Source organism: Duganella rhizosphaerae (assembly GCF_040364205.1).
Lineage (GTDB): Bacteria > Pseudomonadota > Gammaproteobacteria > Burkholderiales > Burkholderiaceae_D > Rugamonas > Rugamonas rhizosphaerae.
Genome location: NZ_BPWK01000010.1, coordinates 1 through 114,772, shown reverse-complemented (window position 1 = coordinate 114,772; position 114,772 = coordinate 1). Strand labels below are relative to the sequence as shown.

Sequence of the window (114,772 nt, the reverse complement as noted above, 5' to 3'; positions counted from 1 at the left end):
GCAGCAGCAACTCGCCGGCATCGGGACGGCGGTTGCCATTATCGTCGACAAACACCATCCAGCCCAGGCGCCAGGTGCCGCCGGCCGGGTCGGTCGGCGCCAGCAAGACCTGGCCACCGCGCGCGATCGCGTGCGAACGGGTCAGGTTGATGGCCGCCACCAGATCGTTGACGGCGATGCGCAACTGCTGGCGCTCCAGCGCGGCCCGGTAGTTCGGCACGGCGACGCCGAGCAGTATCGTAGCCAGCAACAGCACGACCAACAATTCGATCAGGCTGACGCCGGCGCTGGAGGGATGGCCTCGCATCGAGTGCTCCTCAAGGCCAGCAGTGGACCGACGGTCCGGTCGCCAGGCGCAGGCCGCTGCTGGTCAGCTTGAGTTGCCGGCAATCGTCGTCGCGAAAGCTGGCATCGACCAGCGCGGTGCCCGGCGTGGCGATCAACTGCACGCATTGCGAGATCGGCTCGCCGTCACAGGCCTTGCCTTCGATTTCGTAGGCGCTGGTCGGCGCGCCGTTGCTGCTCCACCATTTGAACTGGCGCGCCTCCGGGTCCGTGATGCTGGACGAAAAGGCGATGTAGGTATTGGCCTGCGTGAAAAACCGTTCTTCCTGCTGCATCAGTTGCAGCAGCGCGGCCTGCGCCTCGGAGCGCCGCGCGCGTATCACGTGCTGCTGAAAACCCGGCATCACCTGCGCGGCAAGCACGGCCAGTATCACCAGCACGATCAGCAATTCGATCATGCTGAAAGCCCGTCGGCGCGCGGGCTTCATTTGACCGCCTCATGCAGTTCACGCCAATTGGCCACCTCGCGCCAACTGAGGCGGCCGGACCGCGAGCGCACTTTGACGCTGCCCACCACGGTGGCATCACGCGCCGACGCGTTGACCACGGCATAGCTTTTATCGGCCACGATCCGCCCCGTGGGATCTGGCGCACTGAGGCTCGACGACAGCGGCACCAACGACGGCACAGCCGTATAGCTCGATTGCAGCACGCCAACGATCGGCGCGGGCGGCATGACCACCGCAGTGCTGTGGTCGCCCGGCAGCCCGCTCAGCGCATCCAGCACATAGGTGCGGCCGCGCGAAGCATCGCATTTGTCCGCGCCCGGCAGCAGCGTGTTGAACACGACCTCGCCGCCCAGCAGCTTGCCGCTGCTGATGCTGCGCTCTCCCGTGCGCGCCGCGTGCAGGAAATCGACGTACCAGCCTTTGCTGCCGGGCGCCATCTCCGCGCCGCTGATACTGAGCAGGTCGGCCGCCAAGGGATCCAGCACGCGCTCGGTCAACTGGCGCCGGCCGGCAACCACATCCATCGGCACGGACAGGCTGTCAAGGATGGCGTAGAACGATTGCGTGCCAAAGCTGCCCGCCGCCAGGCCGGTCCGGTCGAACAACGCGCCCGTGCCAAACAGTATCAGGTAGCCGCCGCCGGAGGCATAGGCCAGCATGGGTTGTTGTGCAATCGGCTGCCGCCTGCCGTCGGCGTCGCGGGCGACGAACAGCGCCTTGGCGGCCGCTCCCGGCCAGGTATTGAAATCGAAGCGCCACAGATTGCCTTGCAGGTCGCCAGCGTAGGCGTAGCTCAACGCCCCGTCGCGATCGGCAACCAACGCTGGTGCGCTCAGGCCGTTGGCCAGCGAGGAGTCGGAGATGGGCGTTGCGAGGCGAAAGTAGTTCACGTTGAGCGTCCACGGCGCATCGCGCGGTTTGTCCAGCGCCAGCAGGAATAAGGCGCCCTTGCCCGCACTGCTGGCATGGCCGTCGCTGGCGTAGTTGTTCAGGCCGCTGGAGACGATGGCAAAGTATCGATAGGTGGGCAGGTCGGCGCCACGGCTGGTGCGCACCTTGGCAAGCTGCGGCGGCGTGGTGACGTTGCCCATCATCGGATCGTCGCGATCGGTGAATTCCCAGAGCGCGGCGTTTTCGTCCAGCGCTGCGGGATCGCTGATGTCCAGCGCGAAGACGCCTTGCGCACCACCGCCCATGGCCGCGACCAGGACCGTGCGCCAATTGCTGCCGATCAAAGCGTCGCCGCTGAACGAAGGGCCGTCGACATAAGCACGGTGCACATAATCGACGCTGGGCAAGCGGTTCAACACCGGCATCAAGGCGTCGGGCAAATAGGCGTAGAGTTCGCCGCCGGTGCCAGCGTCGAATGCGTGCAGCATGCCGTCGTTGGCGCCAAGGTAGATCACGGTGCGGCGGGCCTTGTGGCGTTCGCGAAAAGCCAGATAGCCTGCGTCTCGCGCAGCGCCAGATGGCGGGCCAACCAGCACGGGTGGGCTGTTGATCGTATCGCCGAGAACGCTGCTGCGGCGGCGGAACAAGCTGCCCTCATCGCTGCGGTCGCCGCGCAGGTAGGCCACACGACGCTCGCCCAGCCCATCGGCCGGCGCTGCATGAGGCGGCGGCGCCTGATCGAGCAATGCTTGCTGTGCCGCGGACAAGGCTGCCCATGCAAAGGGAATGCCGGCCAGCCGGCCGTCCCCCTGCACCACCGCAGTGAAGAGCTTGCGCGCCTCCGGCTCCGGCGAGGGCGCGCGCCCCGTTTCGCCGGTCAGCAGCGCTCCGGCGTCCCATCGCGCGGCAACGCCTGCCGGCGCCAATGCGATGCGTTCAACATGCCCGCCCCAATCGCTCGCGTCCAGCGTGGCGCTCAGCAGGTCCCCGGCAGGCGCGGCTGGCGCCGCCAGCAACAGCGAAGGCCCTGCGGTCCGCACGCCAAGGGCTGTACGGCAAGCGGCGGTCAACGGCTCACTGGCGATATCGAGCACCGGCGGCGCCGCGCGCACACCACCCGCCAGCATCGGCAGCAACATCAACAACGCAGCGATCACCAACCCCGCCCACCACCATCGCCGGCCATGTCCGGGCAACGGGGCACTATTTGCAATGCGCATATCCCCTCCTCACTCCGGCTTGACGAACACCGTCTGCAAGACCAGCTCCGTGCCCGGCCTGGCGCCGAAACCAATCACTGTCACGCGATAGCAATAAGCGACCGCGCCGCCTGCCGACGCATCCTCGCCCGGCTGATGGCACTCCATGCGCTCGATCACATAGCGCGGCCGCTTGAACGGCAGCACGCCTTTGGCCGTCGGCATCGTCGCTCTGGTATGGTCGCCGTAGCCCTGCGTGCAGGCGCCGTCGTCCTCGATCCCGGACAAATCCACCCGCTGCCAGACGGGCGCCCTGTCGCAGGCGCTGACCTCCGCCGTGCCGCTCTGGATATCGCGCTCCGCATCCGCCAAGGCATCCTCCGCCGCCTGAAACGCCACATCCCGATCGCGCTCGCCACGCGCAGCCTTCTCACCCTGCAAGCTCATTTGCGCCGCCGACACGCCCAGCAGCATCGCCAGGATCAACATCATCAGGCACATCAACACAACCGCGCCTCGCTGCCGTTGCGCCGCCATGACCTAGCCGCTCCGATTGCGCAAGGCCACCGTCATGCCGACCACCCGGCGCGCCCGTGTGCGCTGCGACGGCGGCAGCGTCGCCTCCACGATGCGCACACCTTCATCGTCGCCATGCGCATCGGAATAAGCGGGGCCGAACAGATCGAAGCGTGTCGTCGCCGTGTCGGCGCGCGTATTGCTCTCGCCGTGCAGCAGCAGGGCCACCCTGACGCTGCACACGCGCTTCCAGAAGGTCTTGCGATGGAAATCGCGCAAGCGCTCGGCGGGCGTGGCGCCGGTCAGCACCAGCGCGGCATCCATCGCATTGATGTTGCTGGCGTTGACATACGCATTGGGAATGCCGTCGGCCGGCGTATCGGTATCGAGCCCATACAGCACTTGAAAGGAATCGACGCCGCGCACGATGGCGTCCGCGCCCCAGCCGGAGGCGCCGCGGTATTTGCAGCGCAGTTCGGCCTCGCCAGCGCCGTCGTCGGCGACGTAGAAGATGCTCCAGCCGCGCGCATCGGCCGCGTCGGGAACGGCGACGCCGAAGCCCGCGCAATTGAGGCTGGAACCGTCGCCATTGCCGCCCACGCCGGAACCGGAAAAGCGCAGGGCCAGCACATCGCTGCCGTGCGCCACCGCCGGCAACGTCGCCGAGATATCCGCGCCGCCCCGGCTGATGCTGCGCGCGTCCAGCCCGGCGATGGACGCCGGCGCATCGGTGTCCAGTTCCACCGGCGCGGCCTTGCTGTCCCAGTTGACATAAGCGCCCTGCCGTATCGCCCGCGCCATGATGTCGAGCGCATGGCGGCCACCGTCGTTGAGCCCGGCGTTGTCGCTGTGATTGCGGTAATTGCTGCCGGCCGACAGCAGCAGGCCGCTGGCCAACAGGGTCACGATCAAGCCCAGCGCTACCGCGATGACGAACTCGACCACGGTCCATCCGCGCGCGCTCATAGCATTGCCGCTCATCGCGTTGCTCCAACCGCCACGGCGACGGCCGGCGCGAATGCGCCGCCGGCGTCCTTGCGCGGCGTACCGTCGGGATTCTTGCCGCGCCATCCCACCTTGACCACCACCGGCGCGCCCGCAGCGCCGCCGCAAGTCCAGCCGGGCTTGACGCTGCCGTCGCGGCAGACCTGTATGCGGCCCGCAGGCAGATGCTGGCTGACCTGCACTTTCGCTTCGTACAGGTCGAACATTGCCAGCTGCGCGCTGTCGCACGCGCCGCCGTAGCATAGGGCCGACGGCGCCGGCGGATCGGGTTCGGCCAGCGCATCGTAGTCCAGCATCAGATAGGGATTGGCGCCATCGGCCAGGTGCATTTGCGCGGCGTTGGCGCGCATGCGTTCGGCCAGGCCGGCCGCCACGTAGGTCGCCTGCGACAGCAACGCGGCTTGATGCCGCATGCGCAGGGCCGTCAACTGCATCGCCACGCCGCCGACGATGCCGACCGCCAGCAACAGCACGGCGATCAGGATTTCCAGCAGCGTAAAGCCGTGCATCAAGGCGCGTGTGCGCATGGCACACCTCCGCAAGTCGACAAGGACAGTGCTAGAAGTTAGCAGCGACGACTGTAGAGGATATGAGGTGTATCAAAGGTGCGTCAGCCGTAGGCCGGTCGCCAACGAACCGGAAACTAAGCCTTACGCGGCTTGCGTTCCTGTCCGACTTCGGCGATCGCGTCCTGGAACTCGGCCAGGTCTTCGAAGTTTTTATAGACCGACGCAAAACGGATATACGCGATCTTGTCGAGGCGCTTCAGTTCCTGCATCACCAGCTCGCCGATGTAGCCCGTGTCGACTTCGCGCTGGCCGCTGGTCAGCAGTTTTTCTTCGATCGACAGTATCGCCGCGTCAACGGCGGGCGCCGCCACGGGACGTTTGCGCAAGGCCAGCGTCAGGCTGCCGCGCAGCTTAGCGGCCGCATACTCGGTGCGGCTGCCGTTCTTCTTGACCACATACGGCATCACCAGTTCGATGCGCTCATACGTGGTAAATCGTTTATCGCATTTTCCGCAGCGCCGGCGCCGGCGTATGGAATCCCCTTCCTCGGATACACGCGTATCGAGAACCTGGGTATCTTCATGCTGGCAAAACGGACATTTCATATTGGCGCTATTCGGTGACGCGACACCGGCACAGGCCGGCGTCGCGGTACTACAGATTACTTGGCGTAGACAGGGAACTTGTCAGCCAGAACCTTCACGGCCGCTTTCACGCGCTCGATGGTCGCTGCGTCGTGCGGGTTGTCCAGCACGTCGGCGATCAGGTTGCCGACTTGTTCCGCTTCCGCTTCCTTGAAGCCACGGGTGGTGAAGGCAGGCGAACCCAGGCGGATGCCGGAAGTCACGAATGGCTTCTGCGGATCGTTAGGGATGCCGTTCTTGTTGCAGGTCATGTGAGCCGCACCCAGGATCGCTTCCGCTTCCTTGCCGGTCAGGTTCTTAGGACGCAGGTCCACCAGCATCACGTGCGACTCGGTGCCGCCGGAAACGATACGCAGGCCACGCTTGATCAGGGTCTTGGCCAGCACGTCGGCGTTGATGACGACTTGTTGCTGGTAAGCCTTGAACTCAGGCGTCAGCGCTTCCTTGAACGCCACTGCCTTGCCGGCGATGACGTGCATCAGCGGGCCGCCCTGGATACCTGGGAAGATAGCCGAGTTGATGGCTTTCTCGTGCTCGGCCTTCATCAGGATGATGCCGCCGCGTGGGCCGCGCAGCGATTTGTGCGTGGTCGAGGTGACGAAGTCGGCGTGCGGCACCGGGTTAGGATACAGGCCGGCGGCGATCAGGCCGGCGTAGTGCGCCATGTCGACCATGAAGTAAGCGCCAACGGCCTTGGCGACGGCGGCGAAACGCTCGAAGTCGATCTTTTTCGAGAACGCCGAGGCGCCGGCGATGATCAGCTTAGGCTTGTGTTCCTTGGCCAGCGCTTCCATGGCGACGTAGTCGATGTCTTCTTCGGCGGTCAGGCCGTAGGAGACGACGTTGAACCACTTGCCGGACATATTCAGCGGCATGCCGTGGGTCAGGTGGCCGCCTTCGGCCAGCGACATGCCCATGATGGTGTCGCCTGGTTTCAGCACGGCGAAGAACACGCCCTGGTTGGCTTGCGAACCCGAGTTAGGCTGCACGTTGGCCGCTTCCGCGCCGAACAGCTGCTTGACACGGTCGATCGCCAGTTGCTCGACGACGTCGACGTACTCGCAACCGCCGTAGTAGCGCTTGCCTGGGTAGCCTTCGGCGTATTTATTGGTCAGCTGCGAACCTTGCGCTTCCATGACGGCCGGCGAGGTGTAGTTTTCCGACGCGATCAGTTCGATGTGATCGTGCTGACGGGTGTTTTCTTTTTGAATTGCGCCGAACAATTCCGGGTCAACGTTGGCGAGGGTGTGATCTTTTGCGAACATGTAAAAACTCCAAATGAATTGAGTAACTTGTTACTGGCAGGTTGGATCGAATGAGGGAAGCCGATAGCGGACAGGCAGCCTCTTCGTGCATTTCCATCGATGGCTGCCCAGGCGAACGGCTGATGAAATCTCACGTTTCCCGGTGGATGCCCACCTTTCGCTGACCGGTCGCCACGCACCAAAATGGTGATGACCGGAGCTTTTCGCCAGTTACGTGAGACGTAATGGAAGCCTGATTGTAATTTATGCGCCAGTTTTGAGCAAGGAAATCATTGCTTAAAATACAATCTTATGCCGATTTTGATAGCAGAGATAAGCCATACTGCCATTTCGGCTACACTTGACCATCGTTTCCACTCCTCTTACACATTAACCGCAAGGATAGAACATGATCGTCTTCATCACCGGCGCCACCGCCGGCTTCGGCGCCGCCATGGCCCGCACTTTCGTCCAGAACGGCCACAAGGTCCTGATCAGCGGCCGCCGCGCCGACCGCCTGGAAGCGCTGTCGGCCGAACTGGGCGCCGCCGCCCGCCCAGTCGTGCTGGATGTGACCGACAAAGCCTCGATCAAGAGCGCGCTGGACGGCCTGCCGGCCGAGTGGTCGCAGATCGACGTGCTGGTCAACAATGCCGGCCTGGCGCTGGGCGTCACGCCGGCGCACGAATCGTCGCTGGAGGACTGGGACACCATGATCGCCACCAATTGCAGCGGCCTGGTCGCCATGACCCGCGCCATCCTGCCGGGCATGGTGGCGCGCGGCAGCGGCACCGTCATCAACCTCGGTTCGGTGGCCGGCGACACGCCTTACCCGGGCGGCAATGTGTACGGCGCCACCAAGGCCTTCGTCGAGCAGTTCACGCTCAACCTGCGCGCCGACCTGGTGGGCACCGGCGTGCGCGCCACCAACCTGGCGCCCGGCCTGTGCGGCGGCACTGAGTTCTCCAACGTCCGCCTGAAGGGCAACGACGCGGCCGCGGCCAAGGTCTACGAAGGCACCGAGCCGCTGACGCCGGAAGACATCGCCAACACCGCCTACTGGATCGCCACCCTGCCTGCCCACATCAACATCAACCGCATCGAGATGATGCCAACTTGCCAAGGCTACGGCCCGCTGACGATCAAGCGCAACCTTTAACCCCAAGACAAGAGGGGTCTGACCCCGTACGGGGTCAGACCCCGGCGGCTCATCGCCGTGCGGGGTTCTATTCGTAAGCGGTTGTTACAAACCTTGGCAAGTTGCCGGGAAAACGCTTTACTATCGTTTGTGCAATCTTTTGTGCGCAGTTGAAAAATCCGCACAAATAGCGGATTTGACGTGGATTTCCCCGTCGCAGCTTCAACGACAACAATAAAATCACGTAGAATGTTGCTCACTCTCACTAGTAGTCAAAATAACATGCCAGCAGAGTTTATCTGGAACGTACGGGTCTATTACGAAGACACCGACGCCGGCGGTATCGTCTATTACGCAAACTACCTCAAGTTCTTTGAGCGCGCCCGCACCGAATGGCTGCGCGCCATCCATGTCGAGCAACACGCGCTGCTGCAGCAACACGACGCCATGTTCGTCGTCAAAAGCGTCAGTGCGGAGTATCATGCGCCTGCCAGGTTGGACGACGTACTAAAATTAACACTTAGTATCGAAAAACTGGGCCGCGCCTCCATCCAGTTCGTGCAGCAAGCCTGGTGCGGCGAGCAGTTGCTGAACACCGCCCGAGTCAAGGTCGGCTGCGTCGGTTCGGACCTCAGTCCGCGCGCCGTGCCACCGTCGGTTGCAGAAAAAATGCGTAGCACCATTAAAACAGACTGAACCCATACATGAACGTCACCCAAGACCTCTCTTTCCTGTCCCTCATCACCAACGCCCACCTGATCGTGCAGTTGATCATGGCGCTGCTGTTCGTCATCTCGCTGACCAGCTGGACCTACATCTTCAGCAAGATGTTCGCGGTGCGCTCGGCGCGCCGCCTGACCATCGAATTCGAGAAAACCTTCTGGGCCGGCGGCAACCTGCACGCGCTGCACCAGAACGCCGGCAAGGACCGCGCCAACAGCGGCCCGCTGGCGCGCATCTTCGAAGCCGGTATGGGTGAGTTCATCAAGAGCAAGGCCGCCTACGCCGCCGCGCGCGAAACCATGGACGCCGGCGCAGTGCTGGACGGCGCCCGCCGCGCCATGCGCGCCGCCTTCCAGCGCGAGATGGACGTGCTGGAATCGCACCTGGCCTTCCTGGCCTCGGTCGGTTCGGTGTCGCCGTACATCGGCCTGCTCGGCACCGTGTGGGGCATCATGAACGCCTTCCGCGGCCTGGCCAACGTGCAGCAGGCCACGCTGGCCGCGGTCGCCCCCGGCATTGCCGAAGCGCTGATCGCCACCGCCATCGGCCTGTTCGCGGCGATTCCGGCCGTGGTCGCGTACAACCGTTTCGCCCACGACATCGACCGCCTGGCGATCCGCTTCGAAAGTTTTGTCGAAGAGTTCTCCAACATCCTGCAACGTCAGTCGCGTTAAGAAGGCAGAGCAATCATGGCTTCCTCTTTTTCCAGCAGCATGCGCGGCGGCCGCGGCCGCAAGTTCAAGTCCGAGATCAACGTCGTGCCCTACATCGACGTGATGCTGGTGTTGCTGATTATTTTCATGGTCATGCCTTCGGCCAATGACCCGAGCGTGGTCGACCTGCCGAGCGCGGAACGCTCCACCAAGCCGCCGAGCGACTACGTGCAGGTGATCATCAAGCCGAACGGCGCGCTGTCGATCGGCGTCAAGGGCAAGGGTGAAGAGGCGCCGGAAACCGCGCCCAACCGCGACGCGCTGGTCAAGAAGCTGCGCACCATCCACACCGACCATCCCGACTATCCGGTGCTGATCGCCGGCGACAAGGAAAGCAAGTACGACGACGTGATCCAGCTGATCTCGGAAGCGAAGAAGATGGGCATAACCCGGGTCGGCTTGTCGACCAAGTAAATCACAGTGCATACGATGAAACCCGCAACGGCAGGCGGCCCGTACAAAGTGCCGCGACAAAATGAAGGCTGGCGCTCGATCGCGCTGGCGGCGGCGATGCACGCCGTGCTGTTGCTGTTCCTGTGGGTGGGCGTCAGCTGGCAGAACAACGAGCCGACCACGGTGCAGGCCGAGATCTGGGACATGAAGGTGCAGGAAGCCGCGCCGGCGCCGCCGCAAGTCAAGCCCGAACCTGAACCCGAGCCGGAGCCGACCCCGGTGGTCAAGACCGCCCCGCCGAAACCGGTGGAGGCGCCGCCGACGCCGAAGGAACCGGACATCGCGCTGGAACGCCTGAAGGCGAAGAAAAAGCTCGAGCAGGAAAAACTCGAAGCGGCCAAGGAAGCCAAGCTGAAGAAGGAAGCCGAAGAGAAGCAGGCCAAGCTGGACGCCAAGAAACTGGCGGACAAGAAGGAAGCCGAGCAAAAGCTGAAGGACGAGAAGGAACAGGCCGAGAAGGACAAGAAGAAAGCCGCGCTGGCCGAGAAGGCCGCCAAGGAAAAAGCCGAGAAAGCCGACAAGGCCGCCCGCGACAAAGCCTACGCCGCCGAGATGAGCCGCATCACCGGCAACGCCGCCAAGGGCAGCACCGGCACCGCCGCCACCTCGACCGGCGGCAAGGTCGACGGCGGCTACCAGGCGGCGATCCGGGCCAAGATCAAGAGCAACCTGGTGTACGGCACGGTCGACGATACGCTCAGCGCGACCTACCAGATCACCCAGCTGCCGACCGGTGAAATCATCGGCGTGCGCAAGATGAAGAGCAGCGGCTCGGCCGCTTACGATAGCGCGATTGAAAACGCGATTGCCAAATCGTCACCACTGCCCAAGAAGAAAGATGGTACGGTAGAGCGCGAGTTTGTCGCCGATTTCAATATGAAGGATATGCACTGATGACCACCATGAATAAACTGAACCAAGTGATCCTGTCCGCCGCCCTGGCGCTGGCCGCCGGCGGCGCCTCGGCGCAGATGCGGATCGAAATCTCCGGCGTCGGCAGCAACCAGATCCCGGTCGCGGTGGCCGGCTTCGCCGACGAGAACATCGCCCCGCAACAGATTTCCGCCATCATCAAGGCCGACCTGGAACGCAGCGGCGCCTTCAAGCTGATCGACGCCGGCGTGATCACCAGCATGAGCAACATCGACTACGGCACCTGGAAATCCAAGGGCGCCGACGCATTGGTGGTGGGCACCGTGGCCAAGTCGGCCGCCGGCGACTACGAAGTGCGCTACAAGCTGTTCGACACCGTCAAGCAGAGCGAGCTGTCGCAGCTGAACCTGTCGCGCGCGCCGCAGTTCACCCGCCTGACCGCGCACAACATCGCCGACGACGTGTTCCTGAAGCTGACCGGCATCCGCGGCGCCTTCTCGACCCGCATCGCCTACGTCAAGGAATACGACAAGCGCCACTACGAGCTGCTGGTGGCCGACGCCGACGGCGACGGCGAACAGATGGCGCTGCGCTCGAACGAGCCGATCATCTCGCCGTCGTGGTCGCCGGACGGCACCAAGGTGGCCTACGTGTCGTTCGAGCAGAAGAAGCCGGTGGTCTACGTGCAGAACCTGATCACACGCGCGCGCACCGTCATCGCCAACGAAAAAGGCAGCAACTCGTCGCCGGTGTGGGCGCAGACCGGCAACAAGCTGGCGGTGTCGCTGTCCAAGGACGGCCATACGCAGATCTACACCGTCAACGCCGACGGCGGCAACCTCAAGCGCGTCTCCAACAGCGCCGGCATCGATTCCGAGGCCAACTTCGCGCCGGACGGCAGCATCTACTTCATGAGCGACCGCAGCGGCGGCCCGCAGATCTACCGCATGAACGGCGACGGCGGCGACGCCAAGCGCGTCACCTTTACCGGCAACTACAACATCAGCCCGCGCGTGTCGGCCGACGGCAAGACGCTGGCCTACATCTCGCGCCGCGACGGCAACTACCAGCTGTACGTGATGGACCTGGCCAGCGGCCAGGAGCAGCGCCTGTCCGACAGCACCGACGACCAGTACCCAAGCTTTGCCCCCAACGGCAAATACATCATGTACGCCACCCAGGCCGGAGGCCGCAAATCGCTGGCCGTGGTCTCGGTGGATGGACGTGTAAAACAACGCCTGACCACTCAGGCGGGCAACATCAAGGAGCCCACCTGGGGTCCATTCATGCAGTAACTTTTTAGCCTTCATCACTAGGAGAATCAAATGCGTAAACTCAGCAGCTTAGCTTTTATCGTCACCACCGCCGCCATCCTGTCCGCGTGCTCGACTCCGGTCAAGATCGCTGAGCCAGCGAAAGTGGAAGAGCGTCAAGTCGAACAGAAACCGCAGCCGCAGCCTGACACCCGTACCGTCGCCCCGGTCGAAACCAAATCGCTGGACCCGCTGGACGATCCTAAAGGCGTGCTGGCCAACCGCAGCGTGTACTTCGACTTCGACAGCTACGTCGTGCGCGACGACGGCAAGCCAGTGGTGGAAAACCACTCCGCTTACCTGGCCAAGAACAAGGCCCGCTCGATCCTGATCCAAGGCAACACCGATGAACGCGGTGGCGCCGAGTACAACCTGGCCCTGGGCCAGAAGCGCGCCGAAGCCGTGCGCAAGGCGATGACCACGCTGGGCGTGCCGGAATCGCAGATCGAAGCCGTATCGCTGGGCAAGGAAAAGCCTAAAGCCTCCGGTTCGAACGAAGAAGCATGGGCGCAAAACCGTCGTGCAGACATCGTCTACAAGTAACACAAAGCACTACCCTTTTGCCGGGTCACAGGCATAATACGGGGCGGCGCGCGGGTAACACCGCGTCCGCCCCGTTTCCTTTTTGATTTGTGTGAAAGCGCCCGACATGATGAAACTCTCCAAATCCGGCCTGAGCGCCGCCCTGCTGGCCGCGCTGACCTGGCTGCCGCTGCAAGCCCATGCCGGGCTGTTCGACGACGACGAAGCCCGCAAGGCCCTGCTCGACCTGCGCTCCAAGGTCGAATCCATGCGCGCCGAGCTGAACGCCCGTATCGACACCAAATCCGACAAGTCCAGCACGCTGGACCTGGTCTCGCAAAATGAAATGACCCTGCAGGAAGTGGCCAAGCTGCGCGGCCAGATCGAAGTGCTGAGCAACGAGCTGGCGAACGCGCAAAAGCGCCAGAAAGATTTCTACGTCGACCTGGACGCCCGCCTACGCAAGCTGGAGCCGCGCGAAGTGACCATCGACGGCAAGACCGCCCAGGTCGACCCGAACGAGCAGCGCACCTATGAGGCGGCGTGGAAAACCTTCACCTCCGGCGACTACAAGGCGGCCGGCACCGCGTTCAGCGAGTTCGTGGCGCGCTATCCGGGCTCCAGCTACGCGGCCAACGCGCAGTACTACCTGGGCAGCTCCTACTACGCCCAACGCGACTGCAAGGGCGCGATCACCGCCCAGCTGCTGGTACTGAAGAACTACGCCGACAGCCCGAAAGCGCCGGAAGCCATGCTCAACATCGCCAGCTGCCAGGCCGAGCTGAAAGACAAGGCCGCCAAGAAAACCTTGCAGGACCTGATCAAGACCTATCCTGACTCGGCGGCAGCGGTCACGGCAAAAGAACGCCTCGGCGGCAAATAATTACCCGGGGGTATTTGACAGCAAGACTCATTACCCCCTATAATCTCGCTTCTTCGGGGGTCGTTAGCTCAGCTGGTAGAGCAGCGGACTTTTAATCCGTTGGTCGCAGGTTCGAATCCCGCACGGCCTACCATTCGAAGAAAACCAAGGTTTCATACCTTTGGGTCGTTAGCTCAGCTGGTAGAGCAGCGGACTTTTAATCCGTTGGTCGCAGGTTCGAATCCCGCACGGCCTACCAAGATTCATCAGAAAAGCCAACCGTTCGCGGTTGGCTTTTTTGTTTTTGCCTGGCCTATGCTAAAGTTGGCAATTCAACAGCAAAAATTCAACGCATGCAAACCATACCGGCCCGTATGAGATACCTGCGCAATGCCGAAGCATTCTGCAGCTTCGCCTTGCCCGCCATCTTCTGCTATGACTGGCAGAGGTCAGGCGATCCTGTCGCCTGGGCGATGCGGGGAGTGGCGCTCGTGCTGATCAGCTACATCCTGCTGCAGGGCGTACTGTACTGGCATCTCAAGTTGCAGTCGGTCGTGCGGCGCCAGCCATTGCCGGCGTATTTCCAGCCGCTGTACCGCTTCTTTAAATATTCGAACTTTCTGGCCATCGCCGCTGTGGCCGCGTTGATTGCAGCGCTGAACGACACCACAGCCTCGACTGCGGACCTGATGTGGTCGTATGGTTTGCTGGCGCTCGCGGTGCTGGAGCAAATCAACTACTACCACTATCAACTGATGTACGACACGCGCGCCGCCTTCGCCTACCTGCGCCGCAACGGCCGCCTGCGCAAAGCAGCGCTGGGACTGGACCTGAAACGGTAGAAGGCAATCTACGCGCACCAAGGAGGTACCTGCGGGAACACATGCGGACACCAACACCCGACCGGAAATGAACCAGATGCGGCCACGACAGTGTCGCCGAAATGGCATCCCTGGCGATGTGTCGCGCCCAGCCTCGCACATCTGAACCAGCACGCTTCCGCGACAGGCAGATCCACGAATTCGAACTCCGTGGCTCCGTCAGCGTCCTAGCATTGCGCGAACGCAATTCGTAGTCATGACCTGCTGCTCGCCTTTGTCACCGACAACATCACCCACGAGGAGACGCTGCGCATCTATTTGTTCGACGCCACAACCTTGGTCGCCAACAGGTCAAACGTCGACCTCAAGCCCATCCGTTGGTCGCGGGTTCGAATCCCGCACGGCCTACCAAGATTCATCAAGAAAACCCACGGATTTCGGTTCGTGGGCTTTCTTGCTGCTGGTCGATTCGAGCCAACCTGGTCAGGCGGCCGTGGAACTGGAGCCGGGATCAAACCGGCGGCGTTCCACAGCGAGGACCAGCAAGACCAGTCCTGTGAACAACAGCAACAGTGTTCCTGGTTCGGGCAAGGCGGCGACCGGTGCGACCATTGCAACCGAGTAGCTGTTGGTGAAGTGCTCGGCATCGAGAAACACATATTCGTACAGTCCAAGATCTCTTGCTTCAATCACAAATTCGTTATGTATGGTGCCGTCGCCGATGAATGCGCCAGACGGTACAATGAAGGGATCGAAAGTGTTGAGAAATGGCGTGAGGTCGGGGGTATCCAACAGGACCGGTTGGCCATTAACCTTGTGATCGTCCAGATGATAGCTGCCGACCTGGTGCCCATTGAACTTCAAGATCATGTCATCGTCGGCGGCGAAGCGGGCGATGGCCGGACCACCGGTGAGTTCCGGCACGTCGAAGCGATAACGAAAATACGCCTTCGTCGGCCCGTTGGCTCCCGTGGGCACCCCGGTATAAGGACCCGCACCCCAGTACCACATCAAGCTCGCGCGTTCTGGCAAGGGGTCTGGTCCGGTGCCGTTGTAAATCACCGACGGCCGCGTAATGGGATTCGGGTAATTTCCATAGGCTGCAGTCGATTGCCAATGGACGCCGTCCAAGCTGGCCTCCCAGCCGCTGCTGCCGCTCAGCACCGGCAAGGACATATGGGCCGCGGCATTCCCCGCCGCCAGAAATGCCGCGGCGGCCAGCGCGCGGCGTAGCGCCGGCCAGGGTACTTGCAACATCGACGAAGCAACACGTTCGGTCAAGGCAGTCATGCTATTCTCCCAAGGTTAGATAAACGAAATGGGCGCCGGCAAGAAGCGATGGCGACGCCAAGCAGGCCGGCAGCGAGCAAGGCGACGGTGCCCGGCTCGGGGACGACATTGATACGAAAGGCCAAGTCGGTATGGACGGCCTCCCATGGCCCGCAGTGAGGGCCGCCATCCATGCACAGGATGCCTGCGGCGGCCACGGAGCGCTGGGCATTGAATTGTTCGGCGCCCACGCTTGCGCCGCCCAAAGCCTGGGCCCAGCTCCAGTCCGGTTGATAGTTGGCCACCGTCAGCCAGTAAGGTTTGCCAGCCTCAATGAGCAGTCCATTCTTGATGTCTGCCGTGTAGTGCAACAGCGTCGGGTTGCGCACATCGTCAGCCACGCCGACAGCGATGACGCCCAGGTATTTGGCCAGGGCGCCGGTAAAATCATCGTCGCGATTGGGCACATTAAGCAGCGCATTATTCGTCTGGAACACCAGTTCCCAACTATTGCTCGTGGCGGCTCCGCCCCACCATTCGACCCGGCTGACCGCACCGCCGCGTGCACCGATAAAATCGTCGGCCAGGACCGGCCCCGTTTCGTGGTGGTAGGACACCAGTGTCGACCCCGACGTCGGCAAGTTTTCGAAAGCGATCACACCGGCCAAGGCCTGCGCCGCCGGCCAGCAAACCATCAGCCCTAAACAGATCCGGGCTGCGCATCGTGTCATCTCGTGAAATCGATTCATTGCGCTCTCCTTGGGCTATCGTCCCGCTACAGCGGAAGGGCTATGCAAAAACAATGCCGATTTTTTTTAGCAGCCGGGCATGCCGGGAAAAACGATGCAGCGATGCGCCATCGCCGGTCGTCGCGCGCAAATATGGAAAAAAAACCGACAATGTCCCCGTGTTGACGATGCCGTTAAAGCCAGCGCATGGATACATCTGGAAATAGAGTCCACCGCACGACGGGAGGCCGCCCGAAGGAGTTGACTTGGGCGCAGGCGGCAGAGCAGGCCCAGGGCCCCCGACGTCGCTGCAAAACGACGTCGCAGCCTCGACTGCGGACCTGCATAGTCCCATCAGGGTTCTTGCGCCCCTTCAAATACCATCAGCCTGCGGCTGTCATACTTGGGCCGTAGCGTCATTTTGCTGTCGTTGGCAGTCGTGTCAAACCAAGCGCAGCAGAGGTTCTCGCCTGCGCGGGAACGACGAACCACCATTATTCGCGGCTACATCAAGAGCCAGCCACTTCGACGCTTGACGTTGCGGGTTTGAGGCGCGGATGCATGAACGCTTGCCTGATGCTGCCCAGCAGCGCTTCATGGTCCCACGGCTTGGTATAGAAGCGGTCGACGGCGCCCCGGTTGACGGCCGCCATCATGTCTTCCAGGTTGGTCTCGCCGGACAAGACTATCCTGAACGTGTCCGGATACATGGCTTTCACCTTGTCCAGGAACTCCGTGCCCGCCATGTCCGGCATGCTCTGGTCGCACAGGATGACATGAATTTCATGCTGAGCCAGCAACTCGAACGCCTGCGCCCCCGATTGCGCCAGCAGCACACTGTATTGCTCGCCACCCAGTTCGGCTGCCAGCAGTTCGCGCATAAAGGGGTCGTCGTCGACGATCAGCAAGGTTTGCCGCGTCATGCTCGGCTTCACCAACGGATCCAGCGTCTTGCGCAGCACCATCAACTGGGTGATCTGCGCGGCCGGCAAGGGGCGGCTGATCAGGTAGCCCTGGATCTGGTCGCACTGGTGGCGCAGCAGATAGGCTTGCTGGGCCTCCGTCTCGACGCCTTCGGCGATCACCATCAGGTTCAGGCTGTGCGCCATCGTGATGATGGCCAGCACGATGGCGGCGTCGTCGGGGCTGCTGGTCACGTCGCGGATGAAGGCGATGTCGATCTTCAGTTTGTCGATCGGGAAACGGCGCAGGTAGGCCAGGCTGGAGTAACCGGTGCCGAAGTCGTCGATCGACACTTTGACGCCACGCTCGCGCAGGTTGCGCAGGCACACGATGGTGCGCTCGGTGTTGAGCATTAACGACGTCTCCGTCAACTCCAGTTCCAACAGTCCGGCAGGAAGCTCGTTGTCGGCCAAGGCGCGCGCGATATCGGCCTCCAGATCGCCTTCGATGAACTGGCGCGCGGCAACGTTGACCGAGACCTGGACCGGCCCCACCTCGCCCAGCTGCCATTCCTTGATTTGGCGGCAGGCGGTCGCGATGACCCAGCTGCCGACTCGAACGATCAAGCCGCTCTCCTCCAGCACGGGAATGAACAATCCCGGCGCCACCAGCCCGTGGTCAGGCCGGGCCCAGCGCAGCAACGCTTCCAGCCCGACCACCGCGCCGGTGGTCAGCGATACCTTGGGCTGGTAGTGCAGCTCGAATTCCTCGCGCTCGATGGCCTTGCGCAGCGCGCTCTCCAGGTCCTGGCGTTGCAGCACGTCGACATTCATTTGCGCGGTGAAGAAGCGGTAGGTGTTGCGGCCGGCGTGCTTGGCCTGGTACATGGCGGTGTCGGCATACTTGATCAAGGCGTCAGGATCGTCGCCATCGTCCGGATGGATCGTGATGCCGATGCTGGCCGTCATGATCACTTCGTAGCCTTGCAAATTGAACGGCGGGTGCAGCGCGTCGCGGATCTTGGCGGCGACCTGGGCAGCGCCCTGGTGGCCTTGCTCCATCACCAGTATCAATCCAAACTCGTCGCCGCCCAGCCGTCCGATGGTGTCGCGCATGCGCACGCAGGTCATCAGGCGATTGCTGAACTGGATCAACAGTTCGTCGCCGATGGCATGGCCCAAGGTGTCGTTGACGTTCTTGAAGTGGTCGAGGTCGATGAACATCACCGCCACCTTCCAACCTTGATGGCTGGCCAAGGCGATGGTCTTGCGCAGCGTCTCGTAGAAAAAGGTGCGGTTCGGCAGGCCGGTCAAGGCGTCGTGGTTGGCCTGGTGCTGCAGCCGTTGCTGCGCCTGCTTGCGTTCGGTGATGTCGCGCACCACGCTGACGATGATCCAGTCGCTCCCGGACGGCATGGCCTGGCGGCTCACCTCCACCTGGATCAGCGTACCGTCCTTGCAATGCAGCGCCGTTTCGCTCAATTGCGTGCTGGCCTGGCCGGAGATCACGGTGTCGTACACGTGCGTCAGTTCATCGCGCGTAACCGCGCCCAGCGCTACCGGCCCCAGCGCCAGCATTTCGGCGCGCGTATAGCCCAGCATGCGGCAACTGGTGGCGTTCACCTCGACGAAACGCAGCGAGTCGCGACTCACCAGCATGATGGCATCGGCGGTGGCGTCCATCGCGGTGCGGAAGCGTTGCAGATCGGCCGTGCGTGCCGCCACCTGCTGCTCCAGTACGAAACTATGTTCCTGCAAATCGCCGAAAGCCTTCAGGCGCAACAGATTGCGCACACGCAGCCACAATTCCGTGCGATCGACCGGCTTGGTCAGGAATTCCTCCGCGCCCGCTTCGAGCCCGGCAAGCCGGGCGCCGCGCTCGCCATGCGCGGAGATCATAATGATGGGAATGTTGGCAGTGGCCGGGTTGGCCTTGAGGATGCTGGCGACCTGGTAGCCGTCGATGCCGGGCATCATGATGTCAAGCAGGATCAGGTCGGGGGCCGAATGGGCCACCGAGTTCAGCGCTTCCTCACCGCTGGCGACGCTTTCGGTCTGGTAGCCTTCGGGGCGCAGCAGCACCGCCAGCAGACGGCGGTTTTGGGCTTCGTCGTCGACGATCAGGATGGTGGGGGCTACCACGCTCATATCTTGCCGCCGTCGGCAGACAGGATATCGATCATTGAGGCATCGCACCCCGCCTGCTCATAACCGCCGTTACTAAAACCCTTCGTATACATGGACGCCTTCCAGGGCACTGCAACTCGGCAAGAATGTAGTGGATTACGTGACTGCCGAGCGGGCTCGCAGATTGGCGCCGAACAGCACTGGATGACGAACAGGCCGGTGGCAAGGAGGAGAGGGAAATTCAATATAACAGGATTCGGCTGCGCCCCATGTCTTCGTTGGCAAAAAAAACGCCAGCTCCGGCACTGGCGAAGTGAACGTGCGCCGACCGGTGTAGTAACCGATATTCGAGAATGTTGGAATGCTGTTCGAGTTCGCAGCGTTATTAAGCCATTTGATAGCCCAGTTGCCGGTCAGCGTCTGCCCGGCAAGCATAACCCAGGATAACTTCCTGATGCATTTTGACAACACTTAATTGTTAAAGCACAAGGCGCCGTGTATTGTGGTGTTTCTGCTGCCGTCCGACTTCCGAGATGAAACCGTTCCCCACCCTGCGCCCGCGCATGACAGACCTTAGCCCCGGCTGGCTGGTCGCCTTGGCCCTGACCGCCTGGCATCCCGCATCGCATTCCGCTGCCCAGCCTGAGGACGAAGACCTCGCCCTGTACGGCATGGACCGGTCCGCCATCAGCCTGGCCACCGGCTCGGCCCAGCTGCTGCGCCGCGCGCCGGCCGTCGCCTCCGTGATCACGGCCGACGATATCGCCGCCACGGGCGCGACCGATCTGGACCAGGTGCTGGAAACCGTGGCCGGCATCCATGTCACGCGCACGGCGACGCTGTATGCGTCCAATTACATCATCCGCGGCATCGGCGCGGGCGGGGTCACCAATCCCCAGGTGCTGGTCATGCTCAACGGCCTGCGGATGAGCACGGACTTCAACGGCGACAAAGGCAATATGTGGACCAGCATGCCGCTGACGAACGTGGCGCGGATCGAAATCATCCGCGGCCCCGGCTCGGCCCTGTATGGCGCCGATGCGTTTGCCGGCGTCATCAACATCATCACCAAGACGGCGGAGCAAATGCCGGGGCTGCGCGTGGGCGCGCGCGCCGGCTCGCTCAATACGCGCGAAGCCTGGCTTGAATATGGCCACAAGCAAGGCCAGCTGGCGATCGCGACCTATCTGCAAGTGGGCCGCACCGACGGCCCCGACGGCGCCGTCGAGGCCGATGCGCAAACCCTCAACGATCGCCGCTTCGGCACCCACGTCAGCAAGGCCCCGGGCCGGCTGAACGCGGGCTACCACGCGATCGACGGCAGTGTCGACCTGAGCTGGCAACGCTGGCGCTGGCGCAGCAACCTGAAATGGCGCAGTGACGTCGGTACCGGCGCCGGCGTCAATTCGGCGCTCGATCCCGACCACAAGACCCGCAGCGGCGAAGCGGTCAGCGAGCTGTCCTGGACCGCGCCCGACTTTGCCACTGACTGGAGCGTGGGCGGCTCGCTCAGCTACATGTTTTTCACCGAACAGTCGCCGGACGGACTGGGCCTGTTTCCGGCGGGCGCGCGCATCGGCCCGAGCTTCTTCCCGAACGGCATGATCGGCGGGCCCGGGCGCTGGGAACGCAATCTGCGCAGCTCGGCCTTTGCCAGCTACAGCGGCTGGAACCGGCATGCGCTGCGCCTGGGCGCGGGCCACGACGACCTGTATCTGTACCAGGTCAGCACGATGAAGAACTTCCTGATCAATCCGGCGGGCATCCCGGTACCGTCCGGCGCGGTCGTCGACTACGGCGCCATCCAGCCGCACATCCGGCCCCAGCGCCGCAAGATCAACTATGTCTACGCGCAGGACGAATGGCAGTTCGCCCGCGACTGGGCATTGACGGCCGGCGTGCGGCACGACGATTACTCCGACTTCGGCGGCACCACCAACCCGCGCCTGGCGCTGGTGTGGGATGCCGACCTGAACGTCACGGTCAAGCTGCTGCACGGGCGCGCCTTCCGCTCGCCCAGCTTCAACGAACAGACCGGCATCAATCCGGTCAACATGGGCAACCCGGAGGTGCGTCCGGAGAGCATCGCCACCACGGAAGCGGCGCTGGCCTGGCAGGCGCGCGCCGACCTGTCCATCAATCTCAGCCTGTTCCGCTATGCGATGAAGGACCTGATCCGCTCCGTGGCGAACCCGGCGCCGGCGCCAGGCGCCGCCTACCAGAACAGCGGCAGCGTGAACGGCAACGGCGGCGAAGTCGAACTGACCTGGGAGCTCGATCCGAACCTGCGCTGGCAAGCGAACTATGCGCGGCAGAACGCGCGCGACCAGGCCACCGGCCGCGATCCGGGCTACGCGCCGCGCCACCATGCCAACAGCCGGCTGGACTGGGACTTCAGTCCGGGCTGGCGTCTCAGTCCGCAGCTGAACTGGGTCGCCGGCCGGCGCCGCGCGGCCGGCGACGCGCGCGCCCCGATCGCCGACTACCGCACCGTGGACGCCACCCTCACCCACCCGCTGCCGCACGGCTGGACCGTCTCCGCCACCGTGCGCAACCTGTTCAATGCCGACGCGCGCGAACCCAGCCTGGCGCCGGGGCTGGCGCTGCCGTTCGATATTCCGGTCTCGCCTCGCGCCCTGGCGGTGCAGCTAAGCGTCAAGCTTTAACTGCTTTTTCAAAAACGCAAAGATGCGCGGATCGTGCGAGTAGGCCGCGTTAAACCGCAGGCAATGGCCGGCGCTGTTGTTGACGCTAAACACATTGCCCGGCGCGTAGAGTATGCCGGCCGCCAGTCCCGCGCTGGCGATCGCCGACGCGTCCAGGTCCGGCCCGCCCCGCACCCATAGAAACGGCCCGCCCGCCGGCTCGGCCCATGGTTCCAGGCCGCAGTCGCGCAGCCGCTTGCGCACCGACACCGCCGCCTTCCGCAAGCGCTGCCGGATCGCTTCGGTGTGCTTGCGGTAGCTGCCGTCGAGCAGCAGCTTGCAAATGAGGTGGGCCGACAGTTCGTTGTTGCCAAACGTGGTGGCCAATTTCAAATCCAGGATGGCTTCCACCCACTCCGCCTTGGCCGCCAGAAAGCCGCAGCGCGTCGCGCCCGACAAGGTCTTGGAAAAGCTGCCGATGTAGATCACCCGCTGCAACTGGTCCAGCGCGGCGAGCCGCACCGCAGGGCGTTCTTCCAGGTCGGCAAAGGTGTCGTCCTCGATGATGTCGAAGCCATGCTGCCGGCTCAGCAGCAGTATCTGGTGCACCACCGCGGCGGAAAAGGAAATGCCGGTCGGATTTTGCAGCACCGTGTTGGTGATGTAGAGCCGGGGCCGATGCCGCGCCAGTTCCAGTTCGAACTGCTGCATGTCCGGCCCGTTCGGCGTGAGTGGAATGCCGACCACGTTGACCCGGTGCGCGCGCAGGCTGGCCTGGAAATTGAAGTAGCACGGGTCGTCCACGAAGACGGTATCGCCAGCCTGCACCAGCAGGCGGATGGCGAGGTCGAGCGCCTGGCTGCCGCTGTCCGTCAGCACGATACTCTCCAGCGGCGCCTCGATGCCGCGCCCGCCCAGATGGCGCTGCAACTGTTGGCGCAGCGCGCGGTAGCCGGCCGGCTCGCCGTAGGAGGTCAGCGCGTCGCCCGGTTCCCGGCGCAGCGTGCCCAGCCCGCGCCGTATGCCTTCATCGTTCAGGTAATCGGGCGGCAGCCAGCCGCAGCCGGGACGCAAGGCGTGGCTCGGCAGCTGCAAGGCGTTCCTCAGCATCCAGAATTCATCGACCTTGCGTTGCGGTGCGCTGGGCGCGCGGCCTATCTCCAGCACCTGCCTCGGCGTGGAGACGAAGAAGCCGGACTTGGCCCTGGAGACTGCCAGCCCCTGCGCCACCAGCCTGTCATAGGCTTCCACCACGGTCGATTTGGAGATCCTGCAGTCCAGCGCGAAGCTCCTGATCGACGGCAGCCTGGCCCCCGGCGTGAGCTCGCGCGCCGCGATCGCTGCGGCGAAATAGTCGACCACCTGCGCGACCACGCTTTGCCCGGCATCGGCGGATCGGTGGAATCGGTGCATCTGTCATGCTCCTTGTACCAGTACAGTATCGAGTATTGTACCCAATCTGTACCTTACGCGACCGACAGGCGAAACTCTAGAATCGACGCCATCTGAACTCTTGGGGCAGGCTGTGCGTAAGGAATATTTGAAGGGCATGGCGCTGTGCCTGGCCGCCGCAGTAGCGTGGGGCGTATCGTTTCCGATCATGGGACAGGCCTTGCTGCGCATGGACCCGTTTAACTTCACGGCGTTTCGCTACAGCGCGGCGGCCGCCATCCTGCTGGCGATTCTGTTTTACAAGGAAGGCGGCGCGGCGCTCAGGCTGCACGGCGAGCGCTATGTGCTGGCCTGGGCCCTGGGCTCCTGCGGCTTTTGCGGCTACGGCTTCTTCATCTTTCACGGCCAGCAGTTGGCGGGCAAATCCGGCGCCCTGTCCGCGTCGGCGATGATCGCGACCACGCCGATGCTGACGCTGGTGCTGAACTGGGCGATACGCGGCATGCGCCCTTCGGCGGTGGCGTTCGGCTGTATCGGGCTGTCGTTCTATGGGGTGTTGCTGGTGGTGTCCGGCGGCGCGCCGGCCAGCTTGCTGCATCACGGCGTCGGCAGCGACTCGGCCACTTTTCTGCTGCTGGGGGCGGCATGCTGGGCGCTCTACACCTTGGGCGCCTCGTTCTTTCCCGGCTGGAGCGGCTATCGCTATTCGGCGATCACCACCGGCCTCGGGCTGACCACCATCCTCGGCGCCGACTTCGCCTTGCAAGCGCTGGGCTACATTCCGCGCCCCGCCATCACGGCGCTGCCGGCCTTGCTGCCCTATCTGGCGTACATGGTGCTGGTCGCCGGCGTGCTGGCGGTGCTGTGCTGGAACCTGGGCAACAAGATCATCACGCCGACCAATGGCGTGCTGTTCCTGGACGTGGTGCCGCTGACCGCCTTCGCGGTGGAAGCGCTGGCCGGCACGCCGATCGCAGCCGGCCAGCTGCTGGGCGCGGCGTGCACCGGGGCGGCGCTGGTGTTGAACAATCTGTACCAGCGCCGCCGGTCGATCATCCTTCCGAGTTCGCGCCCAGCGTAATGTGGACCGTGAGTTCCCGCGCCGTGTTCGGGAAATACTTGTTGACGCCGAAATCGGCACGGTTCAGCTTGACCATGGCCTCGAACCCGGCTTCGCTCTCCTTGCCCATCGGGTCGCGCTTGATCTTGTTGATCTTGCCGTCGAGGACCACGGCCTTGGTCACGCCATGCACCGACAGGTTGCCGCTGATCTTGAGGCTGTCCATCGGTCCCTTGACGATCTTGGTGCTCTGGAAGGTGATGTCGGGGAAGGCGGCGGCATCGAGGAATTCCGCGCTCACCAGCTGACGGTCGAGGGCGGGAACGGCGGTGTGGACGCCGTCCACCGCCAGCTTCACCATGACCGAGGACTTGCCCAGGTCCTCGTCCAGCACCAGCTTGCCTTCGATTTTCTCGAAACGGGCCACCGGATTGGTAAAGCCATGATGATCCCAGCTAAAGACCACAGCGCTGTGGTTGGGGTCGATCGTCAGCGTCTCGGCGCTGAAGGCCGGCAGGGTGAACAGCGAGAACAGCGGCAGCAACAGGTATTTCATCGGGTACTCCTTCATGTGTGGGGAGCCATCACAATGCAGGCGGCCCGGCCATAAGTCCTGAAATTGGCCTGAAATCGGCCTGAAATCGTTCTGAAATTCCCTGAAAAGCCCCGCAGGCGGCCGCGCTATAATCCACTCCTGTCAAAAATACAAAAATACCGGAGCACAATGGAAACTTCAGCGGCTGCAAAGCTACGCGTCGGCGCGTGGTGCGTCGATCCCGCCCTGGGCGAGATCGGCCGGGACGGCGACACCGTACGGCTCGATCAGCGCACCATGCGCCTGTTGCTTTGCCTGGCGGGACGTCCCGGCCAGATCGTCAGCGCCGACGAGCTGCTGAGCGAAGTCTGGCCGGGCGTCATCGTCACGCCGGACTCGGTGTACCAAGCGATCGCATCGCTGCGCCGCGTGCTGGGCGACGATCCCAAGCAGCCCGGCTACATCGTCACCGTGCCGCGCCAGGGTTACCGGCTGGTGGCGGAAGTGAGCCCGTGGAGCGAACCGGTAGCAGCCATCCCGACTCCGCCCCGCCCTGCACGGCCGTCCAACGCCTCGCGCAGCCGCCTGGTTTTTCTGTTGACGGCCTGCATCCCCATCGTGGTCGGCATTGTTTTCTGGCTGCACAACACGCTGGCGAACGAGCCGCACCCGGCGGCTCACGCGGTGGCAACGCAGAAATCCATCGCCGTGCTGCCGTTTGCGGATCTGACGGAAGGCATGAGCAACGAGACCTTTGCCGACGGCATGACCGAAGAACTGATCGGCAGGTTCAGCAAGATACCGGGCATGAAGGTGCCGGCGCCCAGCGCCACGTTTTATTACAAGGATAAGCAGATGCCGGTCGCCGACATCGCCAGCAAGCTGGGCGTGGCCTACATCCTGGACGGCAGCGTGCGCAAATCCGGCAACACCTTGCGGGTCGCGGCGCGCTTGATGAAGGCCGACAACGGCTTCGTCATCTGGTCGGAGACCTATGACAAGCCGGTCGACGACCTGTTGATGGTGCAGGACGATATCGCCGACGCTGTCACCAAGGCTTTGAAGACCACCATCGGCCAGGGCACAGGCGGCTGAGCGGACCTGCTAGGCCGCCAATGGACGCAGGCCGATCTTCCCGGTAGCGAACTGGACTGCGCGTCCGAGCGGCGCCTCCACCCAGCGGAAGAACGCCGCTCCGGCCGCCAGGCTGGAGGCCCAGGCCAGCAGCATGCCCAGCCCCTGCCACGCCGGCCCGGCCGGAACGAAACGGCTGAACGCGGCGTTGACCAGCAGGCAGACCGGGAAGTGGATCAGGAACACCGAATACGAAATCCGTCCCAGGCCGTTGACCACGCCCCAGGCGCGCCCGGTCGCCACCGTTTCAGCGCGGCCGAACAAGTACAGCAGGCAAGCGACCACCAGCGCCAGCGCGATGCGGCTGCGGAAATCCAGGAACAAGGCGGCCGACACCGGCAACAACGCCATCGCCAGCAGCATGGCGACGGCGCCGGGCTGGCGGCAACGATCGCTGGCCCACCACGCCAGCATGCCCAGGCCATAGCTGCCGAAGAAATACGGCGCCCAGTTGTCCCAGTCGGCATCGAGGTTGAAATACAGCAGCGACAAGGTGACGCCCAAGGCCGTCAAGGCCGGCATCAGCCACAGCATCCGGCGGCGGCCGGTGGCGCGGCCGGCCAGCCACAGCGCCAGGGCCGTGACTGCATACAATTGGAAATCGATGGCGACATACCAGGCGCCGGCCGACAGCGACGGATAGCCCAGCACGCCATGCAGCAGCAGCGCGTGGGCGCTCAGCTGGCTCAGGGTGGCCGGCGCGGAGACCGAACTGTGCGTCATCCAGTTGCCGGCCCAGGCGGAAGCGACGGCGGCCAGCAAGGTGGCGGCCATGAACGGCGGCGCCAGTTTGGTGTAGCGGCGCCAGATCGCCCCCAGCGGATCGGACAGGCCGGACCGGCCGGCAGGCGACAGCGATTTCGCCACCAGGAAGCCGCTGACGACGAGAAATACTTGCACGGCAATGCGCGCACTGCCGCTCAGCCAATCGATCAACGCCGGCAACAGCGGCCGCACGTGATCCGACATAGGCCCATAAAATGCCAAATGATGCAAAACAATCAACTGCGCTGCACCGGCTTTCAACAGATTAATCAAACCAAACTGCGGCTGGACCGCTTCTTGCGCGCCAGCCCCTCCACTTGTTACATTCATCCCCATCCCTAACCATCCGGCGTATGCCGACCGGCCGCCATGATAGCCGAGGTTGCTTACTTGATGGCGCTAGCTTGGTGAGAATGTGCGTATTTCCGCAGCATCATCCCTTCCGCATGGGTTGAATTTTGCCGTACATCAACGTCCGCCACAGCCACTCCAGCGGGCCGAAGTGGTAATGCCGCAGCCACCGGGCGCTCAGCACCATCTGCGCCACGTACACGCCTATGCCGAGCAGGAACACCGGCGCGGCGCCGAGCTTGCCGAACTGCCCCAGCCCGTAGCCGAAAAAGACAAAGCCGAAGATCAGAGATTGGGCGATGTAGTTGGTGAAGGCCATCCGTCCCAGCGGCGCGAAGCTGCGCAGCAGTCCGCGCTGCGTCAGCCAGATCACCGTCGCGGCATAGCCGGCGGCCAGCAGCGACTGGCCGACGCCGGTCGCCACATCCTGGATGCACAATGCCGCCCCGCCTGCCACGCCGACCAGCGCGATGCCGGCCCACAGACGCAGGTGCTCGCCCGGCCGTTGCATGACGCCGGTCCGCCACGCCAGCGCGCCCAGCAGGAACAAGGCCAGCGTCCTCGGGATCACATACAGATGCAAGGGCAGCAGATAAGGCAACTCACTCAAGCTGAAGCGGCATATCTGCGCGTAGCTGCCGGAGGCGTAGACCCGGTCGGCCAGCGCGACATGCTGCTCAAACCAGGCCGGATCCGGCCACGGTATGCCGACCGGCACCACGCCGATGAACAGATAGAGCGCGAACATGCCGGCCGCCGCCACCGCCAGCGCCCACACCGGCGCCGCAAGCAAGGGCAGCACCAGCAGGCCGCCGAGCGCATATTCGGTCAGGATGTCGCCGTTCCAGATCAGCAGCAGGTGCGCCAGGCCGAACGCCAGCAGCACGCCCAGCCGCCGCGCCAGCCAGTAGAACGGCCGCCCGCTGCGGGACAGGCGCTCGAACTGCACCGCCAGCCCAAGGCCGAACAGGAAGGAAAACACGGCGAAGGCCTTCATCTCGAACCCGACGCGCACCAGCGCCTCAACCAGTTTGTCCAGCATGCCCAGGCCAGGATCGGGCGGCAGGAACTGCTGGAAGATCGACACCCGGAATTCCGACACCAGGTTCACCGCCAGCACGCCGAACAACGCGATGCCGCGCAGGATATCGATGGCGTCGATGCGTTCGCCCGCGCCGGCCTGGCCCGTCATCAGCGACGGAACTTTTTCGGCTGGCGCTTGCGCAGGGCGGAGTTTTGATCCTGCAGCATCGCGTCCACGCGCTCGGACGCCTGGCGCGACAGCAGTTGCGCCCGTTCCGTATCGGGGAAATATTCCGGCTGCCGGTAGGCCAGCCACGCGTAGGCCGAATACAGGCGGCAGGCATCCTCCACCTCCTGCAAGGACATGTAGTGCAGCGGCGCCTGCTCCGCCTTGATCCACGTGATTTTCTTGGCGGCCAGCGCCGTCGCCCAGTGCTCCCACGCGCGCTGCAGCGACGGCACCTTGGACGAGATCGGCACCAGCGACAGCGCGAACTTCTCCGCCACCGTCAGCTCCAGCGTATCGAGCCAGGCCGCGCGCTCGAACTGGTCCTCGGTGATGCGCGGATAGAAGAAGCCATCCGGCACGTCGATGTTGTGCACGAAGCGCTTCAACAGCTTGGCCAGAGCATGCTCGTTGGTCACCGACGAAATCCGGTGCAGATGCTCCAGCGTCGGCGCCACGGCGAAGCCGGTGGTCTTCAGCGGCACCGGCTTTTCCCTCAGCAGCGAGCGCACCACGTTGTGGGTCTCGTTGTCGTAGCCGGCCACCAGGCCTTCCTCGTGCACGCCGAAGCGCCCTGCCCGGCCGGCGATCTGGCGCGCCAGCGCGGCCGGGATCTCTTCCTCTTCATAGCCGTTGTACTTGACCGAGGTGGTCATGACGATGCGCGCGATCGGCATGTTCAGGCCCATCGCGATGGCGTCCGTGCCCACCACCACGTCGGCGGCGCCTTCGCGGAAACGCTGCGCCTGCGCGCGCCGCACCTCCGGCGACAGATTGCCGTAGACGGTGGCCACCGACAGGCCCAGCTCGGTCACCATGTCGCGCCACATCAGCACCTCGCGGCGCGAGAAGCAGATCACGGCGTCGCCGCGGCGCAGATTGCTCAGCTTGCGCACGGCGGTCGGCTCCACCGACAGCGGGCCTTTGCGCTTGAGCACGTGGACTTCCAGCTCGCAGTCCAGCCGCGCCGCCAGCACCTCGATGGCGCGCCGCGCTTCCGGCGCGCCCACCAGGTAGACCACCTGAGCCGGCGCGCCGCAGACGGCGGCGGTCCAGGCCGAGCCGCGGTCGCGGTCGGCCAGCATCTGGATTTCATCGATCACGGCCACATCGACCGGCGTGCGCGTGTCGAGCATTTCGACGGTGCTGGCCACGTGGGTGGCGCCCGCCACCAGGCGGCGCTCCTCGCCCGTCACCAGGCTGACCGCCAGCGGCTTGCCGTGCGCTTCCATGGCTTGCAGGCGTTCGTAGTTTTCCAGCGCCAGCAGGCGCAACGGCGCCAGGTAGACGCCGCTGGGCGCCTTGGCCAGCGCCTCGATCGCCTGGTGGGTCTTGCCGGAATTGGTCGGCCCCAGCAGCGCGATGAAGCGGCGCTTCATGCGCCGCGCCACGTCGAACGAGGCCGGATATTCGGCCAGGTTGATGCTCTGGCGCGTGCGTTCGGCGTGCTGCTCTTCCATGTCGCGCTCGACCGCGTGCTCCAGGCGCTGCCGGATACGGTCGAACACGACGCCGGCCGGCTCGGAAATTTGCATCTCCGCCAGCGCGCCGAGGAAGGGTTGGGCGTCCAGCCCGCAGTCGTCGCAGGCGTCGGCCATTTCCTGCACGAAGGCGCTGACGTAGCCGCGCAACTCGGCGCCGACGGCGTCGCTGGCGCGCTCCAGCAGCAGCTGGGAGCGGGCATCGACGTCCATCTTGCGCCATTTGGACGCCTTGGCCAGCACGCCCTGCGCCGGCACCAGATCGTAGGCGACCTGCAATCCCGCATAGTCGACCACCCCGCTCAGGCGCAGGAACACGCGGCCCTCCTGGCGCGCCAGCAACACGCCTTTCGCGCTCAGCCCGAGCTTGCGCATCAGGTCGTCGTCTTCCCCCTGGTCGCTGTCGATGGCGTGGTGGTGCGGCGCAGGGGAGGAATTGCTCATGTGGGATACTCGGGTAGTTGGGCTGGAATTTTAGCAGATCGTTACAGTTGGTGAGAAAGCCAGGCCACCTCCCCACCTATAATCTTCCGCCTAGGCAATCAGCCTACAACAACAACCAGACAAAACAAAAGGGAAAACATGGGCATGGTATTCTGCCGCGGTTGCGGCAAAGAGATTCACGAAACAGCACCAACGTGTCCGCATTGCGGCGCGCCGCAACATTCCGCCACCGCTTCCGGTCCGCGTTCGGACAAAGACTACGTCGTCACCGTGCTGCTGTGCTTCTTCCTCGGCGTATTGGGCGTGCACCGCTTCTACGTCGGCAAGATCGGCACCGGCATTTTAATGCTGTTCACCTTCGGCGGTTTTGGCATCTGGGCCCTGATCGATTTTATTATCGTCATCCTCGGCAATTTCACCGATAGCGACGGCCTGAAAATCAGCAACCGCTAAGCGCGTTTTTGTCTTTCCCCCGGATTTCTGGCACCATAGGCCGGTTTATATCGCCGCCGTGCCAGAAATCCCGCCATGCCCTTCTCCCTCGCCTCCGCCGTTCACCACGAATTGCTGATTAAAAAAAGCCGCTTTATTGCCTGCGTTCAGCCAATGACGGATCGGAACGCCGCGCAAAAAGTGGTGGCGGAATTATGGGCGCAACATCCGGGCGCCGCCCACGTTTGCTGGGCACTATTAGCCGGCGGCCAATCGGCCGCAGTCGATGACGGCGAACCCAGCGGCACCGCCGGCCGCCCCATGCTCGATGTTTTGCGCCACCAGGATCTCGAAGGGGTATTAGCCACCGTGGTCCGCTATTTCGGTGGCGTTAAATTAGGCGCCGGCGGACTGGTGCGCGCTTATACCGACAGCGTGGCCCAGGCATTATTAAAGTCCGAGAAAATCGCGATTATCAAACTGCAATACCTGACCTGCACCGCACCCTATGCGATGGAGGGCATGGTAAGACGCGAAATTGAATTAGCCGGCGCCACCCTCGATAATGTCGCCCACTCCGACCATGTGCAGTTCGAATTCAGCCTTCCCGATAGCGCAGCCGCGCAACTGATCCACCGATTGAATGAGGCCGGGCATGGCCGCATTCAATGGATCGCTCCCGACGACGAATAAGGCCTTGAATGGCCGTCGCCGCCGGTCGCCCGTCACAAGCTGTTTTTTGGCATATTCGCGCCAATATTTGGCACGACTTCACTATGAGAGCCGATCCATGTGGCTTTGTGCCACAGCGTTTCAAGCGGTCCCTGCTTGTGACGGGCCAGCCACCACACGCTGAACTGTCTTTGCAGCAACGCCAGCGACAGTCCTATCGCCAGCGCGAAACTGGCACCGGTGTATTGATACATCCCCAGGCCGAAACCATAATAAATCGACGTGCCGATGATGGATTGCACCACATAGCTGGTCAAACTCATGCGGCCCAGCGGCGAGAATATACCCAGCCATTTACCGGAATAAGACAGCAGCGTGAAGCTGGATACCAGCACCGCCATGAACGCGACGTTCGACCATGATGTCACTATCACCAATAACGGCCGGCGCACCGCCGCGCCAATATGCCAGGCATCGGGGAAGGTTTTCAACAGATACAGCGGGATAAACGCCAGCGCGGCAATCAGCAATGGTTTACGCCAGAATATGCGGTTTGCTTCGGATGGAATAAACAGCGATAAACGGCCGGCCAGCATACCCAGCATGAATAATGCCGGTATCTGGAATACGCGGCCATTTTCCCAACTCCAGCGGATAACGCCGATTTTCCCGTTGGTCAGATTCCCCCGCCATACGTCGAATGCAGAACCATGGGCCATATATTTTTCGGCGCGGCCGAAATATGCCCAGGAAGCGGGATCGGCGAGTTTCTGATCGGGGTTAGGCAATGCCTGGAAGAATTCCACCCACGCGTGCGGCAACAGCAATAGGAACACCGCGATGCCCAATACCACGCCATTGCGCAAGCGCGCCACCGGAATCAGGGCCAATCCCAGCACGGCGTAAATACTGAGTATATCGCCGTGGTAAAACATGGAATTGAACAGGCCGAAACCCAGCAATAACGCCATGCGCCAGGCAAAACGGCCACGGAAGTCCTGGCCGCGCAAGGAACGGTTGTGATCCTGGATGTAGAACGTGATTCCAAACAATAGCGCGAAGATCGCGTAAGACTTGCCGCCGAACAGGAAAAACAGGCTATCCCAGATCGTTTTGTCCACCGCCATCAGCCAGGGCGGCAATCCAGACGGCAGGAAGTAGAAATCGAAGTGCTCGATATTGTGCAGAAGCATGATCGAGACGATGGCAAAGCCGCGCAAGGCGTCGATCACATCCAGACGGGAAGTATTGGGGTTCATAGAATTCCATCAACCTTAGCAAAGTGAACAGAATGCCAAGTGTAGAGTGGAAACGCTCCCAGCGGCGCATCGCCCGGAAAATTTTCAGGCGCGCTGGACGGCCGCGGCGCAGTATCTGGCCACGGTGACGACCATGTTGTCGAACTCGATCGGCTTGGCGATGAAGTCGTCGACGCCGGCGGCGCGGCATTCGTCGCGCTCGGCCTCCAGCACGTTGGCGGTCAGCGCCAGGATGGGCAGGCCGGTGTAGCCCTGCGCGCGCAGCAGGCGGGTGGCCTCGTTGCCGTCCATGACGGGCATTTGCATATCCATCAACACCGCGTCGTAGGTCGGGCCGCTCATCACCTGGTCCACTCCTTCGCGGCCATTGTTGGCCACGTCCACCTCGGCGCCCTCCAGTTGCAGCAGCGCGCTGGCGACCTGCTGGTTGAGCGGATTGTCCTCCACCAACAACAGCCGCAGCCCGGCCAGGCGGAGCGCCGGCGCCACCGCGTCGGCAGCCGCCGGGCCGGCCTCCGCCACCGGCGCGTCCCCGCTGCCGTCCCCCGGCGCGATGCGGCACAGCGCTTCGTACAACATGGCCGGCGTCAGCGGTTTCATCAGAACCTGGTCCAGCACGCCGGGCTCCTCGCGCATGCGCTGATGCAGGCCATGCGTGGCCTCGGCGTTGGCCAGGGCGACCAGGGATACCGCCGTCTGCCGGCGCAGGCGCGCCGCATCGTCCCAGCTGCCCACGCCGTCGAGCAAGACCAGCTCATACGGGGACTGCGCGCCCATCAAGGTCTGCGCCGCAGCCACGTCGCGGACCCCGTCCGCCTCACCGCCAAAGCCTGCGATCATCGTTTGCAGCAGCTGCCGCGCCTGCTCGCTGGCGCTGATCACCAGCACCTTCAGCGGCAGCGGCGCACGCGGCGCGCCCGGCGCCATGCGTCCATACGCCACCGAGAACGAGAAAGTGCTGCCGACGCCGGGCGCGCTGTCGACCCGCAGCTCGCCCCCCATCAGGCGCACCAGCCGCTGGCTGATGGCCAGGCCCAGGCCGGTGCCGCCGAAGCGCCGCGTGGTCGAGCTTTCCGCCTGGGTGAAGGAATCGAAGATGCTGCCCTGCTGCTCCGGCGCGATGCCGATGCCGGTGTCGCGCACGGAAAAATGCAGCCGCACCTGGCTGGCGTCGCAGTATTGCAGCTGCACGCCCACCACCACCGAGCCGCGCTCGGTAAACTTGACGGCGTTGCCGGCCAGGTTCACCAGCACCTGGTTGAGCCGCAGCTGGTCGCCCAGCACATCGGACGGCAGCGCCGGATCGAGATCGAACAATACTTCGACCGGCTTGTCCTGCACGCTGGTGCCCAGGATCAGCGCCAGGTTGCGCAGCATCTGCTCCAGGTTGAACGGCACCCGCTCCAGCACCAGCTTGCCGGTTTCGACCTTGGAAAAATCCAGGATGTCGTTGAGGATGCCCAGCAGCGAATGGGCCGCCGCATAGGTCTTGTCGACATAGTCGCGCTGCTGCGCGCTCAGCTCCGTCAGCCGCAGCAGGTGCTGCATGCCGAGGATGCCGTTCATCGGCGTGCGGATCTCGTGGCTCATGGTGGCCAGGAACTGGCTCTTGACGCGCGTGGCGGTCTCGGCCCGGTTGCGCTCGACCAGCACCGCGTCGCGCTCGCGCGACAGCTCCTCGGTGCGCTCGCGCACGCGCGCCTCCAGCGTCTCGCGCCCCTGCAGGATCACTTGCGACATATGGTTGAAGGCGCGCGTGGCCTGGGCGAGTTCATCGTCGCCCACCACCTCCAGCTGGCCGCCCAGCTGGCCGGCCGCGATCATCTGCGCGCCGTGCGTGAACTGCGCGATCTGCCGGATCAGATAGCGTCCCAGCAGCAGCGAGAACAGCGCCACCAGCGCCATTTCCAGCGCGGCCAGGCCCAGGCTCCAGCGCCGCGCCGCCGCCAGCGTCTGCTCCAGGCTGGCGACATCCAGACCCAGCCGCACACTGCCGTAATTGACGCCGGCCACCGCCACCGGACTGCTGATGGAGAACATGCCGTCGCTCGCCTCGGCCAGCGAAGCGTGCGGCACGAAGGGCTGGGCCAGCGCCTCCGGCTGCCCCGCTTCCACCAGCACGCGCTGGTCAGCGTCGAGCACCTGCGCATACAGCGTGCCCTCCGTGCTGCTGAGCTGGCGCGCGAAGGATTGCAAGCTTTCCAGGTCCTGGCTGATCACCGCATCGCGCGACATGGCGGCAAAGGTCTCGGCCGTCACGCGCGCGTGGCGCAACACCTGCTGCTCGTTGGACTCGCGCAGGAAATGCAGCACGCTGAACACCAGGATGCCGAGCAGCAACGCTTCGATCAGCGCAATGCCGAGGATGGTCTTGGCGCGGAAGCTCAGGGGCAGGCGCATCGCCTATTCCTGTATCCGGGCGTCGGCCGGCGAAATCGCCAGGCGGCGAACATCATCCCAATCCTGGTCGTGGGCCGGCTCGAAACCGTCGAAGCCGATCTCGGCCAGCAGCTTCAAATCCAGCGGCTCCAGGTTCATCTTCATCATGGCCGCCAGCACGCGCTGGCGCACCGCCGGGTCCAGCCTGGGCCGGGTGGCGATGGCGTGCGAGGTGAACGGCGGGCTGGTCCACAACACCCGCAGCTCGCGGGAGACGCGGGTATCGAGCAGGTCCAGCGTGCGCGGCACGCCGCCACCGGCCGGATGCAAACCCTTGACCACGTCCAGGTACACCGAATTATGCGACTTGACGAAGGCGGCCTTGTGCGGCACGCGCTGGCGCCGCAACTCGGCCTGCACCAGCAGCGTCGCGCCGAACGCGGCCGGCGTCGGGAAGGCCAGCGTGGCGCCCGCCAGATCCTTGAGCTCGCGCAGCGGGCTGTCCTTGCGCACCACCACCACGCCGCGCAGCCGCTCGCCCTTGGCGCGCGCCAACGCCTGATAGCCGGGCTTGGCGTTGTAGACCACGAAATGATAGGGGTTCATGTAGGCGAAATCATATTCGCCGGCCGCCAGGCGGCGCTCGAAGGTGGGCACGTCGGGCGCGGTGGCAAAGCTGATCTTGATGCCGGCCTTGTCGGACAAGGCCATCAGCACCGGCGTCCAGTTGGCGGCCAGCTGCGACGCCGACTCCTGCGGCACCACGCCGAAGGTGTAGCTGGTCTGCTGTGCCGCGGCCGTCCCGGCCAGCGTCAACAGCAACAATCCGGCGCACAGCCAGCGGCGTGATCGATGGGCCATGAGGTGTTTATTTCACAAGAAACAGGAACCCGATCATAGCATGACGCCCCGGCCATCCAACCGATTTATTGCAACGCAACAAATCTTAATGTATATTCACGGCCCGCAAACAGCAGCGCGGCCGAGCGCCCCACGAATCGCATATGAATCTCAACCATCTCAAAGTCAGTACCCGGCTGGGCCTGGGCTTCGGCGCCATCCTGCTGATGCTGGCCATCGCCAGCGTGCAAAACATCGTCAGCCTCGGCAAACTCAACGACGGCACCGAGGCCATCGTCACGGAAAATTACGCCAAGGTGGTGCAGGCGCAAGCCATCCTCAACCACAGCAACAAGATCGCCCGCTCCTTGCGCAACGCGCTGCTGATCCGCGACGACGCCAGGGCCGCCAAGGAACTGGCGGTCATCGCCGACCAGCGCAAGGAGATCGACGCGGCCACGCAAACGCTGTCCACCATGGTCAAGTCCGCCACGGGGCGCCAGCTGTTCGCGGCGGTGCAGGCGACGCGCGCGCCCTACGAGACGGCGCTCGACGAGGTGGTGCGCAAGCGCCGCGCCGACGACATCGACGGCGCCGTCGACACCATGCTGACCCATATGCGCGACCTGCAGCTGGCCTATATGAACAGCCTGGACGCGCTGATCGCGCACCAGAGCGAAGCGATGGAAAAAGGCCGGCTGAAAGCGGACGCCACCTACATCGAAGCGCGCAACTTCGCCATCGTGCTGGGCCTGCTGTCGCTGGCCATGGGCGTGGCGGCGGCCGCGCTGATCTCGCGCCAGCTGCTGCGCCAGCTGGGCGGCGAGCCCGACCATGTGGCCGGCATCGCCAGCCGGATCGCCGCCGGCGACCTGGCCGTTGCCATCGCCACCCGCGGCGGCGACCAGCGCAGCCTGCTGTTCGCGATCCAGGCCATGCGCGACAGCCTGGCCGGCATCGTCGGCCAGGTGCGCGGCGGCGCCGACGCCATCGTCACCGCCGCCACCGAAATCGCGGCCGGCAACTTGGACCTGTCCGCGCGCACCGAGCAGCAGGCCAGCTCGCTGGAAGAAACCGCCTCGTCGATGGAAGAGCTGACCGCCACCGTCAAGCAAAACACCGAGAGCGCGCGCCAGGCCAACACGCTGGCCGCCAACGCATCGCAGATCGCGGTCGAAGGCGGCGTGGTGGTGGCCAAGGTGGTGCGCACCATGGACGAGATCAACGACTCGGCGCGCAAGATCGTCGACATCATTTCGGTCATCGACGGCATCGCTTTCCAGACCAACATCCTGGCCCTGAATGCGGCGGTGGAGGCTGCGCGCGCCGGCGAGCAGGGACGCGGCTTCGCCGTGGTCGCCACCGAGGTGCGCACGCTGGCGCAGCGTTCGGCGGCCGCGGCCAGGGAAATCAAGACGCTGATCGACGATTCGGTCAACAAGGTTGCCGCCGGTACCGAGCTGGTCGGCGAAGCCGGTTCGACCATGGAGGACATCGTCGCCGCCGTCAAATCGGTGACGAAGATCATGGGCGAGATCAGCATCGCCAGCCACGAGCAGGAAGCCGGCATCGAGCAGATCAACCAGGCCATCGCCGAGATGGACACGGTCACGCAGCAGAACGCCGCGCTGGTCGAGGAAGCGGCGGCCGCCGCCGAGGCGCAGCAGGACCAGGCGCATCACCTGGCGCAGCTGGTGGGCGTGTTCAAGCTGGCCTCGGAGCGCCGCGCGGCGCCGGTCCGCAGCCTCTGCCGGCGCGAGCCATCGCCGCTGGCGCTGGATGCGCCGCACCAGCGGCACGACCGCGAAGCCGCCTGAGCCGGCCGCTGGCGGACCGGGCGTCCGCCAGCTACAATCGGCCCATGAGCCCATTACACATCGACCTGCTGGAGCCTGCCGGCTTCGACGATTTTCTCCGCTACATCAACGACCACCTGTCCGACAACGGCCAGGGCGACACCGCGTATTTCCAGCCGCTGCCGCGCGCGGACTCGCGCCTCTCAGCCGACAAGGCCGAGGCCTTCCACACCGGCATGCAGACGCCGCTGGATGCGCCCGGCTGGCGCCGCTTCTGGCTGGCGCGCGCCGCCGACGGCCGCATCGCCGGCCACCTCGACTTGCGCGCGCATCCCGAACGCTACGCCGCGCACCGCTGCCTGCTGGGCATGGGCGTGGACCGCGCCTTCCGCCAGCAGGGACTGGGCAGCCGCCTGATTGACCACGCCGCGCAATGGGCGCGCGCGTCGGCGCAACTCGCCTGGATCGACCTGCAAGTGCTGTCCGTGAACGCACCCGCCATCCGCCTCTACCAAAGCAAAGGCTTCGTTCAAACCGGCGAAATCCCCGACCTGTTCCGCATCGACGGCAACAGCTTCGCCTTCACCGGCATGAGCAAACGCCTTGACACGCCTTGACACAAGCACATGAGAATGATTATCATTCGCATATTTAACTGAGAAGCCCGCCGCCGCCAGCCCCACTCTCGTCTTTTTACGGGATACGGATGGACAAGCATAAGTTGGATCGGTGGGCGGTATTGATGGGGCTGGCCGCGCCCCTGGCGGCGCAGGCGCAGATAACGGCCGAAGCGGCCACGGCGGTCATGCCGCAGATTGAAATCCACGGCCAGAGCCTGGGCGCCACCACCGAAGGCACGGGTTCCTACACCACCGGCAAGGCCAGGACCGCCCTGCCCCTGAGCATGGCGCTGCGCGACACGCCGCAATCGATCTCGGTGGTCACGCAGCAGCGCATCGAAGACCAGAACCTGGTCACCATCACCGACGTCGTCAACAACGTCACCGGCGTCTCGGTCAATCAATACGAAACCAACCGCGCCGGCTTCACCGCACGCGGCTTCGACATCGACAACCTGCAGATCGATGGCGTGCCCACCACCTGGGACCAGCCATGGAGCTCGGGCGAAGTGCTGGGCAGCCTGGCCACCTACGACCGCGTAGAAGTGGTGCGCGGCGCCACCGGCCTGATGACCGGCGCCGGCAATCCGTCCGCCGCCATCAACCTGGTGCGCAAGCGCGCCGGCAGCAAGGAACTGACCGGCTCGGCCGAGATCGGCATCGGCAGCTGGAACGAGCGCCGCGCCATGGCCGACGTCTCCACCCCGCTGAACCAGGCCGGCACGGTCCGCGCGCGCGTGGTCGGCGAGTACCAGGCCGGCGACAACTGGGCCAGGCTGATGACGAAGAACAGCCATACGCTGTATGGCACCGTTGAAGCGGACCTCGGCCGCAAGACGCTGCTGTCGGCCGGCTACAGCCACCAGAAAACCGATCCCAAGGGACCGATGTGGGGCGGCCTGCCCTACTGGTACACCGACGGCAGCAAGACCAACTGGGATATCTCGAAAACCTCGGCCGCGAACTGGACCCGCTGGGGCACCGAGTACGACAATTTCTTCGCCAACCTCGAGCATGAATTCGACAACGGCTGGAAGCTGCGCGCCACCTACAGCCACGGCGACCGCAAGGCCGATTCCTTCCTGCTCTACCTGTCCGGCATCCCCGACCGCGTGACCGGCCTCGGCATGGGCGCGTTCGCCGGCGCCTACCAGACCCACACCCGACAGGACGACTTCGGCCTGCACGCCAACGGCGCTTTCGAACTGGGCGGCCGCAAGCACGAGGCGGCGTTCGGCTATATGCACTCGAAACAGCAGTTCGACACCAACAGCCGCGACGCCGATTTCGGCGCCGGCGGCGTGCCTGCGGTGGGCGACTTCAACCGTTGGAACGGCGGCTATCCCGAACCGGCATGGGGCGCCGCCACCTTCTACGAAAGCAGAGTCACCACGCAGCAAGCCTTGTACGGCGTGGCGCGCTTCTCGCTGGCCGATGCGCTCAAGCTGATCGCCGGCGCCCGCCTGACCGACTACGACAAGACCGGCCACGGCCGCTACGCCGCCTACCAGCTCAAGCACGACCACCAGGTGACGCCGTATGCCGGCCTGGTCTACGACCTCAACGACAACTACTCGGCCTACGCCAGCTATACCAGCATCTTCCAGCCGCAGAACCTGAAGGACTACGGCGGCAAGAACCTCGATCCGATCGAAGGCAGGAGCGCCGAGGCCGGTATCAAGGGCGAGTTCTTCGATGGCCGCCTGAACGCCTCGGTCGCGCTGTTCCAGATCAAGCAGGACAAGCTGGGCCAGGAGGCCGGCCTGGTCGACCGCGACGGCAGCGGACCGCTGGCGCCCGAGGCCTGGTACCACGCCGCCACCGGCGCCACCAGCCGCGGCGTCGAGTTCGACCTCGCCGGCCAGCTGGCCAGGGGCTGGAACGCCAGCATCGGCTACACCCGCTTCCACGCCGAGGACGCGGCCGGCAAGGACATCAACAGCGTCTACCCGCGCCAGTTGCTGCGCGCGTTCACCACCTGGCAGCTGCCGGGCGACTGGAAGGCGCTGACCGTGGGCGGCGGCGTCAACTGGGAAGGCCGCAGCTACACGGCCGATCCCAACGCGCCCGCCAACAGCAGCGGCCGGATCGAGCAGCCGGCCTACGCGCTGGTGAACCTGATGGCGCGCTACGACATCAACCGCCAGTGGTCGGCGCAATTCAACCTCAACAACGCGCTCGATAAAACCCACTTCGGCATGTTTGCCGCCTATGGCGCGATCACCTACGCCGCCCCGCGCAGCGCGGCGCTGAGCCTCAAGTACCGCTTCTAGGCCCACACCGCACCGTCATCCCCGCGAAAGCGGGGATCCATGCCGTGCATGCGCATCAGCGTTCTATAGATTCCCGCCTACGCGGGAATGACGCGCGCGGGCGGGTGTCCGTTTCCGGACGGTGTTGAACGGAGACGGGCAGGCGCGCTCCAGCGGCACGGCCGGCCGCCGCGCGCCAGAGCCTTGATTTGACTGGCTTTGCGGCCATTCCCAGCCTGTGGCACGGCAATTGCAATAGTGAACACATCTTCAGCTCACTATTGCATCCCCATGGACCAGGCGCTCAACCCTTCGATCATCTCCGGCCGCCGGCGCAAGACCGTCATGGTGCTGGCCGCCGCGCTGGCCACGCTGTGCGCCGCCGCGTGGGGCATCAACCGCGTGGTCAGCCCCAGCGTCGACGCCGGCAGCGTGCTGCTGGCCGAAGTCCGCGTCGGCAATATCGCCAACACCATCAACGCCTCCGGCATCGTCATCCCGGTCCACGAGGAACTGGTCTCCAGTCCGATCCAGACCCACGTCGCCAAGGTCCACGCCAAGCTGGGCCAGCAAGTCAAGGCCGGCGAGCTGCTGCTGGAGCTGGACAACCGCACCATCGTGCTGGCGATCGACGGCATCCGCGAACAGCTGGCCCAGCAGGAAAACCGCATCCTGGCGCTGACCCTGGAAATGGACCAGAAGCGCAAGCAGATCGTCAGCGCCATCGAACTGCTGGAGCTGGACCTGCAGGCGACGCGCGTCAAGCTGGGCCGCTACCAGACCTTGCGCAAGGCCGGCGGCGTCTCGGCCGAGGACTTGCTGACGGCCGAACTGAACGTCAAGCGCACCGAGATCCAGCTGCGCCAGCAGCACGAGCAGATCGACGATGGCAAGCGCGTCACCTCGTCCAGCATCGAAGGCGCGCGGCTGCAAAAGAACATCCTGCAAAAGCAGCTGCAACAGCAACAGGAGCTGCTGGCGCAAACCCAGGTGCGCGCGCCCTTCGCCGGCATGCTGAGCTGGCTGCTGGCCGACGAAGGCGCCAGCCTGGCCACCGGCCAGCTGGTGGCCAAGGTTTCCGAGCTGAGCAACTACAAGGTCGAAGCCTCGCTGTCCGACTTCCACGCCCGCGCGCTCAGCGCCGGCCAGGCGGTGCGCGTCGAGCAAGGCAATGTGCGGCTGGACGGCGTGGTGCAGACCATCCTGCCGGAAATCCAGAACGGCACCGTCAAGCTGCTGGTCACACTGGCCCAGCCCAATCATCCGATGCTGCGCAACAAGCTGCGGGTGGAAGTGAACATCGTCACCGAGCAAAAACAGAACACCCTGCTGGCCGACTACGGCCCCGCCTTCAACGGCCGCGGCCCGCAAGACATCTTCGTGGTGCGCGACGGCGTCGCCCGCAAGACCACGCTCAACATCGGCGCCAGCGACGGCAAGGCCGTGGAGATTTTGTCCGGCGCCCGCGCCGGCGACCGCCTCATCATTTCAGACACCACCCGCTACAAGGAACGCGACAGCATCCGCGTCGCCCAATAGCCCCAATCACCGCATCGAAAGGACCGCATCATGATACGCCTGAGCAAAGTCAGCAAAACCTATCAAACCGACAAAGTCGAAACCCTGGCCCTGAAGGACATCGACCTGCACGTCGAGAAATCGGAATTCGTCTGCATCATGGGGCCCAGCGGTTGCGGCAAGAGCACGCTGCTGAACCTGATCGGCCTGCTGGACCGTCCAGGCAGCGGCGCCATCCACGTGGGCGGCGCGCCGGTGGCCTCGTACAAGGACAAGCACGTGGCCAAGCTGCGCAACAACACCTTCGGCTTCATCTTCCAGAGCTTCCACCTGATCAACGATCTGCGCGTGATCGACAACGTCGAGCTGCCGCTGCTGTACCGCGACCTGTCGGCCAAGAAGCGCCAGCGGCTGGCGCGCGAGGCGCTGGAAAAAGTCGGCCTCGGCGCCCGCATGGACCACTACCCCAACCAGCTGTCGGGCGGCCAGCAGCAGCGCGTGGCGATCGCCCGCGCCATCGTCGGCCAGCCGCAGGTGTTGCTTGCCGATGAACCGACCGGCAACCTGGACAGCAAGATGGGCCAGGAAGTGATGGACATCCTGCTCAAGCTCAACAGCGAAGGCACGACCGTGGTGATGGTCACCCACGACGAGCAGGAAGCCAAGCTGGCCAGCCGCATCGTGCGCGTGTTCGACGGCCAGCTGGTCGCCTAAGGAGACGCCATGTTCAGGAATTATCTGCTGACCGCGTGGAAGGTCTTCATGCGCCGCAAGCTGTTCACCGCCATCAACCTGCTGTGCATCGTGCTGACCTTGGTGGTGCTGCTGGTGGTCACGGCGCTGCTGCAGAACGCTTTTTATCCGACCGGGGTCGAAGGCAAGAGCGAGCGTTTCGTGCAAGCCATCGGGATCGAGGCCCGCCACACCGAGAACAAAAGCGTGCGCCGCAGCCCGCTCGGCTTCAAGGTGATCGACAAGTACATCAAGCCGCTGCAGGGCGTGGAGGCAGTATCGGCCTTCACCATGCCGGAAACCGTGTCGGTCTACCAGGAGGGCCGCGTCAGCGAACTGCAGATGCGCCGCACCGACGCCGAGTACTGGAAAATCCTCGACTTCAAGGTGCTGCAAGGCCGCGTGCCGGACCAGGCCGACGTCGACCAGGGCCGCTTCGTCGCAGTGATCAACGCCAGCACCGCGCGCCAGCTGTTCCCCGGCCTGCCGGCGCTGGCGCAGAAGATCAGCATCGGCGGCCAGTACTTCAGCATCATCGGCGTGGTCGAAGACGCTATGCACCTAAATGCCTTCGCCGACATCTGGGCGCCCATCACCACCTTCCCGTCCACCGACTACCGCAACCAAATGTTCGGCAACTTCTCCTTCATGGTGCTGGCCCACAAGGCCGCCGACCTGCCGCGCATCCAGCGCGACATCGAAGCGGCCGCCAAGACCGTGGTGTTCGACGATCCCAAGCAATTCAACATCGCCCGCATCTGGGGCGACAGCAAGATCGACCTGTTCGCCCGCATGCTGTTGCAGAAGGAAGGGGCCGATTCCGGCGCCGGCACGCTGCTGCTCATCATCGGCGGCCTGATGCTGCTGTTCATGGCGCTGCCGGCGCTCAACCTGGTCAACCTGAACACCGGCCGCATCCTCGAGCGCAGCAGCGAGATCGGCGTGCGCAAAGCCTTCGGCGCCACCAGCGCCCACCTGGTGCGCCAGCTGGTGCTGGAGAATGTGCTGCTGTGCCTGGCCGGCGGCCTGATCGGCCTGGCCTGCGCGCGCGTGGTGCTGTGGTGGCTGGAAGGCTCGGGCCTGATCCCCTACCTGCATGTGGAACTGAACCTGGCCGTGTTCGGCATGGGCTTGCTGCTGGCGACCATCTTCGGCCTGCTGTCCGGCGTGCTGCCGGCCTGGAAAATGTCCCGCCTCGATCCCGTCCACGCCTTGAAAGGAGCCGCATAATGCTGCGCCACTTACTGAAATTGATCTGGAAGCGCAAGTCGCGCAATATGATGCTGTCGCTGGAAATCCTGCTGGCCTTCGTGGTGGTGTTCGCCATCAGCGCCTTCGCCCTGCGCAGCTGGCAGCTGTACCAGATGCCTACCGGCTTCAGCTACCGGGACGTGTGGTCGGTCTCGATCAACGCCCGCACCGAGGGCGGCCTCGAAGCCGACCCGCAGATCTACGACAAGCTGCGCCAGAGCCTGAAGGCCTTGCCCGAAGTGGAGGAAGTCAGCTTCACCAGCTTCCCGGTCTACCAGATGTCGAACTGGACCAGCGAATTCACACTGCGCGAAGGCAAGCGCAAGTTCGTCTCCAACCTGTTCGAAATGAGCGATGAATTTCCCGCCGTCGGCGGCATGACGCTGGCCGAGGGCCGCTGGTTCTCCCGCGCCGACGACGGTGCGGCCGAGCGGCCGGTGGTGATCAACCGCCGCCTGGCGCAGAAGCTGTTTGACGGCAAGCCGGCGCTCGGCCAGGTGTTCAGCGAGGATGAGGAGCATCCCAAGAAGGCGCTCAAGCAGTACAAGGTGGTCGGCATCGTCGAGGAGTTCCGCAGCCAGGGCGAATTCATGTCGCCGACCAGCTTCATGCTGGTGCGCCATCAAATCGGCCCCGATGAAGGTCCGCTGGAGGCGATCCAGCTCAAGGTGAGGCCGGGCACGCCGCGCACCTTCGAAGCGGCGCTCAACCGCCAGCTCAAGCTGGTGCGCAACGACTGGAGCTACACCATCTCGCCGACGGCCGACATGCGCACCTCGATGCTGAAGGCCCAGACCATTCCGCTGACGGTGCTGGCGGTGATCGCCGCCTTCCTGCTGGTGATGGTGGCGTTCGGCCTGTTCGGCGTGCTGTGGCAGAACACCACCCAGCGCATCCCGGAGATCGGCCTGCGGCGCGCCATCGGCGCCGATTCCGGCCACATCTACAGCCAGATCATCGTCGAGCAAATGCTGCTCAGCTCGGGCGCCATCTTCATCGCGCTGCTGTTGCTGGTGCAGCTGCCGCTGACCGGCGTGCTGGGCGACAGCCTGAACTGGGCGGTGTTTTTGATGTCGACCGCGCTATCGGCCAGTGTGATCTATCTGCTATCCTTGCTCTGTTCGCTCTATCCGGGCTGGCGCGCCGCGCGCCTGAGCCCGACCCAGGCGCTGCACTATGAATAAGGCTGTTTGAATTGATGGACTCATCCCCCAAGCAACGCATTCTGATCGTCGACGACGACAGCGCGGTACAGGTGTCGCTGGCGCTGCTGCTCAAGCAGTCCGGCTTCGACACCGTGTGCTGCGACGACCCGGCGCAGGCGCTGGCGCAGCTGGCGCGCCAGCCGGCCGACCTGGTGTTGCAGGACATGAATTTCTCGCTGCGCACCAGCGGCGAGGAAGGCTTGCAGCTGCTGGCGGACATCAAGCAGCTGCAGCCGGCGTTGCCGGTGCTGCTGATGACGGCCTGGGGCTCGATCGCGCTGGCGGTCAAGGGCGTGCAGGCCGGCGCCGCCAACTTCTTCACCAAGCCGTGGGACAACGCCCAGCTGGTCGAACTGATCCGCACCACGCTGGACACCGCCGCGCCCGCCCCGGCCGGCTGTCCGACGCGCGCCGCGCTCGACGCCCAGTTCGATTTCAGCGGCATCGTCGGCGAGCATCCACGGCTGCTGAAGGTGCTGTCGACCATAGGCCAGGTGGCGGCCACCAAGGCGCCGGTGCTGATCCTGGGCGAGAGCGGCTGCGGCAAGGAGCTGATCGCCGACGCCCTGCACCGCAACAGCCCGCGCGCGGCGCGGCCCATCGTCAAGATCAATATGGGGGCGATCACGCCGTCGCTGTTTGAAAGCGAAATGTTCGGCCACGTGCGCGGCGCCTTCACCGACGCCAAGACCGACCGCAAGGGCCACGTCGCCAGCGCGCACGAGGGCACGCTGTTCCTCGACGAGATCGGCGAGCTGAACCGCGCCGACCAGGTCAAGCTGCTGCGCGTGCTGCAGGACCAGACCTACCAGGCGGTCGGCGCCAGCCGCATGGAGCGGGCCGACATCCGCGTGGTGTCGGCCACCAACCGCGAGCTGGCCGAGCTGGTCGCCAGCGGCGAGTTCCGCGAAGACCTGTTCTACCGCCTCAACCTGATCACCATCCGCCTGCCGCCGCTGCGCGAACGGCGCAGCGACATTCCGCTGCTGGCGCGCCACATCATCGGCCAGGTGGCGGACAGTTATGGCCTGGGTCCGGCAACCATCGCGCCGGCCGCGCTGGAGTGGCTGAGCGCGCAGCCGTGGCCGGGCAATATCCGCCAGCTCAAGCAGACGCTGGAACGCACGCTGCTGCTGGTCGGCAAGAGCGAGCTGAAGCAGGCCGACTTCATCGCCGCCGAGCAGCACGAAAACGGCGGCGTGCCGCGTTCGTCCAGCCTGGGCGTGGACGGCATGACCTTGGAGCAGGTCGAGCGCCACATGATCGCCAAGGCGCTGGAGCAGCACCAGGGCAATATCTCGCGCGTGGCCAAGGCGCTGGGCCTGAGCCGCACCGCGCTGTACCGGCGGCTGGAGCGTCACGGCCTGGGCGGCGACGCCGCGTCCGAGTCCGACCACGAAGCGCGCGCATGAGCCTGCGCCGCAGCCTGTACGGCTACCTGAGCGCCGCCCACCTGCTGTTCCTGGGCCTGACCATCAGCCTGTTCCACCAGGCGCCGCTGCTGATGCTGGGGCTGGAAGCGGTGGTGCTGCTGAGCTTTGCGCTGGGCGTCATGCTGATCCGCCGCGCGCTCGAACCGCTGGGCTACACCCGCCACTTCCATGACCTGCTGCAAGACCAGCACTATGCGGCGCGCCTGCAGCAAAGCGGCGATCCGCAGCTGAACGAACTGGTCCAGCTGTTCAACACCATGCTCGGCGCGCTGTACCAGGAGCGCCTGCAGCTGGGCGAACAGCAAGGCTTCCTCGACCGCCTGCTGGAGGCGACGCCGAGCGCGGTGATCGTGTTCGACTTCGACGGCCGCATCAGCCTGCTCAACGCCAGCGCGCACGCGCTGCTCAAGCTGGACGACGCCAAGGGCAAGCCGCTGTCCGCCTGCCTGCCGGCGGACGCCGACCCGCACCACCCCGGCCTGCTGGCCCAGCTCGACGCGCTGCCGCTGGGCGACAGCCAGTTGCTGACCGACACCGACGGCCGCCGCTACCGTGGCCAGCGTGGCCACTTCTACGACCGCGGCTTCGCCCGCCACTTCCTGCTGATCGAGGAGCTGACGGCAGAACTGGAAAGCTCGGAGAAAGCCACCTACGACAAGCTGATCCGCGTGCTGGCGCACGAGGTCAACAACACCGTGGCGGCCACCGGCTCGGTGCTCGATTCGCTGCTGTACTACCGCAGCCAACTGGCCGAGCGCGACGGCGAAGACTTCAGCACCGCCATCGTCGCCGTCAAGCGCCGCAACGTCAGCCTGGGCGAGTTCATCGAGCGCTTCACGCGGGTAGTCAAGATGCCGGCGCCGGAGCTGCGGCCCAACGCCGTGCGCGAGCTGATGGACGACATCCTCTACCTGTACCGCGAACCATGCCGCAGCCGCGGCATCCGCATCGCCTGGCGGCGCTGCGACGAGGTGCCGGCCATCGAGCTGGACCGCCACCTGATGGAGCAGGCGCTGCTCAACGTGGTCAAGAATGCGATGGAGGCGGTGGAAGCCAGGGATGCCGGCATGGACGGCGAGAAGGTGATCGAGTTCGTGCTGGCGAGCGAGGCCGGCGGCGTGCGTTTGTCGGTGATCGACTCCGGCGACCTGTTGGGCGACGTGCCGGCGCGGCAATTGTTCACGCCCTTCTTCACCACCAAGAAAGGCGGCCAGGGCATCGGCCTGCTATTTGTGCGGGAAGTGCTGAACCGGCACGGCTTCGCCTACCGCCTGGCCGCCACCGGCCAGGGCACGACCCGCTTCGACATCTGGCTAAGCGGGGGTCAAGTCTGACATTCGGACACGGCCTCTGCCGTAGCAGCCGTTACGGCAGAGGCCGTGTCCGAATGTCAGACTTGACCCCCGTGGTTTATTTGACGCGCTTGACGCGCGGGGCGGTGCGGGCGCCGTCGATGTCCATGTAGATCGCCCCCATCAGGCCGCGCTCGACCTTGACCTTGGGATTGACCAGGCTCAGGTCTTCCTGGCTGTCGTCGTTGATCATCCACACCTGGCCGTTGGCCAGGCGGATGCGCTGCTTGGGCACCCAACCGTCGAAGTTGCCGACGATGCTGCTTTCAATCGAATCGAGCTTGATGTTGGTCGACAGGGTTTCAGCGCCAAAGCTGCGCTCCAGCTCCACCTTGGCTGGCGGCCCCGCTATCGCCGCTGCCGCCGGGACCGGTGCGCCCAGCTGGATCGCGTCATAGCAGCTCAAACGGGCCGGGCCGTCGCTCAACTGGCGGCAACGCAGCATGGCGCCATCATCGGCCAGGGCCGCACTCGAGACTAACATCAGGGCCAACAGGGATTTCATCGCAGCTCTTCCATGAATTGAATGTGCAGCGATTATATAAGCGAAACGGACTGTTCAGGGAATACTCAGAATTGCTCCCAGCCGCCATCGGCGCCGGCCGCCGCCGTCTTGCCGGCCAGCCGTTTCGGCACCGCCCTGGCGGCCAGTGTCGCCGGAGGCGACGCCACGCGCGCCTGCCGCTCGAGCTGGAAGACGCTGACCACGCGCTCCAGGTTGGCGGCCTGCTGCTGCATGGATTCGGCCGCCGCGGCCGCCTCCTCCACCAGCGCCGCGTTCTGCTGCGTCACCGCATCCATCTCGCTGACGGCCTGGTTGATCTGTTCGATGCCGGCGCTCTGCTCGTCGCCGGCGGCGGAAATATCGGCCATGATGTCGGTCACGCGCTGCACGCTGGCCACCACCTCGCCCATGGTCTGGCCGGCCTGCTCGACCAGCTTGCTGCCGACCGCCACCTTCTCCACCGAGCTGCCGATCAACTCCTTGATTTCCCTGGCGGCCGACGCCGAACGCTGGGCCAGGTTGCGCACCTCCGTCGCCACCACCGCGAAACCACGCCCCTGCTCGCCCGCGCGGGCCGCCTCCACCGCCGCGTTCAAGGCCAGGATATTGGTCTGGAAGGCGATGCCGTCGATGACGGCGATGATGTCGACAATCTTGCGCGACGAATCGTTGATCACGCCCATGGTGTCGACCACCTGCGACACCACCGCGCCACCCTGCTGCGCCACCGCCGAGGCCGACTGCGCCAACTGGTTGGCCTGGCGCGCGTGCGCGTTGTTCTGGCGCACCGCGCTGGTCAGTTCCTCCATCGACGACGCCGTCTCCTCCAGCGAACTGGCCTGCTGCTCGGTGCGGGCCGACAAATCCTGGTTGCCGCTGGCGATCTGGGTGGACGCCGCAGCGATGGTCTCGGTGCCGGCGCGCACTTCGGCGACGATGGCGGCCAGCGCATCGCGCATCGTCTTCATTGCGTGCAGCATGCTGTGCTTGTCGCCGCTGCGGGTGTCGACGCTGACGGTCAGGTCGCCGGCGGCGATGCGGCCGGCGACGCTGGCCGCATAATCGGGTTCGCCGCCCAGCTGGTGCAACAGCGTGCGGGCGATCGTCACGGCAGCCAGCATGCCGACCACGATCGCCAACCCGCTCAGCGCCAGCATCAACAGACGCGCGCGGGCGTAAGCGGCGGTCGCTTCCGCGGTATCGGCCTGGTTGTACTCCTTCTGCAGGGCCACGTACTCGTCCATCACGTCCTGCCAGCGCTGGGTGGCGGGAGCGGCCTGCTTCATCAACAGCTCGACCGCCTCGGCATCCTGGTTGGCCTTGGCCAGCTCGACCACCTTGTCGACCAGCGGCCGCGCCTCCTGCCCGGCGGCGGCGATGCGCTCCGCCAGCGCCGCGCCCTTGGAACTTGCCGGCAATGCGGCCAGCATCTCGCTGGCCTTGCGGTAATGCTCCCGCGCGGTTTGCAGGTGCAGCAATTCGCTCTGGATGGCGGCCGGCTCGGACAGCAGCACCATGGTGCGCGTCACACGGGCCACGACGTGCACCGACTCGGACATATCCTGCACCAGGTCGCCCTTGGCGACATTCTGGCTGACGATGTTGTCAAGCTTGGCATGGATCGTGCTCATGTTGTACACGCCCAGCCCGGCCACGCAGAGCAGCAAGACCAGCACCAATCCGAATCCCAGGCTGAGCCTGGTGCCGACCTTCAAGTTCGCCATGACCATGAAAACCCTCCTGAGGAGATGCGGTGTGTCACAAATTGTACGCCAAGCGACGCGGGGCAACTTTAAATATTTCCGTACACAAACAAACTGTTCGACATGAATTGATATGCGAAAACCGCGCAAGGATATCGCCAAATATTCGTCTTTTAGCGGAAGGCGCCGGCCTGTATATCGGCAATCGCATATAAAATGTCCGCTTTATTACCTCCCGTCGAAACCAGGCAATCCGGCGGAAGTGTGTGACGATTAATCTGGCAGCAAAGGGCCACCATGACGATCAACGTAATTCTCAACCTGCTGGCGGCACTGGTCTTGCTGGGCGCGCTGTATGCGCAGCAGCGCCAGCATGCGTCCTTTTCGGTGCGCGTGTTCACCGGCATGGGGCTGGGCGTGCTGCTGGGCGCCGTGCTGCAAGCGCTGTACGGCGCCAGCGCGACCGAACTGAAGACCACCGGCGACTACCTCGACATCGTCGGCTCCGGCTACGTCAAGCTGCTGCAGATGATCGTCATGCCGCTGATTATGGTGTCCATCGTTTCCGCCATCATCAAGCTCAAGGGCATCAACTCGCTGGGCAAGATCAGCGCGCTGACCATCGGCCTGCTGATGCTGACCACGCTGATCGCGGCCGGCCTCGGCATCCTGATGGCCAAGCTGTTCCAGCTGAGCGCGGTCGGCCTGACCGCCTCCAGCGCCGACGTCGCGCGCGGCGTCTACCTGCAAGGCAAGGTCGAAGCGGCGCAGGCGATCTCGCTGCCGAGCATGCTGCTGAGCTTCATCCCGGCCAATCCCTTCCTCGACATGACGGGCGGACGCAAGACCTCGACCATCGCGGTGGTGATCTTCTCGGTGTTCATCGGCATCGCCGCCACCGGCATCCACGACAAGAAGCCGGACGTGTTCGCCACCTTCGAGCGCTTCATCCAGGTCGCGCACGCCATCGTCATGCGCATCGTCACGCTGGTGCTGCGGCTCACGCCCTACGGCGTGTTCGCGCTGATGGCGCAGGTGGTGTCGACCTCCAGCTACGCCGACATCCTGCACCTGATCGACTTCGTGCTGGCCTCGTACAGCGCGCTGATCCTGATGTTCTGCGTGCACCTGGCGCTCGTCGCCGGCGCCGGCCTCAACCCGGCGCGCTACGTGAAGAAAATCCTGCCGGTGCTGACCTTCGCCTTCACCTCGCGCAGCAGCGCCGGCGCCATCCCGATGAGCGTGCAGACGCAGACGCTGCGCCTGGGCACCTCGGAAGGCATCGCCAACTTCGCCGCCTCGTTCGGCGCCACCATCGGCCAGAACGGCTGCGCCGGCATCTACCCGGCCATGCTGGCGGTGATGATCGCGCCCACCGTCGGCATCGATCCGTTCACGCTGGCCTTCATCGCGCCGCTGCTGGCCATCATCACCATCGGTTCGGTGGGCGTGGCCGGGGTCGGCGGCGGCGCCACCTTTGCCGCGCTGATCGTGCTGTCGTCGATGAACCTGCCGGTGGCGCTGGCCGGCCTGCTGATCTCGATCGAACCGCTGATCGACATGGGCCGCACCGCGCTCAACGTCAGCGGCTCGATCGCCGCCGGCACCGTCACCAGCCGGGTGCTGGGCGAGACCGACCTGGCCGTCTTCAACAGCAACGCCGAGCTGCCCGTCGACAGCGACCGCAAGGCCGCCTGAGCTTTCCAAGTCCTCGCACATCGAGGGAACCGCCGGCAGGCGGCGCGGTCTAATTTGTTCCCTGTGTTGAAAGGAGCAAAAAATGACTACCCTCTCCCCTACCTTGCGACTGTTGCTGGGCGCGGCCATGGCGGTCGCCCTGCTGGGCGGCTGCAACAAGCGCCCGGCGGACCAGCCGCCCACCCCCAGCGTGAACACGCCTGAGCCGGCCGCGCCCGCCGCGACGCCGCCTGCCACCACGCCGCCGCCGGCGCAACAAAGCAGCGCGCCGCCGCCCACCACCAATCAATAGGCGTAAAAAAAGGACCCGAAGGTCCTTTTCGCTACGACGTTCCGACTTAGAACTTGTAGTTGTAGGCGACGCCGATCAGCGACAGGTGGGTCTTGTACGTGCCGCGGGTGGTTTCGCCGTTACCCGTGCAGGTGGTCGCCAGCGGGTTGCAGGCGTTGGTGTAGTTGATCTGCGCGTCCTTGAAGTCCAGGAAGCTGTAGGCCAGGTCGATCGACGAGCGGGCGTTCAGCTTCCAGTTGGCGCCGAAGGAATACTGCATGCGGTCGCTGTCCGGCAGCGCTGGGTGGGTCAGCTCGGCGTTCTTGACCGGCGATTCGTCGTAGGCCAGGCCGGCGCGCAGGGTCAGGTTTTCGTTGTAGGCGTAGTTGCCGCCCAGCGAAACGCGCACGGTGTTTTTCCACTGCTGACGGATCACTTCGGCGCCTTCGGTGGTGCCCGGGAACTGGATGTCCAGGTCGCCCAGACGGTTGTGGCGCACGAAGGTCACGTCCGCCATGCCGGCCCACTTGGCGTCGAACTGGTGGAACACGTTGGCCGACAGCGTCTCAGGCGTACGCAGCGCGACCAGCGCGGCCGAGTTGGCCTTGTGCGACGCGGCTTGCAATACGCCGTTGACGATAGGGTCGGTGGTCACCTGCGAGAAGTCCCACACGGTGCTGCCCTTCAGCTGGTGCGAGATCGACGAGCGGTAAGCCAGGCCGAAGCGGGTGTTCTGGTCCAGCGTGAACAGGTAGCCCAGGTTGAAGCCCCAGCCCCAGTCCTTGCCGTCGTTGGCGCCGTGGGCATCCTTGGTCGCGCCCAGCAGTTTAGGGTTGCCGCCCAGCAGAGCGATCTGCTTGGCCAGCGCCGCCGATTGCGGCGTGCCTGCCAGCGCCATGACCGAACCCGGCACGTCCACGGCCTGGCCCAGGTTGGCTTTCATGAATTCGGCGTCGATACCGAAGCCGAAGGCGTGGTGTTCATTCAGTTTGAACGAAGCCGACGGGTTCAGCGTGATCGATTCCAGCTTGACGTCGGACAGCGCGTAGCGGCCGGTCCAGGTGTTGCCGTAGGTGATCTTGGTGCCGTATGGCACGAACATGCCCATGCCGACGGTCCACTGGTCGTTCAGTTTTTTGCTCAGGTAGAACGATGGCGCGGTGACCTGGCTCGGCACGTAGTCGCCGGCGGCGGTGCCGCCGGTCGGGGTGTGGGTGAAACGGGTCGAGCCGCTGTCGGTAAAGGTCGAGTGCGGCACAACCATGGTGGCGCCGGCGCTGATCTGCATACCATCCAGGCGGGACAGACCGGCCGGATTGTAGAAGATGGTCGATGCATCGTTGGCTTCGGCGGCGTTGGAGTCCGCCGTGCCTTGGCCGGAGACGCTCTGCGAGCCGAAACGGTAGCCGGACGCGTTGGCGCCGACCGACATGGCGCTCAGCGCGGCGGCAATGATCAGGGGGAGGTATTTGTGTTGCATGGTGGTCTCGCTTTTATAAGTGGCGGCACTGCGCCAGGTTTTTCTGGATTCTTGCGCCAAAACCGGTGCAGGAGGCCAGCAGCATACTACATTTATAAAACGAAGCAAAAGGCAAGTCGTTAGAGGAGGAATACTAATTAAAACCTTGAAACCGAGCAGATGCTCTGCATACCAGAAGTAAAAAAAGGACCCGGAGGCCCTTTTTTAGCGTCGGAAAAACAAGGACTTAGTGCGGATCCAGCGCGCCCGATGGCGGCATCGCGCGGCCACCCTTGCCGGTCACTTTGAACACCACCCACATCACCATGCGGAACACCAGGCGCACGAAGATCAGCGTCAGCAGGCCCTCGACCAGGGTCATGACCAGGGCCGGACCGGCGCTCCAGCGCACGGCGCGGCGATGGAACTTGGCGATGGCGCGGTCCTTGGCGATCTCGATGCTGTCGTAGAAGGTCGGCACCACCAGCAAGGTCAGGATGGTCGAGGTGATGGTGCCGCCGATGATGGCGATCGCCAGCGGACGGTAGAACTCGCCGCCCTCGCCCAGCCCCAGCGCGACCGGGAACATGCCGGCGATCAGCGCGAAGGTGGTCATCAGGATCGGACGCAGGCGCATGCGGCCCGCATACATCAGCGCGTCCTCGCGGCCATAGCCCTCTTCCTCGCGCTTGCGGGCGGCATCGAGCAGCAGGATGGCGTTCTTGGCGACCAGGCCCATCAGCATGATGACGCCGATAAAGCTCATCAGGTTCAGCGTGCTCTTGGTGACGAGCAGCGCCAGCACCACGCCGATCAGCGACAGCGGCAGCGACAGCATCACCGCCACCGGCGCCGTGAACGAACCGAACTGCATGACCAGGATCAAATACATCAGGCCGATACCCATGACCAGCGCGATCGCCATCTCCGTGAACAGCTCGCTCTGGTTCTTGCCGTCGCCGCCCTGGTCCAGGCCGTAGCCGGGCGGGTAGTCGATGGCGTTGGCCAGTTTCATGGCGTCGGCGTTGACCTCGCCCGGCGAACGGCCCTGCACGTTGGCCGACACGGTCACGGTGCGCTTGCCGTTCTTGTGCTCGATGGTGGACGGGCCCTTGCCCATCGTGATCGTGGCGATCTGGTCCAGCGGCACCATCTGGTTGGTGCCGGTCACCGAGATCGGCAGGCGCTCGATGTTTTCCGCGTTGACGCGGTCTTCCGGCGCCAGGCGCACCGCGACGTCGCGCGATTCGCCGGTCGGGTCGACCCAGTCGCCCACTTCGACGCCGGCAAACGCCACCCGCAGCGATTGCGCCGCGTCGTTGACGGAGATGCCCATCGAGTTGGCCAGGCCGCGATTGAGTTCGATCTGCAACTCGTTCTTCGGATCCTGCTGCGACAAACCGACGTCCACCGCGCCCGGGATCTGGCGCAGCTTGTCCATATAGGCGTTGGTGATCTCCATCAGGCGGCGCGAATCCGGGCCGGTGAACTCGATCTGCACCGGCTTGCCCTGGTTGCCCAGGTCGTCGATCACCGAGATCTCGGCGCCGGCGATATGGCTCATCTTCTCGCGCAGCTCGGCGCCGATCTGGAACGCGGTGCGCTTGCGGAACTGGCGCTTGCCGATGTCCAGGTAGATGCGGCCGCCGCCGGCGTTGATGTTGGAGTTGGTGTCCTTGGTTTCAGGAATCGTGCGGGCGATGGCGGCGATGGTTTCCATCTTGCGGCGCGCGATCTCCACGCTGCCCGACGGCGGCATGCGCACGTCGATGGCGATGGTGCTGCGGTCGGCCGCCGGCAGGAAGCTGGAGCCGCCCCACTTGGCATGCAGCACGATGGCGCCGACGAAGGTGCTGAACGCGATCACGGCCATCCAGCGGCGGTGGTGCAGCGCCCAGGCGATCACGCGGCCGTAGCGGTCGGACTGGTGGTCGAACCAGTCGTTGAATCTCTGCAGCACTTTGCCCAGGCCTTTTTTCGGCGCCGTGTGGTGGTCGACCGGGTCGCCCCAGTAGGCCGACAGCATCGGATCGAGCGTGAACGAAATACCCAGGCTGACCAGCACCGAGCAGGTCACCGTCAGCGCGAACGGACGGAACCATTCGCCGGAAATGCCCGGCATGAAGGCCACCGGAATGAACACGGCGATGATCGAGAAGGTGGTCGCGGCCACGGCCAGGCCGATCTCGGCGGTGCCGTTCAGCGCAGCCGTGCGGCGGTCCGAGCCCATCTGCATGTGGCGCACGATGTTTTCCCGCACCACGATGGCGTCGTCGATCAGCACGCCGATCGCCAGCGACAGGCCCAGCAGGGTCATGAAGTTCAGCGTGAAGCCGCACAGCCACACCGCGATGAAGGCCGCCACCACCGAGGTCGGCAGGCTCAGCGCGGTGATCAGCGTCGAGCGCCACGAGTTCAGGAAGGCGTACACCACGAAGATGGTCAGCACCGCGCCCAGCACCAGCGATTCGATCACGTTGTTCAGGCTACGCTGCGAATCGTCGCCGCCGTCGCGGGTGATTTCCAGCTTGGTGCCGGCCGGCAGCGTGGCGTTGACCAGTTTGATTTCCTCGCGCAGCTTGGCCGCCACCGACACCGTGCTGGCGTCGCGCGAACGGGAGATGGCGATGCCGACGTTGGGCTTGCCGCTGCGCATGCTCACGCCGTTGATTTCAGCGAAGCCGTCCTCGATGGTGGCCAGTTGCGCCAGGCGCACCACTTCGTCGCCGCGGCGCTTGACCACCACGCTCTCGAACTCGCGCGGGGTGATGATGCGGCCCACCAGGCGGATGCTCTTCTCGTCGAGCACGCCGCGCACCTTGCCCACCGGGGCGTTGGTGTTCTGGTTGCGCAGCGCGTTGACCACGTCGCTGACCGAGACGTTATATTCACGCAGCTTTTCCGCGTGCAGCAGCACCGACAGCTCGCGCTTGAGCGAACCGTTGACCTGCACCTGCGACACGCCGTCCACCGCGCGGAAGCGGTCCGACAGCATGTCCTCGGCCAGGCGCGAAATCTCGGCGTGGCTCTGGCTGGTCGACGACAGCGAGATCTGCATCACCGGATCGGAGGCCGGATCGATGCGCTGCAGGATAGGCTCGCGCATCTCGGTCGGCAGCTTGTAGCGCACCGAAGCGATCGCGTTGCGGATCTCGTCGGACGCTTCGATCAGGTTCTTCTTGAAGCTGAACTCGATGAAGATCTGCGCCGAGCCTTCATTGGCCGCGCTCTCCAGCTTGGTCACGCCGGAAATGGCTTGCAGCGGTTTTTCCAGCCGGTTGACGATCTCGCGCTCGACCGTGTCGGGCGAGGCGCCCGGATACGGCACGCTGACGATGATGAATGGCACCTCGACGTCCGGGTTCTGGTTGACGCGCAGCTTCTTCAGCGCCAGCAAGCCCAGGCACATCATGGCGACGATCAGGACGATGGTCGCGATCGGCCGTTTGATACTGAAATCGGATAAGAACATGGATTAGTTCCCTTTCGCTGCGGTGCTCGACGCCGGCGCGGCCGAGGCCTGGGCCGCGCCGTTGCCGGAGGCCGCCACTTTCGGCGCGGTCAGCTCGACGCCCTGGCCATCCTTGTAGCCGGAGTTCGGCACGCGCAGCACGCGGTCGCCGGCGGCCAGGCCGCTGCGCACTTCCCACTGGCCGGTGCGCGGATCGCGCACGCCCATGTTCAGCGTCGCCTTGGCCAGCGCCTTGCCGTTGACGCGCCAGGTGTAGGTCTGGTCGCCGCTGGTGACCAGCGCCGAATCGGGGATCATCAGCGCGTTGGCGACGTCGGACTCGACCCGGCCTTCGGCGTACAGGCCGGCCACGCCCGGCATATCCTGGCCGACGAACGAGACCAGCACCTCGACCTGGCGGGTGACCGCGTTGGCCGACGGATCGACCCGCTTCACGCGGCCGCTGAAATCGCGGTTCTGGTAGCCGTTGATGCGGAAGCGCACCGGCTGGCCGACCTTGACCACGCCGATCTTGTCGGCCGACACCAGGCCTTCGAAGCGCATGCTGGCCGGATCGATCACCTTGATCAGTTCCTTGCCGATGGCGGCGGTGTCGCCGTTGGAGACCTTGCGCTCGCTGACGATGCCGTCGAACGGCGCGCGCACCAAGGTGCGGGTCAGCTGCTGGTGGGCCGCGACCGAACGCGACTTGGCGCCGGCCAGCTCGCTCTGGGCGTTGTTGCGGCGGATCTCGGAATCCTCCAGCGCCTGGGTCGACACCATGCCCGACGAGCGCAGGGTTTTCTGGCGCTCGAACATGCGGGTGGCCTGCTCCAGCGTTTGCTGGGCGGCGCGGGTGGCTTCGTCGGCCGAGTTCAGGGCGTCGCGGATCGAGGTTTCGTCCAGGCGCACCAGGATGTCGCCCTTCTTCACGGCTTCGCCGTTCTCTTTCATTACTTGCAACACCACGGCGCTCACTTCGGCGCGCAGATCGGCCTTGCGCTCAGGCTGGACCGAACCGGTGATCACCGGACCCGACGCCAGCGCGTTGGTTTCGATGGTCAGCATGTCTTCCGGTGCCAGCGACAGCACGGCCGGGGCGGCGCTCTTGCCATCCTTGCCGTCCTTGCCGTCCTTGGACGCGGTGGCCGAGGCGCTGGCGCCCGCCTTTTCAGGCTCCTTGGAGGACTTGCCGCAGGCAACCAGGGCTGAAGCGACGGCGAGAGCTAGAAGGGTTTTGCGCAACATACAGTTCTCCGAGAAAGTGGCACGGGGGTGCTCGACTACTTATTAAAATTTTAGCCAGACTACAGGGCGCAGAGTATCTCCGACTGTCCGGTATCGGTCAATCGACGTGCGACTGGACGGCAAAAAACGTGGCTGAATTGCCAAATGCTGGGATAAACGGTGAAATGTCAGGATAGCCGGGAGCGGCCAAAAGAACAGGGAAACCGCAGAGTGGGCGGGAGCCGCTTAACCCGCACAGCGGCAAACAGGGGTCGGACCCCGAGGGGTCCGACCCCGCCCTTGCGGGTTGCAGTCCGGATCAGCCGCGGCCGAAGATGGCGTTGATCAGGTGGGCGATGGCGATGCCGGTGCACAGGCCGCCGCCGATTTCCACCAGCGTGTGGCCCATGCGCTCGCGCAGCCAGGTGTGGCCCTTGCTTGCGGCCTCTTCGCCGCCGGCCAGGCGGTTGATCGCCGCCGCCTGCTTGCCGACGTGCTGGCGCAGGCTGTTGGCGTCGATGACGACGATGAAGCACAGCGTGACCGCCACGCCGAACGCCGGGTGGCCGATGCCCTCGCGCAGCGCGATCAGGGTCGCCATGCTCGACACCACCGCGCTGTGATTGCTGGGGAAACCGCCGTTGCCGACCAGGTTGAACGCCCACTTGCGCGCCTTGGCGCTATTAATCAGAAACTTGATCGGCCCGACCGTGATCCAGGTAATCAGCGGGGTGACGAGGTAAGCGATGTCCATCGGTGGTTCCTTTGCATTTTAGTGGCGCAATTATCGCAGATGGCCCTACAGCGACGGAAGCAAGTATTATAGAATTCAGCCCATTGTTACCTTTCAATAAAAACAACGATGCAACACTTCAGAATCTCTTTTGCCGTCACTTTTGTCCTGATGGCGCTGGCCGCCTGGTGGGGCTACAACCATGGCGGCGCCGCCGGCCTGCTGCAGGCGGTGTGGGTGGCCGCCGTGCTGGGCGTGATGGAAGTGTCGCTCTCGTTCGACAACGCGGTGGTCAACGCCTCGGTGCTGCGGCATTGGGATGCGTTCTGGCAAAAGCTGTTCCTGACGGTCGGCATCGTGGTCGCGGTGTTCGGCATGCGGCTGCTGTTCCCGCTGCTGATCGTCTCGCTGGCCACCGGCCTGGGCCTGATGGACGTGTGGCAGATGGCCACCGCCAACCCGGCCGAATACGCCAGACACCTGACCGGCGCCCACGCCCAGGTGGCGGCCTTCGGCGGCGCCTTCCTGTTGCTGGTGTTCCTGAACTTCCTGTTCGACGAGGAAAAAGAGCTGCACTGGCTGGGCTGGATGGAGAAAAAAATGGGCCAGCACGGCACCGAGACGCTGGCCGTGCTGATGGCGCTGGGCGCGGTGTTCGCTTGCGTCGGCCTGGTGCCGGTGGAGGAAAAGTACACGGTGCTGACGGCCGGCGTGGTCGGCGTGGCGGTGTATCTGGCAGTCGGCTGGATCAGCACGCTGCTGGAGGAAGAGCCGCCGGAAGACGACGACGACGACATCACCGAGGCCGGCGTCGGCGCGGTAGTGGCGACGGTGGCGCGCGGCAGCTTCGGCGGCTTCCTCTACCTGGAAGTGCTGGACGCCTCGTTCAGCTTTGACGGCGTGATCGGCGCCTTCGCCATCACCAGCGACGTCGTCATCATCATGCTGGGGCTGGCCATCGGCGCCATGTTCGTGCGCTCGCTGACGGTGTTCCTGGTGCACAAGGGCACGCTGGACGAGTACGTCTACCTGGAGCACGGCGCCCACTACGCCATCGGCATCCTGGCGCTGATCATGCTGGCCAGCGTCAAATACCACATCCCGGAATGGTTTACCGGTTTGTCGGGGGTGGCGTTCATTGCCGTGGCGCTGTGGTCGTCGATACGCCACAAACGGCGGCTGGCCGCGTGATAAGATTAAAAACATTGCACTCAACCCAAGCTGATCCATGACCTCTTCCAAACGCGTAACGCTCTATCTCGCCGGCCTGCTGGTCGCCGCCCTGCTGATCTTCATGGCCTACACCTGGGTCATGCTGCACGTGTCGTACTCGGATGGCGAACGGGCCGGCTACCTGCAGAAATTCTCCAGCCGGGGCTGGGTCTGCAAGACCTGGGAAGGCGAGATCCTGCTGACCTCGATGCCGGGCGCCATCCCCGAGAAGTTCGAATTCAGCGTGCGCGACGACGCCGTCGCCCAGCAGCTGATGTCGGCCACCGGCAAGCGTGTGGTGCTGAGCTACGCCCAGCACAAGGGCGTGCCCAGCCAGTGCTTCGGCGAGACCGAGTACTACATCACCAAGGTGCAGGTTCAGCCTTGATATTCAGCCGTGATTGTTGCCGCGTCCGCAACATGGCGCGGCACTTCCTGAGTTTCCGGTAATCTCAGCAGTATCCCTGACAGAAACCGAAGCCACCCATGCCCAAACGCCTCCCTCTCCTGCTCGCCACCCTGCTGGCGGGCGCCGCCGCCCAAGGCCAGGACTTGTCGATGCAAGGCGGCGCCCTGCGCGTCAGCGGCACCAATGAGAACTCGTTCGCGGTCGGCGTCAACTACGCCCAGCCGGTGGGCGACTACCTGGCGCTGAGCCTGGGCTACCTGAACGAAGGCCATCCGCACAACCACCATCGCGACGGCGTCTCCGCCCAGGTGTGGCTGCGCTCGCACATCAGCGAACAGGGCCTGTCCTGGGGTGTGGGTGTGGGGCAGTACTATTTCTTCGACACGTCCCGGCCCAGCGGCGGCGGCGAGCCGTATATCAACGACCACGGCTGGGCGCCGATCTACAGCGTGCAAGCGACCTGGCACCATCCCAACCGCTGGTACACGCAGGTGCAGATCAACCGCGTCATCCCGACCGGCGCCAAGGACCCGACCACCTCCCTGCTGGTGGGCGCGGGCTACCGCTTCGACAGCGTGCGCGGCAACAAGCTGCACCTGGACGGCGGCAAGGCGACCGACGACACGGTGACCGTGCTGGCGGGGCAAAGCATCGTCAACAGCCTGGAATCGGAGCGCTCGCGCGCCAGCAGCGTCGAGTACCGGCGCTCGATCGGGCCTTATGTGGACTGGACGGTGAGCTGGCTCAACGAAGGCACCACGGCCGTCACCCGCCGCAACGGCGTGGCGTCGCAGCTGTGGCTGATCCGCTCCTTGAACCGGGAAGTCGAGCTGGGGATGGGTGTGGGGCCGTACCTGGCGTATGAAGTGCATGACGTGCCGGGCACGCGTTCGCACAAGGCGGGGCTGGTGTCGATGGCGAGCCGCTATCACTTCAACAAACACGTCGTCGGCACGCTGTCGCTGAACCGCGTCGTCACCGACTATCACCGCGACGCCGACCTGTTGCTGGTCGGCCTGGGCTACAGCTACTAAAACCCGCACTACGGCGAAGAGGGTCAGACCCCGTACGGGGTCTGACCCTTTTGGTTTGGGGTTGCTTAGCGGGCGCGCCAGACCGCTTTGCCGGCTTCGGCTGGCGGCGCCAGGCGGGCCGCTTCCTTGCGGGCACGGGCGGCGTCCAGCGTGGCGACCACGGCGCCCTCTTCCGCTTGCTTGCACTCGCCGGCGGCCGCAGCCACTTTTGCCTGCACCGCTGCCAGCGCTTTTTGCGCGGCGGCGTGACGGCGGGTTTCCAGTTCCAGCAATTTCTGTTTGGCGGCGGTCATCGCGGCGGTGGTGTCGGCCACCTTGCGCTGCATCGCGGCGTGCGCCTGGGCGGTTTCCAGCAAGGCCAGCTGTGCTGCGGCCTTGTCGGTCGCGGCTTGCACGGTGGCTTGTTCGGCCAGCTCGCGCTGGTGCACCGCATCGGCTTCGGCCTGCTCGGCGTCGGCGCGCTGGCGTGCGCAGGTGGCCACATTGCGTTCCGCTTCCAGGCGGCCGGCGATCGCTTTCGACGCGCGGATTTCCGAGGCGGTGGTCAAGCGTTGCTGCGTCAGCTTCTGGTCGATCAGCGCCAGCGATTGACGCTCGGTTTCAATGAATTCACGCTCGGCCAGCAACAGCGCTTCGGCGGTCGCGGCCTTCTCCTGCTCGACGCGGGCGCGCTCGGCATGCACCACGCCCAGCTCGACCGCCAGGCGGGCCTGCGCCGCCAGCGCCTGTCCGGCGATGGCTTTCTGCTCGGCTTCCAGCGATACCTGCTCGGCCATCAGGCGGGCGGCCTCGGCTTCTTTTTCCGCCGCGGCGGCCAGGCGCTGCTCGGCTTCCTGCTGCTGGCGATAGGCTTCGGTCTGCGCGCGCTCGGCGGCGATGCGGTGTTGAGCCGCGTCGCTGGCGTCCTGCTCGGCGTCCAGTTTTTCCTTCAGCGCGGCGATCGCCTGCTGTTCGGCGGCGGCGCGGGCCTGTTCGGCTTGCAGCAATGCTTGCGCCTGCCCGGCCTTTTGCATGGCCACGGCGTTGGCCTGGTTCTGCGCTTCGACGTGCAGCGCCAGTGTGGCGATTTCCTGCTGTTCGGCGGCGTTCTGGCTGGCGGCCAGCTCGGCGGCGGCGCGCGACAGGGCGGCGCGTTCTTCGGCCAGTTCGGCGGCGCGCTGTTGTTCCAGGCTGTCGGTGCGGGCGGCTTCGGCGGCGGCTTCATCGGCGGCCTGGCGCAGCTTGGCTTGTTCCAGCGCCAGCGTCTCCGCTTCGACCTTGGCGTGGGTTTTCAGTTCGGCTTCCTGCTCGGCCTGCACACGGGCCAGCGCGACGGCGCGCAGCTGGCTGTCCACTTCGATGCGTGCTTCGGTCGCGGCCAGGATGCTGGCGTCCGCATCGCGGCGCGCCTGGGCGCTGGCGGCGGCCACCATTTCCAGGCGTTCGCGGTGAATCGCGGCGTCGCGGATTTCTTTTTCTGTTTGCAGACGCAGGTGCAGCGATTGCGCGGCGCTGCGTTCGGACTCGGCCTTGGCCAGCGCGATCTGCTCGCGCTCCTGCTCCAGGTGCGCCAGGGCGCGGGCTTCTTCCAGCGCGCGCACCTCGGCGGCGGCGCGGTTGAAGGCCGATTCCAGCGCGATCTGATCGGCGCGTTCGCGCTGCACGGTCAGGTCCAGCGCTTCGGCTTCGGCCTGCACCAGCATCTGCGCGGTCTGGCGGGCGGCGTAGGCGTGGCGCTCGCGTTCGCGCGCCATGGTTGCCACGCGCGCATCGGCGGAGGCGATGCCGACCACTTCTTCCTTGGCGGCCTGCACAGCGGCCACGCGTTCCACCGCTTGCAGGCGGGCTTGTTCGGTTTGGGTCGCCAGTTCCTCGGCGGCGCGGGAGGCTTGTTCGGCCAGCTCGGATTCGGCGGCGATCTGTTCGTGGGCGCGCTTGCGGCTTTCGCTCTCGGCCTTGGCGCGCAGTTCGGCGGCCACACGGATCTGGGTGTCGGCTTCGACGCGGGCACGCAGTTCGGCGGTTTCCTGTTTGACGGCATCCAGGCGGGCGACGCTGGCCTGGGCGGCGGCGCGCAGCGATTCGAGGCGCTCGCGGTTGGCGGCGATCGCCTCTTCCGACGCTTGTGCATTTTGCAGCGCGACGGCGGCTGCGGCGGCATCCATCGCGGCGCGGTCTTCGGCCAGCGAGCGGGCGCGGGCTTCGGCGTGGGCGCGGTTCTCGGCGGCGCAGGCGGCCTTGGCGTCTGCTTCGACGCGGGCGATCGCTTCCTGGATCGCCTTCATTTCCATCGCCGCGCGTGGGGTGTGGGTCGGTTCGTCCGGGTCATGCAGCGACACCATGGGGAGCAGAGTGACGCTATCTTGTACGCTGTCTTGTTTGGCCAGTTGTGCTTGCATGAGGGTTCTCGCTAGACGATATGTCCCGGCACCAACCGGGACTTCTGAGTTCTCATTATCAAGCAGGGGGCAAGCAAGCCGAACCGCGAGGAGAGCGGGAAATACCCGCCAATTCGGCAGATCCTAGATCTTGGGCACCGGGACTTGCCGGCGTTTTTCGATCTCGTCCTTGCGCTGCTGCGCCTCGAGCGCGGCCAACGCCGATGCTTCGTCTTTGTAGGCGGTGAAGTCGACCATACTGACCTGTATCTTCTGGAACTCGACACCGCTGTTCGACAACTCGGACAGGATGACACTCACGGTCTTCTTACAATTCGCCAGTCTCTTGAAGTCGGTCCCATAGTTGACTTGCCCACCAACGCGAACCCGGCAATCCTGCGGGCTGTCGCTGGGCTTGTAGGAATTCGGCTCCAAGGCCATCCATTCAAGCTCGCCGGCGTTCCCGGTGTTTCTGGTGGGCGGCCCGTACTTTGCGCTCAGGGCCTTTTCCATTTCCACCCGCGATACCGGCCGGTCGAACTGCTCGCGGCGGGCGATGGCGACCGCCGTGCTCGACTTCTGTCCGAAGCCGATCATGACGTAGCCCATCTCTGCTGGCAGACTGCCCGGCTTCGCCACCAGCTTCTGATACTCGCGCGACTGCGGCCGGGCCGGCATGCCAAACGCCGCCGCATAGTCCTCCTTGCGGACCAGCTTATACCCTAGCCCGACCAGCACTTTGTCGATCTGGGCCGACGTATCGCCGATCTTGACACCCAGGGTTTCCATCACGGCAGGAGTGGTTTGCGCGTGGGCGGCAGCCTCCAAAGACAGCAACAGGGCAATTTGCAGACTACGTTTCAGCATGGTGTTCCTTCGGAAGGTCAAGCGCTCATGAGCGCGATGTTTTTTATATTAACCTTGCCTACTTTACACCATTTAACACCACGCCGATCCACTAGACCGGCAGTGGCGGCTCGTCCATCAGCGAAATCTGCTCCTTCAGCTCCAGGATGCGGTCCTGCCAGTAGCGCTGGGTGTTAAACCACGGGAAAGCCACCGGGAAGGCCGGATCGTCCCAGCGTCGCGCCAGCCAGGCCGAGTAATGAATCAGCCGCAGCGTGCGCAGCGCTTCGACCAGGTGCAGCTGGCGCGGGTCGAACTCGCAGAAATCCTCGTAGCCGGCCAGGATGTCGCTCATCTGGCGCACCTGGTCGGATCGCTCGCCGGACAGCATCATCCACAAGTCCTGGATCGCCGGACCCATGCGGCTGTCGTCGAAGTCGACGAAGTGCGGGCCGGCGTCGGTCCACAGAACATTGCCGCCGTGGCAATCACCGTGCAGGCGCAGTTGCGGCAGCTCGCCGGCGCGCTCGTAGCTGCGGCGCACGCCGTCCAGCGCCTGCGCCGAGACGCTGGCGTAGGCCTCCCGCAAATCGGCCGGGATGAACTGGTTGGCTTGCAAAAACTCGCAAGGCTCGATGCCGAAGGTGGCGATGTCGATCGCCGGCCGCTCCAGATACGGCTTGATCGCGCCCACCGCGTGAATGCGGGCGATGAAGCGCCCGGTCCATTCCAGCACCGACGGATCGCTCAGCTCGGGCGCGCGGCCACCATGGCGGGTGAACACGGCAAAGCGGAAGCCATTGAAGTGATGCAGCGTAGCCCGGTCCGGGCCCAAGGCCAGCGCCGGCACCACCGGAATCTCGCGCGCGGCCAGTTCATCGGTGAAAGCGTGCTCTTCCAGGATGGCCGCGTCGCTCCAGCGGCCGGGTCGGTAAAACTTCACCACCAGCGGCTTGTCGTCCTCGATGCCGACCTGGTAGACGCGGTTTTCGTAGCTATTCAGCCCCAGCAGGCGGCCATCGCCGCGCAGGCCGATGCTGTCGAGCGCGTCGAGCACGCACTCGGGATTGAGCGCCGAATAAGGATGTGGCGCCTGCTCCTGCTCGCTGTCGGCCGCACCGGTGAGCGGGTCGGCCATGCTGGCGGCCAGGGCCGCAGCGCGGGCGTCTTCTGCTTCGTCGTCGAAATGATCTTGGTTCATCCCCGCATTGTACGGGGCGCGACGTGTATACTGTCGGCTTCAATCCAATAAAAAGAGCAAGCCATGCAACTCGACCAGCCACTGAGCGAAAAAGAATTCGACGAATTAGACAACTTCCTGTTGTCCGACCGCAGCCCTGAAGATGCCATGACGATGGATATGCTGCACGGCTATCTGACCGCCATCGCCATCGGCCCGGAACCCATCATGCCGGTGGAGTGGCTGAAGCGGGTCTGGGGCCAGGAAGATACCGACGTCCCGAAATTCAAGAACGAAAAGGAGGAGGAACGCATCCTCAACCTGATCATGCGCTTCATGAACGAAGTGCTGGTGACGTTCGAAGTGGCGCCGAAGGAATTCGAGCCGCTGTTCGTCGAGCACGAGCACGAAGGCCAGACCCTGATCGACGCCGAAGCCTGGTGCTGGGGCTTCTGGGAAGGCATGGAGCTGCGTCCGGGTTCGTGGGACGAGATCTGGGAATCGGACATCCAGGAACTGATGAAGCCGATCTACCTGCTGGGCGCCGACGAGATCGAGGAAGAGGAACTGCCGCTGGTGGAAGATCCGGTCAAGGCGCACAAGCTGGGCCAGGAACTGGAAGCCAACCTGCCGGCCATCTACAAGTTCTGGGTGCCGCGCCGCAAGCCGGCCGTCACCACGCTGGTGCGCGACGAGCCTAAGGTCGGCCGCAACGACGACTGCCCTTGCGGCAGCGGCAAGAAGTACAAGAAGTGCCACGGCGCTGACGCGGCGGAATAAGCCGATGTTCTTGCGTGGTGCGGTCATCACTGTACTGCTGGCGGCGACCTGCGCGTCCGCCGCCCAGCCGGAGCTGGTGACCGACCGCACCACGCCTGCCCGTCAGGCCGCCGACGCGGCCCTGCTGAAATCGCTGGACCGCGACGTTTTCTCCAACGGCAGCTACGCCGGCCCGACCGGGACGCTGGGCTATCGCATGATGTCGCCGGCCGTCCTGCAGCCAGGCAAGCGCTATCCGCTGATCATCGTGCTGCACGGTTCCGGCGCCATCGGCAACGACAACAGCAGCCAGCTTGGCGCCCTCGCGATGTCCTGGTCCGCACCAGTCATCCGCAAGCGCTACCCCGCATACATCCTGGTGCCGCAATTTGCCGAGCGCAGCGCCAACTATGCGCCGTCCGCCGCAGACGGTTTGCTGGCCGCCAAGCCCGGCCCCAACCTGCCCACCCTGCGCGCGCTGGTGGAAACCCTGAAACCGCAGTTCGCCATCGACACCGACCGCATCTACGTCACCGGTTTTTCGATGGGCGCTTCCGCCGCCACGCAGGCGGTGCTGCAAGACCAAAACATGTACGCCGCCGCAGTGGCCTTCTCCGGCATCGCCCCGGACCGCACCGCCGCCGCGCAACTGAAAGACCTGCCGCTGCTGCTGGTCCACGGCGAAGCCGACACCGAAAACCCCATCGAGCCTGACCGCGCGCTATTCGCCGCCTTGCAGCGTCAGCCGGGCGGCGCCAAAGCCCGCATGCTCGAGTATCGCGGCATGGAGCACACCGTACCCGCCGACATGCTGCTCGCCACCGCCTGGCGCGACTGGCTGTTCGCCCAGCACAAGAGATGAATGGCAAGAACTGCAAGAAGTTTTTATAGCCATCAATGCTTCAAACCTGATGCGAGATTTTGCCACCTTTCGGACTCTAGTTTATCGACAGGAACACCCATACCGTCACGATAGATCAGAGCAAGTCGCACCCTCGCTTGAGTATTCCCACGATCGGCGGCTTTGCGATACCAAATTGCAGCTTGTGCGTAATCGCGTTGCACGCCGCGTCCGGCCCAGTACATACCGGCGAGATTCAGCATCGCTGAAATACTTCCCTTCTCGGCCGCCTTCGCGTACCAATGGCGGGCTAACGCGTTGTTTGCTTGTGTTCCCCGGCCTTGTTCATAAAGGGTGGCGAGATTATTCTGTGCCGCCATATCGCCGTTTTCAGCTGCCTTTGCATACCATTTGAATGCCTGGTCATAGTCGGGCGGACCGCCTGCACCAGCAACGTAGAGAGCGGCCAAGTTAGACTGAGCCTTAACGTGCCCTTGCAGCGCGGCCTTGAGATACCATTCCGCAGCGCGTTTTTTATTGCTCTTGACGCCCGCGCCAGTATCTAACGAGACAGCGAGGTTGTACTGAGCGTCCATATTGCCTTGTTCGGCCAGGATGCTATAAATTTCGACCATGGTTTCTGGTCGTTGGTCCGCTACGTGCAGTTGCGCTTCGACACTTCCCTGCATTGCCGCAGCACCATACCAAAACGCAGCTTGTTGGGGATCCTTTGCAATCCCTCGTCCCGTTTCGTAAATCTCACCTAACTTTAGCTGCGCGTAGGACTCCCCTTGTTTGGCCGCTTTCAAATACCAATCATAGACTTCGCTCTCACCTCCGAGATCCGGCCTTGTAGAAAGCAATTCAGCAAGGTCTCGCTGCGCTTTAGCCAGACCTGCCTTGGCGGCTTCGCGGTACCACATGGCAGCTTGACGTAAGTCGATTTCAACTCCGAGCCCTTTTTCATACATCGCACCTATAAAATACTGGGCGGCGTTGTCTCCCAAACTTGCTCCCTGTTTGAACAACGCTTGGGCTTTTGCGTAGTCTTGTTTAACGCCCATTCCTTTCAGATACAGATAGGCCAAATTAGAAATTCCAGCGGGGCTCTCTTGTTGCGCGGCCCTGGAATATAGCGAAAACGCCATAGGCAAATCCTGCTCGACACCAATCCCTTCCTCATATGCTTTGCCAAGGTTATTCGCAGCGGAGGCGTTCCCGTGCGACACCGCCTGCCGGTACCATTTGACTGCCTGAAACGGGTCTTTCGGCACACCACAACCATCAGCATGCAACATACCAAGCAGGTTCTCTGCCGCATCATTGTCATGTTGCGCAGCGCGCCCCAGCCACAAAAGGGCTTGTTGACAATCCTTTACCGTTCCCTCACCACGCATGTACATCCGCCCCAAAGTTGACTCCGCAATTGGGTCGCCAAGTTGAGCATGCCTGGTGAATTCTTTGAACGCTTTTTTAAAATCGCCGCGCTTATAGAAATACATAGCATCGGCGGCTCCATCCGAAACCGCGATTTCAGCGGCTGTTTCGGCATATACGGGGATGCTCGCCACTATGCAAAGAAGAAGTGATGCAGCGTTCAGAACTCTCAACTATTAAATCTCCATAGATCGGGGATGGGCAGCAGGATCCTAGCATGAGTGTTGCAAAAAAATATATGCTCGACTGACAAAAACTGTCAGCCTGGGCCTGACATTTTTTGTCGGGGACTAGCAATTTTCGTCGTCTCCCCCAGCAAATCAAGCACTTAGGTACTGGCACAGATGTTGCCAGATGACTCCCGTCGCTTGAAAAAAACAATGGGAGAAGTCGATGTCATTTTTACCAACACGTATCTGGCCGGTGGCCTGCCTGCTGAGCCTGAGCGGCTCGGTGTGGGCCGCCACCGCCACGGTGGAGAGCACCGCCAAGGGACCTGTCGCACTGGGCAGCAAAGTCTGGTTCCTTGGCAGGGTCGATGGCCAGGGGGTCTACATGAACTTCGCCGTCAACGGCGTCCCCGGCGGCAACGCCACCTACGGCAAGCTGAATTCGCAGAATGGCGAATACATCGCGCCATCGGTGTTGCCGTCCAACGTGGTCATCACGATCACCGGCACCACCACCAAGGATGCCAAGCTGGGCGCCAACCTGTCGGCCAGCACCACGCTGACCTTGAAGAAGACGGCCACGCCAACGCCCACCCCGACGCCCTCACCCACACCTGAACCGACGCCGAGCCCGACGCCAACTCCTACGCCCTCCCCAACGCCGACGCCGACACCAGCCCCCGCGCCAGTCCCGCCGCCGATCGGCCAGCAGCCCGCGCCGGACGCCGCCAAGATCAGCGCCGTGCGCCTGCTGGAGCAAGCCACCTTCGGCGCCACGCCGGCCGACGTGGCCGCGATCAAGGCCAACGGCCAGGCCGCCTGGCTCAAGCAGCAATTCGCCATGCCGGCCAGCGCCGTCCCCGTCACCACCGACATGAAGGTGTTGCAAAACACCTGGTACAAAAACATGGCCGCCGGTCCGGACCAACTGCGCCAGCGCATGATCTTCGCGCTGTCGCAACTGTTCGTCATCTCCGCCGACAAGAACCCCTACGCCAATGAAATCCAGCCCTGGCTGAGCACCATCTCCAACAACGCCTTCGGCAACTTCAACACCCTGCTGCGCGAGATGACGCTCAATCCTGCGATGGGCAAGTACCTCGACCTCGGCAACAGCATCACGCCGTCGCCGAACGAAAACTACGCCCGCGAAGTGATGCAGCTGTTCACGCTGGGTCCGGTCCTGCTGAACCAGGACGGCAGCGTGCAGACCGACCGCAACGGCGATCCCATCCCCACCTACGACCAGGCCCGCATCAGCGACTTCGCGCGCGCCCTGAGCGGCTGGACCTATCCCGGCAGCAGCGCCACCGGCATCAACTGGGAAAGCTTCACCGGCCCGCTGCAGCCGCGCGACAAGTTCCACGACAAAGGCAGCAAGACGCTGCTGCTGGGCGCCGTGCTGCCGGCCGGCCAGAGCGCCGTGCAGGACATGGATGGCGTGATGCAGAACCTGTTCCAACATCCCAACCTGCCGCCCTTCATCGCCACCCGTTTGATACGCGCCTTCGTCACCAGCAACCCCAGCCCGGCCTACATCACCCGCGTGGCCGACGTGTTCGCCTACGGCGCGGCCGGTCGCGGCGACCTGCAAGCCACGCTGACCGCCGTGCTGACCGATCCCGAAGCGCGCCAGGACCAGCTTGGCGCCACGCAAGGCCACCTCAAGGATCCGATGCTGCAATCGATCGGCCTGTTCCGCACGCTGGGCGCCAGCGTCACCGATCCGACCAACCTGTTCTGGGACTACTTCCTGCTGGGCCAGAAGATCACCGCCGCGCCGAGCGTGTTCAACTTCTACTCGCCGATGACGCGCCTGCCCGGCTCGCCGCAATACTACGGCCCCGAGTTCCAACTGTACGCGCCCAGCCTGGCCGTGGCGCGCGCCAACTTCCTGTACAAGTTCATCTCCGGCGAATACAAGGGCATGGTCAATGTCGACATCACGCCGTTTGTCAGCGTGGCCGGCAACGCCACCACGCTGATCAACCTGGTCGACGCCACCTTGCTGGCCGGCCGCATGTCGGCCAGCGCGCGGCAGGCGATCGGCGCGGCCGTCAACGCCTCCACCGACCCGCGCCAACGCGCCATCAGCGCGCTCTACCTGGCCGCCATCAGCGCCGAATTCGCCGTCGCACAATAAGGACAACGACCATGAACCAGCATTCAAATTCCCGCCGCCGCTTCCTCGGCGCCAGCGCGCAGACCGGCTTGATGGGCGCGCTCTCCGCACTGGGCCTGACCGGCGTGGCCGCGCCGGCCAACGCCGCCGTCACCGACTACAAGGCGCTGGTCTGCCTCTACATGTTCGGCGGTAACGACGGCAACAATATGATCGTGCCGCTCGACAGCACCCGCTACGCGCAATACAACGCCATTCGAGGCAGCCACGGCCTGGCCTTGTCGAGCGCGGCCAAGACGCTGCTGGCCGCGCGCAGCGCCACCTTGCAGGCGACGGCGAATCCGGTGACGCAGCCGTTCGGCTTCCACTACGGCATGCCGGAACTGGACACGCTGTACGGACAAGGCCAGGTGGCCGCCATCCTCAACGTCGGCAACCTGCGCCAGCCGCTGAGCAAGTCGCAGTACCTGGCCGGCACGGGCGTGCCGTCGCAACTGTTCTCGCATCCCGACCAGACCATCCAGAACCAGGCCGGCACGCCCTCCTCCGCCGCCACCGGCTGGGGCGGACGCCTGCTCGATGTGCTCGGCACCGGCGGCCACCTGGACGCGATCGCGGTCGGCGCCGGCGGTCTGTTTGTCGAAGGCGCCAGCACGCACGGCAATCTGCTGCCGGGCAACGGCCAGCTCGATCTGGCCGGCATGAACTTCTGGCCGCAGAAGGAAGCCGATGCGCGGCGCGCGGCGCTGGTGCAAATCCTGTCGGCGCAGAATCCCAACCTGATCGCCGGCGCCGCCAACAAGGCGCTGCTGAACGGCATGGACCTGGTGACCGATCTGAAGAACGCCAATTCCGGCACGCCGCTGTCGACGGTCTTCCCCGGCACCTCGCTGGGCCAGCAGTTGAAGACCGTCGCGCAGTTGATCCGCATCCGCTCGCAGCAAGGACCGGGGCGGCAGGTGTATTTCGTTTCGCAGGGCGGCTTCGACACCCACGGCGGCCAGGCCTACCAGCAGTTCGACATGCTGCGCCAGGTATCGGAGGCGCTGGCCGCGTTCCAGCTGGCGCTGGCGGAGATCCACGCCGCGCAGCAGGTGACCAGCTTCACGATGTCCGAATTCGGCCGCACCTTGCAGCCCAACAGCGGCGGCACCGATCATGCCTGGGGCAATCATCACCTGGTGGTCGGCGCGGCGGTCAAGGGCGGGCTGTACGGCCAGTTCCCCGACTTCACGCTGGGCGGCAAGGACGACGCCACCGGACGCGGCGCCTGGATACCGCAGTTCTCCAACCAGCAATACGGCGCCACGCTGGGCCGCTGGTTCGGCGCCGATGCGGACATGCTGCAGAACCAGGTTTTCAAGAACGAACTGGCCAACTTCCCGCAGGCCGACCTGGGTTTCATGCTGAGCTGACGCCACAATCTGTCGCGTATTTTTGACATTCCTGCCCGGCGCAAAAACTTCGTTCCCGTCAGCAAAACAACCCTGCTATAGTGAATTAGTGCTATCAATCAGGGAGTTGCATGTCGTCGACGCGCGCCGGCTGGAGGGATGTCATGAAATACCTGCTTTGCTGCCTCGTCCTGGCCTGCTGTCTGGCCTCGGCCTCGGCCGAAACCATCACCCTGGGCGCGGAAGACGACTGGGCGCCGTATTCGTCGGCGGTGGAGCGCAGCGCGCGCGGCTTCGCGGTCGACGTGATCCGCGAAGCCTTCGCCGCCGTCGGCGTCACCGCCAACTTCGAAGTGCTGCCCTACGCCCGCTGCCTGGACGACACCAAGCGCGGCCGCCTGGTCGGCTGCTTCGACGCCGTGCCCAACGCCATGATCGGCGGCAGCTTCCTGTGGCATAAGCATCCGCTGTTCACCACCCACATGAACGTCTACGCGCTGAGCGACTCGCCGGAAAGCGGCTTGACCGCCCGTCAGCTGGAAGGCAAGACCGTGGGCGTCGAGCGCGGCTACGAATATGGCGACGAGTTCGACCTGAACACCAAGATCGTGCGCCGCATCGTCGACAAGAACGTGCAGGGATTCAGGATGCTGCTGGCCAAGCGCATCCAATACATGGCGGCCGAGGAACGCATCGCGAAAGCCCTGTTCATCAAGGAGGCGGCTGAATTCGGCGGCAAGTTCAAGCTGGTGGGCACGGTCGCCACGCCCGGCCTGTTCATCGCCTTCAGCAAGACGGGGCCGGACGGCGCCAAATATCTCGCTCAATTCAACCGCGGTTACACCATCATTCGTGACAATGGCCGCTACAAGGCGATTGAGGCCATCTGGTTTTAATGCGCCAACGGAGGCCACGTGCAAGCGGTACCAGCCAAGCTCGGTCTACAGTCGCCTTCGGGTAAGGACGGCGGTCCGCCCGCCGCGCCGCTGCTCTCCGGCGACTCCATCGCCGCGCGCCTGTTGCGGATTATTTTCTGCTGCTACTTCATCGTGACCGTGGTGGTCACGCTGGTGCAACTGGCGGCCGAATACAAGCACACCAAGGAACGCCTGGTGCTGGAGATCCGCGCGATGCAGCAAACCTTCGGCCCCGGCATCGCCGACGCCATGTGGCGTTTCAATGACGACATCCTGCGCGGCATCCTGACCGGCATGAGCGAGCTGCCGGTAGTGGCCGGCATCAAGGTGGCCGACGATCACGGCAAGCTGGTGCGCGCCGTCGGCACCGTGCTCGACCAAGGCGTCAAGGTGCATGCCGAAGCCGATGGCCGCCTGAAACCAGAGCCGGCCAGCGAAGGCCTGTTCGCTGAGATCTTCAGCCAGGACTTCCCCATCATCTACCACGACGAGAACGGCCAGGCGCGCGTGATCGGCACCTGGACCGTGTATTCGAACCAGCGCATCATCGTCAAGCAGGTCGAGTACGGCTTCTTCCTCATCCTGGTCAACTCGGTCATCAAGACTTGCGCGCTGTGGTTCATCTTCCTGTTCGTGGTGCGGCGCTACCTGGGCCAACCGCTGCGCCAGCTGAGCCAATTCGTCGGCCAGCTGAACATCGACAACCTGGGCGACCGCGTGTTCGTGCTGAACGACCGCGGCCACCACGAGCTGCACCTGCTGACCAACAAGCTCAACGAAATGATCGCCAACATCAAGGCCTCGGTGGCGGAGAATGAACAGCTGTACCGCCAGCTGCAAGTGGAGCAGACCGCCACCCGCCAACTCAACGAATCGCTGGAACGGCGCGTCGCCGAACGCACGGCCGACCTGGTCACGGCCAACAAGGACCTGGCCCGGGCCATCGATACCTTGCGGATCGCGCAGGAGGAATTGGTCAACAGCGAAAAACTGGCGGCGCTGGGCTCGCTGGTGGCGGGCGTGGCGCACGAGCTGAATACGCCGATCGGCAATGGACTGCTGGCGGCCACGGTGCTGACCGACAAAACGCGCCAGTTCGCCAGCGACTACGCCACCGGCCTGACACGCCGCACCACCGAAGCCTACATCAGCGACATGACCCAGATCACCGAGCTGGTGGTGCGCAATATCGAGCGCTCGGCCGACCTGGTGACCAGCTTCAAACAGGTCGCGGTCGACCAGACCAGCTCGCAGCGGCGCCACTTCCATCTCGCGGAGGTGGTCGCGGAAAATATCAAGGCGCTGCTGCCGACGATTAACAAAACCGCCTACGTCATCAAGCAGGCCGTGCCGGAAGCACTCGAGATGGACAGCTACCCCGGTCCGATCGGCCAGGTGCTGATCAACCTGATCAACAACGCCATAGTGCACGGCTTTGCGGGGTGCAGCAGCGGCACCATCACGATCGCCGCCAATGCGGCCGAGGATGGCTGGCTGGAATTGCGCGTCAGCGACGACGGCGTAGGGATAGCGGCGGAACACCTGGGCCGCATCTACGATCCCTTCTTCACCACCAAGCTGGGCGCGGGCAGTTCGGGGCTGGGGCTCAACATCAGCCACAACATCGTGACCGGCGTGCTGGGCGGGAAAATCCGCGCCAGCAGCCAGGTAGGCGGCGGCACCACCTTCGCGCTACACCTGCCGCTGACGGCGCCGCGCCACGATGAATTACCTGCCGCAGTGGAGGCCTGATTGGAGACTACCTAGATCGCTTCAGCTTGGTGTATTCGATCGCAATGCGTTTGTACTCGGCCTCAGCGAAATGCTTCAAAGCGTCGCGCATCAGTGGCTGATAACCGATTGCATGAAACTCCGCGATTTTTTTATAGTCTTCAATCAGTTCCTTAGGCAACCGAATAGAGATCAGCTGAAGGCCGATGCCATCGTCAACCTGCTGCTCGATATTGATAGGAGCGGCCCTTGCATGTGAGGCATCACGACCGAGCGCACCCTCCTCCCAAGCCTCCGCCGTACTCTCAATTTTCTTTGCTCTTTGTCTCATAGATACGGATCTCGTCATGGTTGGGATCGTAGGCGGTAAGAATGTAGCACTTTCCATTTCGATTCTGGAACACCACCTTGAGCAGACGTCTTTTCCTCGTCTCTGCCACAAACCAAAGCGTGGGAGGTTTTCGCCTGTGCGCTTCCCTATCATCAATCAAAAACGCACCATCTCTATTCTCGAAACACTCCAACACTTCCTGTCGCGTCACATCGTGTTTCAGCTTCAGTTTGGCGGCGACAGACGCAGGAATGAAAAGCGAAACCACCTTTGCACCTTCGTATATACAAATTTACGCCAAATGTCGCCGAAAATCAAAGAACTCTTTGATCTACCTGGCTATCAGTGTATATACAAAAATAGAAGCAAATATGAGTTGGCGCAACCTTAGTTAGCGCCAGCCGGGCTGCGAAGCCGGGCTATTCCTTTGACCAGAGTGCCCAGCCCGGCAAACAAGACCAGCAGCCCGACGGCGTTTAGCAAGGTCCGGCCATAACCGAGGTTGGCGGCGTCGATGAAATGATAGGGGTAGGATCCGATCAGCTCGCCCCGCAGCAGGGCGTAGGCAAAATACATCACCGGATAGACGCACCAAGTCAGCGGCGCCAGCGCGCTGATTTTCTGCCGTGGCGGACTCCAGATCCAATAGACCAACAGCGCGACCGGCACGGCATAGTGGAGCGTCATGTCGGCAACCCACTGCCCTCCTTCGGGGGCCCACAGATTACGCAATAAAAAATGGTAGGCGATGCCGACAAACACGATGGCCGTGGTGGCGCAGCCCCGCATTGTATCGGTGCCAAACCAGCGCCCCAGCGCCGTGCCGCCGAACGCCAGCGGCAACGACACCACCAGCGCGACAAGGATATTGGTCAGCACCGTGAAAAATCCGAAAAAGGCAACCAGCCCGGCTGCGGCCGACTTGCCGCCGCGAAGACTCAGCCACAGCTGAAGCAGCACGCCGAACCACGCCAACGCTGCAATCAGGGTCGGCGCGATACGGCCGCGAGGGAACTGCGCTGTCGTCATCGCGTCTCTTTTCTTATTCCGCCGTCAGTTCTTCAGGGACGTTGTAGACAAAGGCTTTGCTGTCGAACATCAGCTTCCAGGTCTTCGCTTCCATCGGCACGCCGTATTGCGTGCCTTTGACGCTCACTGTCAGCGGACCGGGCTGCGGACCGATGACGTCGGCGGTGCGGTAGGTCCAGCGGCTGTGCTCGCAGCGCAGCGGTTCGGTATCGTCCATCGTCTCGGCTTCCTGCGCTGCCGGCTCGGTGGTCGGCTCCTGGTTGCCCATCGCCTCCACCGCCTTGCGCCAGGTTTCGTGGTCGGCATTGGCTTGCGCGCAATCGCCCGGCTCAGCGTCGACCGAGGCTTTGAAGCGGGCCAGCAAGGCGATTTCCTCGCCATGCGGCGCCAGCATCACATTGCTGACCATGACCTGTTCGCCGGCCGGCCGGGTGCCGGTCTGCACCTTCAGAACCCAGCCCCAGGTGCGCTCGGACAAGGCTTCAAAGCGCACCTTCTCCGGCGTCACCGGCACGTCGCTCTCGTAACGGTACGGTGAGCTGACCTCGACCAGTCCGCCGCCGGGCTTGGTGTCGGGACGGATCTGGAACACGCCGTAGAAATTCCGACCATTGCCCTTCAACGAAACACCGCTGACGGCGAAGAACAGCTCGTCGCTGGCGCCCACCGCTTCGATGCGCGCCTGCTGGATCACCCGCACCAGGAAGGGCTCGTTGGACTCGTCCACATACACCCAGCCTTTTTTCTCCGCCGAGTATTTGCCGTAGGTGCGGGTCATCGCCTCGTCGATGGAGGCGGTCTCGTCGATCTTGATCAGTTGCGGCTCGGAGTTGGCCTTGATGAAGGCCGCCACCAACAGCGCAATCATCAGCACGCCCAGCACCGCCAGCGTGTACAGCACGTAACGCCCCCACTTGCGGCGCTTGGGCGGCGGCGGGGTGAGCACGGGAGTTGGTTCGGCGACGCCGGGTTCGATCACATCAGACATAAGAATTCCTGCAAAGAGGTTGCTAATTTAACATTTGCAGAATAATAATACCAAAACGAAAAAGACGGCGTTCGATAGGCCCGCCCGCATCACTTGACCACCTTGGCCACCCATTCGCGCAGCGAAACGCCGCCGCCCGGCACGCCACGGCACATATTGGATTGGGACATGTCCACCAGCTGGAAACCCTGCGCCGTCCACACCCAGGTCCAGAAGCCGCCGCAGTCGAAGATTCCCCTGCCCTTGGCATAGCTGCCCAGCTTACCGTCTTCGAACGACGCATTCATCACGCCGCCCCCCTCCATGCCCGGCGGATCCAATGGTTTGGGATCGTACGGCGGCTTGTCGCGAGCGATCCACAGCCCGTAGGAGGATTGATACGCGGCGCGCTCGCACTCCAGCACCAGCAACACCTTTGCGCCAGGCAGGCGGTGAAGGCTCTGGTCGGCGTTCGAGTCCTTGAGGTCCGCGCCACAATCTCCTGGGCGCATGGTCTTGACGATGGCGGCCAGCAGCTTGTCGTCGCCTTTTTGCGCTGGCGGCAGCGGCAACGGCCGCACCGTCGGCGGCGCCAGCGGCGGCAACACCTCGCTAGCCGGCCGCGTGCCGGGCTTGACCAGCGCCGTGACGGTGCCCACCCGCCCCTGCAGATCATCCATCTTCAGCAAGGCCGCCTTCAGGCCGGCCAGCGACAGCAGCCACTGATGCTTGCCGTCCGACACCTTGGCCGATTCGGCGTTCTGCAGTTGCGGCATCAAACGGGCGACCTGCTCCGCCGTCAACCTGGTTTCCGGCTTCAGTCCGCCCAGCGTGAGCTTGCCGACGGTGATGGTCAACGGACCTGCGCGCTGGTCGTCGTCGCTGACCACGATCAGCTTGGCTTCCAGCACAGCGGCAGCGCCGGCAGCGCGTCCCAGCCACAACGACACCGGCAAGCTTTCCGACTCATCGGTTTGAAAGCCGGCCGCCTCGCAGCGGCGCGTGTTGTCGCAGGCGACTTCCCAATCCTGGAAGCCGAAATTCACGGCGCCGGTCGTGGACGCGGCGGCCAGCGCCGCCGTTATCAAAACAAGTTTCAATTTTTTCATGATTTTTCTCGCAGGCGAAAAAAAACAGGTTCGACGGAACCTGTTTCGGTGATGCGCGCAGCTTACAGCTTGATGAAGTGCTCGCGGTAGTACTTCAGCTCGTCGATCGACTCGATGATGTCGGCCATCGCGGTGTGCTTCTGGTGTTTCTTGAAGCCGCCGACGATTTCCGGTTTCCAGCGCTTGCACAGCTCCTTGAGCGTGGACACGTCGATATTCCGGTAGTGGAAATAGGCTTCCAGCTTAGGCATGTAGCGCACCATGAAGCGGCGATCCTGGCCGATGGTGTTGCCGCACATCGGCGCTTTGCCCTTGGGCACCCACAGCTTCATGAACTTGATCAGTTCCTCTTCCGCCTGCGCCTCGGTCACGGTCGAGGCCTTGACGCGCTCGATCAGGCCCGAACGGCCGTGCGTGCCCTTGTTCCAGGCGTCCATCTTGTCCAGCGTCTCGTCGCTCTGGTGGATCGCGAATACCGGGCCTTCGGCCAGCACGTTCAGGTGCATGTCGGTGATCACCACGGCAACCTCGATGATACGGTCGGTGTCCGGCTCCAGGCCGGTCATTTCCATATCGACCCAGACCAGGTTAAATTCATTCTGGCGCGGGGTGACGGCCTCTGGTGCGGAACCTTCTGGCAAATCGTTAGCTTGTGACATAATTCTCTCTTGGCTTCATTAATCCGAATCCGCCATTTTCTCACAGGCATAGAATGTATTCACTCGCGTTTTCGATTTTGTTTGTATCTTTCATCATTTTGACGCTGATCGTGCGCTTCTGGCTCGCCTCGCGCCATATCCGCCATGTGCTGGTCCACCGCAGCGCCGTGCCGGCCGAATTCGCCGAGAAAATCCCCCTTGCCGCCCACCAGAAGGCGGCCGACTACACCGTCGCCCGCACCAAGTTCGGCCTGCTGACCCTGCTGGTCAACACCGTGGTGCTGGTCGGCTTCACCTTGCTGGGCGGCCTGCAATGGCTGTCGGTGGAGATCTTCAAGCTGACCGGCCCCGGCATGGTCTACCAGCTGGCGCTGCTGGGTGCCTTCGCCCTGATCAGCGGCATCATCGACCTGCCGTTCGACTACTACAAGCAGTTCGGCCTGGAGCAGCGCTTCGGCTTCAACAAGATGACACCCGGCCTGTTCTTCGCCGACATGGTCAAGGGCCTGCTGCTGGGCGCGGCCATCGGCCTGCCGCTGGTGTGGGTCATGCTGACCCTGATGGAAAAATCCGGCAACCTGTGGTGGCTGTACGCCTGGCTGGTGTGGAGCGGCTTCCAGCTGCTGATGATGGTGCTGTTCCCGACCGTGATCGCGCCGCTGTTCAACAAGTTCACGCCGCTGGAAGACCAGTCGCTCAAGGCCCGCATCGAAGGCCTGATGAGCCGCGTCGGCTTCGCCTCCAAGGGCCTGTTCGTGATGGACGGCTCCAAGCGCAGCGCCCACGGCAACGCCTACTTCTCCGGCTTCGGCGCCAACAAGCGCATCGTGTTCTTCGACACCCTGCTGTCGCGCCTGCAACCGCAGGAGATCGAGGCGGTGCTGGCGCACGAGCTGGGCCACTTCAAGCTCAAGCACATCATCAAGCGCATCGGCATGATGTTCGCACTGTCGCTGGCCTTCCTGGCGCTGCTGGGCTACCTGAAGAACCAGCTGTGGTTCTACACCGGCCTGGGCGTCGATCCGCTGCTGCTGCCGGGCCAGGGCAACGACGCCATGGTGCTGCTGCTGTTCATGCTGGTGCTGCCGGTGTTCACCTTCCTGTTCGGCCCGCTGACCTCGATCAGCTCGCGCAAGCACGAGTTCGAAGCCGACGCCTTCGCCGCCCAGCACACCGACGCCCGCGACCTGGTGTCGGCGCTGGTCAAGATGTACGAGGACAACGCCTCGACGCTGACGCCGGACCCGCTGCACTCGGCCTTCTACGACTCGCACCCGCCGGCCAGCGTGCGCATCCGTCACCTGCACGCGGCGGCCGCATGATCAACACCCACGCCGACCTGCTGAACCGCAACTGCCATCCGGCCAAGGACGCGCTCGGCGCCGACGAGGCCGCGCGCCTGGTCGCGCTGCTGCCCGGCTGGTCGCTGGAAGACGGCAAGCTGGTCCGCACCTTCAGCTTCACCAACTACTATCGCACCATGGCCTTCGTCAACGCGCTGGCCTACCTGAGCCACGCCGAAGACCATCACCCGGAAATGACCGTGACTTATAAAACCTGCATCGTCCGCTACGACACCCACTCGGTCAACAACGGCCAGGGCGGCCTGTCGAACAACGACTTCATCTGCGCGGCCAAGGCCGGCGTGCTGTTCCACTCGACGGCGGCCAAGCAATGAGCAACCCGACCCAACTGAACGCCATCATCATCGCCGCCCACGGCCGCCACTACCTGGCCGAGGCGGACGGCGTCAAGCTGCAATGCGTCACGCGCGGCAAGAAGACCAACGTCGCCGTCGGCGACCAGGTGCGCATCACGCTGACCTCGCCCGACCAGGGCGTGATCGACAAGATCGAGGAACGCAAGACCCTGCTGTACCGCTCGGACCAGTACAAGTCCAAGCTGCTGGCGGCCAACCTGACGCAGCTGTTCATCGTCGTCGCCACCGAGCCCGGCTTCGCCGACGACCTGGTGTCGCGTTCGCTGGTGGCGGCCGAGGCGGCCGGCATCACCGCCCGCCTGATCCTCAACAAGACCGACGTCACCGAATCGCTGGCGCGCACCCGCGAACGCCTGCAACCGTACGCCTCGCTGGGCTACCCGGTGCATGAGGTGTCGGCCAAGGCCAGGCCGGACGAGGCGCTGGCGGTGCTCAAGCCGCTGCTGGCCGGCCAGTCGTCGATCCTGATCGGCCAGTCCGGCATGGGCAAGTCTTCGCTGATCAACCTGCTGGTGCCGGACGCCGACATCGCCGTGCGCGAAATCTCCGCCGCGCTCGACACCGGCAAGCACACCACCACCTTCACCCGCCTGTACCAGCTGCCGGAACTGGGGCCAGACTCGTCGATCATCGATTCGCCCGGCTTCCAGGAGTTCGGCCTGTACCACCTGAGCGAAGGCATGCTGGAGCGCGCCTTCGTCGACTTCGAACCCTACCTGGGCCAGTGCAAGTTCTACAACTGCCGCCACCTGATCGAGCCGCAATGCGCGATCCTGACGGCTGTGGCCGAAGGCAAGATTGCCAAAATGCGCCACACTTTGTACGGCCAACTGTTGCATGAATCGTCGCAAACCCTATATTAAAAAAAACAATTGTCGTAGCACACGCATAATTTGCATTTGCGGACTATAATTCCTCAAGGCAATTATCCGTGTGGTGACGTACCGCAGCCGCAACCCCGCTGCGCCACCCGGTCCAAGGACAGCGATGGACATGTTTGCGGTCGATGACGAAGTAAGCCATTGGGAAGCGGCCCTGATGCCGTTGCGCGGTCCTGCGCGCCTGCCGGTGCTGGTGCCGCTGGCCTGGCACCTGCGCCAGCGCGACACCGTGCGCGCCGTCGCCCTGGCCACCGAGGGCCGCCAGCTGCTGCCCGCCACCTCCCTTTCGCAAGACGACATGCGCCTGGTTTCCGCCCGCCTGCTGCTGGTGCAGGCCGAAGCCATCTGGCTGGCAGGCGAACTCGATGACGCCACCGTCCTGGCCGAACAAGCCTACGATCAACTGTGCCAACTGGGCGACCACCAGGGCTGCGCCGACGCCCACTGGCTGCGCGCCTGGATCGCCATCGACCGCGGCGACCACCGCGCCGGCGAGAGCGAACTGGAACTGATGGCCGCCGCCGCCCGCCAGGCCGGCGACGAGCAGCGCGCCGACATCGCCGAAGCGGCCATCGCCCGCTGGGCCGTGCTGCAGGACCAGCCCTCGGCCGAACGCCGCTGGGGCCAGCGCTTCGCCACCGACCAGGCGCCGCAGCACCCCGGCGCGGCGGCCTGGGTGTACGACTTCTTCGGCCTGTCCGCCAGCCAGCACAGCGACCACGGCGCCGCCGCGCGCCACTACATCCACTGCTACGAAACGGCGCTCGAGACGGGCCAGATCCGCGTGGCCGTCACCGCCGCGATCAACATCGGCCTCAATTTCACCATCCTCAACGACCACCACTCGGCGCTGGAGTGGATGCAAAGCGCGCTCGATCTGGCGCGCCCCACCGGCTGGCCGCGCAGCATCGGCGCCTGCCTGATGCACACCGCCGAAACCATGCGCCGCCTGGGCCGCCTCGACGCCACCGAAGAGCTGCTGCACGAAGCGCTGCAAATCATGACGCCGCTGCCGGGCGCGCGCAGCTACGCGCACGCGCTGTCCTACCTGGGCGACCTGGCGCTGGACAAGGCCGACTACGCCGGCGCGCTGAACGCCTTCCACCGCATGGCGGGACGCGCCGACGTGCTGGGCCAGGCCGACTTCCAATCGATCGCGCGGCGCGGCCAGGCGCACGCGCTGTGCTTCCTCGACCGTCCGCAGGAAGCGCTGCAGATGGCCGAACGCGCGGTCGAACTGGCCGCCGAGCAGGCCAACCGCGACAACCACGTCGCCGCGCTGCGCGTGCTGTCGGTGATCCACGAGCGCCACGCGCTGCCGCCGCCGGCCGGCATGACCGAGCAAAACGCCACGCTGCACTACCTGCACCAGGCGCTGGACGTCGCTTCCGCCATCGACGGCTACACCCTGCCCGGCGACCTGCACGACGCGCTGGGACGCGAATACGCGCGGGTCGGCGACTACGCCAAGGCCTACGCCTCGGCGCAGGCCGCCGCCGCGGCGCGCCAGAAGACCCACAGCCAGGAAGCCACCAACCGCGCCATCGCCATGCAGGTGCACCACCAGACCGAGCACGCGCGCGCCGAAGGCTATCACCATCGCGAACTGGCGGCCTCCGAAGCGCGCCGCGCCGAAGTGCTGCAGCAGACCAGCGCCACGCTGGAGCGCCTGTCGGCCATCGGCCAGGAGATCACCACCCACCTCGACGCCGCCGCCGTGTTCCAGGCGCTGACGCGCCACGTCCAGGGCCTGCTGCCGGCCAACACCTTCGCCATCTACCTGTGCGACGCCGGCGACGAGACGGTCAGCCGCGCCTTCGGCATCGAGAACGGCCAGGCGCTGCCGACCAACACCATCGCCGTCGACAATCCTCGCGCCAACTCGGCGCGCTGCGTGCGCGAACGGCGCGAGATCTACGTCGAGGAAGCGGGGCCGGACGACATCTTCCTGGCGCCCGGCACCCAGCTGATGGTCAGCGCCTTGTACGTGCCGCTGGTGGTGGGCGAACGCGCGCTGGGCGTGATGACGGTGCAGGCCATGCACGCGCGCGCCTACGGTGAACGGGAACGGCTGATCTTCCGCACGCTGTGCGCCTACGGCGCCATCGCGCTGGACAACGCCGAAGCCTACCGCCAACTGAAGGACGCGCAAACCCAGCTGGTCTCGCAGGAGAAGCTGGCGGCGCTGGGCTCCCTGATGGCCGGCGTAGCGCACGAACTGAATACGCCGATCGGCAACAGCCTGCTGATCGCCAGCACGCTGATCCAGAAAACCGAGGAGCTGGAAATCCAGGTCAACGGCGCGGGCCTGCGCCGCTCCGAGCTGGCCGCCTACCTGGCCGACGCCCGCAAGGCGCACGAGCTGGTGATGCGCGGCCTGACCAGCGCGGCCGACCTGGTCAACAGCTTCAAGCAGGTGGCGGTCGACCGCACCACCGAGCAGCGCCGCGAGTTCAACCTGCAGCAGGTGTCGCACGAAGTGATCGCGACGATGATGAATCGCATCCGCGCCGCCAACCACCGCATCGAAGTCGACGTGCCGGACCTGATCGCGATGGACAGCTATCCCGGCCCGTTCGGCCAGGTCATCGCCAACTTCATCAACAACGCGCTGCTGCACGCCTTCGCGCGCGAGCGCAGCGGCAGCATGTGGCTGCACGCGGCCACGCCGGCCGAGGGCCGGGTACTGATCACCTTCCGCGACAACGGCGGCGGCATCGCGCCGGAACACATGTCGCGCATCTTCGACCCCTTCTTCACCACCAAGCTCGGACAGGGCGGCAGCGGGCTGGGACTGTCGATCAGCTACAACATTGTCACTTCGCTACTGGGCGGCCATATCAGCGTCCACAGTTCGCGCGACGGCACCGCCTTCACGCTCGACCTGCCGCTGACCGCGCCCGAGCACCAGACGGCGGCCGCCTCCCAGATCTACACCTAGCAACAAACCAGCAACGGCGAGGCTGCGATACCTGTATAGACAGGAGATTCTGCGGCGATTCGCCCTACTTTCCGAATTGCCTTTATAATTGTTCGGCTAAGCCGGCCAGGCACCTCGCCCCATGCCCTGCTCTCCTGTCAGTTGTTAATATGTCTATCCAAAAACCGATCAAGCATTACCTGCAGTTTTCCGACTTCACGCTGGACGAGTATGAATACGTCATCGAACGCGCGCACCTGATCAAACGGAAGTTCAAAAACTACGAGATCTATCACCCGCTGATTGACCGCACGCTGGTCATGGTATTCGAGAAAAACTCGACCCGCACCCGCCTGTCCTTCGAAGCCGGCATGCACCAGCTGGGCGGCGCCGCGATCTACCTGAACACGCGCGACTCGCAACTGGGCCGCGGCGAACCGGTGGAAGACGCCGGCCAGGTCATGAGCCGCATGTGCGACATCATCATGGTCCGTACCTTCGGCCAGGACATCATCGAGCGTTTCGCCGCCAATTCGCGCGTGCCGGTGATTAACGGCCTGACCAACGAACACCATCCATGCCAGGTGTTCGCCGACATCTTCACCTACTACGAGCACCGCGGGCCGATCACCGGCAAGACCGTGGCCTGGGTGGGCGACGCCAACAACATGCTGTATTCGTGGCTGCAGGCGGCCGAGGTATTCGGCTTCCACGTCAACGTCTCCACGCCCAAGGGCTACGACATGGACATGTCGCTGGTCTCGACCGACCGCTACACCTTCTTCGAGAACCCGTCCGACGCCTGCCAGGGCGCACACCTGGTCAACACCGACGTCTGGACCAGCATGGGCTACGAGGAAGAAAACGCCGCCCGCCTGAAGGCCTTCGACGGCTGGATCGTCGACAGCGCCAAGATGTCGCGCGCCGCGCCGGACGCGCTGTTCATGCACTGCCTGCCGGCCCACCGCGGCGAGGAAGTCTCGGCCGACGTCATCGACGGCCCGCAGTCGGTGGTCTGGGACGAGGCGGAAAACCGCCTGCACATCCAGAAGGCGCTGCTCGAGTACCTGCTGATCGGCCGCGTGGATACGAGCAACGGCGCCAACCCAGCCAACACCTAACACTTCACACCAATTGGAACTAGCATGAGCGATATTAAAAAAGTAGTCCTCGCCTACTCGGGCGGCCTCGATACCTCCGTCATCCTCAAGTGGCTGCAGGATAACTACCAGTGCGAGATCGTCACCTTCACGGCCGATCTGGGCCAGGGCGAAGAGCTGGAGCCGGCGCGCGCCAAGGCGATCAAGTTCGGCATCAAGCCTGAGAACATCTACATCGACGACGTGCGTGAAGAATTCGTGCGCGACTTCGTGTTCCCCATGTTCCGCGCCAACACCGTGTACGAAGGCGAGTACCTGCTGGGCACCTCGATCGCGCGTCCGCTGATCGCCAAGCGCCTGATCGAGATCGCCAACGAGACCGGCGCCGACGCCATCTCGCACGGCGCCACCGGCAAGGGCAACGACCAGGTGCGCTTCGAGCTGGGTGCCTACGCGCTGAAACCAGGCGTGAAGATCATCGCTCCATGGCGCGAATGGGACCTGCTGTCGCGCGAAAAACTGCTGAAGTACGCGGAAGATGCGGGCATCGACATCGACATGAAGCACAAGAACGGCGGCGCGCCCTACTCGATGGACGCCAACCTGCTGCACATCTCCTTCGAAGGCCGCCACCTGGAAAACCCGAGCGCCGAAGCCGAGGAAACCATGTGGCGCTGGAGCGTCAGCCCCGAAGCGGCGCCGGACCAGCCGGAATACCTGGACATCGAATACGAGAAAGGCGACATCGTCGCCCTGAACGGCGTGCGCATGTCGCCGGCCACCGTGCTGACCGAACTCAATCGCCTGGGCGGCAAGCATGGCATCGGCCGCCTGGACCTGGTGGAAAACCGCTACGTCGGCATGAAGTCGCGCGGCTGCTACGAAACCCCGGGCGGCACCATCATGCTCAAGGCGCACCGCGCCATCGAGTCGATCACGCTGGACCGCGAAGTGGCCCACCTGAAGGACGACCTGATGCCGCGCTACGCGTCGATGATCTACAACGGCTACTGGTGGGCGCCGGAGCGCGTCGCCATCCAGACGCTGATAGACCACACGCAAGCCACGGTCAACGGCTGGGTGCGCGTCAAGCTCTACAAGGGCAATGTGATCGTCGTCTCGCGCGATTCCAAGACCGACTCCCTGTTTGATATGAACATCGCCACCTTCGACGAAGACGGCGGCGCCTACAACCAGGCCGACGCCGGCGGCTTCATCAAGCTGAACGCGCTGCGCATGCGCATCGCCGCCAACGCGCGCCTGAAGCGCGGCCAGTAAGCAAGCTCCCTCTCTCGCAAGGACCCATGTGGCCTTGCGGCGGCCTTGGCCGCCGCAAGGCACATGGGTCTTTTTTTTGTCCTCCATAAAACGCGGCAAGGTGATACATTGCTCTCACGAACAGCGCCTTACGGATGAATCATGTTGAATAATCTGAGTATCAAGAAAAAACTTACATTCGGATTTGGCGCGATCATCGCCATCATTCTGGTGCTGTTGACCATGTCGTACAATAATTTCAGCCAGTTGTCCGCCGCCAGCGGGTGGGACCGGCACACGCTGGAGGTGCTGCTGGAGGCGAACCGGATCGAGACCGCCCTGCTGCAGATCCAGACCTCGACCCGAGGTTTCATGCTGACCGGCGAAGAAAGCACCACCAAACAGATCCCCATCGAGGAGGAAACCGTGCGCCGCCACCTGGCCGCCATCAGGACGCTCACCTCGGACAATCCGGCGCAGCAGGAGCGCCTGGCGCGCTTGGGACCGATGATGGACAGCTGGATCGTCGATGTGATCAATCCGCTGCTGGCCAAGCGCCGGGAGTTGAACAAGCATGTCGGCGTCACTCAACAGGTGGCGACGGCGGCCGATGTGCTCAACGGCGCCAAGACCATCGCCGACGTGCGGGCGCTGATACGGGAAATCAGCGACGATGAAAGTCATTTGCTGGCCTTGCGTTCGAAGATGGCCACTGATCTGCAGGAGAATATGTCGCTGCTGCTGGTCTTGGGCGGCAGCCTGTGCGTGGTGCTGGCGGTCGTGGTCGGCCTGCTGCTGACCAGGGCGCTGCTGGCGCCTGTGAACAATTTGACGCACGCGGTAGGCCGCATCGCCGCCGGCGAACAGTCGGCGCGGGCGGCGGTGCTGTCGGCCGATGAACTGGGCCGGGTGACGCAGGAGTTCAACCGCATGGCGCAATCGATCCAGGACAACCAGGCCAACGAACTGGCCGCCACCAACCTGCTCAAGTCCAAGGTCGACTCGCTGCTCCGCGTGGTCTCCAGGGCCGCCGCCGGCGATTTGACCGGCAAGATCGAAGTGGCCGGCAGCGACGCCATCGGCCAGCTGGCGCATGGCCTGGACCGCATGTTCGAGAACCTGCGCGCGCTGCTCAACAACGTGCAGAAGGCCGGCATCCAGGTCACCACTTCGGCCACCGAGATCGCCGCCTCCGCCCGGCAACAGGAAGCCACCGGCATCGAACAGGCCCAGACCAGCGTCGAGATCCTCAGCACCACCAAGGAAATCTCCACCAACACCTCGCAGCTGTTGAAAACCATGGAGGACGCCACCGCGGTGGCCGACTACACCACCAGCGCCACCGCCGACGCCCAGACCAACCTGCGCCGCATGGACAGCACCATGCAGCACATGGTCTCGGCCACCGATTCGATCAACGCCAAGCTGGCCGCCTTGTCGGAAAAGGCCTCCAACATCAACAGCGTCCTGATCACCATCACCAAAGTGGCCGACCAGACCAACATCCTCTCGCTCAACGCCGCCATCGAGGCCGAGAAGGCCGGCGAGGCGGGACGCGGCTTCTCGGTGGTGGCCACCGAAATCCGCCGCCTGGCCGATCAGACCTCGGTCTCCACCTGGGACATCGAGCAGATGCTCAAGGAGATGCAGTCGGCGGTGTCGGCCAGCGTGATGGGCATGGACAAATTCTCCGAAGAGATCCGCCGCAGCGTGGGCGAAGTGCGCCAGGTGACCGACCAGCTGTCCGGCGTGATGGACCAGGTGCAGAAGCTGGCGCCGCAGTTCGACGCCGTGCTGCAAGGGATGCAGTCGCAGGCGGTGGGCGCGCAGCAGATCTCGGAGACCATGATGCAGCTGAACGACGCCACCCAGCAGACGGTGGAATCGCTCAAGGCCACCAGCGAAGCAGTGCACCAGTTGCAGTACGCGGCGGGAGATTTGCAAACCAGCGTCGCCAACTTTGCCGTGGCGGCTTGAGCGTGGGACAATGCCGCGACCACTGCGGCGTCTGGAGAAAAAATGTATAAAGATTTGAGCATCAAGAGCAAGCTGTATCTGAGTTTTGGCGCCATCCTCGCCATCATCCTGGTGCTGCTGTCGATCGCTTACAACCGCTTCAACAGCCTGTCCGAGGCGAACGGGTGGGACCGGCATACGATGGAAGTGATCCAGTCCGTCGACCAGTTGCGCAACGACCTGCTGCAAGTACAGGTGGAGGCGCGCGGCTACTACCTGACCGGCGCCGCCAAGCGCTTCGACCAGACGCACAAGGAACTGTCCGACCTGCCCGGCTCCCTCCAGGCGCTGCAAAAACTCACCGGCGACAATCCGACCCAGGTCGCGCGCTTCAAGGCGCTGGAAGGCATGATTGCCAAGTGGGCCAAGGAAGTCATCGAGGCGCAGCTGGCCGAACGCCATGACCTGGGCGACAAGCCGGGCGCCGCCGACATCATGGGGCACACCGGGTCCCTGTCCAACGGCAATGTCGCGATCAACGACATTTACAAGACCCTGGACCAGGCGACGGCAGAGGAACGCACACTGCTGGCGCAACGCTCCGCGGCATCGAGCCGCTTGCAGGAGACCATGCGGCTGGTGCTGAGCGCCGGCGGCCTTGCCTGCGTGGTGCTGTCGGCCACCATCGCCTGGCTGCTGGGACGTTCGCTGCTGACGCCATTGAACAACCTGACGCACGCGGTGGGCCGCATCGCCGCCGGCGAACAGTCGGCGCGGGCGGCGGTGCTGTCGGCCGATGAACTGGGCCGGGTGACGACGGAGTTCAACCGCATGGCGCAATCGATCCAGGACAACCAGGCCAACGAACTGGCCGCCACCAACCTGCTCAAGTCCAAGGTCGACTCGCTGCTCGGCGTGGTCTCCAGGGCCGCCGCCGGCGATTTGACCGGCAAGATCGAGGTGGCCGGCAGCGACGCCATCGGCCAGCTGGCGCATGGCCTGGACCGCATGTTCGAGAACCTGCGCGCGCTGCTCAACAACGTGCAGAAGGCCGGCATCCAGGTCACCACTTCGGCCACCGAGATCGCCGCCTCCGCCCGGCAACAGGAAGCCACCGGCATCGAACAGGCCCAGACCAGCGTCGAGATCCTCAGCACCACCAAGGAAATCTCCACCAACACCTCGCAGCTGTTGAAAACCATGGAGGACGCCACCGCGGTGGCCGACTACACCACCAGCGCCACCGCCGACGCCCAGACCAACCTGCGCCGCATGGACAGCACCATGCAGCACATGGTCTCGGCCACCGATTCGATCAACGCCAAGCTGGCCGCCCTGTCGGAAAAGGCCTCCAACATCAACAGCGTTTTGATCACCATCACCAAGGTGGCCGACCAGACCAACATCCTCTCGCTCAACGCAGCCATCGAAGCCGAGAAAGCCGGCGAGGCGGGACGCGGCTTCTCGGTGGTGGCCACCGAAATCCGCCGCCTGGCCGACCAGACCTCGGTCTCCACCTGGGACATCGAACAGATGCTCAAGGAGATGCAGTCGGCGGTGTCGGCCAGCGTGATGGGCATGGACAAATTCTCCGAAGAGATCCGCCGCAGCGTGGGCGAGGTGCGCCAGGTGACCGACCAGCTGTCCGGCGTGATGGACCAGGTGCAGAAGCTGGCGCCGCAGTTCGACGCCGTGCTGCAAGGGATGCAGTCGCAGGCGGTGGGCGCGCAGCAGATCTCGGAGACCATGATGCAGCTGAACGACGCCACCCAGCAGACCGTGGAATCGCTCAAGGCCACCAGCGAAGCGGTGCACCAGTTGCAGTACGCGGCGGGAGATTTGCAAACCAGCGTCGCCAACTTTGCCGTCGCGGCCTGAGCGGAGCGTGCGATGAAACTGCTGATCTTCCACATCGGCGCCGACCGCTACGGCCTGCGCCTGCGCGATGTGGTGCGCGTGCTGCCGCTGCTGGAACTGAAGCAGTTGCCGCTGGCGCCGGACGCAGTCGCCGGCCTGATGGACTTCCACGGCCAGTCGGTGCCGGTGATCGACTTGTGCCGCGCCAGCGGCATGGCCAGCGGCGCCGATCATTTCGACACCCGCATCATCGTGGTGGACTACCACGCGCCGGAAGGCACGGACCATTTGCTCGGCTTGCGCGCGGAACGCGTGCTGGGCGTGCAGGAGGTGGCCGAAGCGCAGCTGGCCAACAGCGGCGTGCTGGCGGCGCCCTTCCTCGGCCAGGTCGCCAGCGACGCGACGGGCATGCTGCAACTGGTGGAACTTGAACAACTGCTGCCGGCGTCGCTGCGCGCGATGCTGTTCCAGACATGACACCCGCTCAATCCATGCTGCACGAGGCGACCGGCCTGACGCTGTCCAGGTCCGTGGTCGACCGCGCGATCAAGCACCGCATGGAGCAACACCCCGCCGCCAACCAGGACGCCTATCTGGACCGGATGACGCCGGAGGAACTGACCGCATTGGTGGAACTGGTGGTGGTGCCGGAGTCGTGGTTCTATCGCGATCCGCAAGCCTTCCAGGCGGCGCTCGAATTTGTCCGCGCGCGCCTGGCCGCCGACGCCAACCACATGGTGCGCATCCTGTCCGTGCCCTGCGCCGGCGGCGAGGAACCGTACACGATGGCGATGGTGCTGGCCGACGCCGGCGTGCCGCGCGACAGCTACATCATCGACGCCTTCGACATCAGCCCCGGTTGCGTGGCGCGCGCCAAGAGCGGCGTCTACGGCCGCAACGCCTTCCGCAGCCAGGACCTGGGCTTCCGCGACCGCCACTTCGGCAGCGACGGCGACGACTATCGCATCAGCGACGCCTTGCGCCAGCAGGTGCGCTTCAAACAGGGCAACCTGCTGGAGTTCGACCTGGGCGCGCGCACAGGTCACTACGACGTGATCTTTTGCCGCAATCTGCTGATCTACTTCGACAAGCCCACCACCAAGGCGGCCATCGCTAAGCTGGAAGCCTTGCTGGGCGAAAGCGGCCTGCTGTTCGCCGGCTACGCCGAGGTGCCGTCGTTTTGCCAGCACGGTTTTACGCCGCTCCAGTATCCGCAGGCTTTCGGCCTGAGGAAGGAAGGCGCGCGGGGGGCGCCTGCCTTCAAGCCGCCTGCCAAGGCGGCGCCGCGCACCGCTCGCCGTGCCGCGCCGCCGCCCATATCTGCGCCTGCGCCGGTGGCGAAGCCGGCGCACCGGCTGGCGCCCGTACCCGTCCCGGCGCCGGCTCCACCGGCCGCCACCGACCTGCTGGCCGAAGCACGCCGGCTGGCCGACCTGGGACAACTGAAGGAAGCCGAGAACACCAGCCGCGACCATCTGGCGCAAGCGCCCGATTCGGCGGAAGCCTATTTCATCCTCGGCCTGGTCAACGAACTGACGAACAAGCACAAGCTCGCGGAAGACTACTGGAAGCGCTGCATCTACCTGCAACCGGATCATTACGAAGCGCTGTGCCACCTGGCCCTGCTGGCAGAGACCAACAACGACCCCGGCGCCGCCACCGCGTTGAAAGCCCGCGCCGCGCGCATCTACAAACGCCAGCAAGGATCTTAAGGGCGCCCCACCATGAATACGACCACCTCCCCTATCGCCATCGCCATCGCCAGCATCGACGACTGCTGGAACCGCATCGGCGTCGTCGGCGACCAAAGCTGCGAGAAGCTGGAACAGGCGGTCCACTGCCGCAACTGCGAAGTGTACGCGGCCGCGGCCCAGCGCAACCTGCAACGCGCCGTCGGCGACGATTACAAAAAAGATTGGGCCGCCCACTTCCGCCAGGCCGCCGCCGGCGCGCAGCAGCTGGACGCCTCCTGCCTGGTGTTCCGCATCGGCCGCGAATGGCTGTCGCTGCCGACCAAAATGTTCGTCTCGGTGGCGCAACAGGCCAAGCCGCACCGCCTGCCGCACCGCGCGGAGCGCGGCTTGAGCGGCATCGTCAACGTCGGCGGCACGCTGTATCCCTGCATGTCGCTGGCGGCGCTGCTGGGCATCGATGAAAACGAGGGCGAAGCAGCCACCAACCGCCACACCTTTGCGCGTCTGCTGCTGACGCAATGGGAGGACCAGGCCTATGCGCTGCCGGTGGCCGACCTGCACGGCATCCTGCGCTACGCCACAGCCGCGGTGCAGGCGCCGGCCGCCACCATCAACAAGGGCCTGTCGCGCTTTCTGTCGGGCGTGATTGCGCATGAAGACATGCATATCGGCGTGCTCGACGCGGCGCTGATCGGTTACCAACTTGCGAGGGTACTGCGATGAGCCAGAGCGGCGATAACAACGGCAACGGAGACCTGAGCCAGTTTTCCATGCTGGACCTGTTCCGCATGGAGGCCGAAAGCCAGACCCAGATCCTGACCGACGGCCTGCTGGCCATGGAGCGCCTGAAGGACGACGCCGGCGCCCTCGAATCGATGATGCGCGCGGCGCACTCGATCAAGGGCGCGGCCGCCATCGTCGGCCTGGAAGTGGTGGTGCAGCTGGCGCATGGCATGGAGGACGCCTTCATCGCCGCTCAGCGCGGCAAGCTGGCGCTCTCGCCCAACCGCGTGGACGTGCTGCTGGCGGGCGTCGACCTGATCCTCCAGCTTTCGCGCCTGCAGGACAGCGGCGTCGACGCCTGGCTGGCCGCCAACGCCGCGCTGATCAGGCAGACGCTGGACGCCATCGCCACCATCGCCTTCCTGCCCGAGCCGGTGAACCTGCGGGCGGAAGCCGGCCTGCCGCCACCCGGCGCGCCCAGTGCAGCCAACACGCCTGCCGTCGACACCGTAGCAGCGCCGGCCACGGTCGCCGAGGAAGCCCCGGCTATCGCGCCGCGCACGCCGGCGGCGCTGAAGGCCGCGCAGAACTTCGACCGGCTGCTGTCGCTGGCCAGCGAGTCGCGCATCAACGCCCACCAGATGCATCCCTTCATCCAGGACATGCAGCGCTTCAAACGCAACCAGAGCAGCCTGTTCGCGCTGGTCGAGCAACTGCACGAGGCGATCGCCAACAGCAGCGACGCCGGCCTGAAAGAAAAGTCCCTGCTGGCGCTGCAAAAGACCCACCCACTCAAGCAGTTCGTGCTGGAGCACATTGCCGACATCGAGGCCTACGAGCGCCGCCTGCTGGCCGTTTCGCAAAGCATGGTGGACGAGGTGCTGACGCTGCGCATGCGCCCATTCCGCGACGGCGTGCAGGCCTTCCCGCGCATGGTGCGCGACCTGGCCCGAAGCCTGGGCAAGGACGTGCAGCTGCAGATCATCGGCGAGGACACGCTGGTCGACCGCGACATCCTGGCCAAGATCGAAAGTCCGCTCAACCATATGCTGCGCAACGCCGTCGACCACGGCATGGACGCGCCGGACGGTCGTATCGCCGCCGGCAAGCCCGCCGTGGGCACCGTCGTGCTGGAAGCGAAGCATCGGGCCGGCATGCTCAGCATCGAGATCAGCGACGACGGCCGCGGCGTGGACCTGGAAAAAATTCGCGCCCGCGTGGTGGAACGCAAGATGGCCAGCCCGCAGATGGCTGCCTCGCTGTCGCCGGCCGAGCTGCTGGAATTCCTGTTCCTGCCGGCCTTCAGCCTGAAGGAAAACACCACCGAGATTTCCGGACGCGGCGTGGGCCTGGACATCGTGCACGAAACCATACGTTCGCAAAACGGCACCGTGCGCATCGAATCGGAACTGGGCGTTGGCTTCCGCACCTTCATCACGCTGCCGCTGACGCAATCGATCGTGCGCGCCTTGGTGGTCGACATCAAGGGCGAGGCCTACGCCGTGCCCATCGTGCAGGTGGAGCGTGTGGTCAAGGTCCCGCAGTCGGCCATCCACACGCTCGAGAGCAAGCAGTTCTTCGATCTCGGCGGTGAGCACCTTGGCCTGGTCTCGGCCTCCCAGGTGCTGGAACTGGGCGACACCGACGCCAGCGGCGACGAGCTGGCGGTGGTCGTCATGGGCAGCGGCGCGCGCCGCTACGCGCTGGTGGTGGAAGCGATACGCGGCGAACAAAGCCTGGCGGTGCAGGCGCTCGACCCGATCTTCGGCAAGATGCGCGACATCTCCGCCGCCGCCCTGCTCGACGACGGCGAGCCGGTGCTGATCCTCGACGTGCCCGACCTGCTGCTGTCGATCGACAAGCTGCTGCACGAAGGCAGCCTGCATCAACTGGCCAAGTCCGACCAGGTCGAGCGCCGCAAGACCAAGCGCATACTGGTGGTGGACGATTCGCTCACGGTGCGCGAGATGGAGCGCAAGCTGCTGCTCGGCCGCGGCTACCTGGTCGATATCGCCATCGACGGCATCGACGGCTGGAACGTGGTGCGCAGCGGCGACTACGACCTGGTGATCACCGACGTCGACATGCCGCGCATGGACGGCATCGAACTGGTCACGCTGATCAAAAAGGACATTCACCTGCATAAACTGCCAGTCATGATAGTCTCTTACAAGGACCGTCCCGAAGACCGCGCACGCGGGCTCTCGGCCGGCGCCGACTATTACCTCACCAAGGGCAGCTTCCACGACGAGACGCTGCTCGACGCCGTCAACGATCTGATAGGAGATGCCCGCAGATGAAAATCGCCATCGCCAACGATGTCGCCATGGCAGCCGAAGCGCTGCGGCGGGTCGTCGCCAGCACTGCGGAGCACCAGGTGCTGTGGATCGCCCGCACCGGCGCCGAGGCGGTGCGTATGTGCGCCGACAACCGTCCTGACCTGATCCTGATGGACCTGAACATGCCGGTGCTGGACGGGGTCGAGGCGACCAGGCAGATCATGGAGCAAAGCCCGTGCGCCATCCTGGTGGTGACCGGGCGGCCGCAGGACAACGTCAACCAGGTATTCCGCGCGCTGGGCGCCGGCGCGCTGGACGTCACGGCGACTCCGGTACTGCAAGGCCAGCCCGGCGGCGATGCGGAACTGCTGGCCAAGATCCGCACCATGGACAAGCTGATACGCCACAGCGGCGGCAGCCAGGCGATGATGCCCAAGACGGCGGCCGGCGGCAACGGCGCCGAGTCGCACGACGGCATGGAGCGCGTCACCTCGCTGCTGGCGATCGGCGCCTCCACCGGCGGCCCGGTGGCGGTCTCCAAGATGCTGGCGGGATGGACGCCGCCGCGCGGCTGCGCGGTGGTGGTGGTGCAGCACATCGACCAGCACTTCGCCGACAATTTCGCCCGCTGGCTGGGCGAACAGCTGGAGATGCCGGTGCGCGCCATCGAGGAAGGCGACGAACTGGTGGCCGGCACCGTCCTGATCGCCAAGAGCAACGACCACTTAACGCTGGATCAAAACTATCGCTTGCGTTACGATGCAAGCCCCAAGGACTACGCCTACCGCCCTTCGGTCGACGTGTTTTTCCACTGCGTGGCGCAGCACTGGAGGGGCGAAGCGGTGGGCGTGCTGCTGACCGGCATGGGCCGCGACGGCGCCGAAGGCTTGCTGGCCATGCGCCGCGCCGGCCATGCCACCATCGCCCAGGACCAGGCCAGCAGCGCGGTCTACGGCATGCCGCGCGCCGCCGCCGAGCTGGATGCGGCACAGATGATTTTACCGCTGGCGAAGATCGGCCCGGTCTTGCGCAGCACCCTGGGTGGCCGCGGCTGATTTACCTTTAAAGAGAACACTGATGTCCGAAGTACACGCAACCGCAGCAGATCCGGAACAGACGCTGACCGCCTTCAAGGTCAGGGTGTTGCTGGTGGACGACCAGTTGATCATCGTCGAGGCGGTGCGCCGCATGTTGAGCGACCAGGCCGATATCGAGTTCCATTACGTGACCGACGCCACCCTGGCCCTGGAAAGCGCGCGGCAATTGCAGCCGACCGTGATCCTGCAGGACCTGGTGATGCCGTCGATCGACGGCTTCGGCATGATCCAGCTGTATCGCGGGTGCGAGGAGCTGCGCAACGTGCCGGTGATCGTACTCTCGGCCAAGGAGGACCCGAAGCTCAAGGCGCACAGCTTCGCCACCGGCGCCAACGACTACATGGTCAAGCTGCCCGACAAGCTGGAGCTGCTGGCGCGCGTGCGCTACCACTCCGGCGCCCATATCAACCGGCTGCAGCGCGATCAGGCCTTCCGCTTCTTGCGCGAGAGCCAGAAGCAGCTGGCCGACGCCAACATCGAACTGCAAAAGCTGGCGGCGCTCGACGGCCTGACCGGCATCGCCAACCGCCGCAGCTTCGACGACACCATGCACCTCGAATGGCAGCGCGGCCAGCGCGACAAGCAGCCTTTGACGCTGCTGCTGTGCGACGTCGATTTTTTCAAGCTGTATAACGACAGCTTCGGCCACCTGGCGGGCGATTTGTGCCTGAAAAAAGTGGCCGCCGTATTGACCGAACATCTCAAGCGACCGGCCGACCTGGCCGCGCGCTACGGCGGCGAGGAATTCGCCATTATCCTGCCGGATACACCACTGACTGGGGCACTGATCGTGGCCGAGTCGTGCCGCCGCCACCTGGAACAGCTGGCCGTCGAGAATCCGCAGGCGGATACCGAGTTCTCCACCGTTACCATGTCGATCGGCGTGGCCAGCGTGGTGCCGTCTTCCGCCTCCAGCATCGAACAGCTGATCCAGCAAGCCGACCAGGCACTCTATGCCGCCAAGCGCGGTGGCCGCAACCGCGTGGTGAACGCGGCCGACCTGCCTGGTCTCCCCTCCGTATCGAACCAAGGAAAAACAGCAGTATGAGTGCTCAATTTGATCAAGTCAGCGTCGTCAAGAAATCGAATATCTACTTCGACGGCAAATGCGTTTCGCACAATGTGATCTTTGCCGACGGCAGCAAGAAAAGCGTCGGCGTGATTTTCCCTTCCAGCCTGACCTTCAACACCGGCGCGCCGGAAACGATGGAGATTATCGGCGGCGTATGCAAGGTGCGCCTGGCCGGCGCCAGCGAATGGCAGACCTACGCGGCGGGCCAGGAATTCAAAGTGGGCGGCAATTCGAGCTTTGATATCGAGACCGTCGAGACGGTCGATTACGTTTGCCACTTCGGCTAACCCCGCACGGCGGCGCCCAAGGGTCAGACCCCGTACGGGGTCTGACCCTGCCTTACCGGGTTGCGACACCGCTCAATCATACAAACACCGGTTCCGGCTCCAGCAGCACGCCATAGCGCGCCTGCACGTCCGCCTGAATCGCACGCGCCAGCGCCACCACATCGGCGCCTCGCGCGCCGCCGTTATTCACCAGCACCAGCGCCTGTTTCGGGTACACACCCGCCGCGCCCAGGTTGCGTCCCTTCCATCCGCATTGATCGATCAGCCAGCCCGCAGCCAGCTTCTCGCTGCCATCCGGCTGCGCGTGGTGCACCAGCGTCGGGAAGCGCGCCAGCAGCGCCGCGCACTGCGCGCCCGTCACCACCGGGTTCTTGAAGAAGCTGCCGGCATTGCCGATCACCGCCGGATCGGGCAGTTTGCGGCGCCGGATCGCGATCACCGTGTCGGCCACCTGCTGCGCGCTCGGCGCGGCCAGGCCCTGCTCCGCCACCGCCTGCGCCAGTTCGGCGTAGCGCAGGTTGGGCTGCCACTGCCGGGGCAGCGCGAAGCAGACGTCGAGGATGATCAGGTGGCGGCCGCCCTCCTGCTTGAAGATACTGTCGCGATAACCGAAGCGGCAGGCGGCGGCATCCATCGTGCGCGTGCTGCCGTCCGACGGATCGAACACCGTCACGCTGTGGAACACGTCCTTGGTCTCCAGGCCGTAGGCGCCGATGTTCTGGATCGGCGCCGCGCCCACCGTGCCCGGTATCAGCGACAGGTTTTCCAGCCCGCCCACGCCTTGCGCCAGCGTCCACTGCACGAACTCGTGCCAGTTCTCGCCGGCCGCCGCGCGCACGTGATGGTGACGCTCATCGCCGGCCAGCACTTCACGGCCCTGCAATGCGATATGCAAAACCAGTCCGGGGAAGTCTCCGGTCAGCAGCAAATTGCTGCCGCCGCCCAACACCAGCTTGGGCGCAGAAACCCAGGCGGCATCGGCAAAAACGCCGAGCAGTTGCTCTGTTTTGGTCACGCGCAAATACGCGTGCGCCGTGGCCGCAATGCCGAATGTATTAAGAGACTGGAGTGGAAACTGGTATTGAATGGCTGACTGTGGATGCATGGAGGAAAAACCTGGGAAATTTCATCGATTATAGAGCGAAACAAGTAAAAAACCAGCGCCGATATGGCGGCATCGGGCCGGTTGTCCGTTAAAATGTCAGTCTTTGATGCAGCGGGTTTGATTCATGCTGCATGCCACACGAAAAGGAAATAGTTATGCCGTCGTTTGATGTAGTCTCCGAAGCCGATATGATCGAAGTGAAGAATGCCGTCGAGCAATCTCAAAAAGAAATCGCCACCCGTTTTGACTTCAAGGGTACCGGCGCCTCCGTCGAGCACAAGGAAAACGAACTGACCGTCGTTGCCGACTCCGAATTCCAGTTGCAACAGGTACGTGACGTGCTGACCAACAAGCTGTCCAAGCGCAAGGTCGACGTGCGCTTCCTGGAAGACGGCGACATCAAGAAAATCGGCGGCGACAAGGTCAAGCAAGTGATCAAGATCAAAAACGGCATCGAATCCGACGATGCCAAGAAGATCGTGCGCGTCATCAAGGATAGCAAGATGAAAGTGCAAGCGAGCATCCAGGGCGAAGCGGTGCGCGTCACCGGCGCCAAGCGCGACGACCTGCAGGCGGCCATGGCCATGCTGCGCAAGGACGTGCCGGAAATGCCGCTGGAATTCAACAACTTCCGCGACTGACCCTCTGCCCGCGACGCCCGCCGCGGCGTCACAATGCTGTAGTACACATGGAGTAGAATCGAACCGGGCTCCATGCAAGGTGTACTGCCGCGCGACCGCATATTACGCATAGCGCCGGGCTTTGTTCCCGGCAACCACTACGGTAGTCTAAGGATAGCAATGAAACGTGTTGATGATTTCCGCCTGCGCTTTGGCAAAAACGAGTACGTGCCCATCATGGTCGGTGGCATGGGCGTGGATATTTCGACGTCCGAGCTGGCGCTGGAAGCGGCCCGCCTGGGCGGCATCGGCCATATCTCGGACGCCATGGTGGAAGACGTGTCGGACCGCAAGTTCGACACCAGCTTCGTCAAGGACAAGACCAAGCTCTACAAATTCAATATCAACAACATGGACAAGTCCGTGGTGCAGTTCGACCTGGAACGCCTGGCCGACGCGCAGCGCCGCCATATCGGCGCCACCATGGCGGCGAAGCAAGGCCCCGGCCTGATCTTCGTCAACTGCATGGAAAAGCTGACCATGAACGGCCCGCGCGAAACCCTGCGCACCCGCCTCAATGCGGCGCTGGACGCCGGCATCGACGGCATCACGCTGTCGGCCGGCCTGCACTTCGGCTCGTTCGCGCTGATGGCCGACCACCCGCGCTTCCGCGAAGCCAAGCTGGGCATCATCGTCTCGTCGGTGCGCGCCTTGCAGATCTTCCTGCGCAAGAACGCCAAGCTGGACCGCCTGCCCGACTACATCATCGTCGAAGGCCCGCTGGCCGGCGGCCACCTGGGCTTCGGCATGGACTGGGCCGAGTACGACCTGATGACCATCACCCAGGAACTGCTGGACTACCTGAAGGCGGAGAACCTCGAGATTCCGCTGATCGCGGCCGGCGGCATCTTCACCGGCAGCGATGCGGTACGCTTCCTGGAAGCGGGCGTGGCGGGCGTGCAGGTGGCGACCCGCTTCACCGTGACCAACGAATGCGGCCTGCCGGCCAAGGTCAAGCAGGAATATTTCAAGGCGTCGGAAGAGGACATCATCGTCAACGGCATCTCGCCGACCGGCTACCCGATGCGCATGCTCAAGAGCACGCCGGCGATCGGCGCCGGCATCCGTCCGGGCTGCGAGTCGTATGGCTATCTGCTGGACGCGACCGGCAACTGCGCCTACATCAACTCCTACAACCGCGAAGTGGCGGCGCATCCGGACGAGAAGAACATCGTGGTGATGGACAAGACCTGCCTGTGCACCCACATGCGCAACTTCAACTGCTGGACTTGCGGGCACTACACCTACCGCCTGAAAGACACCACGCACAAGAAGGCCAGCGGCGAGTACCAGCTGCTCACCGCCGAGCACGTGTTCAAGGACTACCAGTTCAGCATCGACAACCAGATCGCTCTTCCTGAAAAAGAAGAGGCGTAAATTAAAAACAAACGGCGCTCACTGAGCGCCGTCTTCTTATCCGGTCAGCCTTCCGAATTTATTCGGGCGATCAACGCTTCCAGCACCTCTTCCGAACGCTCATTGTCGACCTGGCAGGTGCCGGCGTTCTCATGCCCGCCGCCGCCGTACTCCAGCATCAGCGCGCCGATATTGGTCTTGGACGTGCGGTTCAGGATCGACTTGCCGGTGGCGAACACGGTGTTCTGGTTCTTCAGGCCCCACAGCACGTGGATCGAGATATTCGTCTGCGGATACATGGCGTAGATGATGAAGCGGTTGCCGGCGTAGATGATCTCTTCGTCGCGCAGATCCAGCACCACCAGGTTCTTGTGCACGGTCGCGCAGCGGCGGATTTGCTCCTTGCACTTCTCGGCGTGCTCGAAGTACAGGTCCTTGCGCTCCCTCACGTCCGGCAAGGCCATGATCTCGGCGATCGTGTGGTTCTTGCAGTAGTCGATCAGGTCCATCATCAGGTTGTAGTTCGAGATGCGGAACTCGCGGAAGCGTCCCAGTCCGGTGCGCGCGTCCATCAGGAAATTCAGCAGATCCCAGCCTTCGGGATTCAACACTTCCTGCTCGTTGAAGCGGGCGGCGTCGCCCTTGTCCACCGCCACCATCATGTCGTGCCACGAGGCCGGGAAGGCTTTCTCGGCGCCGTAGTAGTCGTACACCACGCGCGCGGCCGACGGCGCCTCAGGGTGGATCACATGGTTCTTGCGTTCGCCCGTGTTGCGGATGGTCTCCGACAGATGGTGGTCGAAAGCGATATGCACGCCCGGCACGAACGGCAGATTGGTGGTGATGTCGTTGTCGCTGATGGCGATCTTACCGTCCTGCATATCCTTCGGATGGACAAACAGGATCTCATCGATCATATCCAGGTGTTTCAACAGCACTGCGCACACCAGGCCGTCAAAGTCGCTGCGCGTTACCAGACGATATTTTTTTGCTTCTGACATGAATGCACCTCTAGTGGATTGAACATGACGATGGACTAATAATACAACCCAAATCTGCACGTGGACAGCAATTGTGATGACACGTTGCAATACGTCACAATCGACCGCTCCACCTTTCGATTGTCAGGAAACCAAACATTCGCACAGCATCTGTCTCAATTGTGGAAAAACGACAAACTTGCAATTTGGATTACCTAAAATGGCCGCGCCGTCCCGATGCCGGCAGCCCTTTCCATCCATATGCAAGGAGACAGAAACTATGCCCCGTATTTCCACATTCCTCGGGCTGGCCGCAGCCGGCTGCCTGAGTCTGACCAGCCCCACGCTGCTGGCGCAGACCGCGCAGATTGCCGCTTCGCCGCAGGCGCAACTGGATGGCGCGAGCAGCGCTGTCCGACGCGACTTCACGCAATTCGTCCAGTACCAGGTGCAGAACCACGCCGGCAGCGCGCCCCAGGGATTCCCGCTGGAAGTGGCCGACGTCCAAGACCTGAAGGATGCCCGCATCGCCTACGGCTTCCCGGTCTACACCGTCGCCCCCGCGGACCTGCTGGCCGGCCGCAGCGAACTGCGGACACTGGCCAAGCCCACCGGCATCTGGCGCTTCGTCATCACGCTGGCCGACCAGCCGATCGGCCTGGCAACGGTGGAGCAAGTCAACGGCAAATGGGAGACGGTGGCCTATGGCGCGGCCGTGATGGCCAAGGACCTGGACGCGGCCATGAGCGCGTACGCCAACGCGGAGCGCTCGAATGTGCGCGTGCTGCGCATCTATCAGGCACAGTCCGACCTGCTGGAGGTGCACGGCGGCCAGGGCGGCGCGGCGCGCTACGCGCCACTGCATTCGGCCCGCCAGTCGCTGCTGCTGCAACGCAAAGGAACCGGCGATGGCTTGCTCGATGCAAGCGAACTGCTGGAGCCGCTGCGCGCGGCGGTCAAGAAAAACCTGGAAAGCGCGCGCTGAGCCGCCGCGCCTGACACAAGGAGATCCACATGAAAAAACTCAACCACCTGATCTTGAGCGCAGCCCTGCTGGCAGCGCTGCCATCCGCCTTCGCGCAATGGAAAACCCTGAACGTGCCGCTGGTCACGCAGGAGCACAGCCAGTGGTGCTGGGCCGGCTCCAGCAAGGCCGTACTGAACTTCTACGGGCAAACACCCAGCCAGTGCCAGATCGTCAACTGGGCCTTCGGCCTGAACTACGCTTGCGGCAACACGAACTTCAACTGGAACAGCAACGCCAACCAGCCCAACAGCATGTACGGCAGCAATGGCAGCGTGCAGAACATCCTGAAGGCCTGGGGCGTGGCCAACACGGCCTACAACTCGGCCTCGTCCTGGAACAGCGTGGTGTCCGACATCAACGCCAACCGGCCGTTCGTGATCCGCTATGGCTGGACCGGCGGCGGCGGCCACATCATGGTGGGACGCGGCTATGAAACCGCCAACGGCGTGAACTACGTGTACATCATGAACCCGTGGCCGGGCGAAGGCCAGACCTACCGCACCTACAGCTCGGCGGTGTACGCGTCCGACCACCAGTGGACGCATACCCAGCGCATGAACAACTAAGCGAGCATCTGGTCGATCAATTCGATCCAGTGCCCCACCGGCAGCGGCGTCCCCGATTGCAAATGGCTTTGGCAGCCGATATTCGCGGACACGATGCGGGACGCGCCGGTGGCCTGCAGACCGGACAGCTTGCGGTCGCGCAGCTGGTGCGACAGCTCCGGCTGCAGCAGCGAATACGTGCCGGCCGAGCCGCAGCACAGATGGCTGTCGGCGCACAGGCGCACGTCGACGCCGGCCGCGCGCAGCAGCTCTTCGACCTTGCCGCGTATGCGCTGCGCATGCTGCAGCGTGCACGGCGGATGAAACGCCACCGGCTCGGCCGGTGGCCGCCGCTTCAGCAACGCCAGCAAGCCTTCCCGTTCGTCGCACAGGATCTCGCTGATGTCGCGCGTCAGATCGGAGACCCGCCGCGCCCTGTCGGCATACACGGGATCGTGCCGCAGCAGATGGCCGTATTCCTTGACCGTGGCGCCGCAGCCGGAGGCGGTCATGACGATCGCTTCCGCGCCGGCTTCCAGCAGCGGCCACCACGCATCGATATTGCGCCGCATGTCGTCCAGCCCGCCGTCGTGGTCGGCCAGGTGGTAGCGGATCGCGCCGCAGCAGCCGGCGCGCGGCGCCACCACCAGTTCCACATCCAGCGCCGCCAGGATGCGCGCGGCGGCGCTGTTGATATTCGGCGCCATCTCCGGCTGCACGCAACCGTCCAGCAACAGCATCTTGCGCGACTGCCCGCCGCGCGGCCAGTCGCCGGCCACCGGCGCAGACTGCACCTTTTCCTGCAACGCCGGCGGCAACAGCGGACGCACCATGCGGCCCATCTTCATCGCGGGCCGGAACAGCCAGGCGCGCGGCAGCGCCTCCTTCAACAGCAGGCGCTGATAACGCTGGCGCGCCGGCCGCCCCACCTGCTGCTCGACCACCTTGCGGCCGATGTCGAGCAAGCGCCCATACTGCACGCCGGACGGACAAGTGCTCTCGCAGTTGCGGCAGCTCAGACAGCGGTCCAGATGCAGCTGCGTGCGCTGCGTGGCCGCCTGCCCTTCCAGCACCTGCTTGATCAGATAGATGCGGCCGCGCGGCCCATCGAGCTCGTCGCCCAGCAGCTGGTAGGTGGGACAGGTCGCGGTACAGAAGCCGCAATGCACGCAGGCGCGCAGGATCGCCTCGGCCTCGTCGCCGTCGGCGGTGTTCTTGAATTGTTCTGCCAGATTGGTTTGCATGATTACAGGTCCCGGTACATGCGGCCGGGATTGAAGATGCCGGCCGGGTCGAACTGCTGTTTGAGCTTGCGATGGATCGCGTGTACGGCCGGCGCCAGCGGCTGGAACACGCCGTGCCGCTTGTCGCCGCCGCGGAACATGGTGGCATGGCCGCCCAGCTCCGCCGCCCGCGCGCGCAGCGCAATCGGATCGGCCGCGCTGCGCAGCCAGCGTTGCGAACCGCCCCACTCGATCAGCTGCATGCCGTCGTCCAGTGCGGACAGCGACTGCGCCGGCGTCGTCGACGGCAGCGACAGCCGCCACAGCGGCATCTCCGCTTGCGCGAACCACGCATGCCGGTGTTCGCGCAAGTCGCTCCACCAAAGCGCGGCCGCTTCCGGATCCAGCGACTCGCCGCCGATATGCTGGGCGGCCGCCGCCACCGCCGCCCGCGCGCCGGACAGGCGCAACGTCAACGCGCCGTCATGCCACGAGGACGCCGACAGCGGCAGCGGCTGTCCGGCCCAGCGGTTCAGGCGCAGCAAGGCATCCTCCTGTCCCAGTTCCAGCCGCAGCGTCGCTTCCGCCGTCGGCCGTGGCAGCACTTTCAGCGACACCTCCAGCACCAGTCCCAGCATGCCCAGCGATCCAGCCAGCAGGCGCGAAACATCGTAGCCGGCGACGTTCTTCATCACCTGCCCACCAAAGCGCAGCAGGTCGCCGCGGCCGTCCATCAGCACCACGCCGAGCACGAAATCGCGCACCGCGCCGACGCTCTGGCGGCGCGGGCCGGAAAGCCCCGCTGCCACCATGCCGCCCACGGTGGCGCCGGGGCCGAAATGAGGTGGCTCGAACGCCAGCATCTGCCCCTGCAGCGCCAATTCCCGTTCCAGCTCCCGCAGCGGCGTGCCGCAACGCGCGGTAACCACAAGCTCGGTCGGCTCATAGGCGACGATGCCCTGGCAGGCGGACGTCTCCAGCACTTCGCCTTCCGGTGCTTGCCCGTACCAGTTTTTGCTTCCACCACCGCGCACGCGCAGCGGCGTGCGCGCCGCGCCGGCGGCCACGATGCGGTCGCGGAACTGGTTCACTATCGATTCCATCATCATGCTGCCACCTGCTTGACAAACTTGAACACGCCGCCGCGCACCTGCCGCTTGCCGTATGCGGCGCAGCGGTCCAGCGTGGGTATGGCCTTGTTCGGATTGAGCAGGAAGGCGCCATCGAAGGCGCGCTTCACGCCGATAAACACGGCGACTTCGTTCACGGTGAACTGCCCGCACATGGCGTCGATCTTCTCGATGCCGACGCCATGTTCACCGGTGATCGTTCCGCCCACTTCCACGCACAGGGCCAGGATCGCCTCGCCGAAGCGTTCGGCGCGGTCGAATTCGCCGGGCTGGTTGGCGTCGAACATGATCAGCGGATGCAGGTTGCCGTCGCCGGCATGGAACACGTTGGCGCAACGCAGGCCGTAGGTCTGCTCCATGGCGGCGATGCCCTGCAGGACTTCGGCCAGGCGCTTGCGCGGGATGGTGCCGTCCATGCAGTAGTAGTCGGGTGAAAGACGACCCGCCGCCGGAAACGCGTTCTTGCGGCCGGACCAGAAGCGCATCCGCTCCGCCTCGCTGCGCGACACCGCGATGGCGCTGGCGCCGGCGCGCAGCAGCACCTCGCTCATGCGCTCGATTTCCTCAGCCACCTCTTCGGGCATGCCGTCCGATTCGCACAGCAGGATGGCGGCGGCGTCGGTGTCGTAGCCCGCCTTGACGAAAGGCTCGACCATGCGCACGCTGGTGCGGTCCATCATCTCCAGGCCGGCCGGGATAATGCCGGCGGCGATCACCTCCGCCACCGCATCGCCGCCGGTGACGACATCGTCGAACGACGCCATGATCACCCGCGCGAGCGGCGGCTTCGGAATCAGGCGCACCGTCACCTCTGTGACCACGCCCAGCATGCCCTCGGAGCCGATGAATACCGCCAGCAGGTCCAGGCCAGGCGCGTCAAGCGCGGCGCCACCCAGTTCGACAATCCCGCCATCCATCGACACCATCCGCACCCGCATCACGTTGTGCAGGGTCAGGCCGTACTTGAGGCAATGGACGCCGCCCGAGTTCTCGGCCACGTTGCCGGCGATGGTGCAGGCGATCTGCGACGACGGATCCGGCGCGTAGTACAGTGCATGCGCCGTGGCCGCCTCGGAGATCGCCAGGTTGCGCACGCCGGGCTGCACGCGCGCCGTGCGCGCCAGCGGATCGAGCTCCAGGATGCGGCTCATTTTCGCGGTCGAGATGACGATGCCATCGGCGATGGGCATCGCGCCGCCGGACAAGCCCGTGCCCGCGCCACGCGGCACGATGGGCACCTGCAGTGCGCTGCACGCCTTCAGCAGCTCGATCAGTTGCGCCTCCGTTTCGGGCAGCGCCACGGCCAGCGGCAGCTGCCGGTACGCTGTCAGGCCGTCGCATTCGTAGGGTCGGGTATCCTCCTGCTCGGACAGCAGGCAATGCGGTGGAAGCAGGCCGCGCAGCGCGGCCAGTATGGCCTGCTTGCGGTCGTGCAGCAGTGACGGTGGTGCGAGCGGCGCGTTCATGAGTGGCCTTGGATGCGATGGAAATGGCGTCCAGTGTAGCGGCCCGCGGCGCGCTCCAGCGGTGAAAAAAATTAACCGCTGGAGCGCAGATTTTTCATGCGTCGCGTTCGTGATCGGGGTAGGCGGCCATCAGCCAGTCGATGAACAGCGTCACCTCCGGCCGGGCGCGGGCGCTCTGCTCGTACACGACGTAATAGGCGTGCGGCGGCGACGCCAGGCGCACGTCGAACAGCTGCACCACTTCGCCGCTGGCGATCATGTCCTGCGCGAAGTGTTGTCGCGTCAATCCCACACCGTGGCCATGACGCACCGCCTCCAGCAGCAGGCCCAGATCGTCGACACGCAGCGCGTCGACGGGCTCCGGCCAATCCAGGCCGGCCTGCTCGAACCAGGGTTTCCACTGCTCCAGCGCGGAGCGCAGCAAGGTGGCCTTCTTCAGATCGGCCGGCGTCTCCAGGCCGCCGATCCGCTCCAGGTATGCCGGGCTGGCGACGGCAAACGCCGGCTCGCCAAACAGCCGCGTGGTCACCATGTCTGGATATTTTCCGGCGCCGAAACGTACTTCCAGGTCCGTCTCGTTGAGGCACAAATCATACAGGGGCACCGACAGGAAGACTTCGACCACGATCTCGGAATGGGCTGCGGTGAACTCGGCCAGGCGCGGCATGAGCAGGTAGCGCGCGAAGGTTGGCGGCACCGTGATCTTGACGCGCGGTTGAACCGGCGCGCTGCGATGTGGAAGCGGGAAATCCGTCAGCGTGCGCAGCGCCTGGCACACCACGTCCAGGTAGCTGCGGCCGAACGCCGACAGCGTCAGCGAACGGCCGTCGCGTATGAATAAACGGTCGCCGACAAACTCCTCCAGCAGGCGGATACGGTGCGACAACGCCGACGGCGTAATGCACAGCTGCTGCGCGGCGACCGCAAATGAACCGGCACGCGCCGCCGCCTCGAAGGCGGACAACGCGTGCACTGGGGGGAAACGTCTGGGCATGGTTATGCGCCTTTCACAATCCCTTGGCAGGGCTGGGAGACGGCGTCAGTGTGGCACCATCCCCGTGAATACATACGCCTGCAATACCGTCATGATACCAACGATGGTGGCGAACAGCAGGCTATGTTTGAGGGTAAAGCGGAACAACTCGGATTCACGCCCCACCAATCCGGTGGCGGCGCAGGCGACGGCGATCGACTGCGGCGAGATCATCTTGCCGGTTACGCCGCCGGTGGTGTTGGCCGCCACCAGCAAGGTGTCCGATACATTGATCTGGTGCGCCGTGGTGTTTTGCAGGGAGCAGAACAAGGCGTTCGATGAAGTGTCCGATCCGGTCAGGAACACGCCCAGCCAGCCGAGGAACGGCGAGAAGAACGGAAAGGCGGCACCGGTGCCGGCCAAAACCAGCGCCAGTGTCGAGGACATGCCGGAATAGTTGGCGACAAACGCAAACGCCAGCACCAGGCCGATGGACAGGATAGGACGGCGCAGTTCAACCACCGTATCGACCAGCGCGCGCAGGCCGGCCATCGGTTTGAAGCGCAGCAGCGCCATCGAGACCAGCGTGGACAACAGGATCGCGGTGCCGACGGCCGACAGCAGGTCCAGCTTGAACACCGCCTCATAGGCTTTGGGCGCAGCCACGATGGGCGTCATCTTGACCACCATCTGGTCCAGATACGGCACGTGGAATTTCATCACGGTGCCGGCCAGTGCACCGCTGCCGGCGAACAGCGCCTTGAACTGCGGCAGGCTCCATACGGTGACGATGGCGGTCAGGATGCCGAATGGCGCCCATGCACGCACCGTCTGCGCCGTGCTGTATGGCGACTGCTTGCGAATACGCGGCTCCGCGCCGGTGGACGAACCGCCGCCGAAGGTCGCCATTGCAGCCGTGCCGCCACCCATCGAGATGGTGCTGCGCGCGCCGGCTTTGGCGCTGGCCGGCTGCCACACTTTCAGCAGCGCCGTCAGCGAACCAAGGCTGACCAGGGCGGACGTGATGTCCGGCAGTTCAGGGCCGATGAAATTCGAGGTGATGTACTGCGTCACGGCGAAGCTGCCGCCGGCCACCAGCGCAGCGGGCCAGGTTTCCTTGATGCCGCGCTTGCCGTCCATCATGAACACCAGCCAGAATGGCACCGCCAGCGACAGCAGCGGCAACTGGCGGCCGGCCATCGCGCCGATCTGCATGGCGTCGATGCCGGTGACCTGGCCGGCCACGATGATGGGAATGCCCATCGCGCCGAACGCCACCGGCGCCGTATTGGCGATCAGGCACAGGCCCGCCGCGTACAGTGGATTGAAGCCCAGGCCGACCAGCAGCGCCGAGGTGATCGCCACCGGCGCGCCGAAGCCCGCCGCACCTTCGAGGAAGGCGCCGAACGAAAAGCCGATCAGCAGCATCTGCAGGCGCTGGTCATCGGTAATCGACAGCACCGAGGCGCGGATGATATCGAGCTGTCCGGTGCGGTCCACTACTTTGTACAGGAACACCGCGGTGACGATGATCCAGGCGATCGGCCACAGCCCGTAGGCGAAGCCGTAGCCCGCTGCGGCCAGCGCCTGCGGCACCGGCATGCCGTAGGCGAAGATGGCGACTGCCAGTGCCAGCGCCAAGGTCACGGCGGCGGCGACGTGGCCTTTGATGCGCAGTACCGCCAGCGCGAGGAAGAAGAAAATGATCGGTACGGCGGCAACCAGTGCCGACAGCCCCAAACTGCCTAGCGGTGCGTAAATCTGATTCCAGGTTTGCATTGCGGTCTCCTCCAAGAGTACAAGTATTTTTTTGTAGAGCTAAAAGATGCGACGAGTGTAAAGGCGCGGCGCCGGCTTTCGGTGGTGCGAAAAGATGAAATGAATTAGCCGCAGCGGTGAAAATTATTCACCCCATGCCGAGGCGCCAATACCACGCTATTCGGCCTGCCCCCTTTCCCGCAGCAGGTCGGCCAGGCTGCGCGCGGCCGGCTTGAGCGGTTCGCGGTGACGGGTCCATCCCAACTGGCTGCGCGGCGTGAACGCGCGCAGCCGCGTGGCCGCCCAGCGGAACCAGCGATACACACCAGGCCGCGCGAAGGCGCCGCTCCAGAATCGCCACACCAGCCGCTCGCTGCGACTGAAACTGGCGCCCTGCCCGCGCAGCGCACGTTCAACTTTTTGCGCCGGATCGCGATTGGCCTCGGTGCGCAGGCGCACCAGCAGGGCCGGTATCGGTATGCGTACCGGACACACCTCGCCGCATGCGCCGCACAGGCTGGAGGCGGTCGCCAGGTCGGCGGTCGCTTCAAGCCCCAGCAGGTGCGGGGAAATGATCTTGCCGATCGGGCCCGGATAGGTGGTGCCGTAGGCGTGGCCGCCCACCCGCGCATAGACCGGACAGTGGTTGATGCAGGCGCCGCAGCGTATGCACTGCAGCGTGGCGCGCAGCTGCTCGTCGGCATAGGCTTGCGTGCGGCCGTTGTCGAGCAACACCACGTGCAGTTCGCGCGGCCCGTCCATTTCGCCGGTCTGGCGCGGTCCGGTGATCAGGTTGAAATAGGTGGTGATCGCCTGCCCGGTTGCCGAGCGTGTCAACAGGCTGGCCAGCGGTACGATGTGCTCCAGCTTAGCCACGACTTTTTCGATGCCCATCAAGGCGATGTGCACATCGGGCACGCTGGTCGACAAGCGGCCGTTGCCCTCGTTTTCGACCAGCCACAGGGTGCCGGTATCGGCCGCCGCGAAGTTCACGCCGGACAGGCCGATATCGGCGTCGGCAAAGGCCTGGCGCAGCGCGCGCCGGCCGGCCTGGATCAGCGTGTCGACGTCTTCGCTGTAGGGCATGCCCGGGATGTGCTGCTCGAACAGCGCGCCGATGTCGGCGCGGGTCTTGTGCACCGCCGGCATGACAATGTGCGACGGCTTCTCGCCCGCCAGTTGCACGATGTATTCACCCATGTCGGATTCGATGCAGTCGATGCCGTGTTGCGCCATGTAGTGGTTCAGCTCCACTTCCTCGCTGGCCATCGACTTTCCCTTGATGATGTTGCGCGCGCCGCGCCGCCGGGCGATTTCGTGGATGATGGCGTTCGCTTCGTCGGCGGTCGCGGCCCAGTGCACTTGCGCGCCGGCCGCTTGCAACTTGGCTTCGAACTGCACCAGCAGCTGCGGCAGATGGGCCAGCGCGTGCTGGCGCACCGCTTCGCCCAGATCGCGCAGCCGTTCCAGTTCATCGCCGTCGGGGAATTGCGCGCGGCGCTTATCCTGCAGGAAGTCCATCGCGCCGCGCATGCTGCCGCGCAGTTTGGAGTCTTGCAGCGCGTCGCTGACGCGGGCACGAAAATCGGCCGGCGGGATAAACTTCAAAGGAGCGTTCATGCTGTCGCCTCCAATGCATCGCAGTCGTCGATGATGAACACCCACAGCGCGCGTGGACCGTGTGCGCCATAGGCCAGCGTTTGCTGGATGTCCGAAGTCTTCGACGGGCCGGACACCAGCACCAGGTTGGTTGGCATGGTGGCGCTCCAGGCTTCGGCGTGCATCGCCGCATGCAGGTCCGCATGCAGCGTGCTCGCATAAACCAGCGCCACGTGCAGTGGCGGCACCAGCGACACCGTGCGCGGCGTGCCCGCATCGGGCGCCAGCACCAGCGTGCCGGTGGCGGCGATGCCCGAGCGCGCCACGGTAAAGCCGGCGTCCACGTCCGCAAACAACTGGTCCTTCCATTCTTCCAGCGGACGGTCGAACGCCACGGCTCGCACTGCGGCGGGCAAGGCTGCTGCCAGCGCGGCGCCTTCGGCAGCGTTGGTGTCCATCAGCAGGCTGCCTACACCGGCGGCCGCGAGCTTTTGCGCCAGCAGCGCGGGCCAGCTGTTGGCGTCGACGCGCCATACGTCGGTGCGCACCGACGTCATCACGCGCTCCAGTGTGTCGGCCAGTTCGGTGCATGTAGCCCCGCGCAATGGGCCGCGCACGTGGTGGACGTTGATGCGGTCTTCCAGCTCGCGTATCGGCATGCCGGGAGCCGGTGCGGCGGCGAGCAGCTTGCCCAGTATGCGTTCGCGTGCGCTCATGCCGCCGCTCCCGTCCGGCGCCACAGGAAGCTGGCCAGGTGCTCCACCTGCAGCGGTGCGCCTTGCCGCTTGGCGGCGTGGCCGATGTTGAGCAGGCAGCCGCAATCGGCGGAAACCAGCCGCTCGCAACCGGTGGCGCAGGCGGCGGCGATCTTGTCGCTGACCATGGCGCCGGAAATGTCGTCATGCTTGAGTGAGAAGGTGCCGCCGAATCCACAGCATTCCGACTCATGGGCGTGTTCCACGCGCCTTACGCCGGGCAGCGCGTCGAGCAAGGCAACGCCGTGGGCACGCGTGCCCATCTCGCGCCGCGCGCCGCAGGAGGTGTGCAGCACCACCTGTTCGTCCGGCTGTGGCGGCGCGTCGGCAAAGTTCACGTGCAGCACGTGCAGCAGGAATTCACTCAGTTCGTAGACGCGCTCCGACAACTCACGCGCCTGGGCGGCGGCGCGCGGGTCGTCGTCGAACAGCGTCGGCCAATGGTGGCGCATCATGCCGGCGCAAGAGCCGGACGGCACGATGACCGGCCAGGGTTGGGTGAACAGATCAAGTTGTGCCCGCGCCACCGCGCGCGCCTGTTCGGGATTGCCGCTGCTGTAGGCGGGCTGGCCGCAGCAGCTCTGGCCGCGCGGGAAATGTACCGTCAGACCTTCGCGCTCCAGCAGGCGTACGGCATCGAGTCCGGCTTCGGGCATGAACAAGTCGATCACGCAGGTGCCGAACAGGTAGACGTGTGGATGGGCCAGGTCCGGGCCGGGCGGATAGTGTCGCGCTTGCATATGAGGTCTCCTCTGTTTTTGCTTATTCGTCGGACAAGCACCATAATTCCCGTGCAGCGAGGCCGTCGCAAATTGGTTGGACCAGCAGAGACCACAGGAGAGCGTCACAATGAAAACAAGCGGACTGGTCGAGGAAGTGTTGCGCAAGCTGGAGACGGCTCTGCTGGACGGCACTTATCCGGCCAACGCGCGCCTGCCTGCCGAGCGCGCGCTGGCGGAACAATATGAGGTGTCGCGCAATACGATACGCGAGGCGCTGCAGCGCCTGGTGGCGCGGGGGTTGTTACGCAGCCGGCGTGGGGCCGGCGTATTCGTCAGCGACCAGCTGCGCACCAGCACGGCGTCGCCCTGGGGACAGCTGGTGACCGACCATCCGGCCGTGCTGGCCGATGTGCTGGAATTCCGGCGGGTGCTGGAAGGCGCGACGGCCTACTATGCGGCGCTGCGCGGCAATGAAGAGGAACACGGACAGATCCGCAATTTATTGAACAGCCTGGAGCAGGCCCGCATTAGCGACGACCAGGCGGTGGAAGCTGCGATCGACGCCCGCCTGCACGAAGCGATAGCACTGGCGTCGCACAACAGCATGTTTCTGCATCTGCACGCCAGCGTGCTCGGCATCCTGCGCGAGCACATTACGTTGAACGGATCCAGCCTGCGGGCGCTCGATGCCGAAGTCTCGGGCCAGCTTCTGCAGCAACACCGCGCCATCTGCCTGGCGATATGCGCGCGCCGGCCGGAAGCGGCACGCACGGCCATGCAGGCGCACATTGATTACGTCGTCAGTAGGATGGAAGCAGCTTGATTGGTCCAACCAATCTTCTGCCCCTTCGGCCGAATAAACGCAAAAAAGCCCCGACTGGATCACCAGAAGGGGCTTTTTCTATATAACTAGCCTGACGATAACCTACTTTCACACTGGTTGCAGCACTATCATCGGCGCAGAGTTGTTTCACGGTCCTGTTCGGGATGGGAAGGGGTGGGACCAACTTGCTATG

Annotated in this window: 98 protein-coding genes, 2 tRNA genes, 1 rRNA gene and 1 riboswitch (1 of these 102 cut by a window edge); of the genes, 56 read left to right on the top strand and 45 right to left on the bottom strand. The window is 64.4% G+C overall.

Annotated elements, in window-relative coordinates; translation table 11 throughout:
* The 8 genes from RUGAMON1_RS21145 to glyA all read right to left on the bottom strand — a co-directional run.
* Window positions 1–307 carry the 5' portion of a GspH/FimT family pseudopilin gene (locus RUGAMON1_RS21145; protein ID WP_445232391.1) on the bottom strand. 251 nt of this gene lie to the left of the window's left edge, so only the first 307 of its 558 coding nucleotides appear in the window; it begins with the start codon at window positions 305–307; its stop codon lies off the left edge, out of view.
* Between the two features lie 10 nt (window positions 308–317).
* Window positions 318–773: a type IV pilin protein gene (locus RUGAMON1_RS21140; protein ID WP_445232390.1), complete on the bottom strand. Its 456-nt coding sequence runs from the start codon at window positions 771–773 to the stop codon at window positions 318–320.
* A complete protein-coding gene (locus RUGAMON1_RS21135; RefSeq protein WP_445232389.1) occupies window positions 770–2,725 on the bottom strand; it encodes a pilus assembly protein in 1,956 nt (651 codons plus the stop codon). The genes RUGAMON1_RS21140 and RUGAMON1_RS21135 overlap by 4 nt, the downstream gene beginning before the upstream one ends.
* A gap of 189 nt (window positions 2,726–2,914) precedes the next feature.
* Window positions 2,915–3,421, bottom strand: coding sequence for a pilus assembly PilX family protein (locus RUGAMON1_RS21130; RefSeq protein ID WP_445232388.1), 507 nt, complete (start codon window positions 3,419–3,421; stop codon window positions 2,915–2,917).
* A gap of 3 nt (window positions 3,422–3,424) precedes the next feature.
* The gene (locus RUGAMON1_RS21125) at window positions 3,425–4,381 is read right to left on the bottom strand and encodes a PilW family protein (RefSeq protein WP_445232387.1); all 957 of its coding nucleotides are present in this window, start codon (window positions 4,379–4,381) and stop codon (window positions 3,425–3,427) included.
* On the bottom strand, window positions 4,378–4,932 hold the full coding sequence (gene pilV / locus RUGAMON1_RS21120; RefSeq protein WP_445232386.1) for a type IV pilus modification protein PilV: 555 nt from the start codon (window positions 4,930–4,932) through the stop codon (window positions 4,378–4,380). Before pilV ends, RUGAMON1_RS21125 begins: the two co-directional genes overlap by 4 nt.
* A 116-nt stretch (window positions 4,933–5,048) precedes the next feature.
* Complete coding sequence (gene nrdR / locus RUGAMON1_RS21115; protein ID WP_043479966.1) at window positions 5,049–5,519, bottom strand: transcriptional regulator NrdR; 471 nt, start codon at window positions 5,517–5,519, stop codon at window positions 5,049–5,051.
* A 56-nt stretch (window positions 5,520–5,575) separates the two neighbouring features.
* On the bottom strand, window positions 5,576–6,823 hold the full coding sequence (glyA, locus tag RUGAMON1_RS21110; RefSeq protein WP_445232385.1) for a serine hydroxymethyltransferase: 1,248 nt from the start codon (window positions 6,821–6,823) through the stop codon (window positions 5,576–5,578).
* A 98-nt stretch (window positions 6,824–6,921) separates the two neighbouring features.
* Window positions 6,922–7,047: riboswitch (ZMP/ZTP riboswitch) on the bottom strand.
* A gap of 164 nt (window positions 7,048–7,211) precedes the next feature.
* On the opposite strand from glyA, the gene RUGAMON1_RS21105 reads away from it, so the two are divergent.
* The 11 genes from RUGAMON1_RS21105 (at window position 7,212) to RUGAMON1_RS21055 (ending at window position 14,241) form a co-directional block, all read left to right on the top strand.
* Window positions 7,212–7,961 (top strand): SDR family oxidoreductase, encoded by a 750-nt coding sequence (locus RUGAMON1_RS21105; protein WP_445232384.1) that lies wholly within the window; start codon window positions 7,212–7,214, stop codon window positions 7,959–7,961.
* A 261-nt stretch (window positions 7,962–8,222) separates the two neighbouring features.
* Window positions 8,223–8,636 (top strand): tol-pal system-associated acyl-CoA thioesterase, encoded by a 414-nt coding sequence (ybgC, locus tag RUGAMON1_RS21100; RefSeq protein ID WP_445232383.1) that lies wholly within the window; start codon window positions 8,223–8,225, stop codon window positions 8,634–8,636.
* Between the two features lie 8 nt (window positions 8,637–8,644).
* Window positions 8,645–9,337 carry a protein TolQ gene (gene tolQ / locus RUGAMON1_RS21095; protein ID WP_445232382.1) on the top strand — a complete coding sequence of 231 codons (693 nt, stop codon included), beginning with the start codon at window positions 8,645–8,647 and terminating at the stop codon, window positions 9,335–9,337.
* Window positions 9,338–9,352: 15 nt separating this feature from the next.
* On the top strand, window positions 9,353–9,790 hold the full coding sequence (locus tag RUGAMON1_RS21090) for an ExbD/TolR family protein (protein WP_217945598.1): 438 nt from the start codon (window positions 9,353–9,355) through the stop codon (window positions 9,788–9,790).
* A 15-nt stretch (window positions 9,791–9,805) separates the two neighbouring features.
* Window positions 9,806–10,723, top strand: coding sequence for a cell envelope integrity protein TolA (tolA, locus tag RUGAMON1_RS21085; protein ID WP_445232381.1), 918 nt, complete (start codon window positions 9,806–9,808; stop codon window positions 10,721–10,723).
* Window positions 10,723–11,997 (top strand): Tol-Pal system beta propeller repeat protein TolB, encoded by a 1,275-nt coding sequence (tolB, locus tag RUGAMON1_RS21080; RefSeq protein ID WP_445232380.1) that lies wholly within the window; start codon window positions 10,723–10,725, stop codon window positions 11,995–11,997. The genes tolA and tolB overlap by 1 nt, the downstream gene beginning before the upstream one ends.
* Window positions 11,998–12,027: 30 nt before the next feature.
* Complete coding sequence (pal, locus tag RUGAMON1_RS21075; RefSeq protein WP_008446706.1) at window positions 12,028–12,558, top strand: peptidoglycan-associated lipoprotein Pal; 531 nt, start codon at window positions 12,028–12,030, stop codon at window positions 12,556–12,558.
* 106 nt (window positions 12,559–12,664) lie between these two features.
* Window positions 12,665–13,420 (top strand): tol-pal system protein YbgF, encoded by a 756-nt coding sequence (ybgF, locus tag RUGAMON1_RS21070; protein WP_445232379.1) that lies wholly within the window; start codon window positions 12,665–12,667, stop codon window positions 13,418–13,420.
* Between the two features lie 57 nt (window positions 13,421–13,477).
* Window positions 13,478–13,553 (top strand) — tRNA-Lys (locus tag RUGAMON1_RS21065).
* 29 nt (window positions 13,554–13,582) lie between these two features.
* Window positions 13,583–13,658: transfer RNA gene (locus RUGAMON1_RS21060), tRNA-Lys, on the top strand.
* Between the two features lie 94 nt (window positions 13,659–13,752).
* A complete protein-coding gene (locus RUGAMON1_RS21055) occupies window positions 13,753–14,241 on the top strand; it encodes a hypothetical protein (RefSeq protein WP_445232378.1) in 489 nt (162 codons plus the stop codon).
* Between the two features lie 462 nt (window positions 14,242–14,703).
* Here RUGAMON1_RS21055 and RUGAMON1_RS21050 read toward each other — a convergent pair whose 3' ends face one another.
* The 3 genes from RUGAMON1_RS21050 to RUGAMON1_RS21040 form a co-directional block, all read right to left on the bottom strand.
* The gene (locus RUGAMON1_RS21050; protein ID WP_445232377.1) at window positions 14,704–15,510 is read right to left on the bottom strand and encodes a PEP-CTERM sorting domain-containing protein; all 807 of its coding nucleotides are present in this window, start codon (window positions 15,508–15,510) and stop codon (window positions 14,704–14,706) included.
* Window positions 15,507–16,238: a PEP-CTERM sorting domain-containing protein gene (locus RUGAMON1_RS21045; RefSeq protein WP_445232376.1), complete on the bottom strand. Its 732-nt coding sequence runs from the start codon at window positions 16,236–16,238 to the stop codon at window positions 15,507–15,509. Before RUGAMON1_RS21045 ends, RUGAMON1_RS21050 begins: the two co-directional genes overlap by 4 nt.
* Before the next feature lie 488 nt (window positions 16,239–16,726).
* Complete coding sequence (locus RUGAMON1_RS21040) at window positions 16,727–19,267, bottom strand: EAL domain-containing protein (RefSeq protein ID WP_445232375.1); 2,541 nt, start codon at window positions 19,265–19,267, stop codon at window positions 16,727–16,729.
* 542 nt (window positions 19,268–19,809) lie between these two features.
* Here RUGAMON1_RS21040 and RUGAMON1_RS21035 point away from each other — a divergent pair.
* On the top strand, window positions 19,810–21,912 hold the full coding sequence (locus RUGAMON1_RS21035) for a TonB-dependent receptor plug domain-containing protein (protein ID WP_445232374.1): 2,103 nt from the start codon (window positions 19,810–19,812) through the stop codon (window positions 21,910–21,912).
* Here the strand turns inward: RUGAMON1_RS21035 and RUGAMON1_RS21030 are convergent.
* Window positions 21,895–23,304 (bottom strand): aminotransferase-like domain-containing protein, encoded by a 1,410-nt coding sequence (locus RUGAMON1_RS21030; protein WP_445232373.1) that lies wholly within the window; start codon window positions 23,302–23,304, stop codon window positions 21,895–21,897. The two genes, RUGAMON1_RS21035 and RUGAMON1_RS21030, sit on opposite strands and share 18 nt — an antisense overlap.
* Window positions 23,305–23,416: 112 nt before the next feature.
* Between RUGAMON1_RS21030 and RUGAMON1_RS21025 the strand changes: the two genes are divergently transcribed.
* The gene (locus RUGAMON1_RS21025) at window positions 23,417–24,364 is read left to right on the top strand and encodes a DMT family transporter (RefSeq protein WP_445232372.1); all 948 of its coding nucleotides are present in this window, start codon (window positions 23,417–23,419) and stop codon (window positions 24,362–24,364) included.
* On the opposite strand, the gene RUGAMON1_RS21020 is transcribed toward RUGAMON1_RS21025, so the two are convergent.
* Window positions 24,336–24,899: a YceI family protein gene (locus RUGAMON1_RS21020; protein ID WP_445232371.1), complete on the bottom strand. Its 564-nt coding sequence runs from the start codon at window positions 24,897–24,899 to the stop codon at window positions 24,336–24,338. The genes RUGAMON1_RS21025 and RUGAMON1_RS21020 overlap by 29 nt on opposite strands.
* A gap of 168 nt (window positions 24,900–25,067) precedes the next feature.
* Between RUGAMON1_RS21020 and RUGAMON1_RS21015 the strand changes: the two genes are divergently transcribed.
* Window positions 25,068–25,973, top strand: a complete 906-nt coding sequence (locus RUGAMON1_RS21015; protein ID WP_445232370.1) for a winged helix-turn-helix domain-containing protein — start codon at window positions 25,068–25,070, stop codon at window positions 25,971–25,973.
* Between the two features lie 9 nt (window positions 25,974–25,982).
* Here RUGAMON1_RS21015 and RUGAMON1_RS21010 read toward each other — a convergent pair whose 3' ends face one another.
* From RUGAMON1_RS21010 to RUGAMON1_RS21000, 3 genes are all read right to left on the bottom strand, one after another.
* Entirely contained in the window at window positions 25,983–27,107 is a 1,125-nt protein-coding gene (locus RUGAMON1_RS21010) for an acyltransferase family protein (RefSeq protein ID WP_445232369.1), read from the bottom strand.
* A 103-nt stretch (window positions 27,108–27,210) separates the two neighbouring features.
* On the bottom strand, window positions 27,211–28,320 hold the full coding sequence (locus RUGAMON1_RS21005; protein ID WP_445232368.1) for a DUF418 domain-containing protein: 1,110 nt from the start codon (window positions 28,318–28,320) through the stop codon (window positions 27,211–27,213).
* Window positions 28,320–30,302, bottom strand: a complete 1,983-nt coding sequence (locus RUGAMON1_RS21000; protein ID WP_445232367.1) for a helicase-related protein — start codon at window positions 30,300–30,302, stop codon at window positions 28,320–28,322. Before RUGAMON1_RS21000 ends, RUGAMON1_RS21005 begins: the two co-directional genes overlap by 1 nt.
* A gap of 144 nt (window positions 30,303–30,446) precedes the next feature.
* On the opposite strand from RUGAMON1_RS21000, the gene RUGAMON1_RS20995 reads away from it, so the two are divergent.
* Window positions 30,447–30,755 carry a TM2 domain-containing protein gene (locus RUGAMON1_RS20995; RefSeq protein WP_445232366.1) on the top strand — a complete coding sequence of 103 codons (309 nt, stop codon included), beginning with the start codon at window positions 30,447–30,449 and terminating at the stop codon, window positions 30,753–30,755.
* 75 nt (window positions 30,756–30,830) lie between these two features.
* Window positions 30,831–31,427 carry an IMPACT family protein gene (locus RUGAMON1_RS20990; RefSeq protein WP_445232365.1) on the top strand — a complete coding sequence of 199 codons (597 nt, stop codon included), beginning with the start codon at window positions 30,831–30,833 and terminating at the stop codon, window positions 31,425–31,427.
* Between the two features lie 32 nt (window positions 31,428–31,459).
* On the opposite strand, the gene RUGAMON1_RS20985 is transcribed toward RUGAMON1_RS20990, so the two are convergent.
* The 3 genes from RUGAMON1_RS20985 to RUGAMON1_RS20975 all read right to left on the bottom strand — a co-directional run bounded on the left by RUGAMON1_RS20985 (window position 31,460) and on the right by RUGAMON1_RS20975 (window position 35,905).
* Entirely contained in the window at window positions 31,460–32,665 is a 1,206-nt protein-coding gene (locus tag RUGAMON1_RS20985; RefSeq protein WP_445232364.1) for a DUF418 domain-containing protein, read from the bottom strand.
* Between the two features lie 84 nt (window positions 32,666–32,749).
* A complete protein-coding gene (locus tag RUGAMON1_RS20980; RefSeq protein ID WP_445232363.1) occupies window positions 32,750–35,065 on the bottom strand; it encodes an ATP-binding protein in 2,316 nt (771 codons plus the stop codon).
* A 3-nt stretch (window positions 35,066–35,068) separates the two neighbouring features.
* Window positions 35,069–35,905, bottom strand: a complete 837-nt coding sequence (locus RUGAMON1_RS20975; RefSeq protein WP_445232362.1) for a phosphate/phosphite/phosphonate ABC transporter substrate-binding protein — start codon at window positions 35,903–35,905, stop codon at window positions 35,069–35,071.
* Window positions 35,906–36,048: 143 nt separating this feature from the next.
* Here RUGAMON1_RS20975 and RUGAMON1_RS20970 point away from each other — a divergent pair, with 143 nt between their 5' ends.
* The 9 genes from RUGAMON1_RS20970 to RUGAMON1_RS20930 all read left to right on the top strand — a co-directional run bounded on the left by RUGAMON1_RS20970 (window position 36,049) and on the right by RUGAMON1_RS20930 (window position 48,025).
* Window positions 36,049–37,701, top strand: a complete 1,653-nt coding sequence (locus tag RUGAMON1_RS20970) for a methyl-accepting chemotaxis protein (protein WP_445232361.1) — start codon at window positions 36,049–36,051, stop codon at window positions 37,699–37,701.
* Window positions 37,702–37,745: 44 nt separating this feature from the next.
* Complete coding sequence (locus tag RUGAMON1_RS20965; RefSeq protein WP_445232360.1) at window positions 37,746–38,297, top strand: GNAT family N-acetyltransferase; 552 nt, start codon at window positions 37,746–37,748, stop codon at window positions 38,295–38,297.
* Between the two features lie 89 nt (window positions 38,298–38,386).
* Window positions 38,387–40,573, top strand: a complete 2,187-nt coding sequence (locus RUGAMON1_RS20960; RefSeq protein WP_445232359.1) for a TonB-dependent siderophore receptor — start codon at window positions 38,387–38,389, stop codon at window positions 40,571–40,573.
* Between the two features lie 270 nt (window positions 40,574–40,843).
* Window positions 40,844–42,091 (top strand): efflux RND transporter periplasmic adaptor subunit, encoded by a 1,248-nt coding sequence (locus RUGAMON1_RS20955; protein ID WP_445232358.1) that lies wholly within the window; start codon window positions 40,844–40,846, stop codon window positions 42,089–42,091.
* 30 nt (window positions 42,092–42,121) lie between these two features.
* The gene (locus tag RUGAMON1_RS20950) at window positions 42,122–42,784 is read left to right on the top strand and encodes an ABC transporter ATP-binding protein (RefSeq protein ID WP_445232357.1); all 663 of its coding nucleotides are present in this window, start codon (window positions 42,122–42,124) and stop codon (window positions 42,782–42,784) included.
* A gap of 9 nt (window positions 42,785–42,793) precedes the next feature.
* Entirely contained in the window at window positions 42,794–44,032 is a 1,239-nt protein-coding gene (locus tag RUGAMON1_RS20945; protein WP_445232356.1) for an ABC transporter permease, read from the top strand.
* Complete coding sequence (locus RUGAMON1_RS20940) at window positions 44,032–45,237, top strand: ABC transporter permease (RefSeq protein WP_445232355.1); 1,206 nt, start codon at window positions 44,032–44,034, stop codon at window positions 45,235–45,237. The genes RUGAMON1_RS20945 and RUGAMON1_RS20940 overlap by 1 nt, the downstream gene beginning before the upstream one ends.
* A gap of 14 nt (window positions 45,238–45,251) precedes the next feature.
* The gene (locus RUGAMON1_RS20935) at window positions 45,252–46,670 is read left to right on the top strand and encodes a sigma-54-dependent transcriptional regulator (protein WP_445232354.1); all 1,419 of its coding nucleotides are present in this window, start codon (window positions 45,252–45,254) and stop codon (window positions 46,668–46,670) included.
* Window positions 46,667–48,025: a sensor histidine kinase gene (locus tag RUGAMON1_RS20930; RefSeq protein ID WP_445232353.1), complete on the top strand. Its 1,359-nt coding sequence runs from the start codon at window positions 46,667–46,669 to the stop codon at window positions 48,023–48,025. The genes RUGAMON1_RS20935 and RUGAMON1_RS20930 overlap by 4 nt, the downstream gene beginning before the upstream one ends.
* Before the next feature lie 76 nt (window positions 48,026–48,101).
* On the opposite strand, the gene RUGAMON1_RS20925 is transcribed toward RUGAMON1_RS20930, so the two are convergent.
* Window positions 48,102–48,548, bottom strand: coding sequence for a hypothetical protein (locus RUGAMON1_RS20925; RefSeq protein ID WP_445232352.1), 447 nt, complete (start codon window positions 48,546–48,548; stop codon window positions 48,102–48,104).
* 65 nt (window positions 48,549–48,613) lie between these two features.
* A complete protein-coding gene (locus RUGAMON1_RS20920) occupies window positions 48,614–50,278 on the bottom strand; it encodes a methyl-accepting chemotaxis protein (RefSeq protein ID WP_445232351.1) in 1,665 nt (554 codons plus the stop codon).
* Window positions 50,279–50,548: 270 nt separating this feature from the next.
* Between RUGAMON1_RS20920 and RUGAMON1_RS20915 the strand changes: the two genes are divergently transcribed.
* Together RUGAMON1_RS20915 and RUGAMON1_RS20910 are read left to right on the top strand one after the other, a co-directional pair.
* Window positions 50,549–51,949 carry an L-cystine transporter gene (locus tag RUGAMON1_RS20915; RefSeq protein ID WP_445232350.1) on the top strand — a complete coding sequence of 467 codons (1,401 nt, stop codon included), beginning with the start codon at window positions 50,549–50,551 and terminating at the stop codon, window positions 51,947–51,949.
* A gap of 82 nt (window positions 51,950–52,031) precedes the next feature.
* A complete protein-coding gene (locus RUGAMON1_RS20910) occupies window positions 52,032–52,241 on the top strand; it encodes a hypothetical protein (protein WP_445232349.1) in 210 nt (69 codons plus the stop codon).
* Between the two features lie 46 nt (window positions 52,242–52,287).
* On the opposite strand, the gene RUGAMON1_RS20905 is transcribed toward RUGAMON1_RS20910, so the two are convergent.
* The 4 genes from RUGAMON1_RS20905 to RUGAMON1_RS20890 all read right to left on the bottom strand — a co-directional run bounded on the left by RUGAMON1_RS20905 (window position 52,288) and on the right by RUGAMON1_RS20890 (window position 59,111).
* The gene (locus tag RUGAMON1_RS20905) at window positions 52,288–53,700 is read right to left on the bottom strand and encodes an OmpP1/FadL family transporter (protein WP_445232348.1); all 1,413 of its coding nucleotides are present in this window, start codon (window positions 53,698–53,700) and stop codon (window positions 52,288–52,290) included.
* Between the two features lie 226 nt (window positions 53,701–53,926).
* The gene (locus tag RUGAMON1_RS20900) at window positions 53,927–57,151 is read right to left on the bottom strand and encodes an efflux RND transporter permease subunit (protein ID WP_445232347.1); all 3,225 of its coding nucleotides are present in this window, start codon (window positions 57,149–57,151) and stop codon (window positions 53,927–53,929) included.
* A 3-nt stretch (window positions 57,152–57,154) separates the two neighbouring features.
* A complete protein-coding gene (locus RUGAMON1_RS20895; protein WP_445232346.1) occupies window positions 57,155–58,378 on the bottom strand; it encodes an efflux RND transporter periplasmic adaptor subunit in 1,224 nt (407 codons plus the stop codon).
* Window positions 58,379–58,676: 298 nt separating this feature from the next.
* On the bottom strand, window positions 58,677–59,111 hold the full coding sequence (locus tag RUGAMON1_RS20890; protein WP_445232345.1) for a divergent PAP2 family protein: 435 nt from the start codon (window positions 59,109–59,111) through the stop codon (window positions 58,677–58,679).
* Window positions 59,112–59,219: 108 nt separating this feature from the next.
* On the opposite strand from RUGAMON1_RS20890, the gene RUGAMON1_RS20885 reads away from it, so the two are divergent.
* The 3 genes from RUGAMON1_RS20885 to RUGAMON1_RS20875 all read left to right on the top strand — a co-directional run bounded on the left by RUGAMON1_RS20885 (window position 59,220) and on the right by RUGAMON1_RS20875 (window position 61,745).
* Window positions 59,220–60,281 carry a DUF475 domain-containing protein gene (locus RUGAMON1_RS20885; protein WP_445232344.1) on the top strand — a complete coding sequence of 354 codons (1,062 nt, stop codon included), beginning with the start codon at window positions 59,220–59,222 and terminating at the stop codon, window positions 60,279–60,281.
* A 37-nt stretch (window positions 60,282–60,318) separates the two neighbouring features.
* Window positions 60,319–60,690, top strand: a complete 372-nt coding sequence (locus RUGAMON1_RS20880) for a DUF8785 domain-containing protein (protein WP_445232343.1) — start codon at window positions 60,319–60,321, stop codon at window positions 60,688–60,690.
* 98 nt (window positions 60,691–60,788) lie between these two features.
* Window positions 60,789–61,745, top strand: coding sequence for a hypothetical protein (locus tag RUGAMON1_RS20875; protein WP_445232342.1), 957 nt, complete (start codon window positions 60,789–60,791; stop codon window positions 61,743–61,745).
* 65 nt (window positions 61,746–61,810) lie between these two features.
* Here the strand turns inward: RUGAMON1_RS20875 and RUGAMON1_RS20870 are convergent, their stop codons facing one another.
* The 3 genes from RUGAMON1_RS20870 to RUGAMON1_RS20860 all read right to left on the bottom strand — a co-directional run bounded on the left by RUGAMON1_RS20870 (window position 61,811) and on the right by RUGAMON1_RS20860 (window position 66,149).
* Window positions 61,811–64,123, bottom strand: a complete 2,313-nt coding sequence (locus tag RUGAMON1_RS20870; protein WP_445232341.1) for a coiled-coil domain-containing protein — start codon at window positions 64,121–64,123, stop codon at window positions 61,811–61,813.
* A 123-nt stretch (window positions 64,124–64,246) separates the two neighbouring features.
* Entirely contained in the window at window positions 64,247–64,969 is a 723-nt protein-coding gene (locus RUGAMON1_RS20865) for a hypothetical protein (protein ID WP_445232340.1), read from the bottom strand.
* Window positions 64,970–65,060: 91 nt separating this feature from the next.
* Entirely contained in the window at window positions 65,061–66,149 is a 1,089-nt protein-coding gene (locus RUGAMON1_RS20860) for an SrkA family protein kinase (protein ID WP_445232339.1), read from the bottom strand.
* 63 nt (window positions 66,150–66,212) lie between these two features.
* On the opposite strand from RUGAMON1_RS20860, the gene RUGAMON1_RS20855 reads away from it, so the two are divergent.
* On the top strand, window positions 66,213–66,908 hold the full coding sequence (locus tag RUGAMON1_RS20855; protein WP_445232338.1) for a UPF0149 family protein: 696 nt from the start codon (window positions 66,213–66,215) through the stop codon (window positions 66,906–66,908).
* 4 nt (window positions 66,909–66,912) lie between these two features.
* Window positions 66,913–67,749 (top strand): carboxylesterase family protein, encoded by an 837-nt coding sequence (locus RUGAMON1_RS20850; RefSeq protein WP_445232337.1) that lies wholly within the window; start codon window positions 66,913–66,915, stop codon window positions 67,747–67,749.
* 32 nt (window positions 67,750–67,781) lie between these two features.
* Here RUGAMON1_RS20850 and RUGAMON1_RS20845 read toward each other — a convergent pair whose 3' ends face one another.
* Complete coding sequence (locus tag RUGAMON1_RS20845) at window positions 67,782–69,338, bottom strand: tetratricopeptide repeat protein (protein ID WP_445232336.1); 1,557 nt, start codon at window positions 69,336–69,338, stop codon at window positions 67,782–67,784.
* A 220-nt stretch (window positions 69,339–69,558) separates the two neighbouring features.
* Here RUGAMON1_RS20845 and RUGAMON1_RS20840 point away from each other — a divergent pair, with 220 nt between their 5' ends.
* The 4 genes from RUGAMON1_RS20840 (at window position 69,559) to RUGAMON1_RS20825 (ending at window position 75,520) form a co-directional block, all read left to right on the top strand.
* Window positions 69,559–71,478: a DUF1800 domain-containing protein gene (locus tag RUGAMON1_RS20840; RefSeq protein WP_445232335.1), complete on the top strand. Its 1,920-nt coding sequence runs from the start codon at window positions 69,559–69,561 to the stop codon at window positions 71,476–71,478.
* A gap of 11 nt (window positions 71,479–71,489) precedes the next feature.
* Window positions 71,490–72,872 carry a DUF1501 domain-containing protein gene (locus tag RUGAMON1_RS20835; protein ID WP_445232334.1) on the top strand — a complete coding sequence of 461 codons (1,383 nt, stop codon included), beginning with the start codon at window positions 71,490–71,492 and terminating at the stop codon, window positions 72,870–72,872.
* A 143-nt stretch (window positions 72,873–73,015) separates the two neighbouring features.
* The gene (locus tag RUGAMON1_RS20830; RefSeq protein ID WP_445232333.1) at window positions 73,016–73,747 is read left to right on the top strand and encodes a substrate-binding periplasmic protein; all 732 of its coding nucleotides are present in this window, start codon (window positions 73,016–73,018) and stop codon (window positions 73,745–73,747) included.
* A gap of 18 nt (window positions 73,748–73,765) precedes the next feature.
* Window positions 73,766–75,520 carry a sensor histidine kinase gene (locus RUGAMON1_RS20825; protein ID WP_445232332.1) on the top strand — a complete coding sequence of 585 codons (1,755 nt, stop codon included), beginning with the start codon at window positions 73,766–73,768 and terminating at the stop codon, window positions 75,518–75,520.
* 7 nt (window positions 75,521–75,527) lie between these two features.
* Here the strand turns inward: RUGAMON1_RS20825 and RUGAMON1_RS20820 are convergent, their stop codons facing one another.
* From RUGAMON1_RS20820 to orn, 5 genes are all read right to left on the bottom strand, one after another.
* Complete coding sequence (locus RUGAMON1_RS20820) at window positions 75,528–75,830, bottom strand: hypothetical protein (protein WP_445232331.1); 303 nt, start codon at window positions 75,828–75,830, stop codon at window positions 75,528–75,530.
* 387 nt (window positions 75,831–76,217) lie between these two features.
* Window positions 76,218–76,859: a Pr6Pr family membrane protein gene (locus RUGAMON1_RS20815; RefSeq protein ID WP_445232330.1), complete on the bottom strand. Its 642-nt coding sequence runs from the start codon at window positions 76,857–76,859 to the stop codon at window positions 76,218–76,220.
* Window positions 76,860–76,872: 13 nt separating this feature from the next.
* A complete protein-coding gene (locus RUGAMON1_RS20810) occupies window positions 76,873–77,847 on the bottom strand; it encodes a hypothetical protein (RefSeq protein WP_445232329.1) in 975 nt (324 codons plus the stop codon).
* An 89-nt stretch (window positions 77,848–77,936) separates the two neighbouring features.
* Entirely contained in the window at window positions 77,937–78,935 is a 999-nt protein-coding gene (locus RUGAMON1_RS20805) for a DUF1176 domain-containing protein (protein ID WP_445232328.1), read from the bottom strand.
* 62 nt (window positions 78,936–78,997) lie between these two features.
* Window positions 78,998–79,594 (bottom strand): oligoribonuclease, encoded by a 597-nt coding sequence (gene orn / locus RUGAMON1_RS20800; RefSeq protein WP_445232327.1) that lies wholly within the window; start codon window positions 79,592–79,594, stop codon window positions 78,998–79,000.
* A 53-nt stretch (window positions 79,595–79,647) separates the two neighbouring features.
* Here orn and RUGAMON1_RS20795 point away from each other — a divergent pair, with 53 nt between their 5' ends.
* The 15 genes from RUGAMON1_RS20795 (at window position 79,648) to ppnP (ending at window position 98,437) form a co-directional block, all read left to right on the top strand.
* The gene (locus RUGAMON1_RS20795; protein ID WP_445232326.1) at window positions 79,648–80,916 is read left to right on the top strand and encodes a M48 family metallopeptidase; all 1,269 of its coding nucleotides are present in this window, start codon (window positions 79,648–79,650) and stop codon (window positions 80,914–80,916) included.
* Entirely contained in the window at window positions 80,913–81,272 is a 360-nt protein-coding gene (locus tag RUGAMON1_RS20790) for a 4a-hydroxytetrahydrobiopterin dehydratase (protein WP_445232325.1), read from the top strand. The genes RUGAMON1_RS20795 and RUGAMON1_RS20790 overlap by 4 nt, the downstream gene beginning before the upstream one ends.
* Window positions 81,269–82,177 (top strand): ribosome small subunit-dependent GTPase A, encoded by a 909-nt coding sequence (gene rsgA / locus RUGAMON1_RS20785; RefSeq protein ID WP_445232324.1) that lies wholly within the window; start codon window positions 81,269–81,271, stop codon window positions 82,175–82,177. Before RUGAMON1_RS20790 ends, rsgA begins: the two co-directional genes overlap by 4 nt.
* Before the next feature lie 124 nt (window positions 82,178–82,301).
* A complete protein-coding gene (locus tag RUGAMON1_RS20780; protein WP_445232323.1) occupies window positions 82,302–85,136 on the top strand; it encodes an ATP-binding protein in 2,835 nt (944 codons plus the stop codon).
* 149 nt (window positions 85,137–85,285) lie between these two features.
* A complete protein-coding gene (gene argF / locus RUGAMON1_RS20775) occupies window positions 85,286–86,236 on the top strand; it encodes an ornithine carbamoyltransferase (RefSeq protein ID WP_445232322.1) in 951 nt (316 codons plus the stop codon).
* Between the two features lie 24 nt (window positions 86,237–86,260).
* Window positions 86,261–87,493: an argininosuccinate synthase gene (locus tag RUGAMON1_RS20770; protein WP_445232321.1), complete on the top strand. Its 1,233-nt coding sequence runs from the start codon at window positions 86,261–86,263 to the stop codon at window positions 87,491–87,493.
* Between the two features lie 141 nt (window positions 87,494–87,634).
* Window positions 87,635–89,449: a methyl-accepting chemotaxis protein gene (locus RUGAMON1_RS20765; protein WP_445232320.1), complete on the top strand. Its 1,815-nt coding sequence runs from the start codon at window positions 87,635–87,637 to the stop codon at window positions 89,447–89,449.
* Between the two features lie 42 nt (window positions 89,450–89,491).
* A complete protein-coding gene (locus RUGAMON1_RS20760; RefSeq protein ID WP_445232319.1) occupies window positions 89,492–91,306 on the top strand; it encodes a methyl-accepting chemotaxis protein in 1,815 nt (604 codons plus the stop codon).
* Between the two features lie 12 nt (window positions 91,307–91,318).
* A complete protein-coding gene (locus tag RUGAMON1_RS20755) occupies window positions 91,319–91,762 on the top strand; it encodes a chemotaxis protein CheW (protein ID WP_445232318.1) in 444 nt (147 codons plus the stop codon).
* A complete protein-coding gene (locus RUGAMON1_RS20750) occupies window positions 91,759–92,997 on the top strand; it encodes a CheR family methyltransferase (RefSeq protein WP_445232317.1) in 1,239 nt (412 codons plus the stop codon). Before RUGAMON1_RS20755 ends, RUGAMON1_RS20750 begins: the two co-directional genes overlap by 4 nt.
* A 12-nt stretch (window positions 92,998–93,009) precedes the next feature.
* Window positions 93,010–93,702: a chemotaxis protein CheW gene (locus tag RUGAMON1_RS20745; protein WP_445232316.1), complete on the top strand. Its 693-nt coding sequence runs from the start codon at window positions 93,010–93,012 to the stop codon at window positions 93,700–93,702.
* Entirely contained in the window at window positions 93,699–96,002 is a 2,304-nt protein-coding gene (locus RUGAMON1_RS20740) for a hybrid sensor histidine kinase/response regulator (protein WP_445232315.1), read from the top strand. The genes RUGAMON1_RS20745 and RUGAMON1_RS20740 overlap by 4 nt, the downstream gene beginning before the upstream one ends.
* On the top strand, window positions 95,999–97,036 hold the full coding sequence (gene cheB / locus RUGAMON1_RS20735) for a chemotaxis-specific protein-glutamate methyltransferase CheB (protein WP_445232314.1): 1,038 nt from the start codon (window positions 95,999–96,001) through the stop codon (window positions 97,034–97,036). Before RUGAMON1_RS20740 ends, cheB begins: the two co-directional genes overlap by 4 nt.
* A 22-nt stretch (window positions 97,037–97,058) precedes the next feature.
* Window positions 97,059–98,126, top strand: a complete 1,068-nt coding sequence (locus tag RUGAMON1_RS20730; RefSeq protein WP_445232313.1) for a diguanylate cyclase — start codon at window positions 97,059–97,061, stop codon at window positions 98,124–98,126.
* Window positions 98,123–98,437 (top strand): pyrimidine/purine nucleoside phosphorylase, encoded by a 315-nt coding sequence (ppnP, locus tag RUGAMON1_RS20725; RefSeq protein WP_020705687.1) that lies wholly within the window; start codon window positions 98,123–98,125, stop codon window positions 98,435–98,437. Before RUGAMON1_RS20730 ends, ppnP begins: the two co-directional genes overlap by 4 nt.
* Window positions 98,438–98,513: 76 nt before the next feature.
* On the opposite strand, the gene murB is transcribed toward ppnP, so the two are convergent.
* Window positions 98,514–99,542 carry a UDP-N-acetylmuramate dehydrogenase gene (murB, locus tag RUGAMON1_RS20720; protein WP_445232312.1) on the bottom strand — a complete coding sequence of 343 codons (1,029 nt, stop codon included), beginning with the start codon at window positions 99,540–99,542 and terminating at the stop codon, window positions 98,514–98,516.
* Between the two features lie 155 nt (window positions 99,543–99,697).
* Here murB and RUGAMON1_RS20715 point away from each other — a divergent pair, with 155 nt between their 5' ends.
* Window positions 99,698–100,183, top strand: coding sequence for a YajQ family cyclic di-GMP-binding protein (locus RUGAMON1_RS20715; protein WP_020705685.1), 486 nt, complete (start codon window positions 99,698–99,700; stop codon window positions 100,181–100,183).
* A 159-nt stretch (window positions 100,184–100,342) separates the two neighbouring features.
* Window positions 100,343–101,599 (top strand): nitronate monooxygenase, encoded by a 1,257-nt coding sequence (locus RUGAMON1_RS20710; RefSeq protein WP_116994053.1) that lies wholly within the window; start codon window positions 100,343–100,345, stop codon window positions 101,597–101,599.
* A 44-nt stretch (window positions 101,600–101,643) separates the two neighbouring features.
* Here the strand turns inward: RUGAMON1_RS20710 and RUGAMON1_RS20705 are convergent, their stop codons facing one another.
* Complete coding sequence (locus RUGAMON1_RS20705; protein ID WP_445232311.1) at window positions 101,644–102,579, bottom strand: exopolyphosphatase; 936 nt, start codon at window positions 102,577–102,579, stop codon at window positions 101,644–101,646.
* Window positions 102,580–102,838: 259 nt separating this feature from the next.
* On the opposite strand from RUGAMON1_RS20705, the gene RUGAMON1_RS20700 reads away from it, so the two are divergent.
* Window positions 102,839–103,543, top strand: a complete 705-nt coding sequence (locus tag RUGAMON1_RS20700; RefSeq protein ID WP_445232310.1) for a hypothetical protein — start codon at window positions 102,839–102,841, stop codon at window positions 103,541–103,543.
* Window positions 103,544–103,572: 29 nt separating this feature from the next.
* On the top strand, window positions 103,573–104,151 hold the full coding sequence (locus RUGAMON1_RS20695) for a C39 family peptidase (RefSeq protein ID WP_445232309.1): 579 nt from the start codon (window positions 103,573–103,575) through the stop codon (window positions 104,149–104,151).
* Here RUGAMON1_RS20695 and glcF read toward each other — a convergent pair.
* From glcF to RUGAMON1_RS20655, 8 genes are all read right to left on the bottom strand, one after another.
* Window positions 104,148–105,374: a glycolate oxidase subunit GlcF gene (glcF, locus tag RUGAMON1_RS20690; RefSeq protein WP_445232308.1), complete on the bottom strand. Its 1,227-nt coding sequence runs from the start codon at window positions 105,372–105,374 to the stop codon at window positions 104,148–104,150. The genes RUGAMON1_RS20695 and glcF overlap by 4 nt on opposite strands.
* Window positions 105,375–105,376: 2 nt before the next feature.
* Window positions 105,377–106,462 (bottom strand): glycolate oxidase subunit GlcE, encoded by a 1,086-nt coding sequence (gene glcE / locus RUGAMON1_RS20685; protein WP_445232307.1) that lies wholly within the window; start codon window positions 106,460–106,462, stop codon window positions 105,377–105,379.
* Window positions 106,459–107,949, bottom strand: coding sequence for an FAD-linked oxidase C-terminal domain-containing protein (locus RUGAMON1_RS20680; RefSeq protein WP_445232306.1), 1,491 nt, complete (start codon window positions 107,947–107,949; stop codon window positions 106,459–106,461). Before RUGAMON1_RS20680 ends, glcE begins: the two co-directional genes overlap by 4 nt.
* Before the next feature lie 94 nt (window positions 107,950–108,043).
* Window positions 108,044–108,943 (bottom strand): LysR substrate-binding domain-containing protein, encoded by a 900-nt coding sequence (locus RUGAMON1_RS20675; RefSeq protein WP_445232305.1) that lies wholly within the window; start codon window positions 108,941–108,943, stop codon window positions 108,044–108,046.
* Between the two features lie 45 nt (window positions 108,944–108,988).
* Entirely contained in the window at window positions 108,989–110,701 is a 1,713-nt protein-coding gene (locus RUGAMON1_RS20670) for a lactate permease LctP family transporter (RefSeq protein ID WP_445232304.1), read from the bottom strand.
* Between the two features lie 156 nt (window positions 110,702–110,857).
* Window positions 110,858–112,300: a LutB/LldF family L-lactate oxidation iron-sulfur protein gene (locus tag RUGAMON1_RS20665; protein WP_445232303.1), complete on the bottom strand. Its 1,443-nt coding sequence runs from the start codon at window positions 112,298–112,300 to the stop codon at window positions 110,858–110,860.
* Complete coding sequence (locus RUGAMON1_RS20660; protein ID WP_445232302.1) at window positions 112,297–112,995, bottom strand: LutC/YkgG family protein; 699 nt, start codon at window positions 112,993–112,995, stop codon at window positions 112,297–112,299. The genes RUGAMON1_RS20665 and RUGAMON1_RS20660 overlap by 4 nt, the downstream gene beginning before the upstream one ends.
* Window positions 112,992–113,774, bottom strand: a complete 783-nt coding sequence (locus tag RUGAMON1_RS20655; protein ID WP_445232301.1) for a (Fe-S)-binding protein — start codon at window positions 113,772–113,774, stop codon at window positions 112,992–112,994. Before RUGAMON1_RS20655 ends, RUGAMON1_RS20660 begins: the two co-directional genes overlap by 4 nt.
* Window positions 113,775–113,883: 109 nt before the next feature.
* Between RUGAMON1_RS20655 and RUGAMON1_RS20650 the strand changes: the two genes are divergently transcribed.
* Window positions 113,884–114,579, top strand: coding sequence for a FadR/GntR family transcriptional regulator (locus RUGAMON1_RS20650; RefSeq protein ID WP_445232300.1), 696 nt, complete (start codon window positions 113,884–113,886; stop codon window positions 114,577–114,579).
* A gap of 89 nt (window positions 114,580–114,668) precedes the next feature.
* Here the strand turns inward: RUGAMON1_RS20650 and rrf are convergent.
* Window positions 114,669–114,772, bottom strand: a 5S ribosomal RNA gene (rrf, locus tag RUGAMON1_RS20645); the annotation flags it as partial.

Bases quoted from the DNA above. Each gene is read 5' to 3' on its own strand.
- RUGAMON1_RS21140 (WP_445232390.1), bottom strand. From the start codon at position 773: ATGAAGCCCGCGCGCCGACGGGCTTTCAGCATGATCGAATTGCTGATC.
- RUGAMON1_RS21130 (WP_445232388.1), bottom strand. From the start codon at position 3,421: ATGGCGGCGCAACGGCAGCGAGGCGCGGTTGTGTTGATGTGCCTGATG.
- RUGAMON1_RS21125 (WP_445232387.1), bottom strand. From the start codon at position 4,381: ATGAGCGGCAATGCTATGAGCGCGCGCGGATGGACCGTGGTCGAGTTC.
- pilV (WP_445232386.1), bottom strand. From the start codon at position 4,932: ATGCGCACACGCGCCTTGATGCACGGCTTTACGCTGCTGGAAATCCTG.
- nrdR (WP_043479966.1), bottom strand. From the start codon at position 5,519: ATGAAATGTCCGTTTTGCCAGCATGAAGATACCCAGGTTCTCGATACG.
- glyA (WP_445232385.1), bottom strand. From the start codon at position 6,823: ATGTTCGCAAAAGATCACACCCTCGCCAACGTTGACCCGGAATTGTTC.
- RUGAMON1_RS21105 (WP_445232384.1), top strand. From the start codon at position 7,212: ATGATCGTCTTCATCACCGGCGCCACCGCCGGCTTCGGCGCCGCCATG.
- ybgC (WP_445232383.1), top strand. From the start codon at position 8,223: ATGCCAGCAGAGTTTATCTGGAACGTACGGGTCTATTACGAAGACACC.
- tolQ (WP_445232382.1), top strand. From the start codon at position 8,645: ATGAACGTCACCCAAGACCTCTCTTTCCTGTCCCTCATCACCAACGCC.
- RUGAMON1_RS21090 (WP_217945598.1), top strand. From the start codon at position 9,353: ATGGCTTCCTCTTTTTCCAGCAGCATGCGCGGCGGCCGCGGCCGCAAG.
- tolA (WP_445232381.1), top strand. From the start codon at position 9,806: ATGAAACCCGCAACGGCAGGCGGCCCGTACAAAGTGCCGCGACAAAAT.
- tolB (WP_445232380.1), top strand. From the start codon at position 10,723: ATGACCACCATGAATAAACTGAACCAAGTGATCCTGTCCGCCGCCCTG.
- pal (WP_008446706.1), top strand. From the start codon at position 12,028: ATGCGTAAACTCAGCAGCTTAGCTTTTATCGTCACCACCGCCGCCATC.
- ybgF (WP_445232379.1), top strand. From the start codon at position 12,665: ATGATGAAACTCTCCAAATCCGGCCTGAGCGCCGCCCTGCTGGCCGCG.
- RUGAMON1_RS21055 (WP_445232378.1), top strand. From the start codon at position 13,753: ATGCAAACCATACCGGCCCGTATGAGATACCTGCGCAATGCCGAAGCA.
- RUGAMON1_RS21050 (WP_445232377.1), bottom strand. From the start codon at position 15,510: ATGACTGCCTTGACCGAACGTGTTGCTTCGTCGATGTTGCAAGTACCC.
- RUGAMON1_RS21045 (WP_445232376.1), bottom strand. From the start codon at position 16,238: ATGAATCGATTTCACGAGATGACACGATGCGCAGCCCGGATCTGTTTA.
- RUGAMON1_RS21040 (WP_445232375.1), bottom strand. From the start codon at position 19,267: ATGAGCGTGGTAGCCCCCACCATCCTGATCGTCGACGACGAAGCCCAA.
- RUGAMON1_RS21035 (WP_445232374.1), top strand. From the start codon at position 19,810: ATGACAGACCTTAGCCCCGGCTGGCTGGTCGCCTTGGCCCTGACCGCC.
- RUGAMON1_RS21030 (WP_445232373.1), bottom strand. From the start codon at position 23,304: ATGCACCGATTCCACCGATCCGCCGATGCCGGGCAAAGCGTGGTCGCG.
- RUGAMON1_RS21020 (WP_445232371.1), bottom strand. From the start codon at position 24,899: ATGAAATACCTGTTGCTGCCGCTGTTCTCGCTGTTCACCCTGCCGGCC.
- RUGAMON1_RS21015 (WP_445232370.1), top strand. From the start codon at position 25,068: ATGGAAACTTCAGCGGCTGCAAAGCTACGCGTCGGCGCGTGGTGCGTC.
- RUGAMON1_RS21010 (WP_445232369.1), bottom strand. From the start codon at position 27,107: ATGAATGTAACAAGTGGAGGGGCTGGCGCGCAAGAAGCGGTCCAGCCG.
- RUGAMON1_RS21005 (WP_445232368.1), bottom strand. From the start codon at position 28,320: ATGACGGGCCAGGCCGGCGCGGGCGAACGCATCGACGCCATCGATATC.
- RUGAMON1_RS21000 (WP_445232367.1), bottom strand. From the start codon at position 30,302: ATGAGCAATTCCTCCCCTGCGCCGCACCACCACGCCATCGACAGCGAC.
- RUGAMON1_RS20995 (WP_445232366.1), top strand. From the start codon at position 30,447: ATGGTATTCTGCCGCGGTTGCGGCAAAGAGATTCACGAAACAGCACCA.
- RUGAMON1_RS20990 (WP_445232365.1), top strand. From the start codon at position 30,831: ATGCCCTTCTCCCTCGCCTCCGCCGTTCACCACGAATTGCTGATTAAA.
- RUGAMON1_RS20985 (WP_445232364.1), bottom strand. From the start codon at position 32,665: ATGAACCCCAATACTTCCCGTCTGGATGTGATCGACGCCTTGCGCGGC.
- RUGAMON1_RS20980 (WP_445232363.1), bottom strand. From the start codon at position 35,065: ATGCGCCTGCCCCTGAGCTTCCGCGCCAAGACCATCCTCGGCATTGCG.
- RUGAMON1_RS20975 (WP_445232362.1), bottom strand. From the start codon at position 35,905: ATGGCCCATCGATCACGCCGCTGGCTGTGCGCCGGATTGTTGCTGTTG.
- RUGAMON1_RS20970 (WP_445232361.1), top strand. From the start codon at position 36,049: ATGAATCTCAACCATCTCAAAGTCAGTACCCGGCTGGGCCTGGGCTTC.
- RUGAMON1_RS20965 (WP_445232360.1), top strand. From the start codon at position 37,746: ATGAGCCCATTACACATCGACCTGCTGGAGCCTGCCGGCTTCGACGAT.
- RUGAMON1_RS20960 (WP_445232359.1), top strand. From the start codon at position 38,387: ATGGACAAGCATAAGTTGGATCGGTGGGCGGTATTGATGGGGCTGGCC.
- RUGAMON1_RS20955 (WP_445232358.1), top strand. From the start codon at position 40,844: ATGGACCAGGCGCTCAACCCTTCGATCATCTCCGGCCGCCGGCGCAAG.
- RUGAMON1_RS20950 (WP_445232357.1), top strand. From the start codon at position 42,122: ATGATACGCCTGAGCAAAGTCAGCAAAACCTATCAAACCGACAAAGTC.
- RUGAMON1_RS20945 (WP_445232356.1), top strand. From the start codon at position 42,794: ATGTTCAGGAATTATCTGCTGACCGCGTGGAAGGTCTTCATGCGCCGC.
- RUGAMON1_RS20940 (WP_445232355.1), top strand. From the start codon at position 44,032: ATGCTGCGCCACTTACTGAAATTGATCTGGAAGCGCAAGTCGCGCAAT.
- RUGAMON1_RS20935 (WP_445232354.1), top strand. From the start codon at position 45,252: ATGGACTCATCCCCCAAGCAACGCATTCTGATCGTCGACGACGACAGC.
- RUGAMON1_RS20930 (WP_445232353.1), top strand. From the start codon at position 46,667: ATGAGCCTGCGCCGCAGCCTGTACGGCTACCTGAGCGCCGCCCACCTG.
- RUGAMON1_RS20925 (WP_445232352.1), bottom strand. From the start codon at position 48,548: ATGAAATCCCTGTTGGCCCTGATGTTAGTCTCGAGTGCGGCCCTGGCC.
- RUGAMON1_RS20920 (WP_445232351.1), bottom strand. From the start codon at position 50,278: ATGGTCATGGCGAACTTGAAGGTCGGCACCAGGCTCAGCCTGGGATTC.
- RUGAMON1_RS20915 (WP_445232350.1), top strand. From the start codon at position 50,549: ATGACGATCAACGTAATTCTCAACCTGCTGGCGGCACTGGTCTTGCTG.
- RUGAMON1_RS20910 (WP_445232349.1), top strand. From the start codon at position 52,032: ATGACTACCCTCTCCCCTACCTTGCGACTGTTGCTGGGCGCGGCCATG.
- RUGAMON1_RS20905 (WP_445232348.1), bottom strand. From the start codon at position 53,700: ATGCAACACAAATACCTCCCCCTGATCATTGCCGCCGCGCTGAGCGCC.
- RUGAMON1_RS20900 (WP_445232347.1), bottom strand. From the start codon at position 57,151: ATGTTCTTATCCGATTTCAGTATCAAACGGCCGATCGCGACCATCGTC.
- RUGAMON1_RS20895 (WP_445232346.1), bottom strand. From the start codon at position 58,378: ATGTTGCGCAAAACCCTTCTAGCTCTCGCCGTCGCTTCAGCCCTGGTT.
- RUGAMON1_RS20890 (WP_445232345.1), bottom strand. From the start codon at position 59,111: ATGGACATCGCTTACCTCGTCACCCCGCTGATTACCTGGATCACGGTC.
- RUGAMON1_RS20885 (WP_445232344.1), top strand. From the start codon at position 59,220: ATGCAACACTTCAGAATCTCTTTTGCCGTCACTTTTGTCCTGATGGCG.
- RUGAMON1_RS20880 (WP_445232343.1), top strand. From the start codon at position 60,319: ATGACCTCTTCCAAACGCGTAACGCTCTATCTCGCCGGCCTGCTGGTC.
- RUGAMON1_RS20875 (WP_445232342.1), top strand. From the start codon at position 60,789: ATGCCCAAACGCCTCCCTCTCCTGCTCGCCACCCTGCTGGCGGGCGCC.
- RUGAMON1_RS20870 (WP_445232341.1), bottom strand. From the start codon at position 64,123: ATGCAAGCACAACTGGCCAAACAAGACAGCGTACAAGATAGCGTCACT.
- RUGAMON1_RS20865 (WP_445232340.1), bottom strand. From the start codon at position 64,969: ATGCTGAAACGTAGTCTGCAAATTGCCCTGTTGCTGTCTTTGGAGGCT.
- RUGAMON1_RS20860 (WP_445232339.1), bottom strand. From the start codon at position 66,149: ATGAACCAAGATCATTTCGACGACGAAGCAGAAGACGCCCGCGCTGCG.
- RUGAMON1_RS20855 (WP_445232338.1), top strand. From the start codon at position 66,213: ATGCAACTCGACCAGCCACTGAGCGAAAAAGAATTCGACGAATTAGAC.
- RUGAMON1_RS20850 (WP_445232337.1), top strand. From the start codon at position 66,913: ATGTTCTTGCGTGGTGCGGTCATCACTGTACTGCTGGCGGCGACCTGC.
- RUGAMON1_RS20840 (WP_445232335.1), top strand. From the start codon at position 69,559: ATGTCATTTTTACCAACACGTATCTGGCCGGTGGCCTGCCTGCTGAGC.
- RUGAMON1_RS20835 (WP_445232334.1), top strand. From the start codon at position 71,490: ATGAACCAGCATTCAAATTCCCGCCGCCGCTTCCTCGGCGCCAGCGCG.
- RUGAMON1_RS20830 (WP_445232333.1), top strand. From the start codon at position 73,016: ATGAAATACCTGCTTTGCTGCCTCGTCCTGGCCTGCTGTCTGGCCTCG.
- RUGAMON1_RS20820 (WP_445232331.1), bottom strand. From the start codon at position 75,830: ATGAGACAAAGAGCAAAGAAAATTGAGAGTACGGCGGAGGCTTGGGAG.
- RUGAMON1_RS20815 (WP_445232330.1), bottom strand. From the start codon at position 76,859: ATGACGACAGCGCAGTTCCCTCGCGGCCGTATCGCGCCGACCCTGATT.
- RUGAMON1_RS20810 (WP_445232329.1), bottom strand. From the start codon at position 77,847: ATGTCTGATGTGATCGAACCCGGCGTCGCCGAACCAACTCCCGTGCTC.
- RUGAMON1_RS20805 (WP_445232328.1), bottom strand. From the start codon at position 78,935: ATGAAAAAATTGAAACTTGTTTTGATAACGGCGGCGCTGGCCGCCGCG.
- orn (WP_445232327.1), bottom strand. From the start codon at position 79,594: ATGTCACAAGCTAACGATTTGCCAGAAGGTTCCGCACCAGAGGCCGTC.
- RUGAMON1_RS20795 (WP_445232326.1), top strand. From the start codon at position 79,648: ATGTATTCACTCGCGTTTTCGATTTTGTTTGTATCTTTCATCATTTTG.
- RUGAMON1_RS20790 (WP_445232325.1), top strand. From the start codon at position 80,913: ATGATCAACACCCACGCCGACCTGCTGAACCGCAACTGCCATCCGGCC.
- rsgA (WP_445232324.1), top strand. From the start codon at position 81,269: ATGAGCAACCCGACCCAACTGAACGCCATCATCATCGCCGCCCACGGC.
- RUGAMON1_RS20780 (WP_445232323.1), top strand. From the start codon at position 82,302: ATGGACATGTTTGCGGTCGATGACGAAGTAAGCCATTGGGAAGCGGCC.
- argF (WP_445232322.1), top strand. From the start codon at position 85,286: ATGTCTATCCAAAAACCGATCAAGCATTACCTGCAGTTTTCCGACTTC.
- RUGAMON1_RS20770 (WP_445232321.1), top strand. From the start codon at position 86,261: ATGAGCGATATTAAAAAAGTAGTCCTCGCCTACTCGGGCGGCCTCGAT.
- RUGAMON1_RS20765 (WP_445232320.1), top strand. From the start codon at position 87,635: ATGTTGAATAATCTGAGTATCAAGAAAAAACTTACATTCGGATTTGGC.
- RUGAMON1_RS20760 (WP_445232319.1), top strand. From the start codon at position 89,492: ATGTATAAAGATTTGAGCATCAAGAGCAAGCTGTATCTGAGTTTTGGC.
- RUGAMON1_RS20755 (WP_445232318.1), top strand. From the start codon at position 91,319: ATGAAACTGCTGATCTTCCACATCGGCGCCGACCGCTACGGCCTGCGC.
- RUGAMON1_RS20750 (WP_445232317.1), top strand. From the start codon at position 91,759: ATGACACCCGCTCAATCCATGCTGCACGAGGCGACCGGCCTGACGCTG.
- RUGAMON1_RS20745 (WP_445232316.1), top strand. From the start codon at position 93,010: ATGAATACGACCACCTCCCCTATCGCCATCGCCATCGCCAGCATCGAC.
- RUGAMON1_RS20740 (WP_445232315.1), top strand. From the start codon at position 93,699: ATGAGCCAGAGCGGCGATAACAACGGCAACGGAGACCTGAGCCAGTTT.
- cheB (WP_445232314.1), top strand. From the start codon at position 95,999: ATGAAAATCGCCATCGCCAACGATGTCGCCATGGCAGCCGAAGCGCTG.
- RUGAMON1_RS20730 (WP_445232313.1), top strand. From the start codon at position 97,059: ATGTCCGAAGTACACGCAACCGCAGCAGATCCGGAACAGACGCTGACC.
- ppnP (WP_020705687.1), top strand. From the start codon at position 98,123: ATGAGTGCTCAATTTGATCAAGTCAGCGTCGTCAAGAAATCGAATATC.
- murB (WP_445232312.1), bottom strand. From the start codon at position 99,542: ATGCATCCACAGTCAGCCATTCAATACCAGTTTCCACTCCAGTCTCTT.
- RUGAMON1_RS20715 (WP_020705685.1), top strand. From the start codon at position 99,698: ATGCCGTCGTTTGATGTAGTCTCCGAAGCCGATATGATCGAAGTGAAG.
- RUGAMON1_RS20710 (WP_116994053.1), top strand. From the start codon at position 100,343: ATGAAACGTGTTGATGATTTCCGCCTGCGCTTTGGCAAAAACGAGTAC.
- RUGAMON1_RS20705 (WP_445232311.1), bottom strand. From the start codon at position 102,579: ATGTCAGAAGCAAAAAAATATCGTCTGGTAACGCGCAGCGACTTTGAC.
- RUGAMON1_RS20700 (WP_445232310.1), top strand. From the start codon at position 102,839: ATGCCCCGTATTTCCACATTCCTCGGGCTGGCCGCAGCCGGCTGCCTG.
- RUGAMON1_RS20695 (WP_445232309.1), top strand. From the start codon at position 103,573: ATGAAAAAACTCAACCACCTGATCTTGAGCGCAGCCCTGCTGGCAGCG.
- glcF (WP_445232308.1), bottom strand. From the start codon at position 105,374: ATGCAAACCAATCTGGCAGAACAATTCAAGAACACCGCCGACGGCGAC.
- glcE (WP_445232307.1), bottom strand. From the start codon at position 106,462: ATGATGATGGAATCGATAGTGAACCAGTTCCGCGACCGCATCGTGGCC.
- RUGAMON1_RS20680 (WP_445232306.1), bottom strand. From the start codon at position 107,949: ATGAACGCGCCGCTCGCACCACCGTCACTGCTGCACGACCGCAAGCAG.
- RUGAMON1_RS20675 (WP_445232305.1), bottom strand. From the start codon at position 108,943: ATGCCCAGACGTTTCCCCCCAGTGCACGCGTTGTCCGCCTTCGAGGCG.
- RUGAMON1_RS20670 (WP_445232304.1), bottom strand. From the start codon at position 110,701: ATGCAAACCTGGAATCAGATTTACGCACCGCTAGGCAGTTTGGGGCTG.
- RUGAMON1_RS20665 (WP_445232303.1), bottom strand. From the start codon at position 112,300: ATGAACGCTCCTTTGAAGTTTATCCCGCCGGCCGATTTTCGTGCCCGC.
- RUGAMON1_RS20660 (WP_445232302.1), bottom strand. From the start codon at position 112,995: ATGAGCGCACGCGAACGCATACTGGGCAAGCTGCTCGCCGCCGCACCG.
- RUGAMON1_RS20655 (WP_445232301.1), bottom strand. From the start codon at position 113,774: ATGCAAGCGCGACACTATCCGCCCGGCCCGGACCTGGCCCATCCACAC.
- RUGAMON1_RS20650 (WP_445232300.1), top strand. From the start codon at position 113,884: ATGAAAACAAGCGGACTGGTCGAGGAAGTGTTGCGCAAGCTGGAGACG.